Source organism: Streptomyces sp. NPDC001480 (assembly GCF_042894725.1).
In the GTDB taxonomy this organism is placed as follows: Bacteria; Actinomycetota; Actinomycetes; order Streptomycetales; family Streptomycetaceae; genus Streptomyces.
Genome location: NZ_JBIAVX010000016.1, coordinates 122,837 through 235,985, shown reverse-complemented (window position 1 = coordinate 235,985; position 113,149 = coordinate 122,837). Strand labels below are relative to the sequence as shown.

107 protein-coding genes, 5 tRNA genes, 2 pseudogenes and 1 riboswitch (1 of these 115 only partly in view) are annotated in these 113,149 nt (G+C 71.4%); of the genes and pseudogenes, 72 read left to right on the top strand and 42 right to left on the bottom strand.

Annotated features, from left to right (window positions below):
• From ACFY01_RS34770 to ACFY01_RS34745, 6 genes are all read left to right on the top strand, one after another.
• A protein-coding gene (locus ACFY01_RS34770; protein WP_390739739.1) for an HAD family hydrolase crosses the window boundary here: on the top strand, positions 1–550 show its 3' portion. 182 nt of this gene lie to the left of the window's left edge; 550 of the gene's 732 nt are visible here — the last part of the coding sequence; its start codon lies off the left edge, out of view; it ends in the stop codon at positions 548–550.
• Positions 551–641: 91 nt separating this feature from the next.
• Positions 642–713 (top strand) — tRNA-Gln (locus tag ACFY01_RS34765).
• A 21-nt stretch (positions 714–734) separates the two neighbouring features.
• Positions 735–807: transfer RNA gene (locus ACFY01_RS34760), tRNA-Glu, on the top strand.
• Positions 808–836: 29 nt separating this feature from the next.
• Positions 837–909, top strand: a tRNA-Glu gene (locus ACFY01_RS34755).
• Between the two features lie 21 nt (positions 910–930).
• Positions 931–1,002 (top strand) — tRNA-Gln (locus ACFY01_RS34750).
• Positions 1,003–1,046: 44 nt separating this feature from the next.
• Positions 1,047–1,119, top strand: a tRNA-Glu gene (locus ACFY01_RS34745).
• Between the two features lie 52 nt (positions 1,120–1,171).
• Here the strand turns inward: ACFY01_RS34745 and ACFY01_RS34740 are convergent.
• Positions 1,172–1,816, bottom strand: a complete 645-nt coding sequence (locus ACFY01_RS34740) for a MerR family transcriptional regulator (protein WP_390739738.1) — start codon at positions 1,814–1,816, stop codon at positions 1,172–1,174.
• Positions 1,817–1,895: 79 nt separating this feature from the next.
• Between ACFY01_RS34740 and ACFY01_RS34735 the strand changes: the two genes are divergently transcribed.
• Entirely contained in the window at positions 1,896–2,420 is a 525-nt protein-coding gene (locus ACFY01_RS34735) for a DUF4188 domain-containing protein (protein WP_390739737.1), read from the top strand.
• 79 nt (positions 2,421–2,499) lie between these two features.
• On the opposite strand, the gene ndgR is transcribed toward ACFY01_RS34735, so the two are convergent.
• Positions 2,500–3,216, bottom strand: a complete 717-nt coding sequence (gene ndgR / locus ACFY01_RS34730; RefSeq protein WP_009320373.1) for an IclR family transcriptional regulator NdgR — start codon at positions 3,214–3,216, stop codon at positions 2,500–2,502.
• Positions 3,217–3,405: 189 nt separating this feature from the next.
• On the opposite strand from ndgR, the gene leuC reads away from it, so the two are divergent.
• The 4 genes from leuC to ACFY01_RS34710 all read left to right on the top strand — a co-directional run bounded on the left by leuC (position 3,406) and on the right by ACFY01_RS34710 (position 6,724).
• Positions 3,406–4,833 carry a 3-isopropylmalate dehydratase large subunit gene (gene leuC / locus ACFY01_RS34725; RefSeq protein WP_390739736.1) on the top strand — a complete coding sequence of 476 codons (1,428 nt, stop codon included), beginning with the start codon at positions 3,406–3,408 and terminating at the stop codon, positions 4,831–4,833.
• A gap of 6 nt (positions 4,834–4,839) precedes the next feature.
• Complete coding sequence (gene leuD / locus ACFY01_RS34720; protein WP_390739735.1) at positions 4,840–5,433, top strand: 3-isopropylmalate dehydratase small subunit; 594 nt, start codon at positions 4,840–4,842, stop codon at positions 5,431–5,433.
• A gap of 271 nt (positions 5,434–5,704) precedes the next feature.
• The gene (locus ACFY01_RS34715; RefSeq protein ID WP_390739734.1) at positions 5,705–5,935 is read left to right on the top strand and encodes a hypothetical protein; all 231 of its coding nucleotides are present in this window, start codon (positions 5,705–5,707) and stop codon (positions 5,933–5,935) included.
• Between the two features lie 138 nt (positions 5,936–6,073).
• Positions 6,074–6,724 carry an HU family DNA-binding protein gene (locus ACFY01_RS34710; protein WP_390739733.1) on the top strand — a complete coding sequence of 217 codons (651 nt, stop codon included), beginning with the start codon at positions 6,074–6,076 and terminating at the stop codon, positions 6,722–6,724.
• A 78-nt stretch (positions 6,725–6,802) separates the two neighbouring features.
• Here ACFY01_RS34710 and ACFY01_RS34705 read toward each other — a convergent pair whose 3' ends face one another.
• Both ACFY01_RS34705 and cofC read right to left on the bottom strand, forming a co-directional pair.
• A complete protein-coding gene (locus tag ACFY01_RS34705; RefSeq protein ID WP_390739732.1) occupies positions 6,803–7,027 on the bottom strand; it encodes a hypothetical protein in 225 nt (74 codons plus the stop codon).
• Positions 7,028–7,036: 9 nt separating this feature from the next.
• Positions 7,037–7,675 (bottom strand): 2-phospho-L-lactate guanylyltransferase, encoded by a 639-nt coding sequence (gene cofC / locus ACFY01_RS34700; protein ID WP_390739731.1) that lies wholly within the window; start codon positions 7,673–7,675, stop codon positions 7,037–7,039.
• A gap of 164 nt (positions 7,676–7,839) precedes the next feature.
• Between cofC and ACFY01_RS34695 the strand changes: the two genes are divergently transcribed.
• The 3 genes from ACFY01_RS34695 (at position 7,840) to ACFY01_RS34685 (ending at position 10,839) form a co-directional block, all read left to right on the top strand.
• On the top strand, positions 7,840–8,604 hold the full coding sequence (locus tag ACFY01_RS34695; RefSeq protein ID WP_390739730.1) for a lysophospholipid acyltransferase family protein: 765 nt from the start codon (positions 7,840–7,842) through the stop codon (positions 8,602–8,604).
• Positions 8,601–9,611 carry an NAD(P)H-dependent glycerol-3-phosphate dehydrogenase gene (locus ACFY01_RS34690; RefSeq protein ID WP_390739729.1) on the top strand — a complete coding sequence of 337 codons (1,011 nt, stop codon included), beginning with the start codon at positions 8,601–8,603 and terminating at the stop codon, positions 9,609–9,611. The genes ACFY01_RS34695 and ACFY01_RS34690 overlap by 4 nt, the downstream gene beginning before the upstream one ends.
• Before the next feature lie 70 nt (positions 9,612–9,681).
• Entirely contained in the window at positions 9,682–10,839 is a 1,158-nt protein-coding gene (locus ACFY01_RS34685; protein ID WP_390739728.1) for a D-alanine--D-alanine ligase family protein, read from the top strand.
• 21 nt (positions 10,840–10,860) lie between these two features.
• On the opposite strand, the gene ACFY01_RS34680 is transcribed toward ACFY01_RS34685, so the two are convergent.
• Positions 10,861–11,376, bottom strand: a complete 516-nt coding sequence (locus ACFY01_RS34680) for a DUF3515 domain-containing protein (RefSeq protein WP_390739727.1) — start codon at positions 11,374–11,376, stop codon at positions 10,861–10,863.
• A gap of 20 nt (positions 11,377–11,396) precedes the next feature.
• Positions 11,397–11,630 carry an Lrp/AsnC family transcriptional regulator gene (locus ACFY01_RS34675; protein WP_003997603.1) on the bottom strand — a complete coding sequence of 78 codons (234 nt, stop codon included), beginning with the start codon at positions 11,628–11,630 and terminating at the stop codon, positions 11,397–11,399.
• Between the two features lie 195 nt (positions 11,631–11,825).
• Between ACFY01_RS34675 and ACFY01_RS34670 the strand changes: the two genes are divergently transcribed.
• Together ACFY01_RS34670 and thiD are read left to right on the top strand one after the other, a co-directional pair.
• Positions 11,826–12,791, top strand: a complete 966-nt coding sequence (locus tag ACFY01_RS34670; RefSeq protein WP_132855927.1) for a thiamine-phosphate kinase — start codon at positions 11,826–11,828, stop codon at positions 12,789–12,791.
• Entirely contained in the window at positions 12,788–13,597 is an 810-nt protein-coding gene (thiD, locus tag ACFY01_RS34665; RefSeq protein ID WP_390739726.1) for a bifunctional hydroxymethylpyrimidine kinase/phosphomethylpyrimidine kinase, read from the top strand. The genes ACFY01_RS34670 and thiD overlap by 4 nt, the downstream gene beginning before the upstream one ends.
• Before the next feature lie 87 nt (positions 13,598–13,684).
• Here the strand turns inward: thiD and rpmB are convergent, their stop codons facing one another.
• Entirely contained in the window at positions 13,685–13,870 is a 186-nt protein-coding gene (gene rpmB / locus ACFY01_RS34660) for a 50S ribosomal protein L28 (protein ID WP_004924906.1), read from the bottom strand.
• 260 nt (positions 13,871–14,130) lie between these two features.
• On the opposite strand from rpmB, the gene ACFY01_RS34655 reads away from it, so the two are divergent.
• Entirely contained in the window at positions 14,131–15,870 is a 1,740-nt protein-coding gene (locus ACFY01_RS34655) for a DAK2 domain-containing protein (protein ID WP_390739725.1), read from the top strand.
• Between the two features lie 31 nt (positions 15,871–15,901).
• Here ACFY01_RS34655 and ACFY01_RS34650 read toward each other — a convergent pair whose 3' ends face one another.
• Positions 15,902–18,838 (bottom strand): tetratricopeptide repeat protein, encoded by a 2,937-nt coding sequence (locus ACFY01_RS34650; RefSeq protein WP_390739724.1) that lies wholly within the window; start codon positions 18,836–18,838, stop codon positions 15,902–15,904.
• A complete protein-coding gene (locus tag ACFY01_RS34645; protein ID WP_390739723.1) occupies positions 18,835–20,703 on the bottom strand; it encodes an HSP90 family protein in 1,869 nt (622 codons plus the stop codon). The genes ACFY01_RS34650 and ACFY01_RS34645 overlap by 4 nt, the downstream gene beginning before the upstream one ends.
• Positions 20,704–20,877: 174 nt before the next feature.
• On the opposite strand from ACFY01_RS34645, the gene recG reads away from it, so the two are divergent.
• The 8 genes from recG to mutM all read left to right on the top strand — a co-directional run bounded on the left by recG (position 20,878) and on the right by mutM (position 28,158).
• Positions 20,878–23,097, top strand: a complete 2,220-nt coding sequence (gene recG / locus ACFY01_RS34640) for an ATP-dependent DNA helicase RecG (protein WP_390739722.1) — start codon at positions 20,878–20,880, stop codon at positions 23,095–23,097.
• Positions 23,098–23,143: 46 nt separating this feature from the next.
• Positions 23,144–23,731, top strand: coding sequence for a 16S rRNA (guanine(966)-N(2))-methyltransferase RsmD (gene rsmD, locus ACFY01_RS34635; RefSeq protein WP_390739721.1), 588 nt, complete (start codon positions 23,144–23,146; stop codon positions 23,729–23,731).
• A 26-nt stretch (positions 23,732–23,757) separates the two neighbouring features.
• The gene (gene coaD, locus ACFY01_RS34630) at positions 23,758–24,237 is read left to right on the top strand and encodes a pantetheine-phosphate adenylyltransferase (RefSeq protein ID WP_390739752.1); all 480 of its coding nucleotides are present in this window, start codon (positions 23,758–23,760) and stop codon (positions 24,235–24,237) included.
• 98 nt (positions 24,238–24,335) lie between these two features.
• Positions 24,336–25,421, top strand: a complete 1,086-nt coding sequence (locus ACFY01_RS34625) for an ATP synthase F0 subunit B (RefSeq protein ID WP_390739720.1) — start codon at positions 24,336–24,338, stop codon at positions 25,419–25,421.
• Positions 25,422–25,555: 134 nt separating this feature from the next.
• Positions 25,556–26,206, top strand: coding sequence for a YceD family protein (locus ACFY01_RS34620; protein ID WP_390739719.1), 651 nt, complete (start codon positions 25,556–25,558; stop codon positions 26,204–26,206).
• 2 nt (positions 26,207–26,208) lie between these two features.
• Entirely contained in the window at positions 26,209–26,382 is a 174-nt protein-coding gene (rpmF, locus tag ACFY01_RS34615; RefSeq protein ID WP_003951102.1) for a 50S ribosomal protein L32, read from the top strand.
• Between the two features lie 7 nt (positions 26,383–26,389).
• Positions 26,390–27,220, top strand: a complete 831-nt coding sequence (gene rnc / locus ACFY01_RS34610; RefSeq protein ID WP_390739718.1) for a ribonuclease III — start codon at positions 26,390–26,392, stop codon at positions 27,218–27,220.
• A gap of 77 nt (positions 27,221–27,297) precedes the next feature.
• A complete protein-coding gene (gene mutM / locus ACFY01_RS34605; protein WP_390739717.1) occupies positions 27,298–28,158 on the top strand; it encodes a bifunctional DNA-formamidopyrimidine glycosylase/DNA-(apurinic or apyrimidinic site) lyase in 861 nt (286 codons plus the stop codon).
• On the opposite strand, the gene ACFY01_RS34600 is transcribed toward mutM, so the two are convergent.
• Entirely contained in the window at positions 28,131–28,532 is a 402-nt protein-coding gene (locus ACFY01_RS34600) for a helix-turn-helix domain-containing protein (protein ID WP_361811680.1), read from the bottom strand. The genes mutM and ACFY01_RS34600 overlap by 28 nt on opposite strands.
• Positions 28,533–28,641: 109 nt before the next feature.
• Between ACFY01_RS34600 and ACFY01_RS34595 the strand changes: the two genes are divergently transcribed.
• On the top strand, positions 28,642–29,226 hold the full coding sequence (locus ACFY01_RS34595; protein WP_390739716.1) for a flavodoxin family protein: 585 nt from the start codon (positions 28,642–28,644) through the stop codon (positions 29,224–29,226).
• 21 nt (positions 29,227–29,247) lie between these two features.
• Here ACFY01_RS34595 and ACFY01_RS34590 read toward each other — a convergent pair whose 3' ends face one another.
• The gene (locus tag ACFY01_RS34590; RefSeq protein ID WP_390739715.1) at positions 29,248–30,339 is read right to left on the bottom strand and encodes a CAP domain-containing protein; all 1,092 of its coding nucleotides are present in this window, start codon (positions 30,337–30,339) and stop codon (positions 29,248–29,250) included.
• A 170-nt stretch (positions 30,340–30,509) separates the two neighbouring features.
• Between ACFY01_RS34590 and ACFY01_RS34585 the strand changes: the two genes are divergently transcribed.
• The 4 genes from ACFY01_RS34585 to ACFY01_RS34570 all read left to right on the top strand — a co-directional run bounded on the left by ACFY01_RS34585 (position 30,510) and on the right by ACFY01_RS34570 (position 36,889).
• Complete coding sequence (locus tag ACFY01_RS34585) at positions 30,510–30,791, top strand: acylphosphatase (protein WP_390739714.1); 282 nt, start codon at positions 30,510–30,512, stop codon at positions 30,789–30,791.
• A gap of 383 nt (positions 30,792–31,174) precedes the next feature.
• A complete protein-coding gene (locus tag ACFY01_RS34580; protein WP_030048901.1) occupies positions 31,175–31,378 on the top strand; it encodes a hypothetical protein in 204 nt (67 codons plus the stop codon).
• Positions 31,379–31,618: 240 nt separating this feature from the next.
• A complete protein-coding gene (gene smc / locus ACFY01_RS34575) occupies positions 31,619–35,248 on the top strand; it encodes a chromosome segregation protein SMC (protein ID WP_390739713.1) in 3,630 nt (1,209 codons plus the stop codon).
• 222 nt (positions 35,249–35,470) lie between these two features.
• Positions 35,471–36,889: a sugar porter family MFS transporter gene (locus tag ACFY01_RS34570; protein WP_390739712.1), complete on the top strand. Its 1,419-nt coding sequence runs from the start codon at positions 35,471–35,473 to the stop codon at positions 36,887–36,889.
• A 126-nt stretch (positions 36,890–37,015) separates the two neighbouring features.
• Here the strand turns inward: ACFY01_RS34570 and ACFY01_RS34565 are convergent, their stop codons facing one another.
• A complete protein-coding gene (locus tag ACFY01_RS34565; RefSeq protein WP_390739711.1) occupies positions 37,016–37,393 on the bottom strand; it encodes a hypothetical protein in 378 nt (125 codons plus the stop codon).
• Positions 37,394–37,447: 54 nt separating this feature from the next.
• Complete coding sequence (locus ACFY01_RS34560) at positions 37,448–38,419, bottom strand: LLM class flavin-dependent oxidoreductase (RefSeq protein WP_390739710.1); 972 nt, start codon at positions 38,417–38,419, stop codon at positions 37,448–37,450.
• A 103-nt stretch (positions 38,420–38,522) separates the two neighbouring features.
• Here ACFY01_RS34560 and ACFY01_RS34555 point away from each other — a divergent pair, with 103 nt between their 5' ends.
• Together ACFY01_RS34555 and ftsY are read left to right on the top strand one after the other, a co-directional pair.
• On the top strand, positions 38,523–38,732 hold the full coding sequence (locus ACFY01_RS34555) for a hypothetical protein (RefSeq protein WP_390739709.1): 210 nt from the start codon (positions 38,523–38,525) through the stop codon (positions 38,730–38,732).
• A gap of 31 nt (positions 38,733–38,763) precedes the next feature.
• Positions 38,764–39,966, top strand: coding sequence for a signal recognition particle-docking protein FtsY (gene ftsY / locus ACFY01_RS34550; RefSeq protein ID WP_390739708.1), 1,203 nt, complete (start codon positions 38,764–38,766; stop codon positions 39,964–39,966).
• A gap of 105 nt (positions 39,967–40,071) precedes the next feature.
• Here the strand turns inward: ftsY and ACFY01_RS34545 are convergent, their stop codons facing one another.
• The gene (locus ACFY01_RS34545; RefSeq protein ID WP_390739707.1) at positions 40,072–40,728 is read right to left on the bottom strand and encodes a bifunctional DNA primase/polymerase; all 657 of its coding nucleotides are present in this window, start codon (positions 40,726–40,728) and stop codon (positions 40,072–40,074) included.
• Between the two features lie 478 nt (positions 40,729–41,206).
• Here ACFY01_RS34545 and ACFY01_RS34540 point away from each other — a divergent pair, with 478 nt between their 5' ends.
• The 6 genes from ACFY01_RS34540 to ftsH all read left to right on the top strand — a co-directional run bounded on the left by ACFY01_RS34540 (position 41,207) and on the right by ftsH (position 50,866).
• Positions 41,207–42,685, top strand: a complete 1,479-nt coding sequence (locus tag ACFY01_RS34540; RefSeq protein ID WP_390739706.1) for a hypothetical protein — start codon at positions 41,207–41,209, stop codon at positions 42,683–42,685.
• Positions 42,686–43,007: 322 nt separating this feature from the next.
• Positions 43,008–44,351 (top strand): ammonium transporter, encoded by a 1,344-nt coding sequence (locus ACFY01_RS34535; RefSeq protein WP_390739705.1) that lies wholly within the window; start codon positions 43,008–43,010, stop codon positions 44,349–44,351.
• Complete coding sequence (locus ACFY01_RS34530) at positions 44,348–44,686, top strand: P-II family nitrogen regulator (protein ID WP_030990174.1); 339 nt, start codon at positions 44,348–44,350, stop codon at positions 44,684–44,686. Before ACFY01_RS34535 ends, ACFY01_RS34530 begins: the two co-directional genes overlap by 4 nt.
• 33 nt (positions 44,687–44,719) lie before the next feature.
• Complete coding sequence (locus ACFY01_RS34525) at positions 44,720–47,167, top strand: [protein-PII] uridylyltransferase (protein WP_390739704.1); 2,448 nt, start codon at positions 44,720–44,722, stop codon at positions 47,165–47,167.
• Positions 47,168–47,257: 90 nt separating this feature from the next.
• Positions 47,258–48,811 carry a signal recognition particle protein gene (gene ffh / locus ACFY01_RS34520; protein WP_390739703.1) on the top strand — a complete coding sequence of 518 codons (1,554 nt, stop codon included), beginning with the start codon at positions 47,258–47,260 and terminating at the stop codon, positions 48,809–48,811.
• Positions 48,812–48,931: 120 nt separating this feature from the next.
• Positions 48,932–50,866 carry an ATP-dependent zinc metalloprotease FtsH gene (ftsH, locus tag ACFY01_RS34515; protein WP_390739702.1) on the top strand — a complete coding sequence of 645 codons (1,935 nt, stop codon included), beginning with the start codon at positions 48,932–48,934 and terminating at the stop codon, positions 50,864–50,866.
• A gap of 39 nt (positions 50,867–50,905) precedes the next feature.
• Here ftsH and ACFY01_RS34510 read toward each other — a convergent pair whose 3' ends face one another.
• Positions 50,906–51,745 carry a methyltransferase domain-containing protein gene (locus tag ACFY01_RS34510; RefSeq protein WP_390739701.1) on the bottom strand — a complete coding sequence of 280 codons (840 nt, stop codon included), beginning with the start codon at positions 51,743–51,745 and terminating at the stop codon, positions 50,906–50,908.
• A 199-nt stretch (positions 51,746–51,944) separates the two neighbouring features.
• On the opposite strand from ACFY01_RS34510, the gene proS reads away from it, so the two are divergent.
• The 18 genes from proS (at position 51,945) to ACFY01_RS34420 (ending at position 66,619) form a co-directional block, all read left to right on the top strand.
• Positions 51,945–53,360 carry a proline--tRNA ligase gene (gene proS / locus ACFY01_RS34505; RefSeq protein WP_390739700.1) on the top strand — a complete coding sequence of 472 codons (1,416 nt, stop codon included), beginning with the start codon at positions 51,945–51,947 and terminating at the stop codon, positions 53,358–53,360.
• 270 nt (positions 53,361–53,630) lie between these two features.
• The gene (locus tag ACFY01_RS34500; protein WP_390739699.1) at positions 53,631–54,233 is read left to right on the top strand and encodes a hypothetical protein; all 603 of its coding nucleotides are present in this window, start codon (positions 53,631–53,633) and stop codon (positions 54,231–54,233) included.
• Positions 54,234–54,516: 283 nt separating this feature from the next.
• Positions 54,517–54,936, top strand: coding sequence for a 30S ribosomal protein S16 (gene rpsP / locus ACFY01_RS34495; protein WP_061925778.1), 420 nt, complete (start codon positions 54,517–54,519; stop codon positions 54,934–54,936).
• A gap of 5 nt (positions 54,937–54,941) precedes the next feature.
• Positions 54,942–55,181 carry an RNA-binding protein gene (locus ACFY01_RS34490; protein ID WP_003973401.1) on the top strand — a complete coding sequence of 80 codons (240 nt, stop codon included), beginning with the start codon at positions 54,942–54,944 and terminating at the stop codon, positions 55,179–55,181.
• Positions 55,182–55,274: 93 nt separating this feature from the next.
• Complete coding sequence (rimM, locus tag ACFY01_RS34485) at positions 55,275–55,835, top strand: ribosome maturation factor RimM (RefSeq protein ID WP_390739698.1); 561 nt, start codon at positions 55,275–55,277, stop codon at positions 55,833–55,835.
• On the top strand, positions 55,835–56,668 hold the full coding sequence (gene trmD, locus ACFY01_RS34480; protein WP_390739697.1) for a tRNA (guanosine(37)-N1)-methyltransferase TrmD: 834 nt from the start codon (positions 55,835–55,837) through the stop codon (positions 56,666–56,668). Before rimM ends, trmD begins: the two co-directional genes overlap by 1 nt.
• Positions 56,669–56,801: 133 nt before the next feature.
• Complete coding sequence (rplS, locus tag ACFY01_RS34475; protein WP_061925786.1) at positions 56,802–57,152, top strand: 50S ribosomal protein L19; 351 nt, start codon at positions 56,802–56,804, stop codon at positions 57,150–57,152.
• A 45-nt stretch (positions 57,153–57,197) separates the two neighbouring features.
• Complete coding sequence (gene lepB, locus ACFY01_RS34470; protein WP_390739696.1) at positions 57,198–57,896, top strand: signal peptidase I; 699 nt, start codon at positions 57,198–57,200, stop codon at positions 57,894–57,896.
• Positions 57,889–58,980, top strand: coding sequence for a signal peptidase I (gene lepB / locus ACFY01_RS34465; RefSeq protein ID WP_390739695.1), 1,092 nt, complete (start codon positions 57,889–57,891; stop codon positions 58,978–58,980). Before lepB (ACFY01_RS34470) ends, lepB (ACFY01_RS34465) begins: the two co-directional genes overlap by 8 nt.
• The gene (gene lepB, locus ACFY01_RS34460; RefSeq protein ID WP_390739694.1) at positions 58,871–59,854 is read left to right on the top strand and encodes a signal peptidase I; all 984 of its coding nucleotides are present in this window, start codon (positions 58,871–58,873) and stop codon (positions 59,852–59,854) included. The genes lepB (ACFY01_RS34465) and lepB (ACFY01_RS34460) overlap by 110 nt, the downstream gene beginning before the upstream one ends.
• 58 nt (positions 59,855–59,912) lie before the next feature.
• Positions 59,913–60,692: a signal peptidase I gene (gene lepB / locus ACFY01_RS34455; RefSeq protein WP_390739693.1), complete on the top strand. Its 780-nt coding sequence runs from the start codon at positions 59,913–59,915 to the stop codon at positions 60,690–60,692.
• Positions 60,682–61,206 carry an NUDIX hydrolase gene (locus ACFY01_RS34450; RefSeq protein ID WP_390739692.1) on the top strand — a complete coding sequence of 175 codons (525 nt, stop codon included), beginning with the start codon at positions 60,682–60,684 and terminating at the stop codon, positions 61,204–61,206. Before lepB (ACFY01_RS34455) ends, ACFY01_RS34450 begins: the two co-directional genes overlap by 11 nt.
• A gap of 56 nt (positions 61,207–61,262) precedes the next feature.
• Positions 61,263–61,571 carry a DUF2469 domain-containing protein gene (locus ACFY01_RS34445; RefSeq protein ID WP_003965949.1) on the top strand — a complete coding sequence of 103 codons (309 nt, stop codon included), beginning with the start codon at positions 61,263–61,265 and terminating at the stop codon, positions 61,569–61,571.
• An 88-nt stretch (positions 61,572–61,659) separates the two neighbouring features.
• Positions 61,660–62,049, top strand: a complete 390-nt coding sequence (locus ACFY01_RS34440) for a YraN family protein (RefSeq protein ID WP_390739691.1) — start codon at positions 61,660–61,662, stop codon at positions 62,047–62,049.
• 1 nt (position 62,050) lies between these two features.
• Positions 62,051–63,676 (top strand): YifB family Mg chelatase-like AAA ATPase, encoded by a 1,626-nt coding sequence (locus tag ACFY01_RS34435; protein WP_390739690.1) that lies wholly within the window; start codon positions 62,051–62,053, stop codon positions 63,674–63,676.
• Complete coding sequence (gene dprA, locus ACFY01_RS34430; protein ID WP_390739689.1) at positions 63,673–64,833, top strand: DNA-processing protein DprA; 1,161 nt, start codon at positions 63,673–63,675, stop codon at positions 64,831–64,833. Before ACFY01_RS34435 ends, dprA begins: the two co-directional genes overlap by 4 nt.
• A gap of 312 nt (positions 64,834–65,145) precedes the next feature.
• Entirely contained in the window at positions 65,146–65,988 is an 843-nt protein-coding gene (whiG, locus tag ACFY01_RS34425; protein WP_390739688.1) for an RNA polymerase sigma factor WhiG, read from the top strand.
• A gap of 73 nt (positions 65,989–66,061) precedes the next feature.
• Positions 66,062–66,619, top strand: coding sequence for a TetR/AcrR family transcriptional regulator (locus ACFY01_RS34420; RefSeq protein ID WP_390739751.1), 558 nt, complete (start codon positions 66,062–66,064; stop codon positions 66,617–66,619).
• Positions 66,620–66,663: 44 nt separating this feature from the next.
• Here ACFY01_RS34420 and ACFY01_RS34415 read toward each other — a convergent pair whose 3' ends face one another.
• On the bottom strand, positions 66,664–67,242 hold the full coding sequence (locus ACFY01_RS34415; protein WP_390739687.1) for a peptidoglycan DD-metalloendopeptidase family protein: 579 nt from the start codon (positions 67,240–67,242) through the stop codon (positions 66,664–66,666).
• Positions 67,243–67,526: 284 nt separating this feature from the next.
• On the opposite strand from ACFY01_RS34415, the gene rpsB reads away from it, so the two are divergent.
• From rpsB to ACFY01_RS34385, 6 genes are all read left to right on the top strand, one after another.
• Positions 67,527–68,435: a 30S ribosomal protein S2 gene (gene rpsB, locus ACFY01_RS34410; protein WP_390739686.1), complete on the top strand. Its 909-nt coding sequence runs from the start codon at positions 67,527–67,529 to the stop codon at positions 68,433–68,435.
• Between the two features lie 149 nt (positions 68,436–68,584).
• A complete protein-coding gene (tsf, locus tag ACFY01_RS34405; RefSeq protein WP_390739685.1) occupies positions 68,585–69,421 on the top strand; it encodes a translation elongation factor Ts in 837 nt (278 codons plus the stop codon).
• 216 nt (positions 69,422–69,637) lie between these two features.
• Positions 69,638–70,396, top strand: coding sequence for a UMP kinase (pyrH, locus tag ACFY01_RS34400; RefSeq protein WP_116146707.1), 759 nt, complete (start codon positions 69,638–69,640; stop codon positions 70,394–70,396).
• 141 nt (positions 70,397–70,537) lie between these two features.
• Positions 70,538–71,095: a ribosome recycling factor gene (gene frr, locus ACFY01_RS34395; protein WP_307622679.1), complete on the top strand. Its 558-nt coding sequence runs from the start codon at positions 70,538–70,540 to the stop codon at positions 71,093–71,095.
• Positions 71,095–72,312: a phosphatidate cytidylyltransferase gene (locus ACFY01_RS34390; protein ID WP_390739684.1), complete on the top strand. Its 1,218-nt coding sequence runs from the start codon at positions 71,095–71,097 to the stop codon at positions 72,310–72,312. Before frr ends, ACFY01_RS34390 begins: the two co-directional genes overlap by 1 nt.
• A 115-nt stretch (positions 72,313–72,427) precedes the next feature.
• Positions 72,428–73,114, top strand: coding sequence for a hypothetical protein (locus tag ACFY01_RS34385; protein WP_390739683.1), 687 nt, complete (start codon positions 72,428–72,430; stop codon positions 73,112–73,114).
• A gap of 55 nt (positions 73,115–73,169) precedes the next feature.
• On the opposite strand, the gene ACFY01_RS34380 is transcribed toward ACFY01_RS34385, so the two are convergent.
• Positions 73,170–73,433 carry a chaplin gene (locus ACFY01_RS34380; protein ID WP_390739682.1) on the bottom strand — a complete coding sequence of 88 codons (264 nt, stop codon included), beginning with the start codon at positions 73,431–73,433 and terminating at the stop codon, positions 73,170–73,172.
• Positions 73,434–73,594: 161 nt separating this feature from the next.
• Between ACFY01_RS34380 and rlmN the strand changes: the two genes are divergently transcribed.
• The 4 genes and pseudogenes from rlmN to ACFY01_RS34360 all read left to right on the top strand — a co-directional run.
• On the top strand, positions 73,595–74,701 hold the full coding sequence (rlmN, locus tag ACFY01_RS34375) for a 23S rRNA (adenine(2503)-C(2))-methyltransferase RlmN (protein WP_390739681.1): 1,107 nt from the start codon (positions 73,595–73,597) through the stop codon (positions 74,699–74,701).
• A gap of 24 nt (positions 74,702–74,725) precedes the next feature.
• Positions 74,726–74,833: riboswitch (TPP riboswitch) on the top strand.
• An 88-nt stretch (positions 74,834–74,921) separates the two neighbouring features.
• A complete protein-coding gene (locus ACFY01_RS34370) occupies positions 74,922–76,004 on the top strand; it encodes a thiamine ABC transporter substrate binding subunit (RefSeq protein WP_390739680.1) in 1,083 nt (360 codons plus the stop codon).
• A gap of 38 nt (positions 76,005–76,042) precedes the next feature.
• Complete coding sequence (locus tag ACFY01_RS34365) at positions 76,043–77,644, top strand: ABC transporter permease (protein ID WP_390739750.1); 1,602 nt, start codon at positions 76,043–76,045, stop codon at positions 77,642–77,644.
• Positions 77,644–78,657 (top strand): annotated as a pseudogene (locus ACFY01_RS34360) (ABC transporter ATP-binding protein); the annotation flags it as partial. The gene ACFY01_RS34365 and the pseudogene ACFY01_RS34360, both read left to right, overlap by 1 nt.
• Before the next feature lie 85 nt (positions 78,658–78,742).
• Here ACFY01_RS34360 and ACFY01_RS34355 read toward each other — a convergent pair.
• The 7 genes from ACFY01_RS34355 to ACFY01_RS34325 all read right to left on the bottom strand — a co-directional run bounded on the left by ACFY01_RS34355 (position 78,743) and on the right by ACFY01_RS34325 (position 85,376).
• Positions 78,743–79,429 (bottom strand): LAETG motif-containing sortase-dependent surface protein, encoded by a 687-nt coding sequence (locus ACFY01_RS34355; RefSeq protein ID WP_390739679.1) that lies wholly within the window; start codon positions 79,427–79,429, stop codon positions 78,743–78,745.
• 193 nt (positions 79,430–79,622) lie between these two features.
• Entirely contained in the window at positions 79,623–80,747 is a 1,125-nt protein-coding gene (locus ACFY01_RS34350; protein ID WP_390739678.1) for an LOG family protein, read from the bottom strand.
• A 36-nt stretch (positions 80,748–80,783) separates the two neighbouring features.
• On the bottom strand, positions 80,784–81,191 hold the full coding sequence (locus tag ACFY01_RS34345) for a VOC family protein (RefSeq protein ID WP_390739677.1): 408 nt from the start codon (positions 81,189–81,191) through the stop codon (positions 80,784–80,786).
• 96 nt (positions 81,192–81,287) lie between these two features.
• Positions 81,288–82,577 (bottom strand): hypothetical protein, encoded by a 1,290-nt coding sequence (locus ACFY01_RS34340; protein WP_390739676.1) that lies wholly within the window; start codon positions 82,575–82,577, stop codon positions 81,288–81,290.
• Entirely contained in the window at positions 82,559–83,299 is a 741-nt protein-coding gene (locus tag ACFY01_RS34335) for an ABC transporter ATP-binding protein (RefSeq protein WP_390739675.1), read from the bottom strand. The genes ACFY01_RS34340 and ACFY01_RS34335 overlap by 19 nt, the downstream gene beginning before the upstream one ends.
• Before the next feature lie 194 nt (positions 83,300–83,493).
• Positions 83,494–84,876 carry an aspartate aminotransferase family protein gene (locus tag ACFY01_RS34330; RefSeq protein ID WP_390739674.1) on the bottom strand — a complete coding sequence of 461 codons (1,383 nt, stop codon included), beginning with the start codon at positions 84,874–84,876 and terminating at the stop codon, positions 83,494–83,496.
• Positions 84,861–85,376, bottom strand: coding sequence for an Lrp/AsnC family transcriptional regulator (locus ACFY01_RS34325; RefSeq protein WP_132855984.1), 516 nt, complete (start codon positions 85,374–85,376; stop codon positions 84,861–84,863). The genes ACFY01_RS34330 and ACFY01_RS34325 overlap by 16 nt, the downstream gene beginning before the upstream one ends.
• A gap of 167 nt (positions 85,377–85,543) precedes the next feature.
• Between ACFY01_RS34325 and ACFY01_RS34320 the strand changes: the two genes are divergently transcribed.
• Together ACFY01_RS34320 and ACFY01_RS34315 are read left to right on the top strand one after the other, a co-directional pair.
• On the top strand, positions 85,544–86,983 hold the full coding sequence (locus ACFY01_RS34320) for a gamma-aminobutyraldehyde dehydrogenase (protein WP_390739673.1): 1,440 nt from the start codon (positions 85,544–85,546) through the stop codon (positions 86,981–86,983).
• 163 nt (positions 86,984–87,146) lie between these two features.
• Positions 87,147–88,340 (top strand): spermidine/putrescine ABC transporter substrate-binding protein, encoded by a 1,194-nt coding sequence (locus tag ACFY01_RS34315; RefSeq protein ID WP_390739672.1) that lies wholly within the window; start codon positions 87,147–87,149, stop codon positions 88,338–88,340.
• Positions 88,341–88,385: 45 nt separating this feature from the next.
• Here the strand turns inward: ACFY01_RS34315 and purU are convergent, their stop codons facing one another.
• From purU to glyA, 5 genes and pseudogenes are all read right to left on the bottom strand, one after another.
• Positions 88,386–89,240, bottom strand: a complete 855-nt coding sequence (gene purU / locus ACFY01_RS34310; RefSeq protein ID WP_390739671.1) for a formyltetrahydrofolate deformylase — start codon at positions 89,238–89,240, stop codon at positions 88,386–88,388.
• Positions 89,237–89,845, bottom strand: a complete 609-nt coding sequence (locus ACFY01_RS34305; protein WP_390739670.1) for a sarcosine oxidase subunit gamma — start codon at positions 89,843–89,845, stop codon at positions 89,237–89,239. The genes purU and ACFY01_RS34305 overlap by 4 nt, the downstream gene beginning before the upstream one ends.
• Positions 89,835–93,010 (bottom strand): annotated as a pseudogene (locus tag ACFY01_RS34300) (sarcosine oxidase subunit delta family protein). The gene ACFY01_RS34305 and the pseudogene ACFY01_RS34300 overlap by 11 nt, the downstream one beginning before the upstream one ends.
• 15 nt (positions 93,011–93,025) lie before the next feature.
• Positions 93,026–94,297, bottom strand: a complete 1,272-nt coding sequence (locus ACFY01_RS34295; RefSeq protein ID WP_390739669.1) for a sarcosine oxidase subunit beta family protein — start codon at positions 94,295–94,297, stop codon at positions 93,026–93,028.
• Positions 94,297–95,640 carry a serine hydroxymethyltransferase gene (glyA, locus tag ACFY01_RS34290; RefSeq protein WP_390739668.1) on the bottom strand — a complete coding sequence of 448 codons (1,344 nt, stop codon included), beginning with the start codon at positions 95,638–95,640 and terminating at the stop codon, positions 94,297–94,299. Before glyA ends, ACFY01_RS34295 begins: the two co-directional genes overlap by 1 nt.
• Positions 95,641–95,815: 175 nt before the next feature.
• Between glyA and ACFY01_RS34285 the strand changes: the two genes are divergently transcribed.
• Positions 95,816–96,445 carry a GntR family transcriptional regulator gene (locus ACFY01_RS34285; protein ID WP_390739749.1) on the top strand — a complete coding sequence of 210 codons (630 nt, stop codon included), beginning with the start codon at positions 95,816–95,818 and terminating at the stop codon, positions 96,443–96,445.
• Positions 96,446–96,558: 113 nt separating this feature from the next.
• On the opposite strand, the gene ACFY01_RS34280 is transcribed toward ACFY01_RS34285, so the two are convergent.
• The 4 genes from ACFY01_RS34280 to ACFY01_RS34265 all read right to left on the bottom strand — a co-directional run bounded on the left by ACFY01_RS34280 (position 96,559) and on the right by ACFY01_RS34265 (position 100,679).
• Positions 96,559–97,581, bottom strand: a complete 1,023-nt coding sequence (locus ACFY01_RS34280) for a LacI family DNA-binding transcriptional regulator (RefSeq protein WP_390739667.1) — start codon at positions 97,579–97,581, stop codon at positions 96,559–96,561.
• Positions 97,582–97,657: 76 nt separating this feature from the next.
• On the bottom strand, positions 97,658–98,506 hold the full coding sequence (locus tag ACFY01_RS34275; RefSeq protein WP_390739666.1) for an ATP-binding cassette domain-containing protein: 849 nt from the start codon (positions 98,504–98,506) through the stop codon (positions 97,658–97,660).
• Positions 98,503–99,498, bottom strand: coding sequence for an ABC transporter permease (locus ACFY01_RS34270; RefSeq protein WP_390739665.1), 996 nt, complete (start codon positions 99,496–99,498; stop codon positions 98,503–98,505). Before ACFY01_RS34270 ends, ACFY01_RS34275 begins: the two co-directional genes overlap by 4 nt.
• Before the next feature lie 164 nt (positions 99,499–99,662).
• Complete coding sequence (locus ACFY01_RS34265; protein ID WP_390739664.1) at positions 99,663–100,679, bottom strand: substrate-binding domain-containing protein; 1,017 nt, start codon at positions 100,677–100,679, stop codon at positions 99,663–99,665.
• A 249-nt stretch (positions 100,680–100,928) separates the two neighbouring features.
• Here ACFY01_RS34265 and ACFY01_RS34260 point away from each other — a divergent pair, with 249 nt between their 5' ends.
• Together ACFY01_RS34260 and ACFY01_RS34255 are read left to right on the top strand one after the other, a co-directional pair.
• The gene (locus tag ACFY01_RS34260) at positions 100,929–101,891 is read left to right on the top strand and encodes a carbohydrate kinase (protein WP_390739663.1); all 963 of its coding nucleotides are present in this window, start codon (positions 100,929–100,931) and stop codon (positions 101,889–101,891) included.
• Between the two features lie 117 nt (positions 101,892–102,008).
• Entirely contained in the window at positions 102,009–102,305 is a 297-nt protein-coding gene (locus ACFY01_RS34255; RefSeq protein ID WP_390739662.1) for a putative quinol monooxygenase, read from the top strand.
• Between the two features lie 166 nt (positions 102,306–102,471).
• On the opposite strand, the gene ACFY01_RS34250 is transcribed toward ACFY01_RS34255, so the two are convergent.
• From ACFY01_RS34250 to ACFY01_RS34210, 9 genes are all read right to left on the bottom strand, one after another.
• Positions 102,472–103,170: a LuxR C-terminal-related transcriptional regulator gene (locus tag ACFY01_RS34250; RefSeq protein WP_390739661.1), complete on the bottom strand. Its 699-nt coding sequence runs from the start codon at positions 103,168–103,170 to the stop codon at positions 102,472–102,474.
• Between the two features lie 117 nt (positions 103,171–103,287).
• Positions 103,288–104,931 (bottom strand): NADase-type glycan-binding domain-containing protein, encoded by a 1,644-nt coding sequence (locus ACFY01_RS34245; RefSeq protein ID WP_390739660.1) that lies wholly within the window; start codon positions 104,929–104,931, stop codon positions 103,288–103,290.
• Positions 104,928–105,503, bottom strand: coding sequence for a phage tail protein (locus ACFY01_RS34240; RefSeq protein ID WP_390739659.1), 576 nt, complete (start codon positions 105,501–105,503; stop codon positions 104,928–104,930). The genes ACFY01_RS34245 and ACFY01_RS34240 overlap by 4 nt, the downstream gene beginning before the upstream one ends.
• Positions 105,503–107,464 (bottom strand): putative baseplate assembly protein, encoded by a 1,962-nt coding sequence (locus tag ACFY01_RS34235; protein WP_390739658.1) that lies wholly within the window; start codon positions 107,462–107,464, stop codon positions 105,503–105,505. The genes ACFY01_RS34240 and ACFY01_RS34235 overlap by 1 nt, the downstream gene beginning before the upstream one ends.
• On the bottom strand, positions 107,464–107,916 hold the full coding sequence (locus ACFY01_RS34230; RefSeq protein WP_390739657.1) for a GPW/gp25 family protein: 453 nt from the start codon (positions 107,914–107,916) through the stop codon (positions 107,464–107,466). Before ACFY01_RS34230 ends, ACFY01_RS34235 begins: the two co-directional genes overlap by 1 nt.
• 37 nt (positions 107,917–107,953) lie before the next feature.
• The gene (locus tag ACFY01_RS34225) at positions 107,954–109,861 is read right to left on the bottom strand and encodes a VgrG-related protein (protein ID WP_390739656.1); all 1,908 of its coding nucleotides are present in this window, start codon (positions 109,859–109,861) and stop codon (positions 107,954–107,956) included.
• Complete coding sequence (locus tag ACFY01_RS34220) at positions 109,861–110,586, bottom strand: LysM peptidoglycan-binding domain-containing protein (RefSeq protein ID WP_390739655.1); 726 nt, start codon at positions 110,584–110,586, stop codon at positions 109,861–109,863. The genes ACFY01_RS34225 and ACFY01_RS34220 overlap by 1 nt, the downstream gene beginning before the upstream one ends.
• A 23-nt stretch (positions 110,587–110,609) precedes the next feature.
• Entirely contained in the window at positions 110,610–111,032 is a 423-nt protein-coding gene (locus ACFY01_RS34215) for a phage tail protein (RefSeq protein ID WP_390739654.1), read from the bottom strand.
• Between the two features lie 62 nt (positions 111,033–111,094).
• Complete coding sequence (locus ACFY01_RS34210) at positions 111,095–111,469, bottom strand: hypothetical protein (protein ID WP_390739653.1); 375 nt, start codon at positions 111,467–111,469, stop codon at positions 111,095–111,097.
• A 328-nt stretch (positions 111,470–111,797) separates the two neighbouring features.
• Here ACFY01_RS34210 and ACFY01_RS34205 point away from each other — a divergent pair, with 328 nt between their 5' ends.
• Positions 111,798–112,094, top strand: coding sequence for a hypothetical protein (locus ACFY01_RS34205; RefSeq protein WP_390739652.1), 297 nt, complete (start codon positions 111,798–111,800; stop codon positions 112,092–112,094).
• The last annotated feature ends 1,055 nt before the right edge of the window (positions 112,095–113,149 follow it).

The following is a 113,149-nucleotide window of genomic DNA, read 5'->3' as shown; positions in this document are numbered from 1 at the left end:
CGGGGAGCTCTCGTTCGAGGCGCAGCGCCGCGAGCGCGTACGGGCCTTCCTCGGCCAGGAGCTGACCGACGCCGAGGCCGATGCCTGGTTCCGGCGTTACGTCGCTCACTACGAGGCCGCCTGGGCCCTCTTCCCGGACGTGCTGCCCGCCCTCGACGCCCTCGCCGCCAGCCACCGGCACGCGGTGCTGTCCAACTCGAGCATCCACGTCCAGGAGCGCAAGCTGCGCACCCTGGGGGTGCGTGACCGCTTCGAGGCCGTCCTGTGCGCCGCCGAGCTCGGTGTCTCCAAGCCGGAGGCCCGGGCGTTCCTCGCGGCCTGCGAGGCGCTCGGCCTGCCTCCGCACGAGGTGGCGTACGTCGGCGACCACCCGGAGATCGACGGCCGGGGTGCGGCGGAGGCGGGGCTGCGGTCCGTGTGGATCGACCGTGCCGGTGCGTGGGCCGGCGGCGACGGCCCCGCCGGACGCCACCGCATCGAGTCCCTCGCCGAACTGCCCGCGCTGCTCGCTCCGGATAGTCGTTTTGGAGCCCCGTCCACCTTCAGGTAATGTTCTTCCTGCGCCGCCGGGGAGCGGGCCGAAAGGCCGGAACCCGGGGGAGCGAACTAGAACAAGATCCCCGCAGGGGCTTGCGTTCCAGTGGCCTATGGTGTAATTGGCAGCACGACTGATTCTGGTTCAGTTAGTCTTGGTTCGAGTCCAGGTAGGCCAGCTCGCAGAGCTCATCTGCAAAGCCCCCGTTGTGTAGCGGCCTAGCACGCTGCCCTCTCAAGGCAGTAGCGCCGGTTCGAATCCGGTCGGGGGTACTGATCCTGATCCTGTCGGGATCGCTAGGGCCCCCGTTGTGTAGCGGCCTAGCACGCCGCCCTCTCAAGGCGGTAGCGCCGGTTCGAATCCGGTCGGGGGTACTGACTGGTCTAAACCATCATTGGTCTATGGTGTAATTGGCAGCACGACTGATTCTGGTTCAGTTAGTCTTGGTTCGAGTCCAGGTAGACCAGCACGGATCTGCGGCGGTGTGGTTTTAAACGCTCGCAAGATCCTCGCCCCCGTTGTGTAGCGGCCTAGCACGCCGCCCTCTCAAGGCGGTAGCGCCGGTTCGAATCCGGTCGGGGGTACGACACGAAGGCTCTTCGCTCAGGCGGAGAGCCTTCGTCGTTTCCCATGGGCTCACTCGAAGCCGTACCGCCGTGCCGACTCCTCCTCCTGGGCCAGCCGGTGCAGGGCGCGCAGCACCGGCTCGTTGAGGATCGCCCCCAGAACCGCGGTTTCCGCCTTCTCCGCCTCCGACGGATGGGTCTCCACGAAGTCCAGGTCGAGCACGGCCGCCTGATGCATCAACCGGGCGTAGGGCGCGAGCAGTTCGGCTCCCCAGTCGTAGCCGAGCCGCCGGAACGCGGCCACGCCGACCACCAGGGAGCGGTAGGCGGGGGAGATGGTGGTCAGTGCCTTCGCGTTCGTCCAGCCCAGGGCCTGAAGCAACTCGCCCACCTCCCGGTGCGCGGCCTGGACGTACTCGTCGTCCTCGTCCGGCTCCGGCACCTGCGGCAACGCCCACAGCGCCGCGCCCAGGCGGATCGTCCGGCCCAGCGAGTCGTCGTCGACGTGCCCGAGCACCTCCCGGACCGTGGCCACCGGCAGCCGGCCCACCTGGATCATCGCGCGCACCAGACGGAGCCTGCGCAGGTGCTCCTCGTCGTACTCGGCCGTCGTCGTGTTGACCTGGCGGCCCGCCGGCAACAGCCCTTCGCGGAGGTAGTACTTGATCGTCGCGGTGGACACACCGCTGCGTCTGCTCAACTCGGCGAGCCGCATGTCTTGCGCCCCTTCTTGGATAACGGCACTATCCAAGCACGAGGACTTGGATAGCACCGCTCACCGAAAAGGGGGAGTCATGCTCCGGAAACGGGTCATCCCGGGTCGCACCACCGCGGACGCCGAGTCGGACGTGGTCGTCCTGCTCATCGGCATGCGGATCAACCACTTCTGGGGTGTGCACCACTGGCTCCCGGTGCTCCTGGCGATGCCGCGCATGCTCCGCGAACTGCGGAAGGACCCCGGGCGCGGCCTGCTCGGCCATGTGCTGCTGACGGCCTCGCCGCGGACGTACTACGTCGTCCAGTACTGGGAGTCCAAGGAGAAGCTCTACGCGTACGCGAGCTCTCCCGACATGTTCCACCACCGGGCCTGGTCGATCATCAACCGCAAGGAGAAGGCGGGCAAGGACCGGCAGCACGTGGGGCTGTGGCACGAGACCTACGTCGCGCCCGAGGGGGCCTACGAGTCGATCTACGCGGACATGCCGGCGTTCGGGCTCGCCGCCGCCCACGGTCAGGTGCCGCTGGAGCGGCGGGGGAGGCGGGCGAAGGACCGGTTCGCGCACCGGTCGGAGGAGGGGGCGGCGTCGCGGGACGCGTGAGACGGGTGGGACCGGCGGGGTCGGGCCTGCCGCGGCGTTGAGGCGGGCCCGAGCCGTCCGGCTCCCCTGTCGCGGGCGGTCAGCCCGAGCGGCGCAGGGCCTCGGAGAGGCGGGCGGCGGCGTCGATGACCGCCTGGGCGTGCATACGGCCGGGGTGGCGCGTCAGGCGCTCGATGGGGCCGGAGACGGACACCGCGGCCACCACGCGGTTGGAGGGGCCGCGCACGGGCGCGGAGACGGAGGCCACGCCGGGCTCGCGCTCGCCGATCGACTGGGCCCAGCCGCGCCGCCGTACGCCCGACAGGGCCGTCGCCGTGAAGCGGGCGCCCTGGAGGCCGCGGTGCAGGCGCTCGGGTTCCTCCCAGGCCATCAGGATCTGCGCCGAGGAGCCGGCCTTCATGGTCAGCGTCGAGCCGACCGGGACCGTGTCCCGCAGGCCGGACAGGCGCTCCGCCGCGGCCACGCAGATGCGCATGTCACCCTGGCGACGGTAGAGCTGCGCGCTCTCGCCGGTGACGTCCCTGAGGTGCGTGAGCACCGGGCCCGCCGTGGCCAGCAGGCGGTCCTCGCCCGCCGCCGCGGCCAGCTCGGCCAGACGCGGGCCGAGAATGAAACGGCCCTGCATGTCGCGCGCCACCATGCGGTGGTGTTCCAGTGCCACGGCCAGCCGGTGGGCCGTGGGTCGTGCCAGTCCGGTGGCCCCGACCAGACCCGCGAGGGTGGCCGGACCGGACTCCAGAGCGCTGAGGACAAGGGCTGCCTTGTCCAGAACGCCGACGCCGCTACTGTTGTCCATGCAACGATACTCGCGTCTCACTCTGTGAAACGCAAGTTCAATTTTCCGTGGACTGCGACACCCTTGAACACACAACGGCCCGCGGACCAACGGGCCCGGCGGCGGACGCCCGTATCTGGGGCGCGGGCAAGCCGCTTCCTCAAGATCTCTAGTTGGGCCGGCGCACCTTTGCCGGCCGGAGGGAAAGCGATGGGTAGGACACTCGCGGAGAAGGTCTGGGACGACCACGTCGTCCGGCGCGCCGAGGGCGAGCCCGACCTCCTCTTCATCGATCTGCACCTGCTGCACGAGGTGACCAGCCCACAGGCCTTCGACGGCCTCAGGCAGAACGGCCGCCAGGTGCGCCGCCTCGACCTCACCATCGCGACCGAGGACCACAACACCCCGACCCTCGACATCGACAAGCCCATCGCGGACCCGGTCTCCCGCGCCCAGCTGGAGACGCTGCGCAAGAACTGCGCCGAGTTCGGCGTCCGGCTGCACCCGCTGGGCGACGTCGAGCAGGGCGTCGTGCACGTCGTCGGCCCGCAGCTCGGCCTGACCCAGCCCGGCACCACGGTCGTCTGCGGCGACTCGCACACTTCCACGCACGGCGCCTTCGGCGCGCTGGCGTTCGGCATCGGCACCTCCCAGGTCGAGCACGTGCTGGCCACCCAGACGCTGCCGCTGGCCCGTCCCAAGACCATGGCGATCACGGTCGACGGCGAACTGCCCGAGGGCGTCACGGCCAAGGACCTGATCCTGGCGATCATCGCCAGGATCGGTACGGGCGGCGGCCAGGGCTACATCCTGGAGTACCGCGGCTCCGCCATCGAGAAGCTCTCGATGGAGGCCCGGATGACCATCTGCAACATGTCGATCGAGGCCGGTGCCCGCGCGGGCATGATCGCCCCGGACGAGACCACCTTCGAGTACCTCAAGGGCCGCCCGCACGCCCCCGAGGGCGAGGACTGGGACGCGGCCGTCGCGTACTGGAAGACGCTGAGGACCGACGCGGACGCCGAGTTCGACGCCGAGGTCGTCATCGACGCCGCCGAACTGTCGCCGTTCGTCACCTGGGGAACCAACCCCGGCCAGGGCGCGCCGCTTTCGGCGTCCGTCCCCGACCCCGCTTCGTACGAAGACGCTTCGGAGCGCCTCGCCGCCGAAAAGGCCCTGGAATACATGGGGTTGGAGGCCGGTCAGCCGCTGCGCTCCATCAAGGTGGACACCGTCTTCGTAGGCTCCTGCACCAACGGCCGCATCGAGGACCTGCGGGCCGCCGCCGATCTGCTGCGGAACCGCAAAGTCGCCGACGGCGTACGGATGCTGGTCGTCCCCGGCTCCGCGCGGGTCGGTCTCCAGGCCGTCTCCGAGGGCCTGGACGTGGTCTTCAAGGAGGCCGGCGCCGAGTGGCGGCACGCGGGCTGCTCGATGTGTCTGGGCATGAACCCCGACCAGCTCGCCCCGGGTGAGCGCTCCGCCTCCACCTCCAACCGCAACTTCGAGGGCAGGCAGGGCAAGGGCGGCCGTACGCACCTGGTGTCGCCGCAGGTCGCGGCCGCCACGGCCGTCCTGGGCCACCTGGCGTCGCCCGCCGACCTGTCCGCCGACACCCCCGCGCCCGCTGGAGTCTGATCAGTCATGGAAGCATTCACCTCGCACACCGGCCGGGCCGTCCCGCTGCGCCGCAGCAACGTCGACACCGACCAGATCATCCCTGCTCACTGGCTCAAGAAGGTGACCCGGGACGGGTTCGAGGACGGGCTGTTCGAGGCCTGGCGCAAGGACCCGGAGTTCGTGCTCAACCGCCCCGAGCGGCAGGGCGCGACCGTCCTGGTGGCCGGCCCCGACTTCGGCACCGGCTCCTCCCGTGAGCACGCCGTCTGGGCACTCCAGAACTACGGCTTCAAGACCGTGATCTCCTCCCGCTTCGCCGACATCTTCCGCGGCAACTCGCTGAAGAACGGCCTGCTCACGGTGGTCCTGGACCAGAAGGTCGTGGACGCGCTGTGGGAGCTGACCGAGCAGGACCCCACTGCTGAGGTCACTGTGGACCTTGAGGCACGTGAGGTGCGCGCCGAGGGCATCACCGCCTCGTTCGACCTGGACGAGAACTCCCGCTGGCGGCTGCTGAACGGGCTGGACGACATCTCCATCACGCTCAAGAACGAGGCCGACATCGCCGAGTACGAGGCCAAGCGCCCGTCGTACAAGCCGCGCACGCTTCAGGTCTGAACCAACTGAAGGCCAACTGAAGAGGTCGACTTTCGGCCACCGCGACACCCCGGCTGTACCCCCGATCACCACGATTGGGGGTACAGCCGTTTCTGCACCCGAACGGCCCCGCGCCGCTCGGACCCGGCGGTCAACTTCCCACGTTAAGAAGGTGGTTGCCGGGGTACGCGTCTGGTGGGACCGAGGCCTCCGGGCGAGCCAGGAAGCCCTTCCGGGGCGGCAGTTGCACCCTGGGCAGGCGACAACTCGCCCCAGATGGCACAATCTGTGCATGGAACACGACGGCCAACTCGAGCTCTATGCGGCGGTCGCGGACCGACTCAAGGAAGCGCACTCAAGGGTGCGCGCACTGCAAGTCCCGGAGGGCGTACGGATGGCGCTGACCCGGAAGCTGCTGGTCATTACGGCCGCGGCCAAGCACGATCTCGCCGACGCGGCAAGGCGGCTCGATCGGTTCACCGCGGACCTCGACGCGGGGCATATCCCCGAAGAGGGCCGCTGAACAAGATCAGAACTCGCCGAGTCCGTTGCGGCACAAGGGTGATTAGCCCGTTTCGTGTTTGATTTGCGGTATATATCTGCCTAACGTGCGAAAAAGCTTGAACACTTTCGTTCTGGCGATGTCTCCGAAGGGGAAGACGTGAACAAGGCGCAGCTCGTAGAAGCGATTGCCGACAAGATGGGTGGCCGCCAGCAGGCCGCCGATGCTGTCGACGCGGTCCTGGACGCCATCGTCCGAGCGGTGGTCGGGGGAGACCGGGTCTCGGTCACCGGCTTCGGGTCCTTCGAGAAGGTGGACCGCCCCGCCCGCTACGCCCGCAACCCCCAGACGGGCGAGCGGGTTCGTGTCAAGAAGACCTCCGTGCCGCGCTTCCGTGCCGGTCAGGGCTTCAAGGACCTGGTGAGCGGCTCGAAGAAGCTGCCGCGCGGCGGCGAGGTGTCCGTCAAGAAGGCGCCGAAGGGCAGCCTGACCGGTGGTGCCGCCGCGACGGTCAAGAAGGCCGCCGCGAAGAAGACCACGGCCAAGAAGGCCGCGACGGCGAAGAAGACCACGGCGCGGAAGACCACGGCCGCCGCGAAGAAGACCACGGCCGCCGCCAAGAAGACCACCGCGAAGAAGACGACCGCCAAGAGCACCGCCGCGGCCGCCAAGAAGACGACGGGCACCAAGGCCGCCGCCAAGAAGACCACGGCCAAGAGCGCACCGGCGAAGAAGGCCACGGCCAAGAAGGCCCCGGCCAAGAAGTCGTCCGCGCGCAAGACCACCGCCAAGAAGGCCACCGCCCGCTGAGGCGCAAGGGCAGAGGGCACTCACACGCCGGGCCGGACTCCCCTGGGGAGCCCGGCCCGCGGCGTTTTTCCCACGCGTTCAGAAGGTCTGCAGCGTCACCAGGGTGATCCGCAGGCCCGCTCCCGCGCCCTCCGGCGACTTCGCCGCCGGCTCCGTCTCGATCCGCACCCGCTGACCGGGCCGCAGCAGCCGCAGCCCGCCCGCGTCGAACGCCGGCGCCTCGAAGGCCACCGGGGTGCCGTCGTCGAGCAGCACCTGCCCGCTGCGGGTCTCGGGGTCGTACGTGTACGCGGTCGCCTGCATACCGGCAGCCTACTGCCCCGGAATCAGCAGCCGCGCGGTCGCCGCCGCCGTGCGCGGGCCCACCCCGAGGGCCAGCGCCGCCCGCAGGTCCTCGCCGGTGTCCACGTCCTGGCGTACCGAATCCACCGCGTCGAGCCGGAGTTCCGCGGCACCGGAGCCGCGGTGCCGGACGCGGGAATCGGCGCCGAAAGCCGGACGCAATTCCCGGCCGGAGGCCGCGGCCAGCAGGGTGGTGCCGACCTCCGCCGCGTCGGGGAGAAAAGCGCGCGGGAATTCCGCCGCCGCCGACAGGACCCGGGACAATTCCAGCGGGCGCAGGGCCGGCAGATCGGCGTTCACGGCCGCGAGCGGGCTTTCCGGACGCGATGCCCGTACGACGGCGGCGGCGTGCGTCAGAGCGGCGTTCAGGCCGCCGCCCGGCTCGTCGGGGACGATGCGGGCGCCCAGCGCGGCCAGCTCACGGCCGGCCAGGGCGTCGTTGGTGACGACCGCCACATCCGCCACCGCGGCGCAGGCGAGCGCGGCGGCCACCGTGTCCTGGGCGAACGCCAGGGCCAGTCCCGGGCGCAGCCCGTCGGAGGCGGTGTCCGCCAGCCTGCTCTTGGCCCGTTCCAGGGGCTTGAGGGGTATGACCAAGGTCCACTGCACCGACATACCGTCCCTTACTCGTTGCGCCCATTGTCCCCCGGCGCATACGGCATGCGGGGTGGCGGGGCGTACGGTGTCCTCGACAGACCGGCGGCCTGGGGCGACACTTGTGCGGCTCCCCAGCCCTGGTGGCAGCCCTGGAGGACCTAGAGGAAGGTGTCCGCGTGCCCCGCCGCAGAATCGGCTTCTGGTACCGCTTCGCCGCGGTGATCTGCAAACCGCCCCTGGTGGTTCTGATCAAGCGGGACTGGCGTGGAATGGAGCACATTCCGGCCGAGGGCGGATTTATCACCGCGGTGAACCACAATTCCCATGTGGATCCCTTCGCGTACGCGCACTACCAGTACAACACCGGACGGGTTCCGCGATTCCTGGCGAAGAGCGGCCTTTTCAAGGCGGGATTCGTCGGTGCCGCCATGCGCGGCACCGGGCAGATCCCCGTCTACCGCGAGTCCACCGACGCGCTCAGCGCCTTCCGGGCCGCGATCGACGCCGTAGAGCGCGGTGAGTGCGTCGCCTTCTACCCCGAGGGCACTCTCACCCGCGACCCGAACGGCTGGCCCATGACCGGCAAGACCGGCGCCGCGCGCGTGGCGCTCCAGACCAAGTGCCCGGTCATTCCGGTCGCCCAGTGGGGCTGCAACGAACTGCTCCCGCCGTACGCCAAGAAGCCCCAGCTCCTCCCGCGCAAGACCCACCGCGTGCTGGCAGGCCCGCCGGTGGACCTCTCGCGCTTCTACGACAAGGAGATGACCACGGACCTCCTGAAGGAGGCCACCGAGGTCATCATGGCGGCCATCACCCGCCAGCTGGAGGAGATCCGCGGCGAGAAGGCCCCCGAGACGCCCTACGACCCGCGCCGCGAGCGGATCGAGCAGCGGCGCAGGACACGGGCGCAGAGCGGCCAGGAAGAGGAGAGCGCCAAGTGAGCGAGTCGGTCAAGGCGGCGGTCTTCAGTGCCGGTTCGTGGGGAACGGCCTTCGGGATGGTGCTCGCCGACGCCGGTTGCGAGGTCACCATCTGGGCCCGCCGGCCCGAGGTCGCGGACGCGATCAACCACACGCGGACCAACCCCGACTACCTGGCCGGCGTGGAGCTTCCGGCGAACCTGCGGGCCACCACGGACGCGGCCGAGGCCCTTGAGGGCGCGGACTACACGGTTTTGTCGGTGCCCTCCCAGACCCTGCGCGACAACCTCGCCGAGTGGGCCCCGCTGCTCGCCCCCCGCACCGTCCTCGTCTCCCTCATGAAGGGCGTCGAACTCGGCTCCGCCATGCGGATGAGTGAGGTCATCGAGGACGTCGCCAAGGTCGGCCGGGAACGCGTCGCCGTGGTCACCGGGCCCAACCTGGCCCGCGAGATCGCCGCCCGCATGCCCGCCGCGGCCGTGGTCGCCTGTACCGACGAGACGGTCGCGCAGCGGCTCCAGACCGCCTGCCACACGCCGTACTTCCGCCCGTACACCAACACCGACGTGGTGGGCTGCGAACTCGGCGGCGCGGTCAAGAACGTCATCGGCCTGGCGGTCGGCATCGCCGACGGGATGGGCCTGGGGGACAACGCCAAGGGCTCGCTCATCACGCGCGGGCTCGCCGAGACCACCCGGCTCGGCGCGGCCCTGGGCGCCGACCCGCTGACCTTCTCCGGTCTCGCCGGACTGGGCGACCTGGTGGCCACCTGCTCCTCGCCGCTGTCCCGGAACCACACCTTCGGCACCAACCTCGGCAAGGGCATGACCCTTCAGGAGACCATCGCGGTCACCAAGCAGACCGCGGAGGGCGTCAAGTCCTGCGAGTCCGTGCTGGATCTGGCCCGCAGGCACGGCGTCGACATGCCGCTCACCGAGACGGTCGTCGGCATCGTGCACGAGGGCAAGCCTCCCGTGGTCGCCCTGAAGGAGCTGATGTCGCGCAGCGCGAAGCCCGAACGACGCTGAGCGACGCCGCGTACACACCGGCCCGCCGACGCTGTCTCGGGGCCCTACCACCGGGTACTCTCAACGCGATATGAGCACCGAGAACCTCCCCCAGAGCCCTGAGCAGCCGTCCCGCAAGCCGCGCGTGGCCGTCGTGTTCGGCGGGCGCAGCTCCGAACACGGGATCTCCACGGTCACCGCGGGCGCCGTCCTCAAGGCCATCGACCGGACGAAGTACGACGTGCTGCCGATCGGCATCACCCGCGACGGCCGTTGGGCGCTCACCGCCGACGCGCCCGAGCGCATGGCCATCGTCGACCGGCGCACGCCCGGCGTGGAGGAGCTCGCGGAGTCGAGTGAGGGAAGCGTGGTGCTCCCCGTCGACCCCGCCAGCCGGGAGGTCGTCTACAGCGAGCCGGGTTCGGTGCCCAAGGCCCTCGGCGAGGTCGACGTGGTCTTCCCGGTGCTGCACGGCCCGTACGGCGAGGACGGCACCCTCCAGGGCCTCCTGGAGCTCTCCGGTGTCCCGTACGTGGGTTCGGGCGTGCTCGCCTCGGCCGTCGGCCAGGACAAGGAGTACATGAAGCGGGTGTTCACCTCCTTCGGGCTCAAGGTGGGCCCGTACGTGGTGATCCGGCCCCGCGAGTGGCAGCAGGACGAGTCCGCCGCCCGCAAGAAGATCGTCGACTTCGCCGGCGAGCACGGCTGGCCGCTGTTCGTGAAGCCCGCGCGCGCGGGTTCGTCGATCGGCATCACCAAGGTCGACGACCTGGCCGGGCTCGACGAGGCCATCGCCGAGGCGCAGCGGCACGACCCGAAGATCCTGGTGGAGGCCGCGCTGCGCGGCCGCGAGATCGAGTGCGGCGTCCTGGAGTTCGAGGACGGCCCGCGCGCCTCCGTGCCCGCGGAGATCCCGCCGCCGGACGCGCACGCGTACTACGACTTCGATGCGAAGTACATCGACTCCACGCCCGGCATCGTGCCCGCCCCGCTCACCGAGGAGGAGACCGCCGAGGTGCGGCGCCTCGCGGTGGACGCCTTCGAGGCGGCCTCCTGCGAGGGCCTGGTCCGCGCGGACTTCTTCCTCACCGAGGACGGCGAGTTCGTGATCAACGAGATCAACACGATGCCCGGCTTCACGCCCATCTCGATGTACCCGCAGATGTGGCAGGCCACCGGCATCGCCTACCCCGAGTTGGTGGACCGGCTGGTGCAGGCGGCGCTGCGGCGGTCGACCGGGCTGCGGTAGTCGCCGGGAACGGCCGCGCGGTCAGACGGTGGAGGCGATCCCTGTGGGGATCGCCTTCTTGATGGCGGCGGCCAGGTCGACGAGGACCTTGGCACTGTCCTGCTGGGCCACCGACTTCGGCAGGGCCACCTGCACATACGCCTCGCGCTTGGCGGTGGTGAACCGGTACGTCCCGTCGTCCTGCTTCTCCATCAGCCAGTCGACGCCGTCGACCCCGCCGCCGATCGCGTCGGGGTCGGTGCCCTTGGCCACCTTCGGGTCGATCATCTTGGGCGGCCTTCCGACACCGCAGCGCAGTATGATCGCCGGGCTTCCCCAGCCCGCCGTGAGGGCGGACCGGGGTTCGGGGTCTTTCCGGCTCCGGCCGTCCACCTTCTGAGGCAGTACCTCGTGCAGGTTCCGGCACAGCTTCGCGGTCTTGGCGTCGGGGCTGGGAACCGCGACCGTGGCGCTGTCGTCGCTTGAGGAGCAGCCCGCGGCGGCGATCAGCAGGGCGAGCGCGGGCAAGCCGGTGAGCCGGTGACGGAAGATGTTCACCGGCCAAGGGTAGACGGGGGCTACAGATGCACGACCGGGCAGGTCAGGGTGCGGGTGATGCCGTCCACTTGCTGGACCTTCGCGACCACCATGCGGCCGAGGTCGTCCACGGTGTCGGCCTGGGCGCGCACGATGACGTCGTACGGGCCCGTCACGTCCTCGGCCTGGATGACTCCAGGGATCTTGCTGATCGTCTCGGCGACGGTCGACGCCTTGCCGACCTCCGTCTGGATCAGGATGTACGCCTGTACCACGGAACCTCCAGGGCGGCCACGAGGATCATGTGGGGAAAAGGAACGCCACGGTATCGCGTCGCCGGTCGCCACGGGGAGACCTGCGCGGCCTGCGAAGCAACGCGCCCATTTTGTTCGGGGCTCCCGGGGGACCAGGATGGCGCGCGAGCGGGTACGGACAGGCGTACGGCCAGGCACAGAAGGGGCTGAAGGGCAATGAAGGGCACTGTGGGTGAGCTAGGCGAGTTCGGGCTCATCCGGGAGCTCACCTCCCGGCTCACCACCACCCCGGCGGTCCGGGTCGGCCCCGGCGACGACGCCGCGGTGGTCGCCGCACCCGACCGCAGGGTGGTGGCGAGCACCGACATCCTCCTGGAGGGGCGGCACTTCCGCCGTGACTGGTCCACGGCGTACGACGTGGGCCGCAAGGCGGCCGCGCAGAACCTCGCGGACATCGCCGCCATGGGCGCCGTACCGACCGCGCTGTTGCTCGGTCTGGTCGTGCCCGCCGAACTCCCGGTCACCTGGCCGAGCGAGCTGATGGACGGTTTGCGCGACGAATGCCAGGTCGCGGGCGCCTCCGTGGTCGGCGGGGACGTGGTGCGCGGCGACACGATCATGGTGTCGATCACGGCGCTCGGCGATCTGCGCAACCAGGAGCCGGTGACCCGGGCCGGCGCCCAGCCCGGCGACCTCGTCGCGGTGACCGGCTGGCTGGGCTGGTCCGCGGCCGGCTACGCGGTGCTCGCCCGCGGTTTCCGCTCGCCCCGCGCCTTCGTGGAGGCCCACCGGCGCCCCGAGCCGCCGTACCACGCGGGCCCGGCCGCCGCCGGGCTCGGCGCCACCGCCATGTGCGACGTGAGCGACGGCCTGATCGCCGACCTCGGACACATCGCGGAGGCCAGCAAGGTCCGCATCGACATCCGCTCCGGCGCCATCGACATCCCCACCCAGATGAACGACATCGGGCAGGCCGTCGGCGTCGACCCGTTGCAGTGGGTGCTGACCGGGGGAGAGGACCACGCGATCGTGGCGACGTTCCCGCCGGACGTGAAGCTGCCGGCCCGCTGGAAGGTGATCGGCGAGGTCCTCAACCCCTCGGCGCTGCCCCAGGTCACGGTCGACGGGGCGCCGTGGACCAGCAAGGGCGGCTGGGACCACTTCGGGGACATCGAGTCGTGATCCCCGGGGTCCTGACCGTGGCGGGCTCGGACTCGGGCGGAGGCGCGGGCATCCAGGCCGACCTGAAGACGATGCTCGCGCTCGGGGTGCACGGCATGAGCGTGATCACGGCCGTCACCGCGCAGAACTCGCTCGGCGTGCAGGGCGCCTGGGAGCTGCCGGTGGAGGCCGTACGGGCCCAGTACCGCAGTGTCGTCGACGACATCGGCGTGCGGGCCGTGAAGACCGGGATGCTGGCCTCGGCGGAACTGGTCGAGGCGGTCGCGGACTTGATCTCCGGGACGGACGCGCCGGCCGTGGTGGATCCGGTGGGGGTGTCCAAGCACGGGGATCCGCTGCTGGCGGCCTCCGCGCTGGACTCCGTACGCACGAAGCTGCTGCCGGCGGCGACGGTGGCGACCCCCAACCTCGACGAGGTGGCCCAACTCACGGGGGTGCGGGTCGAGTCCGAAGGCGATCTGCGCCGGGCCGCGGCCGCCGTACTGGAGTACGGGCCGCGGTGGGTGCTGATCAAGGGCGGGCATCTGGCCGGGGACGCAGGGCGGGCGGGTGGGAGCCAGGCTGTTGATCTTCTTACCGACGGCTCCGCGGAGCACTGGCTGCGGGCCCCGCGGCACGACAACCGGCACACCCACGGCACGGGCTGCACGCTCGCCTCGGCGATCGCGTCGGGGCTGGCGAAGGGGCTGAGCGTGCCGGAGGCGGCGGCGGAGGCGAAGGAGTACGTCACCGGGGCGATCGCGGCCGGGTTCGCGCTGGGGGCGGGGATCGGGCCGGTGGATCACGGATGGCGGTTGCGGACCTGACGCCCGGGTACGGCAAAAAGCCGGCCCACCGTGAGGTGGACCGGCTCTGTGCAGCGAACCAGCAGTGGCCGCGCGCTCAGCAAAGCGTCAGCGCGAGACCTTGCCGGCCTTGATGCACGAGGTGCAAGCGTTCACGCGCTTCGGCGTCCCGCCGACCACGGTACGCACACGCTGGATGTTCGGGTTCCAGCGACGGGGCGTACGGCGGTGCGAGTGCGAGATGTTGTTGCCGAAGCCCGGCCCCTTGCCGCAGACGTCGCAGTTGGCAGCCACGGGTCACTCCAAAGACTTCAGATGCACTTACGGTTGATCCCGGCATGCCGGGATCGAGATCATAAGACCTTAGATCTTGAGTGGCGTTGCCAGGGGGAATGGCCCGATCGGGATCGGGCAACCGGAGCAGCATACAACGACTGCGCCCGTACAACGAAACTACCATGGCAGCTCAGGGGCCCGCCCCCGGCCCTCTTCCGGCCGGCACCCGTCCGGGGTCTACGCTGCCTCCCACGTCCAGCCAGCTCAGGGAGGCGCAGGTGGCGCAGGTGCCGCAGACATTCTTCGATGCTCTCGCGGTACGCACCTGGTGCCGTCTGGCGCTGCGGGCGCTGGGCCACTCGCGCGAGGAGATCGACGCGATCAACGTGTACCCGGTGGCGGACGGCGACACCGGCACGAACCTGTACTTGACCCTGGAGTCCGCGGTGGCGGCCGTGGAGGCCGTGTTCACCGGGCACGAGCTGGACCCGGGGGGCGGCCCGGGGCCGTCGTCGGCCGACGCCATGCACGCCATGGCGCACGGGGCACTCATAGGGGCGCGGGGCAACTCCGGGACGATCCTCGCGCAGCTGCTGCGCGGTATGGCTCAGGTCCTCGCCGCCGACGGTGGGACACCTCACACCGGGCAGGGGCTGCGGCTCGCCCTGCGGCACGCCGCCGACGCCGCCCGCCACGCGGTGGCCCATCCGGTGGAAGGAACGGTCCTGTCGGTCGCCTCGGCCGCCGCCGACGCCGCCGAAGGGGCCGGGGACGACTGCGCGGGGGTGGCGCGGGCGGCCTACGAGGGAGCGCGCGCGGCCCTGGCGGCGACCCCGGGGCAGCTGGCCGTGCTGGAGCGGGCCGGGGTGGTGGACGCCGGTGGGCGCGGGCTGGTGTCGGTCCTCGGGGCGCTGGTGGAGACGTTCACCGGGGAGGCACCGGGGGCGATCGTCACGGAGCCGCCGTACGCGCGCGTGCGGCCCGCCCGAGCGGACGGGCAGTCCGCGGGAGCGGACGGAGGGCCCACCGGGACGGCCGTGCGGCCCGCCGCGACCGACACGGGGCACGCGAAGGCGGCGGGGTGCGTCGAGAACGGCGGGCCCGCCTTCGAGGTGATCTACCTGCTGGAGGCCGAGGACGCGGCCGTGGACCGGCTGCGCGAGCGGCTCGACCGGCTCGGGGACTCCCTCGTCGTCGTCGGCGGCGACGGGCTGTGGAACGTGCACGTGCACGTCGACGACGCGGGCGCCGCCGTGGAGGCCGGTGTCGAGGCCGGCCGGCCCCACCGGATCCGGATCACCCACTTCGGGCTCGGGGACGTGCACACCGGCTCCGAACCGCCGCCCAGGGAGCGGGCCCAGCGCGCGGTCGTGGCCGTCGTGCCCGGCGAGGGCCTGGCCGGGCTGTACGCCGAGGCCGGCGCGACCACCGTGCTCGTCCGCCCCGGGGAGTCGCCCGCCAGCGGGGAGATCGTCCAGGCCGTGCGCCGCGCCCACGCGCGCGAGGTCGTGCTGCTGCCCAACGACGCCGAGCTGCGCCACACGGCGGCCGCGGCGGCCGAGCAGGTCCGCACGGAGGGCGTCCGCGTCGCCCTCATCCCGACCCGCTCGGCGGTCCAGGGGATCGCCGCGCTGGCGGTGCACGAGCCCGGCCGCCGCTTCGACGAGGACGTCGTCCAGATGACCTCGGCGGCGGGCGCCACCCGGTACGCCGAGGTCGTCGTCGCCGAGCACGAGTTCTGGACCATGGCCGGCATCTGCCAGGCCGGTGACGTGCTGGGCCTCGTCGACGGCGACGTGGCGGTGATCGGCACGGACGTCACCGCCACCGCCGAGACCGTCCTGGACCGCATGCTCCAGGCCGGCGGCGAACTGGTCACCCTCGTGCTCGGCGACGAGGCACCCCAGACCGTCGCCGAGCACCTTCAGGCACGCGTGCGGGAGACGTACCTGGCCGTCGACACGGTGGTGTACCGGGGCGGGCGGCAGGGGGCGCTGCTGCTCATCGGGGTGGAGTGAGCGGTGGAATGACCGCGCGGGGACGTACCTCCTACGACTCCGGGTCCGCCGGCAGCGCGTCCAGCAGCTGCTCCGCCTCCGTCCGCCGGGCCCGCACGGCCTCGTCCGCGTCGTCCGCCCCTTCGTACGCCGCCAGCACCGCACGCGCGCGTGCCACCGCGTCCGCCGGGCGGCTCAGGTCCGCCTCCAGCCAGCCCGCTGCCAGTTCCGCGCCGGTACGGCTGTGCAGGGCGTCCGCGCCGAGCGAGGCGAACACCGCGACCGCCCGTGCCATCTGGGCCAGCGCGTCCTCGAACGCGGCCTGGACCGCGGCGTCCCCGGCGTCCTGGGGCACCGAGCGGGCCAGCAGGTCGCCGTACTGCCGGTGGGTGTGAGCGAGTTCGGCGCCGAGCCGCTCCCGGGCCTCCGCGTCGTCGGCCGACTCCAGCGCCCGCCCGCACTCCCGGACCGCGTCCCCCATCAGCTCCCGGGCCCCCTCGAGCCCGGCCTCGGCGCGCAGCGCCAGCCACGCGCGGGCGCGCAGGCTGCGGACGAGGCCGTGGACGTTGCCCAGGGAGCGCCACAGCTCGCCCGCGCGCGTATAGGCCTGGTCGGCGTCGGCGGGCAGCCCGGCCTGCCCGAGGGACTCGGCGGCGAGGTGGGCGAGGGTGGCGTGGTCCTGCTGCTCGGGCCAGTGCCGGGCGATCTCGGCGGCCTCCAGCCGGTGCTCGGCGGCCTCCCGGTGCTCGCCCAGTTCGCTCAGACAGTCCCCGATCCACCACCGCGTCTGCACGATCGCGCCGTCGCCGTGCGTCTCGGCGCTCAGATCGGCCAGTGCCGACTCCAGCACCTCGGCGGCCTCGGCGCACCGCCCCTGCCGCAGCAGGAAGCCGCCCAGCTGGTGCCGTGCCCAGGCGCCGAGCGTGGCACCCTCGCCGGCCTCGTCGGCCCAGTGCGCCGCCTCCAGGGCGTGCTCGGCCGCCTCCCGCACGTCGTCCCGGCCGCCGACCACCTCCGCGAGCTGGAGGTGCAGCTGGGCCCGCCCGATCGCCTCCACATGGGGGCCGCCGTGCTCCAGGGCCGCCCGCAGGGCCCGCTCGGCCTCCGCCATGTCGCCCTGCGCGTGGGCGAAGGCGGCCACCCGGACCTCGTACTCCACCGCGAACCACGGCAGGCCCGCCTCCACGAACTGTCTCGTGGCCCGGCGGAAGAGGTTCGCGGCCGTCTCGACGTCTCCGGAGTGCTCCGCGAGCTCCGCCAGCATCGCCCGCGCCTCGGCCGCCCGGGACGCCAGCCGCACGTCGCCCCCGACATGTCCGTCGACGAGCGCCAGCAGCTCCCGGACCGCCCGCCCGACGGCCTCCCCCGCGCCCTGCGGGTCCTCGTGCAGCCGGCGCATCAGGATCCGCGCCCGGCTCATCAGCACCGACGCCGCCTGCCGCACGCCGGTGGTGTCCTCGGCGTAGAGGGCGAGGACCTGGTCGTACGGCTCGGCGACCGCCGCGAGCGCCTCGTCGACCTGGCCCGCCAGGGCCCGTGCGTAGGCCGCACGCGCGCGTGCCGCCAGCGCTTCCCCGGCGTCGCCCGCTTCCGCGTACAGCTCGGCGGCCCGCTCGAACAGCTCGACGCCCTCGGGGCCCCGGCCCATCGCCTCGTGATCGACGATCTCCGCGCGGTCCCGTGCCGCCAGCTCGGCGCCCCCGATGCCCTCGGCGGCCTGCGCGACCGCCGCCCACGCCTCGAGGGCGTGCGGCTGGAGGGAGTCCGACAGCCGCCGGGCCTCGGCCAGCAGCGCGGCCAGGTCCGGCTCGTCGGAGCCGGCGGCCGTGACCGGGGGGACCGGCGCGACCGGGCGGGCCACCGCGGCCGGCGCGGCCGTGGTGCGCACCCCGAGCGGCAGCCGCTCCACCAGCGGGCGCTGGGCCATGCGTTCGCGGGTGCGGTCACCGACGTACGTGGTGCCGTTGCGCAGGTCGAACCGCCCGGCCAGATCGAGGGCCTCCGCGCGCGCGTGGGCGGCGAGTTCCCGCGCGGTCCACACCTGCCCGGCCGGGCCCGGGACCCGCTGCTCGCCGAGCCCCAGCTCGGTCAGGCGGTCCATGAGCAGCGCCACCACCGCCATGAAGTCCAGGCGGCTGCGCGGATGTCCGGTGTCGGTGAAGTAGGCCGGCCGCTCGGCGAGCAGTTCCAGGCCGCGTGCCTCGTTGCCGGTGAGCGCGCAGAACTCCACATGGTCCGCGTACGCCCCGCGCATGCTCTCCATCGGCCGCACCAGCCGGAAACCGCGCAGGTGGTGGGCGCGGGCCTCGTCCACGCGGCCCAGCCTGAGCAGCGGCGTGAGGGAGGAGGCGAGGACGCTGTGGGGCTCGTGGGCGCAGCTGTACTCGCCCTCCAGGACCGGCCGCCACAGTTCGAGCGCCTCGCTGTCCCGCCCGCGTTTGATCTGCCACGTGCCCTGCCCGTGCAACTCGCAGGCGTGGCAGTCGGCCATCCGGTCCCGGTCGGCGGCCAGCCAGGCCGCGTAGGCCCGTTCGGCGCGGTCCAGGTCGCCGGTGTGCGCGGCGACGCTGAACTCGGCGCTGCGCACGGCCCGTTCGGAGTGGCCGGCGAGCCGGTAGCGGTGCTCCATCTCGCCGAGCCACTTCTCGATCGAGGCGAGCGGCACGTGCGGCTGGTCGAGCATGCCGGCCGACACCCACTTGAAGACCCAGTGCAGCGAGTGCGTCTCGTACTCGTCGAAGTCCTCGGGCCGTTCGTCCCAGACGCGCAGCAGCCGCGCGAACGGGACGAACATCTTGTCCTTCTCGGAGCTGTAGTTGTAGACCTTCAGCTGGTGCCCGAGCGCCTCGATCACCGCGAGCGGGATGTTCAGCTTCTCCGCCTCGGCGAGCAACTGCTCCGCGCGCGCGTTGCGGGCCGGGCCCTCCGGCTGCTCGGAGTTCTCCGCCATCGCCCGGCGCAGCGCGTCGAAGTCCGTGATCCCGGTCATCGGTGACCGTCCTCCCCGTGTGCGGGATCCCCGGGTGCGGGATCCCCGTGTGTGGCCCACTCCAGGAGGCCGATGAACGCGCGGTTGAGCAGCGCGGAGTCCGCGGGCCTCAGCGGCCGCTGCGCCATCAGCAGCGCCTGCCCGTACAGCGACTCGGTGGCGGTGCCGATCAGCTCGGGATCCTTCAGGGAAGCGATCCGCCGGATCAGCGGGTTGAGGTGGTTGAGCACCAGACGCGCGCGCGGCGCGCTGCCGCGCAGCGAGCCGAGGATGCCCGCCCACAGGTCGTCGGCCTGGGCCTCCGCCTCCGCGCGGGCCTGCTCGTGCCGAGCGTCCCGGTCGTCCAGGTGCAGCGCGGGCACCGAGAGGGGGTGGAAGGCGCGCAGGACCACGTCGCACCCCAGCGGATCGAGTTTCGCCCGCGCCGCGGCGAGGAAGCCGGACAGGGCCAGTTCCTCCGCCGGGTCGACCGAGTCCAGGTGGGCGGTCACGGTGTCCGCGTCCAGCTCGGCGACCACCGTCCCGGGGCGCACCGACGGCAGCGCCTCGACCAGTTCGCTGTCGTAGGTGTAACCGCCGTTGACCACGCCGACGCCCTGCGCGGAGGCGATCGGCGCGACCTGCCGGTACTCCTCGACCGTGCGCGTGAAGTGGACCACGGGGTGGCGCTGCGCGAACTCCTCCAGGGACAGCTGCCCGTCGGTCGTCTCGAACGGCAGCCACGGCAGCATCGTGCGCAGCATGTCCTTGTCGTGCCGGGCGAGGGACTTCACCCCCAGGTGGTGCACCGACAGGAAGGCCGCCAGCCGTTCCGGATCGCCCGCCGCCAGAGCGGTCAGCCAGGACCGAATCCTTTCGCCGAGCGCCTCCCGTACGGCGGCCAGCGTCTCGTCCTCGTACAGCGACTCGCGCGAGGCCGTGGGCCTGAGGCTGTCGGTGTCCAGGACGCAGCGCACGAAGAACGCCCAGTCCGGCAGCAGCTGTTCGGCCCGCTCGGTCAGCAGCATGCCCTTCAGGTGCACCCGGTGGGTGGCGCGCTGGGCGGGGCTGACCGCGGAGGGCAGCACGTACGCGACCCCGCGGATCCCGGCCAGCGGCACGTCCAGCTCGATCGAGTCCAGCGGGGTGAAGCCGAACGTCTCGTGGCAGTGCCGGGCCAGGGCCACCCGGCGGGTGGCGGGGGAGGGGTAGGGGCGGTCCCAGGGCGCGGGCAGGTCGGTGACGGCCTCGTCGCCCACCCGTACGTCGTAGGGCAGCAGCGAGCCGAAGTCCCGTGCCAGCGTCAGGACGCGCTCGGGCGAGAGCCACTCCCCGGCGCCGGCCCGTGCGGTCAGGTGCACGGTGGTGCCCGGCTCGGGCCGGGCCTCGTCGGGCAGCGTGCGCACGGTGTAGGAGCCGTCGTCGCTCGCCGTCCACTCCACGGGCGGCGCGTCGGGCGTACGGGCGCTGCGGCTGACCACCCGGATGCGCTCGGCGACCACGAAACAGGCCAGCAGGCCGATGCCGAACTGGCCCAGGAAGTCGGAGCGGGCCTCCTGCAACCCTTCGGCGCGCTTGGAGCTGCGGCCGATGGTCGCCAGCAGGCTGTGCACGTCCGACTCGGTGAGCCCGACGCCGGTGTCCTCGACCCGCAGGGCGGCGCCCGAGCGGGAGTCCGTGTACAGCCGGACCCGCGCCGGGGCGTCGGGCTGTTCGGCGCGCCGCGCGGTGATGGCGTCCACCGCGTTCTGGAGCAGCTCGCGCAGGTAGACCTTGGGGCTGGAGTAGAGGTGATGGGAGAGCAGGTCCACCAAACCACGCAGGTCGACCTGGAACGTATGAGGTGACTGGGATGCCTGGGATGACTGTGGGGTCTGGGAGTCCATCGTCGCAGCGCCGCCGGTGGGGGGACTTCGCGACGGCGCGGGGGTCGGGCGGTCCCTTGGTTGGGGAGGTGACCGCGGGGGGATGGCCGGAACGCGCCATCCTAGAGCGCGAACAGCCCGCCTGACCAGGACTTTCCCGAGACGTATACGGCGATGTCAGTGCCGTGGTGTGCAATGGATCTCGTGCCCGCACTGGAAGAACCACTGAAACAGCCGCTGAAGTCAGTGCTTGGCCCCGCCACCGCGAAGGTGATGGCCGAGCACCTCGGCCTGCACACCGTCGGCGACCTGCTGCACCACTACCCGCGCAGATACGAGGAGCGGGGCCAGCTCACCCATCTCGCCGACCTGCCCATGGACGAGCACGTCACGGTGGTCGCCCAGGTGGCCGACGCCCGCCTGCACAGCTTCGCCTCCGCCAAGGCCCCGCGCGGCAAGGGCCAGCGCCTGGAGGTGACGATCACGGACGGCAGCGGCCGGCTCCAACTCGTCTTCTTCGGCGCCGGCGTTCACAAGCCCCACAAGGATCTGCTGCCGGGCACACGCGCGATGTTCGCGGGCAAGGTGTCCGTGTTCAACCGGCGACTGCAACTGGCCCATCCCGCGTACGAGTTGCTGAAGGGCGACAGCGAGGAGACCGTCGAGACCTGGGCCGGGGCCCTCATCCCCATCTACCCGGCCACCGCCAAGCTGGAGTCCTGGAAGATCGGCAAGGCGATCCAGACGGTGCTGCCCAGCGCCCAGGAAGCGCTGGACCCGCTGCCCGACCCGCTCCGTGAGGGCCGCGGACTGGTCTCCCTCCCCGAGGCCCTGCTGAAGATCCACCGCCCGCACACCAAGGCCGACATCGCCGACGCCCGCGCCCGCCTCAAGTGGGACGAGGCCTTCGTCCTCCAGGTCGCCCTGGCCCGCCGCCGGCACGCCGACGCCCAGCTCCCGGCGGTCGCCCGCGAGCCGCTCCCCGACGGCCTGCTGACCGCCTTCGACGACCGGCTGCCCTTCACCCTCACCGAGGGCCAGCAGAAGGTCTCCCGGGACATCTTCGACGACCTCGCCACCGAACACCCGATGCACCGGCTGCTCCAGGGCGAGGTCGGCTCCGGCAAGACCCTCGTCGCCCTGCGCGCCATGCTCGCCGTCGTCGACGCCGGCGGCCAGGCCGCCATGCTCGCGCCCACCGAGGTCCTCGCCCAGCAGCACCACCGGTCGGTCACCGAGATGATGGGTGAGCTCGCCGAGGGGGGCATGCTGGGCGGCGCCGAGCACGCCACCAAGGTGGTGCTGCTCACCGGCTCGATGGGGGCCGCCGCCCGCCGTCAGGCGCTGCTCGACCTCGCCACCGCGGAGGCCGGGATCGTCATCGGCACGCACGCGCTGATCGAGGACAAGGTGCGGTTCCACGACCTCGGACTGGTCGTGGTCGACGAACAGCACCGCTTCGGCGTCGAACAGCGCGACGCCCTGCGCGGCAAGGGGAAGCAGCCACCGCACCTGCTCGTCATGACCGCCACGCCGATCCCGCGCACGGTCGCCATGACCGTCTTCGGCGACCTGGAGACCTCCGTCCTCGACCAGCTCCCGGCCGGCCGCTCGCCGATCGCCAGCCATGTCGTCCCGGCCGCCGACAAGCCGCACTTCCTGGCCCGCGCGTGGGAGCGGGTGCGCGAGGAGGTGGCGGGCGGCCATCAGGCGTACGTCGTCTGCCCGCGCATCGGGGACGAGGAGGACGACCCCAAGAAGGCCCAGAAGAACAAGTCGCCGGAGGACGAGGCCGAGAAACGGCCCCCGCTCGCGGTCCTCGACGTGGCCGAGCAACTGGCGAAGGGCCCCCTTCAGGGCCTCAGGGTCGAGGTGCTGCACGGCAGGATGCATCCCGACGACAAGGACGCGGTGATGCGCCGCTTCGCCGCCGGGGAAGCCGACGTCCTCGTCGCCACGACCGTCATCGAGGTCGGCGTGAACGTCCCGAACGCCACCGCGATGGTGATCATGGACGCCGACCGGTTCGGCGTGTCCCAACTCCACCAGCTGCGCGGCCGCGTGGGCCGTGGCTCGGCGCCCGGCCTGTGCCTGCTGGTCACCGAGATGCCCGAGGCGAGCGCGGCCCGCCAGCGGCTGAACGCCGTCGCCGCCACCCTCGACGGCTTCGAACTGTCCCGCATCGACCTCGAACAGCGCCGCGAGGGCGACGTCCTCGGCCAGGCCCAGTCCGGCGCCCGCACCAGCCTGCGGGTCCTCGCCGTCATCGAGGACGAGGAGATCATCGCCGAGGCCCGCGCGGAGGCGGCGGCTGTCGTCGCGGCCGACCCGGACCTGGAACGGCTGCCGGCACTGCGCACGGCGCTGGACGCCTTGCTGGACGAGGAGAGGGAGCAGTACCTGGAGAAGGGCTGACAGACTGGGAGCGGCCACCATCCGCGCACACCGACAAGGACCCGAGATGACCCGCGTGATCGCCGGCGCAGCCGGCGGACGCCGCCTGGCCGTCCCGCCAGGGAACGGCACCCGCCCCACATCGGACCGCGCACGCGAGGGCCTCTTCTCCACCTGGCAGTCCCTGCTCGGCGGCCCCCTGGACGGCGAACGCGTCCTGGACCTGTACGCCGGTTCCGGTGCCGTCGGCCTGGAGGCCCTCTCCCGCGGCGCGGGCCACACCCTCCTCGTCGAGTCCGACGCGCGGGCGGCCCGCACGGTCCGGGAGAACGTGAAGAACCTCGGCCTGCCCGGCGCCGAGGTCCGGGCGGGCAAAGCCGAACAGATCATCCGGTCCGCGGCACCCGCGGAGCCGTACGACCTGGTCTTCCTCGACCCGCCGTACGCCGTCACCGACGACGATCTTCGCGAGATCCTGCTCACACTCCGCACGCAGGGGTGGCTCGCGGCGCAAGCCCTCGTCACCGTGGAGCGCAGCACCAGAGGCGGTGAATTCCACTGGCCGGACGGCTTCGAGGCGATCCGGGCCCGTCGCTACGGCGAGGGAACGTTTTGGTACGGTCGCGCCGCCTCTACGTGCGAAGACGCACGATGACCGGACCGGAGAGCGAGGGATCACTAGTGCGCCGCGCCGTCTGTCCCGGGTCGTTCGACCCGATCACCAACGGACACCTCGACATCATCTCCCGCGCCTCCCGTCTCTACGACGAGGTCTACGTCGCGGTGATGATCAACAAGGCCAAGAAGGGCCTGTTCGAGATCGACCAGCGGATCGACCTGATCCGCCAGGTCACCGCCGAGTACGGCAACGTGGTCGTCGAGGCCTTCCACGGCCTCCTCGTCGACTACTGCAAGCAGCGCGACATCCCCGCCATCGTCAAGGGCCTGCGCGCCGTCAGCGACTTCGACTACGAGCTCCAGATGGCCCAGATGAACAACGGACTGTCGGGCGTCGAGACGCTCTTCGTGCCGACCAACCCCACCTACAGCTTCCTGTCCTCCTCCCTCGTCAAGGAGGTCGCGACCTGGGGCGGGGACGTCTCCCACCTGGTGCCGCCGGAGGTCCTGGAAGCCCTCCGCGAGCGCCTCGGCAGGGACTGACGGGCTGACAACCCGTCACCCGGTGTCGGACCGCCACCCAGGGGCCGTACAGTCGTCCCGTCCGTCTCCAACACAGCTGTAGAGAGTGGCGAGCAAAGGTGGACGTCCAGAAGAAGCTCGACGAGATCGTCACCGCGGTCTCCGGCGCCCGGTCCATGCCCATGTCGGCCTCCTGCGTGGTCAACCGCGCCGAGCTGCTCGCGCTGCTCGAAGAGGTGCGCCAGGCCCTGCCCGGTTCCCTCGCCCAGGCCCAGGAGCTGATCGGCGACCGCGAGCAGATGGTCCAGCAGGCCCACCAGGAGGCCGAGCGGATCATCGAGAGCGCGCACGCCGAGCGCGGCTCCCTGATCTCCGACACCGAGGTCGCCCGCCGCTCCCAGGCCGAGGCGGACCGGATCCTGGCCGAGGCCCGCAAGGAGGCCGAGGAGGTCCGCGCCGAAGCCGACGACTACGTCGACTCCAAGCTCGCCAACTTCGAGGTCGTCCTCACCAAGACCCTCGGCTCGGTCGGCCGCGGCCGCGAGAAGCTGCTCGGCACCGGCCCCGGCCTCGACGAGGACGGCTACGAGGACGAGGACGCCCCCGAGCGCAGCCACGACCCGGAGACCCTGCGCCGCGACGCCGACGCCTACGTGGACGCCAAGCTCGGCGCCTTCGAGGCGGTCCTCGCCAAGACCCTGGAGGCCGTCGGCCGCGGCCGCCAGAAGCTGCACGGCCGCATCGCCACGGACGACCTCGGCGCCCTCGCCGAGGACCCCACCACCCGGCAGCACTCCAGCGACGCCGACTACCTCGCCGACCTCGCGGCCCTCGCCGAGCAGGACGCCCAGGCCGAACAGCCGGCGCAGCAGCAGCCGCAGCAGCCCCAGTCGCCCTACGAGCAGCAGCCGGCCTACGGATACCAGCAACAGCCCGACCCGTACGGCGGCTTCCCGCAGCAGCACGGCTACGGCCAGCAGGACCCGTACGGCTACCAGCAGGCCGACCCGTACGCCGCCTACCAGGGCTACGACCAGCAGGGCGCCTACGACCCGCACCAGGTCCAGCAGCCCCACCAGACCCACGAGCCCCACCAGACCCACGAGCCCCAGCAGGGCTACGCCCTCGACGAGACCAGCCTCTTCGACACCAGCATGATCAGCGCCGAGCAGCTGCGGGCGTACGAGCAGGAGCGCGGCCTGTAGCGACGGCCCCGATTGGGCTGTCAGCGAAAGGTCCAGTATCCTGGCTCTTCGGTCGCGTGCACGTCCGCGATCAGCGCTGCCCCGGCGACACCGTCCGGGCGGCGTCCCTCTGAGCTCGAAGATCGAAAGCAGGAATGGCCTCCAACGCGCGCCTAGACCACCGCAACCCCCTCGTGTTCGACACGCACGAGCTGGGACGGCGTCCTGGTGCCATGCAGCGCCTGACCCGCACGATCGACGCCCCCAGGGACTTCGGTGTCCAGGGAGTCATCGGAGTGCCGGAAGGCGCCCCGGTGGAGCTCGAACTCCGGCTCGAGTCGGTCATGGAAGGGGTGCTCGTCACGGGCACCGCCCGTGCCACGGCCGAGGGGGAGTGCGTAAGGTGTCTGGAGCCGGTCGGGCTGGAGCTCGAAGCGGCCTTCCAGGAACTGTTCACGTACCCTGACGCCGACGACCGGGGCCGTGTGATCGCGGAACCGGGCGACGACGCCGAGGACGACGAGGACAGGTTCTTCCTCGAGGACGGACTTTTCGACCTCGAACCTCTGCTGCGCGATGCGGTGGTGCTCGCACTGCCGATGCAGCCGGTGTGCCAGGAAGACTGCCCGGGCCTGTGCTCCGAGTGCGGAACACGGCTCGCGGACGACCCGGACCACCATCATGACGCCGTCGACATCCGTTGGGCGGCTTTGCAGGGACTCGCCGGCACCATGAAGGACGGCGAGAAGGACGAGATGAGCGGCGCTGACGCGGAAGCGGGCGTCGACGAGAAGCAGGAGAAGTAGCCGTGGCTGTTCCGAAGCGGAAGATGTCGCGCAGCAACACGCGCCACCGCCGGTCGCAGTGGAAGGCTGCGGTCCCCACCCTGGTTGCGTGCGAGCGCTGCCACGAGCCCAAGCAGCAGCACATCGCGTGCCCGTCTTGCGGCACCTACAACAAGCGCCAGGTCCTCGAGGTCTGAGCGGCTGGTGAGAGGTGTGATGTCTGATCCGAAGGAAAACACTTCCCGTCCACGCGCGGGTCGTCCGGCGGACAACACGGCCTCGTCCCACACGCTTCTGGAAGGGCGGCTCGGCTACCAGCTCGAGTCCGCCCTTCTGGTGCGTGCTCTGACCCACCGGTCCTACGCGTACGAGAACGGCGGTCTGCCGACGAACGAGCGGCTGGAGTTCCTCGGTGACTCCGTCCTCGGCCTCGTCGTCACGGACACGCTGTACCGCACCCACCCCGACCTGCCCGAGGGCCAGCTGGCCAAGCTGCGGGCCGCGGTGGTGAACTCGCGTGCGCTCGCGGAGGTGGGCCGCGGTCTCGACCTGGGTTCCTTCATCCGGCTCGGCCGCGGTGAAGAGGGCACGGGCGGCCGGGACAAGGCGTCCATCCTTGCCGACACCCTGGAAGCGGTGATCGGCGCGGTCTATCTCGACCAGGGCCTCGATTCGGCGTCCGAGCTGGTGCACCGGCTCTTCGACCCGCTGATCGAGAAGTCCTCCAACCTCGGAGCCGGCCTGGACTGGAAGACCAGCCTCCAGGAGCTCACCGCGACGGAGGGACTCGGCGTGCCCGAGTACCTGGTCACGGAGACCGGCCCTGACCACGAGAAGACCTTCACTGCTGCCGCCCGCGTCGGAGGCGTCTCGTACGGCACCGGCACCGGCCGCAGCAAGAAGGAAGCGGAGCAGCAGGCCGCCGAGTCCGCGTGGCGGTCCATCCGGGCCGCGGCGGACGAGCGCGCCAAGGCGACGGCCGACGCCGTCGCCATCGACGCGGGCGCCGACGACGAGGCATCCGCTTCCGCCTGACAGGCAGAAACAGCAGAGCGCCCGCCCCGCCCAGGGGCGGGCGCTTCGCTCATCACCGGTTTTCCACAGAGGTCCCGATGCCCGAGTTGCCCGAGGTAGAGGTCGTACGGCGTGGCCTGGAGCGGTGGGTCGCCCACCGTGCCGTCGCCGACGCCGAGGTGCTGCACCCGCGTGCCGTACGCCGCCACCTGGCCGGTGCCGACGACTTCGCGCACCGGCTCAAGGGACACCGCGTGGGCACGCCCAGCCGCCGCGGGAAGTATCTGTGGCTGCCGCTGGAGGACACCCGGCAGGCGGTGCTGGCGCACCTCGGTATGAGCGGGCAGCTGCTGGTGCAGCCGGACACCGCCGAGGACGAGAAGCACCTCAGGATCCGCGTCCGCTTCGCCGACGCGCTCGGCACCGAACTCCGCTTCGTCGACCAGCGCACCTTCGGTGGCCTCTCGCTGCACGACACCACCCCCGACGGCCTGCCGGACGTCATCGCGCACATCGCCCGTGACCCCCTCGACCCGCTGTTCGACGACGAGGCCTTCCACCAGGCGCTGCGCCGGAAGCGGACCACCATCAAGCGGGCCCTGCTGGACCAGTCGCTGATCAGCGGTGTCGGCAACATCTACGCGGACGAGGCGCTGTGGCGCGCCCGTCTGCACTACGAGCGCCCCACCGGCACCTTCACCCGCCCCCGCACCGCGGAACTCCTCGGCCACGTCCGTGACGTGATGAACGCGGCCCTCGCCGTGGGCGGCACCAGCTTCGACAGCCTCTACGTCAATGTGAACGGCGAGTCGGGCTACTTCGACCGCTCCCTGGACGCGTACGGCCGGGAGGGCCTGCCCTGCGGACGGTGCGCGACCCCCATGCGCCGCCGGCCGTGGATGAACCGCTCCAGCTACTTCTGCCCGAAGTGTCAGCGGGCGCCGCGCGTGTCGTCGTAGCGCTCGCGGGCCTGGAGTACGTCGTCCATCCGGCCCTCCACACAGTGGATGAGGTCCAGCAGCCGGGTCGCCACCTCGCGGCCCAGCGGCGTCAGTTCGTAGTCCACGCGGGGCGGGTTCGTCGGCTGGGCCTCGCGGTGCACCAGGCCGTCGCGCTCCAGCGCCTGAAGCGTCTGGGACAGCATCTTCTCGCTCACGCCGTCGACACGGCGGCGCAGTTCGTTGAAGCGCAGCGAGCCCTCGTGCAGCGCGCCGAGGGTGAGTGAACCCCAGCGGCCGGTGACGTGCTCCAGGGTGCCGCGCGAGGGGCACGCCTTCGCGAACACGTTGTAGGGGAGGTTCTGCTCCTCCGCGCTCTCCTGCGTGACGGTCATGTGTTCAAGCGTACTCGAAGGCAGCGCTAACCGACAGGTTGCACTATCCAAAAGTTAGTGCTTTCCTTTCGTTACTGCAGTTGAGCTGCCTATTCGAGGAGTGACCCCAGTGACCACCCCTGTTGTCTCCATCGCTTACCACTCCGGTTACGGCCACACCGCCGTCCTCGCCGAGGCGGTCCGCGCCGGTGCCGCCGAGGCCGGCGCCGAGGTGCACCTGATCGACGTCGAAGGGATCACCGAGGAGCAGTGGGCGCTGCTCGACGCCTCGGACGCGATCGTCTTCGGCTCGCCCACCTACATGGGCACGGCGAGCGGCGCCTTCCACGTCTTCGCCGAGGCGACCTCGGGGCGCTGGGCCACCCAGGCGTGGCAGGACAAGCTGGCGGCCGGCTTCACCAACTCCGCCTCCAAGAGCGGTGACAAGCTGCACACGCTCCAGTTCTTCCAGATCCTCGCCGCGCAGCTCGGCATGCACTGGGTCGGCCTCGGCCTGCTGCCCGGCTGGAACAGCTCCACCGCCTCCGAGAACGACCTCAACCGCCTCGGTTTCTTCCTGGGCGCGGCCGCCCAGACCAACGCCGACGAGGGTCCGGACGCCGTGCACAAGGCCGACATCGCGACGGCGGAGCACCTGGGGCGCCGGGTGACCGAGACGGCACGGGCGTTCACGTCGGGGCGCGCCGCCGCGTGACGGCGGCCGGGCAGCCGGCTCCTAGTAGCCGAAGTCCTGCGTCCACCAGGGCCCGCCGGACCCGTAGTGGACACCGACCCCCAGGGTCTTGAAGTCGCAGTTCAGGATGTTGGCCCGGTGGCCCGGGCTGTTCATCCAGGCCTCCATCACCGCGGCCGCGTCCGCCTGGCCCCGCGCTATGTTCTCGCCGCCGAGGCCCGTTATGCCGGCCTTGGCGGCGCGGTCCCACGGGGTGGCGCCGTCGGGGTCGGTGTGGTCGAAGAAGCCCCGTGCGGCCATGTCCGAGCTGAAGGACTCGGCCAGCTCGGACAGCGAGCTGTTCGCCGACAGGGCGCTGCAGCCGACCTTGGCCCGCTCCTCGTTGACCAGCTTCAGCACCTCCGCCTCGGCGGCGGCCTCCGCCGACACCGTCACCGGCGCGGAGGTCTTCGCCGGGGCCTTGCCGGCCGGACGGCTCGGGGTGGCCCTGGACTGGGAGGGGATCTTGGTCTGCGGCTTCTTCGCGGGCGCCTTCGTCGGCGTCGGCGTCGGGGACGCCGGCGCGGAGGCGGACTCGGAGGCCGAGGCCGACGGGGAGTGCGAGGCGGACGGGCTCGACGGCGAGGTCGAGCGGTCGCTGTCACGGCTGGTGGCGGACCCGCCGGTCCGGCCGTCGGTGGCGGTCGCGGAGGTGCCGCCCTGCTCGCTCGCCGTGTTGCTGGGGGAGCCCGCGGCCTGCACCTTGTCGCCGCCGGCGCTGGTGCCGCCGCCGAGCCGGTAGTTGTCGAGACCGGGTACCGCGCCGGTGGCCACCGCCACCGTGCCGAGGGCGACCGCGGCGGACACGCCCAGCAGACCCGTACGCACCGGCGTCGCCGCCCGCTTCTTCCTCCGGCGGCCCCGCGACGGCCCGCCCGACGGGGTGTACCCGCCCTCCGGGAAGACGACCGTGCCGGTGCTGCGCGCGTAGTCGTCGTCCGTGGCGTACAGGTAGTCCTCGGACTTCCGGTGGGAGTCGGCGTACGCCTCCGGGTTCAGGTAGGGCGCGATGCCCATGGTGGCGCGGTCACCGGCGTACGAGTCCTGCGGTTCGCGGCCGCCCGTGCCGGCGGCGGCGCGTCGGTGGCGTCCCATGTCCTGGCCTTCCTCGTCCCTCACGGTCAACCCCGCTCATACGATCTTGAGGGTCAACCCGACTCACTCCATCGAGTGAGTTTCATATGAGATTCATTGGGTGAGGACGGTACTCCATGGCGCCCGGGGGCGAAGTGTCCCGAGAGACATTGGCCGGTTAGGTTGCACCCATGAGCGAGGATGTACGGCTGGTCGCCTGGGTGCGTGGACGCGTGCAGGGCGTGGGATTCCGCTGGTTCACGCGGGCCAGGGCGCTCGAGATCGGCGGCCTGAGTGGTTTTGCTCTCAATTTGGCGGACGGGCGGGTCCAGGTGGTCGCCGAGGGCTCCCGCGAAGCCTGCGAAGGGCTGCTGAAGTGGCTGCAAGACGGCGACACGCCCGGACGCGTGGACGGTGTCACCGAGATCTGGGACACACCTCGTGGCGGCTACGAGGGCTTCGCCGTCCGCTGACCCCGTTCCGTACAGAGCCGCAGGCCGAAGCGGAGGGATGTGCCACGGGCACCTGCCCCGAGCAGAAATGGGCTGGTAGTTGCCAAGAACCGCTTGCCGTGGCAGGCTCCGCACGTAAAGATGATCGCCACGCCCCGAGGGCCCCGCAGGAGTCGCAGCGTCGCCGCTTTCCGGCCGCGCGAAGCCGGGTTGCCCGCCAATCCGGGGCGTGATCGTGTTGACCGTCAAACTTTTTGGTGAGACGCTGAAAGCCCCGCGCACCTTAGCTGTTTGGCATGTAGCAATAGCAGAGCAACACTCGAGTGTGCCAAGCACTCCGGGTGCGAATCCCTCACGACCCACCACCGATTCGGTCGGTCACTCAGTGTGGAGGACCATCCATCATGGCAAAGGCGCTTCTCGGTTACGTCGGCGGCTCCGACCCTCGACTCCTTGCCGAGATGCGACGGCTCCAGCAGCGCGTACAGGACCTGGAATCCGAGCTCGGACGGATCCAGGCGGAGAACGACGCGCTGACGGCTGCCGCTTCTCACGACAGGATCATGGAGAGCATCGACGCACACCAGGCGGAGCCTGCGCTCACCTGATCGCTGCATCGCTTCACGACAGCACACGCAGTGGTTGGGCTGCCCGTATCAACCGCTTGAGTTGTCAGAGTTGCAAGGGACGCTTCGGCGTCCCTTCTTTCTTGGCCCCCCGCCTTTCTTTCCCCCGCGCATCCTTTCACTCTCTTCAACGTCTGGTGTGCCCTGCATGTTCATGCGCGAAACCGCGCGGTTGCCAGTGTTCATGGAGTGAGATAGCGGCGGAAGGTAGAGTCCGGCGGCGTGCACCTCAAGGCCCTGACCCTCCGCGGGTTCAAGTCGTTCGCCTCGGCGACCACACTCCGGTTCGAACCGGGGATCACATGTGTCGTCGGTCCGAACGGCTCGGGCAAGTCCAACGTCGTCGACGCCCTCAGCTGGGTCATGGGCGAACAGGGCGCCAAGTCGCTGCGCGGCGGCAAGATGGAGGACGTCATCTTCGCCGGCACCACCGGCCGTCCGCCGCTCGGCCGCGCCGAGGTGTCCCTGACCATCGACAACTCCGACGGGGCGCTGCCCATCGAGTACGCCGAGGTCACCATCACGCGGATAATGTTCCGCAACGGCGGCAGCGAATACCAGATCAACGGCGACACCTGCCGCCTGCTGGACATCCAGGAACTGCTCTCCGACTCCGGCATCGGCCGCGAGATGCACGTCATCGTCGGCCAGGGCCAGCTCGACTCCGTCCTGCACGCCGACCCCATGGGCCGCCGCGCCTTCATCGAGGAGGCGGCCGGCGTCCTCAAGCACCGCAAGCGCAAGGAGAAGGCGCTGCGGAAACTCGACGCGATGCAGGCCAACCTCGCGCGCGTGCAGGACCTGACGGACGAACTGCGCCGCCAGCTCAAGCCACTGGGCCGCCAGGCCGCGGTCGCCCGCCGCGCGGCGGTGATCCAGGCGGACCTGCGGGACGCGCGCCTGCGCCTCCTGGCCGACGACCTCGTACGGCTGCGCGAGGCCCTGCGGGCCGAGATCGCCGACGAGGCAGCGCTCAAGGAGCGCAAGGAGGCCGCCGAGCAGGAGCTGAAGAAGGCCCTCCAGCGCGAGGCCCTCCTCGAGGACGAGGTACGGCAGCTGGCGCCGCGCCTCCAGCGCGCCCAGCAGACCTGGTACGAGCTCTCCCAGCTCGCCGAGCGGGTGCGCGGCACGATCTCGCTGGCCGACGCCCGGGTCAAGAGCGCCACCTCGGCGCCGCCCGAGGAACGCCGCGGCCGGGACCCCGAGGACATGGAGCGCGAGGCCGCCCGGATCCGGGAGCAGGAGGCCGAACTGGAGGCCGCCCTGGAAGCGGCCCAGCGCGCCCTCGACGACACCGTCGCCCACCGGGCCGAGCTGGAGCGAGAACTCGCCGCCGAGGAACGTCGCCTCAAGGACCTGGCCCGTGCCATCGCCGACCGCCGCGAGGGCCTGGCCCGGCTCAGCGGGCAGGTCAACGCGGCCCGTTCACGCGCCGCCTCCGCCCAGGCCGAGATCGACCGCCTCGCCGCCGCACGGGACGAGGCCCAGGAGCGGGCGGTCCGCGCGCAGGAGGAGTACGAGACCCTCAAGGCCGAGGTCGACGGCCTCGACGCGGGGGACGTCGACCTCGCCGACCGGCACGAGACCGCCAAGCAGCAGCTGGCCGAGGCGGAGACCGCCCTGTCCGCCGCCCGCGAGGCGGCCACCGCGGCGGAACGCCGGCGCGCCGCGACCCAGGCCCGCCACGAGGCGCTGGCCCTCGGCCTGCGCCGCAAGGACGGCACCGGCGCGCTGCTCGCGGCCAAGGACCGGCTCACCGGCCTGCTGGGGCCGGCCGCCGAACTGCTGACGGTGACGCCCGGCTACGAGGTACCGCTGGCCGCCGCCTTCGGCACCGCCGCCGACGCCCTCGCGGTGACCACCCCGTCCGCCGCCGCCGACGCGATCCGCCTCCTGCGCAAACAGGACGCGGGCCGCGCGGCGCTGCTCCTGGCGGCACCCCCGAACGCGGTCGGGGCGGCAGGGACCGGTGGGGCCGCCGAGGGTCAGCACGCCGGTACCGGTGACGCGGTGGCGGAGGCCTTCGCGGAGCCTTCGGGCCATTCCGCCGGACCGCCGCTCGCCGCCGACCTCGTCCGGGGCCCCGCCGAGCTCATGCCCGCCGTGCGCCGGCTGCTGCGCGGGGTCGTCGTCGTGGGCACGCTGGAGGACGCCGAGGATCTGGTCGGCGCCCGCCCGGACCTCACCGCCGTGACCGCCGAAGGCGATCTGCTGGGCGCGCACTTCGCGCAGGGCGGGTCCGCCGGTGCGCCCAGTCTCCTGGAGGTGCAGGCATCCGTGGACGAGGCCGCCGCCGAGCTGGAGGAGCTGGCGGTGCGCTGCGAGGAGCTGGCCGAGGCGCAGCGGGCGGCGGCCGAGCGGCGCGGGGAGTGCGTCGCGCTGGTGGAGGAACTGGGGGAGCGGCGCCGGGCGGCCGACCGGGAGAAGTCGTCCGTCGCCCAGCAGCTCGGCCGCCTCGCCGGCCAGGCGCGCGGCGCCGCCGGGGAGGCCGAGCGGTCCACCGCGGCCGCGGCCCGTGCGCAGGAGGCGCTCGACAAGGCCGTCCAGGAGGCGGAGGAGCTCGCCGAGCGGCTCGCCGTCGCCGAGGAGATGCCGGTCGAGGAGGAGCCGGACACATCGGTACGGGACCGTCTCGCCGCCGACGGCGCCAACGCCCGGCAGACCGAGATGGAGGCCCGCCTCCAGGCTCGTACGCACGAGGAGCGGGTCAAGGGCCTGGCGGGGCGGGCCGACTCGCTCGACCGGGCCGCCCGTGCGGAACGCGAGGCACGTGCGCGTGCCGAGCAGCGGCGGGCCCGGCTGCGGCACGAGGCCGCCGTCGCCGAGGCCGTCGCCTCCGGCGCGCGCCAGCTGCTCGCCCACGTCGAGGTGTCCCTCGGCCGGGCCGAGCAGGAGCGCGCCGCCGCCGAGGCCGCCAAGGCGCTGCGCGAGCGGGAACTGACGGCCGCCCGGCACACCGGGCGCGAACTCAAGTCCGAGCTTGACAAGTTGACGGATTCAGTTCACCGAGGCGAGGTACTAGGAGCAGAGAAGCGGCTGCGGATCGAGCAGCTGGAGACCAAGGCTCTGGAGGAACTCGGTGTGGAACCGGCGGGTCTCGTGGCCGAGTACGGCCCGCAGCAGCCGGTGCCTCCCTCGCCCCCCGCCGAGGGCGAACAGCTGCCGGAGGATCCGGAGGACCCGCGCAACCGGCCGAGGCCGTTCGTACGCGCCGAGCAGGAGAAGCGGCTCAAGGCCGCCGAGCGGGCCTACCAGCAGCTCGGCAAGGTCAATCCGCTGGCCCTGGAGGAGTTCGCGGCGCTGGAGGAGCGGCACAAGTTCCTCAGCGAGCAGCTGGAGGACCTGAAGAAGACCCGCGCCGACCTGCTCCAGGTGGTCAAGGAGGTCGACGAGCGCGTCGAGCAGGTCTTCACGGAGGCCTACCGGGACACGGCCCGGGAGTTCGAGGGCGTGTTCAGCCGGTTGTTCCCCGGCGGTGAGGGCCGGCTGGTCCTGACCGACCCCGACAACATGCTCACCACGGGCGTGGACGTCGAGGCGCGTCCGCCGGGCAAGAAGGTCAAGCGGCTGTCGCTGCTGTCCGGCGGCGAGCGGTCACTGACCGCCGTCGCGCTCCTCGTGTCGATCTTCAAGGCGCGGCCGAGCCCGTTCTACGTCATGGACGAGGTCGAGGCGGCCCTCGACGACACCAACCTCCAGCGGCTGATCCGGATCATGCAGGAGCTCCAGGAGGCTTCGCAGCTGATCGTGATCACGCACCAGAAGCGCACGATGGAGGTCGCCGACGCGTTGTACGGCGTCTCCATGCAGGGCGACGGCGTGTCGAAGGTCATCTCGCAACGGCTGCGGTAGCGGTCACCTCCACGGTCACCTCCACCCCACATGGTCTTCAAGAAATGAACACATCCCCACTCTGGCGCCTCTCGCAGCTATCTCGAAGCTCACACGACTCGCCCTATTGACTTCGAAACTTGAAGGCATAGTCTCTGCAACGTTGCTTTTACCTTCAGGTCTCACCGGAAGGGCTCGCCCCCCACGCCGGCAGCGTTGCCGGCGGCCCGAGGAGTTGTACACGTGACCAGCACAGCGCAGGCACCCAGTTCAGGAGCCAGGACGGCTCACCCCGATCACCTCGGGCACGTCATCTTCATCGCGGCGGCGGCCGCGATGGGCGGCTTCCTCTTCGGCTACGACAGCTCCGTGATCAACGGCGCCGTCGAGGCCATCCGCGGCCGCTACGACATCGGCTCCGCCGCCCTGGCCCAGGTCATCGCCATCGCCCTGATCGGCTGTGCCGTCGGCGCCGCGACCGCCGGCCGCATAGCCGACCGGATCGGCCGCATCCGCTGCATGCAGATCGCCGCCGTCCTGTTCACGATCAGCGCCGTCGGCTCCGCCCTGCCCTTCGCGCTGTGGGACCTCGCCTTCTGGCGCATCGTCGGCGGCTTCGCCATCGGCATGGCCTCCGTCATCGGCCCCGCCTACATCGCCGAGGTCGCCCCGCCCGCCTACCGCGGCCGTCTCGGCTCCTTCCAGCAGGCCGCGATCGTCGTCGGCATCGCCATCTCCCAGCTGGTCAACTGGGGCCTGCTCAACGCCGCCGGCGGCGACCAGCGCGGCAAGCTGATGGGCCTGGAGGCCTGGCAGGTCATGCTCGGCGTCATGGTGATCCCCGCCGTCCTGTACGGCCTGCTCTCCTTCGCGATCCCCGAGTCCCCGCGCTTCCTGATCTCCGTCGGCAAGCACGACCGCGCCCGCGAGATCCTCGCCGAGGTCGAGGGCCGGCACATCGACCTGGACGCCCGCGTCGCCGAGATCGAGCACGCCATGAACCGCGAGGAGAAGTCGAGCTTCCGCGACCTGCTCGGCGGCGGCTTCTTCTTCAAGCCGATCGTCTGGGTCGGCATCGGCCTGTCGGTCTTCCAGCAGTTCGTCGGCATCAACGTCGCGTTCTACTACTCCTCGACGCTGTGGCAGTCGGTCGGCGTCGACCCGACGGACTCGTTCTTCTACTCCTTCACGACGTCGATCATCAACATCCTCGGCACCGTGATCGCGATGATCTTCGTGGACCGGGTCGGCCGCAAGCCGCTCGCGCTCATCGGCTCGATCGGCATGGCCGTCGGCCTCGCCCTGGAGGCCTGGGCCTTCTCCTACGACCTCGTCGGCGGCAAGCTGCCGGCCGCCCAGGGCTGGACCGCGCTCATCGCCGCCCACGTGTTCGTCCTCTTCTTCGCCCTCTCCTGGGGTGTGGTCGTCTGGGTCATGCTCGGCGAGATGTTCCCGAACAAGATCCGCGCCGCTGCCCTGGGCGTGGCCGCCGCCGCGCAGTGGATCGCCAACTGGGCCATCACCGCGAGCTTCCCGTCGCTGGCCGACTGGAACCTCTCCGCGACCTACGTGATCTACACGGCCTTCGCCGCGCTCTCCATCCCGTTCGTCCTGAAGTTCGTCAAGGAGACGAAGGGCAAGGCGCTGGAGGAGATGGGCTGACCCCCGTCACAGCCCCGCGAACTCGAGGAGAAGGGCCAAGTCCCCGCTGCCCCTCTCCTCGTACCTTCCGCCGCCCCCGAACCGGCCACTGCCCGGTTCGGGGGCGGCGGTCTCGGGAGGGCCCGGTCACCAGATGAGAACGCCACCGCCGATCTCCAGGGCCTTGCGGATGCTCTCCTCGATGATCCGCAATCGGGTCTCGATCTGATGCCGGTGCTCCTCGACCGTCCGTGGCCGCTCGGTGCGGTGGGCGACATCGTCGAGACGGGAGCGCAGCAGCGCGACCTCACGCTGGAACTCCGGCACGTCGCCGGCCTCGACATGGAGATCCCGGTCGGCGAGCACGGGCAGGAAGCGGGCACCCAGCGAGCGCACGAACTCCGACCCCCACACCGTCGTGCGCCAGGACTCGAAGCCGCCGGACCGGTACATGTCGTCCGGCACGTCGAGGATCCGCGTCGTCCCGTCCGGCTCGCGGACGAACACTTCCACTGTCAGGCTCATGCGGCCCAGTGGATAACCGGCGAGCCCTGCCGGGCCACCGGTTATCACCGCAGGTCAGCCCCTCAACGCCGGAATCACCCGCTCCGCGAACAGCCGTAGGCTCCGCCAGCCCTCCGCCACCGGCACCCCGCCCGCCAGCGGGTGCAGCACGAGGTTGTCCAGCCCCTGCGCCACGCACTCCTGAGGCGTGAGGATCCGGTACACCCCCTCCGCCCGCAGCTCCTCCACCGTCGCGGCCGCCGACCGCACCGCCGAGCGGACACCGCCGGACTGCCAGGAGGCGTACGTGCGCGCCTCGTGCAGGAAATGGCCGCCGTACTCGGCCCAGGCGCGGTCCGGATCCTCGGAGATGTGCAGCAGCGGCGTCTCGGCGGCGGGCATCATCGTCCAGCCCTCGGTGCCGTACTCGACGAGCCGCTCCTTGTAGTACGCCTCCAGCTCGGGCAGGTGCGCGCTCGGGAAGAACGGCAGGCCGAGGCGGGCGGCCCGGCGGGCGGCGGCCTTGGAGGAACCGCCGACCAGGAGCAGCGGGTGCGGTTCGGTGAGCGGGCGCGGGGTGACCCGTACGGTACGCCCGCGGTACTCGAAGTCCTCGCCGGTCCAGGCCCTGAGCAGGGTCTCGAGCAGCTCGTCCTGGAGCCGGCCGCGCCGCTTCCACTCCACGTCGAACAGGGCGTACTCCTCCGGCCGGTACCCGATCCCGGCCACCGTGACCAGCCGGCCGCCGCTCAGCAGGTCCAGTACGGCGATCTCCTCCGCCAGCCGCAGCGGGTCGTGCAGCGGGCCGATGATCGCCGACACCGTGACCGCGATCCGCCGGGTCGCCCCGAACACCGCGCCCGCGAAGACGAACGGCGACGGCAGCCAGTTGTTATCGGCCCCGTGGTGCTCCTCCGTCTGCACGGTGGTGACGCCCCGCTCGTCGGCGTACGCGGCCATCTCCAGGGCCGCCCGGTAGCGGGCGCCGAGAGCGGCGGGGGAGGCGCCGGGTTCGACGAGGTTGAAACGTACGACCGTGACGGGCATGGGGGTCCCCCTTCACCGGGTGGGCGGGGTCGGTGCGGGGACAGTAGCTGACGGGCCGTCAGATAGCCATGGGGGCGACACCGGCCCGTCGTACGCTCGCCCCATGACCGCATCCGAACCCACCGACCCGCGGGCGGAGGCCGCCCAGGGGCGCGTCGCGCTCTGGCTCGACCCGGAGGACCTTCGCTGGCTCGCCCGGCACTGCTGCTGCGCCGAGGACGCGCCCGAGGAGACACGGGACCGCTGCGGCCGTCTCCGCTTCCGCGCGAGCACGGCGCTGCACAAGGCGCACCGGGGCGCTCTGCCCGGCTGAGCCCGTGGCAGGGATGGATACTGGTCCCGTTATGGAAACCATCATCCTTGTTGTAGTCATCGCCGTGGTCGTGCTCGCCGCGCTCGGTGGGCTCGTCGTCGGCAGCCGGCGCAGGAAGCCGCTGCCCCCGCCGCCCCCCAGCACGCCCGACATCACCGCGCCCCCGGCCGAGCCGCACGTCGGCGACGAGGCCGAGACGCCGCGCGAGGAGCCGCGCCGGACGATCGAGGAGGTGGACCTCCCGGGCGGCCCGGCACCGGTCGTCGTGGAGGAGCCCCCCGCCGCCGAGGCTCCCGCGATCGAGATCCCGGAGCCCACCGCCGGTCGCCTGGTGCGCCTGCGCGCCCGCCTCTCCCGCTCGCAGAACGCCCTCGGCAAGGGCCTGCTGACCCTGCTCTCCCGCGAGCACCTCGACGACGAGACCTGGGAGGAGATCGAGGACACGCTGCTCACCGCCGACGTCGGCGTGCAGCCCACCCAGGAGCTGGTCGAACGACTGCGCGAGCGGGTCAAGGTGCTGGGCACCCGCACCCCCGCGGAGCTGCGCGGCCTGCTGCGCGAAGAGCTGGTCACGCTGGTCGGAACCGAATTCGACCGCACGGTCAAGACGGAACCCGAGGACCGCAAGCCCGGCATCGTGATGGTCGTGGGCGTCAACGGCACCGGCAAGACCACCACCACCGGCAAGCTCGCCCGTGTCCTGGTGGCCGACGGCCGCACCGTCGTCCTCGGCGCCGCCGACACCTTCCGGGCCGCCGCCGCCGACCAGCTCCAGACCTGGGGCGAGCGCGTGGGCGCCTACACCGTGCGCGGGCCCGAGGGCGGTGACCCCGCCTCCGTCGCCTTCGACGCGGTCAAGGAGGGCAAGGAGATGGGGGTCGACGTCGTCCTCATCGACACCGCCGGCCGGCTGCACACCAAGACCGGTCTCATGGACGAGCTCGGCAAGGTCAAGCGCGTGGTCGAGAAGCACGCGCCGCTCGACGAGGTGCTGCTCGTCCTCGACGCCACCACCGGCCAGAACGGTCTCGTACAGGCCCGTGTCTTCGCCGAGGTCGTCGACATCACCGGCATCGTGCTGACCAAGCTGGACGGCACCGCCAAGGGCGGCATCGTGGTCGCGGTCCAGCGCGAGCTGGGTGTGCCGGTCAAGCTGATCGGTCTCGGCGAGGGTGCGGACGACCTGGCGCCGTTCGAGCCGGAGGCGTTCGTCGACGCCCTTATCGGAGAGTGATCCCGCATACCTGCCGACGCCGGTATGCGGCCCACGAAGCGCCCGCCCCCGCACATTCGCCGGGGACGGGCGCTTCGCCGTTCGGGCGAGGCGGCGCCGGGGCCTTCAGACCCGTGACCGGTGCGCCACGTACGCCAGCGTCCCGAGCAGCAGCCGGGCCGCCGGTGGCTTCGTCGCCGCGTCCAGGGCGGGGGGCCGCAGCCAGCGCACCGGGCCCAGGCCGGCCCGGTCGGAGGGGGGCGCGGTGATGTGCGTACCGGGGCCGAGGCCGCGCAGGTCGAGGGCGGAGGGATCGTCCCAGCCCATCCGGTACAGCAGTGCGGGGAGCTCCGCGGCGGCGCCCGGGGCGACGAAGAAGTGGGCGCGGCCGTCCGGGGTCGCGGTGACCGGGCCGAGGGGGATGCCCATGCGCTCCAGGCGGACCAGCGCCCGGCGGCCGGCCGGCTCGGCGACCTCGATCACGTCGAACGCCCGCCCGACCGGCAGCATCACGGCGGCGCCCGGGAACTCGGCCCAGGCCTTGGTCGCCTCGTCCAGCGTGGCGCCGGCGGAGACCCGCGGCGCGAACGCCAGGGGGTGCGCGCCCGGCGCGGGGCAGCCGACGAGGCCGCAGGAGCATGCGCCCGCCGAGGCCCGGGCGCCCGGCACCACGTCCCAGCCCCACAGTCCGGTGAACTCGGCGACGGCGGTGCACTCCGACGAGCGGCCGCGCCGACGTGCGCCGGAGCGGATCTCGCGGATGCCGCCGATCGTGAACTCCATGCCCCCTCCAACGGGTCCAACACGCCGGTGGTTACGCGGCGGAGCGATACGGAGACGGAAAGTGACCCCCGATGCTCCGCCTTCCCCTCTTCCCGCTTGTTGCAGACGATTTCCCGTCTGCGGCGGACGGCGTCCGGAAGCGCTCAGGGTCGTACGCCCGGCCGCGCGCGCCCCTGGATGCATCGCTCCACCACTTCCGGCCGTCCAGTGTCAAGTGAATCGCGCCTGGCCGACCGTTAGTTCATTCGAAGGGGTGGCGAATGGTGGCGTTTCCGGGATCGTCGTGGCTGCGTCAGTGATCGTAGGATTACGGTGGGTGCACGAGTCCTGGGGGCACATGCACTCGTGGGTATGCCGGAGGCAAGTCGGCATCCCGTTCGAAGGGTGGCAACCGCCGGACGGGAGGCGGTATTTACCGGCATTCTGATAAGGCTTGGCGCAGTCGGCGACAAGTGGTCTCAGGGATGGGGGCGTTCCAGTGGGCGGCAACGGCGGTAGCGGGACGAACGCTGACAAGCGCCCCAACGAGCTGCTCGGCTCGTGGTTCGTGCGCAGCGGCTGGTCCAAGGGCGAGCTCGCCCGCCAAGTCAACCGCCGGGCCCGCCAGTTGGGCGCCAACCACATCTCCACGGACACCTCGCGGGTGCGCCGCTGGCTGGACGGGGAGAACCCGCGCGAGCCGATCCCCAGGATCCTCTCCGAGCTGTTCTCCGAGCGGTTCGGCTGCGTCGTCTCCGTCGAGGACCTCGGTCTGCGCGCCGTCCGGCAGTCACCCTCCGCATCCGGCGTGGACCTGCCCTGGACGGGCCCGCAGACGGTGGCACTGCTCAGCGAGTTCTCGCGCAGCGACCTGATGCTGGCGCGGCGCGGCTTCCTCGGAACCTCGCTGGGCCTGTCCGCGGGCCCGTCCCTCATCGAGCCGATGCAGCGCTGGCTCGTCCCCTCGCCGTCCACTCCCGTCGCGCACCAGGCCGGGCCCGTCGCCGAGCCCCGCCGCCCGGGCCGCCTGTCCAAGCCGGAGCTGGACCTGCTGGAGACCACCACGGTGATGTTCCGGCAGTGGGACGCGCAGTGCGGCGGCGGCCTGCGCCGCAAGGCCGTCGTCGGCCAGTTGCACGAGGTCACCGACCTCCTCCAGGAACCCCAGCCCGAGGCCACCACCCGCAAGCTCTTCCAGGTCGCCGCCGAGCTCGCCGAACTCGCGGGCTGGATGTCGTACGACGTGGGGCTCCAGCCCACCGCGCAGAAGTACTTCGTCCTCGCCCTGCACGCGGCCAAGGAAGCCGGTGACAAACCGCTCGGCTCCTACGTCCTGTCCAGCATGAGCCGCCAGATGATCCACCTCGGCCGGCCCGACGACGCGCTGGAACTGATCCACCTCGCCCAGTACGGCAGCCGCGACTGCGCGAGCCCGCGCACCCAGGCCATGCTGTATGCGATGGAGGCCCGCGCCTACGCCAACATGGGCCAGCCCGGCAAGTGCAAGCGGGCGGTGCGGATGGCCGAGGACACCTTCGCCGAGGCCCACGAGTGGGACGATCCCGACCCCGACTGGATCCGCTTCTTCTCCGAGGCCGAGCTGTACGCGGAGAACTCCCACTCCTTCCGCGACCTCGCCTACATCGCGGGCCGCAGCCCCACCTACGCCTCCGAGGCCGAGCCCCTGATGCAGCGGGCCGTGGAGCTGTTCGCCAAGGACCACGAGCACCAGCGGTCGTATGCGCTGAACCTCATCGGCATGGCCACCGTGCACCTGCTGCGCCGCGAGCCCGAGCAGAGCGCGGTCCTCGCCTCGCAGGCCATGCAGGTGGCCAGGAAGGTCCGCTCCGAGCGGGTGAACACCCGTATCCGAAAGACCGTCGACACCGCCGTCCGCGACTTCGGCGACCTCACCGAGATCATCGAGCTCGGCGACCAGCTCGCCGTCGACCTCCCGGAGACCGCCGAAGCGGTCTGACCGCGTAAAGCCCCGGCCGCGGCCGGCCCTCCCGAACTGTCCGACTCGGCTCCCCCATGCCAGGTCATCGGAAGGCCGTCCGCGGCCGGTTTCTTCTCCCGCGAGAAGATTGCGCCACGATAACGATCGGCGCGGGCGGCATCCCGCAATTCATCGACGCGTAACACGCACGGCGTCTTCGTCACCCCGGCGAAACAACGAGGGGCTTCCACCGAAACCGCGCTGCGCCAATCTCATGGCGCATAACCGGCCCACCCCTCACTGACCGGACCGCTCAAGGCTTCGCCCGCACGGGGCCGTACCAATCGACGAGGAGACGCCGATGGCACCAGCCATCACGCTTGCCGCGGAGGCACCCAAGCTGTCCTCCGCGAACACAGGCTTCATGCTCATCTGTTCCGCCCTGGTGCTGCTCATGACACCCGGACTCGCCTTCTTCTACGGAGGCATGGTCCGCGTCAAGAGCACCCTGAACATGCTGATGATGAGCTTCATCAGCATCGGGATCGTCACGATCCTGTGGGTCCTCTACGGCTTCTCCCTCGCCTTCGGCACGCACAACAGCCTCATCGGCTGGAACACCGACTGGTTCGGCCTCAGCAACATCGGCCTGACGGAGCTGTGGGACGGCTACACCATCCCGATCTTCGTCTTCATGGTCTTCCAGCTGATGTTCGCGGTGATCACGCCGGCCCTGATAAGCGGCGCCCTCGCCGACCGCGTCAAGTTCTCAGCCTGGTCGCTGTTCGTCGCCCTGTGGCTCACGGTCGTCTACGTCCCGGTCGCCCACTGGGTGTGGGGCGCCGACGGGTGGGCCTACAAGCTCGGTGTGATCGACTTCGCGGGTGGTACGGCGGTCCACATCAACGCCGGTGCCGGCGCCCTCGGCGTCATCCTGGTCATCGGCAAGCGCGTCGGTTTCAAGAAGGACCCGATGCGCCCGCACAGCCTCCCGCTGGTCATGCTCGGTGCCGGTCTGCTGTGGTTCGGCTGGTTCGGCTTCAACGCCGGCTCGTGGCTCGGCAACGACGACGGCGTCGGCGCCCTGATGTTCGTCAACACGCAGGTCGCCACCGCTGCCGCCATGCTGGCCTGGCTCGCCTACGAGAAGATCCGCCACGGCGCGTTCACCACGCTGGGCGCCGCGTCCGGCGCGGTCGCCGGTCTGGTCGCGATCACCCCGTCCGGTGGCGCGGTCTCCCCGCTCGGCGCGATCGCCGTCGGCGCCATCGCCGGTGTCGCCTGCGCCGCGGCCGTCAGCCTGAAGTTCCGGTTCGGCTACGACGACTCCCTCGACGTCGTCGGCGTCCACATGGTCGGCGGCATCATCGGCTCCCTGCTCATCGGCTTCTTCGCCACCGGCAAGGGCCAGTCCACCGCGACCGGCGTTTTCTACGGCGACCACACCTTCACCCAGCTGTGGAAGCAGTGCGCCGGTGTCGGCGCGGTCCTCGCCTACTCCCTGATCGTCTCCGCCGTCCTCGCCTTCCTCCTCGACAAGACCATCGGCATGCGGGTCACGGAGGACGAGGAGGTGTCCGGCATCGACCAGGCCGAGCACGCCGAGACCGCATACGACTTCAGCGGCGCCGGCGGCGGTGTCGTCGGATCAGTCGCCGGTTCGGCCCTGGCCGCCGCCGCGCAGAGCAAGAAGGTGGACGCATGAAGCTCATCACCGCCGTCGTCAAGCCCCACCGGCTCGACGAGATCAAGGAGGCCCTCCAGGCCTTCGGCGTCCACGGACTGACGGTCACCGAGGCGAGCGGTTACGGTCGTCAGCGGGGCCACACCGAGGTCTACCGCGGTGCCGAGTACACCGTCGACCTCGTACCCAAGATCCGCATCGAGGTGCTCGCCGAGGACGACGACGCCGAACAGCTGATCGAGGTCATCGTCAAGGCGGCCCGCACCGGCAAGATCGGTGACGGCAAGGTCTGGTCCCTGCCGGTCGAGACGGCCGTACGGGTGCGGACCGGCGAGCGCGGCCCGGACGCGCTGTAACAGAACCATCCGAATACGGTCAGGAGCGGCTGGGTGACGAGTACGGACGTGCGGAACGAAGCGGATGACTCCGGACCCAGCGGCTACGCGGCGGCCCGGCTGCGCCTCCTCGGTGAGGGGGCGCGGTCCGGGCCGCCGCGCCGTGCCGCCCTCGCCGAACTGACCGACGACTGGCTGACGGGACTGTTCACCGCGGCGGCCGACGGCCTCACGGGCGTCTCCCTCGTCGCCGTCGGCGGCTACGGGCGCGGCGAACTGTCCCCGCGCAGCGACCTCGACCTGCTCCTGCTGCACGACGGCGGCGACACCAAGGCGGTGGCCGCCCTCGCCGACCGGCTCTGGTACCCGGTCTGGGACCTCGGCCTCGCCCTCGACCACTCCGTGCGCACCCCGGCCGAGGCCCGCAAGACGGCCGGCGAGGACCTCAAGGTCCAGCTCGGCCTCCTCGACGCCCGCCATCTCGCCGGTGACCTCGGCCTCACCGCCGGGCTGCGCACGGCGGTGCTCGCCGACTGGCGCAACCAGGCGCCGAAACGCCTCCCCGAACTCCAGGAGCTGTGCGCCGAGCGCGCCGAACGCCAGGGCGAGCTCCAGTACCTGCTGGAGCCCGACCTCAAGGAGGCCAGGGGCGGCCTGCGCGACGCCACCGCCCTGCGCGCGGTCGCCGCCTCCTGGCTGGCCGACGCCCCGCGCGAGGGCCTCGCGGACGCCCGGCGGCGCCTGCTGGACGTACGCGACGCCCTGCACCTGACCACGGGCCGGGCCACCGACCGGCTGGCGTTGCAGGAGCAGGACCAGGTGGCCGCCGAACTCGGCCTGCTCGACGCCGACACCCTGCTGCGCCAGGTGTACGAGGCGGCACGGGTCATCTCGTACGCCAGCGACGTCACCTGGCGCGAAGTGGGGCGCGTACTGCGGTCGCGCGCCGTACGGCCGCGCCTGCGCGCCATGCTGGCCGGCGGTAAGCCGGTCGCCGAGCGGTCTCCGCTGGCCGAGGGGGTCGTGGAGCAGGACGGCGAGGTCGTGCTCGCCCGTGCCGCCCGACCCGAACGCGACCCCGTGCTGCCGCTGCGTGCCGCGGCCGCCGCCGCGCAGGCTGGCCTCCCGCTCTCCCTGCACGCCGTACGCCGCATGGCGGCCCATGCGCGCCCCCTGCCCACGCCCTGGCCCGCGGAGGCGCGCGAGCAGCTGGTCACGCTGCTCGGCTCGGGCCGCCCGACGGTGGACGTCTGGGAGGCACTGGAGGCCGAGGGCCTGATCACCCGGCTCCTGCCCGACTGGGAGCGGGTCCGCTGCCGCCCCCAGCGCAACGCCGTCCACCTCTGGACCGTCGACCGGCACCTGATCGAGACCGCCGTCCGCGCCTCCGAGCTGACCCGCCGCGTCAGCCGCCCCGACCTGCTCCTGGTCGCCGCGCTGCTGCACGACATCGGCAAGGGCTGGCCCGGCGACCACTCCGTGGCCGGCGAGATCATCGCCAAGGACGTCGCGGCCCGGATCGGCTTCGACCGCGCCGACGTGGCCGTGCTGGCCGCCCTCGTACGCCACCACCTCCTCCTCGTCGACACCGCCACCCGGCGCGACCTGGAGGACCCGGCCACCGTCCAGTCGGTCGCCGAGGCCGTCCGCACCCAGAGCACGCTGGAACTGCTGCACGCCCTCACCGAGGCCGACGCGCTGGCCACCGGCCCGGCCGCGTGGTCCTCCTGGCGCGGCTCCCTCGTCGCCGACCTGGTCAAACGGGTCTCCGCCGTCCTCGCCGGGGACACCCCCGACGAGCCCGAGGCCGCCGCGCCCACCGCCGAACAGGAGCGGCTCGCCGTCGAGGCCTTCCGCACCGGCGGCCCGGTCCTCGCCCTGCGCGCCCAGACCGAACCGCCGGGCGAGGAACCGCCGGGCGAACCCGAGCCCCTCGGCGTGGAACTCGTCATCGCCGTACCGGACCAGCCCGGCGTACTGCCCGCCGTCGCCGGTGTCCTCGCCATGCACCGCCTGACCGTCCGGACCGCGGAACTGCGCGCACTGGACTTGCCGGGCGGCATCGAGCAGGGTTCGGTGCTGCTCCTGAACTGGCGGGTGGCCGCGGAGTACGGCTCCCTGCCCCAGGCGGCCCGGCTGCGCGCCGATCTCGTACGGGCCCTCGACGGCAGCCTCGGCATCGCCGCCCGCCTCGCCGAACGCGACGCCGCCTACCCCCGCCGCCGCGGCCGGGTGGCCCCGCCCCCGCGGGTCACGGTCGCCCCGGCCGCCTCCCACCACGCCACGGTGATCGAGGTCCGCGCCCAGGACGCGCCCGGGCTGCTGTTCCGGATCGGCCGGGCGCTGGAGGACGCGGGCGTACGGGTGCGCAGCGCGCACGTGTCGACCCTGGGATCCAACGCCGTCGACGCCTTCTACGTCACCGCGCCCAAGGGGGCACCGCTGCCGGGCGAGGAGGCGGCCTCGGTGGCGCGGGCACTGGAGGAGGCACTGCGGGCGTGACCTTCTGGACAGGCGGGGACGATTGTCTTGCGCGGCCGGATACCCTGGAAGACGCTCAGACTGCCCCCGACTCCGAGGACCGACGCCGCCGTGTTCGATACTCTCTCCGATCGCCTCTCAGCGACTTTCAAGAACCTGCGCGGCAAGGGACGGCTCTCCGAGGCGGACATCGACGCCACGGCCCGCGAGATCCGCATCGCGCTCCTCGAGGCGGACGTGGCGCTGCCCGTCGTGCGGACGTTCATCAAGAACATCAAGGAGAGGGCCCTCGGCGCCGAGGTCTCCCGGGCGCTGAACCCCGCCCAGCAGGTGCTGAAGATCGTCAACGACGAGCTCGTCACCGTCCTCGGTGGCGAGACCCGGCGCCTGCGCTTCGCCAAGCAGCCGCCCACCGTGATCATGCTCGCCGGTCTCCAGGGCGCCGGTAAGACCACGCTCGCCGGCAAGCTCGGCCGGTGGCTGAAGGAGCAGGGACACTCGCCCCTGCTGGTCGCCGCCGACCTCCAGCGGCCGAACGCCGTCAACCAGCTCAGCGTGGTCGCCGAGCGGGCCGGTGTCGCGGTGTACGCGCCGGAGCCGGGCAACGGCGTCGGTGACCCGGTGAAGGTCGCCAAGGACTCCATCGAGCACGCCCGGACCAAGGTCCACGACATCGTGATCGTGGACACCGCCGGCCGCCTGGGCATCGACCAGGAGATGATGCAGCAGGCCGCGGACATCCGCGACGCCGTCAGCCCCGACGAGATCCTCTTCGTCGTCGACGCGATGATCGGTCAGGACGCGGTCAACACCGCGGAGGCCTTCCGCGACGGCGTCGGCTTCGACGGCGTGGTGCTCTCCAAGCTCGACGGCGACGCCCGCGGTGGTGCGGCCCTGTCGATCCGCCAGATCACCGGCAAGCCGATCATGTTCGCGTCGAACGGCGAGAAGCTCGAGGACTTCGACGCCTTCCACCCGGACCGGATGGCCTCCCGCATCCTCGACATGGGTGACCTGCTCACCCTGATCGAGCAGGCGGAGAAGACGTTCAGCCAGGAAGAGGCCGAGAAGATGGCCTCCAAGCTGGCGTCCAAGAAGGGCCAGGACTTCACCCTGGACGACTTCCTGGCCCAGATGGAGCAGGTCAGGAAGATGGGCAGCATCAGCAAGCTGCTCGGCATGCTGCCCGGCATGGGCCAGATCAAGGACCAGATCAACAACCTCGACGAGCGGGAGGTCGACCGCGTCGCCGCTATGATCAAGTCGATGACCCCGGGCGAGCGCCAGGACCCGACGATCATCAACGGCTCGCGCCGCGCCCGTATCGCCAAGGGTTCCGGTGTCGAGGTCAGCGCGGTGAAGGGCCTGGTCGAGCGGTTCTTCGAGGCCCGCAAGATGATGTCCCGCATGGCCCAGGGCGGCGGCATGCCCGGCATGCCGGGGATCCCGGGCATGGGTGGCGGCCCCGGCCGGACCAAGAAGCAGCCCAAGCAGGCCAAGGGCAAGCAGCGCTCCGGCAACCCGATGAAGCGCAAGCAGCAGGAGCAGGAGGCGGCCGCCCGCCGCGCCGCCGGAGCCCAGGGCGCCGGCGCCTTCGGCCTGCCGGGCCAGCAGGCCGGCGAGGACTTCGAGCTGCCGGACGAGTTCAAGAAGTTCATGGGCTGACACGTTCGAGAAGTTCATGGGCCGACACGCGCCCACGCCGTACGCCACTGAGGGCGCTCCTTCCGCGAAGGGGCGCCCTCAGCGCGTGCCATGGACCGCTGTGTGCCGTAACGTCCAGATATGAGCAACGCCGGGCCACCCCCCAGGGCCCCCGACCGCCCGTGGCGCACCGAGGGCACCCCGGACGAGCCGCCACGGCGGCCCGGCGGCAGATGGCCGCGCGGCCGGTGGTGGGGGCTGGCCGTCACCGCGGTGATCGTCTTCCTGCTGGCGTACGTGGGGCTGAACTACCTCGGCCAGGGCAACGAGCCGACGATCTCGTACACGGAGTTCAGCAGGCAGGTCGACGCGGGCAACGTCGCCAAGATCTACTCCAAGGGCGACGCGATCCAGGGGCAGCTCAGGAGCGCCCGCGGCAACCCCGAGGGCGGCGGCCAGTACACCAAGTTCAAGACGCAGCGCCCGGCCTTCGCCGACGACAACCTCTGGCACAGCCTGAGCAGCCACGGCGTCACGGTGACCGCACAGCCGGTGGTGCAGCAGCGCAGCCTGCTGTCCAACCTGCTGCTCTCCCTCGCGCCGCTGGTGGTGCTGGCCGCGGTGTGGATCTTCTTCGCGCGGCGGCTGCGCGCGGGCGGCCTGGGCGGCGCCGGGGGCATGCTCGGCCGCAAGGCGCCACCGAGGCCGGTCGAGCTCCGGCCCGGCACCCAGCGCACCACGTTCGCCGACGTGGCCGGCATCGACGAGGTCAAGGGTGAACTGGACGATGTCGTCGACTTCCTGGAGCACCCCGACGTCTACCGCAGGATGGGCGCGAAGATGCCGCGCGGCGTGCTGCTGGCGGGGCCGCCCGGCACCGGCAAGACCCTGCTGGCGCGGGCCGTGGCGGGTGAGGCGGGCGTGCCGTTCTTCTCGGCCTCCGCGTCGGAGTTCATCGAGATGATCGTGGGCGTCGGCGCCTCCCGTGTCCGTGAGCTGTTCGGCGAGGCGCGCAAGGTGGCCCCGTCGATCATCTTCATCGACGAGATCGACACGATCGGGCGGGCCCGGGGCGGCGGCGCCTCGGTGAGCGGCCACGACGAGCGCGAGCAGACGCTGAACCAGATCCTCACCGAGATGGACGGCTTCTCCGGCTCGGAGGGCGTGGTCGTCATCGCGGCGACGAACCGCGCCGACATCCTCGACCCGGCGCTGACCCGGCCCGGCCGCTTCGACCGGGTGGTCAACGTCTCCCCGCCGGACCGCGGCGGACGCGAGGCCATCCTGCGGATCCACACCCGCGAGATACCGCTCGCCCCCGAGGTGGACCTGACCCAGGTGGCCCGGACCACCCCGGGCATGACAGGTGCGGATCTGGCCAATCTCGCCAACGAGGCCGTCCTGCTCGCGATCAAGCGCAAACAGGAGCAGGTGACCCAGGCCGAGCTCTCGGAGGCCCTGGAGAAGGTGCAGCTGGGCGCCGAACGCACCCTGGTCATGCCCGAGGAGGACCGTCGCCGCACCGCCTACCACGAGAGCGGCCACGCCCTCCTGGGCATGCTCCAGCCCGGCGCCGACCCCGTCCGCAAGGTCACCATCGTGCCGCGCGGCCGGGCCCTCGGGGTGACCATGTCGACGCCCGAGGTGGAGCGGTACGCGCACTCCGAGGAGTACCTGCGCGGCCGCATCATCGGCGCCCTGGGCGGCATGGCGGCGGAAGAGGTGGTCTACGGGGTCGTCACCACGGGGGCGGAGAACGACCTCGAACAGGTCACCAACATCGCGCGCGGGATGGTGGCCCGCTGGGGCATGAGCGAGCGCGTCGGCCGGCTCTCCGCCCTGCCCAGCGACGCCCAGCAGGCGTACGGGCTCGCCGCCGCCCCCCACACCCTCGACGTGATCGACGGCGAGATGCGGCGGATCGTCGACGAGTGCTACGAGGAGGCGTGCCGCAAACTGCTCGACCACCGCGGGCGGCTGGACGCCCTCGCCCACGCGCTGCTGGAGCACGAGACGCTGGAGGAGGCGGACGCCTACCGGATCGCCGGGATAACCCGCCTGACCAAGGGCGAATGACGAACTCGCCCAGCAGGACTCGGCCCAGCGAAACTCGGCCTAGGGAACGCGGGCGATCAGGTAGCGGAAGATGTTCGGCATCCACACGGTGCCGTCCCCCCGCCGGTACGGATGCAGGGCCTCCGTCAGCTCCTTGTCCACCCGGTCCCGGTCCGTCGCGGCGACCGCCGTGTCGAGCAGGCCCGTCGACATGAGGCCGCGGGCGGCGCTGTCGAGGTCGGCGTACCCGAAGGGGCAGGCGACCCGGCCCGAGCCGTCCGGCTTCAGCCCGGCCTGCTGGGCGACGTCCTCCAGGTCGTCGCGCAGGGCGGGGCGCCACTGGGCGGGCCGGGTGGCCGCCCGCAGCACCGCCGACGTGGCGCAGCGCTCCTGCGGGCCCCAGCCGGCCAGCACCACGGGCGTTCCGCGCGCGGCGAGCGGGGTCGCCTCGGCGAGCAGCTCACCGAGGTCCTCGCAGCCGGCCGCCAGCGACCCGACGGGGTCGAAGGCGGTGACCAGGGTGTAGGCGGGGGTGGGGGTGTCCGGGCCGGCCGCGGCCCGGAGCGAGCCGGCGACCATCCGGGTGCGGGCACGCGCGCGCGTGGTCCAGCCGTCCGGCTGGAGGCGTTGCCGCGCGAGGGCGAGTCGCTCGGGGGAGGAGTCGACACCGGCGACCGCGGCCCCTCTGGAGGCAGCCATCAGCAGGGCGAGTCCGGAGCCGCAGCCGAGGCCCAGCAGCCGTGTGCCGGGGCCCACTTCAAGTCGCTCGTAGACGGCCTCGTAGAGCGGGACCAGCATCCGCTCCTGAATCTCGGACCAGTCACGCGCGCGTGCGCACAGGTTCACGCCGGCCGTCGAACCCGCGTGAGACAGGTGTTGCCGCACGAGCGTAGGTGTCATAGGTAAGCGCCCCAATCCGCAGAGAGTTGCCGCTGTGCCCCGTTGCGTGGCCCCCGTGCCGTGCGCTCGCACATTCCACGTATGTCAGGTAACTCCCGGCTCGCGGCGGCGTCCAGTGCCGGCGGGGCCCTCCTTGTGCCTTCCCTGTGCCAGTGGCGAGAATTCACATCCCCGCAACGTGAGCCCGTACGATCTCGCCATGGCCAAGGCACCCGTTCTCACACCGCGGGCGGACGACTTCCCCCGGTGGTACCAGGATCTGATCAACAAGGCCGAACTGGCCGACAACGGTCCGGTGCGCGGCACCATGGTCATCCGACCGTACGGGTACGGGCTGTGGGAGCGGATGCAGGCGGAGATGGACGCCCGCATCAAGGAGACGGGCACCCAGAACGCGTACTTCCCGCTGCTGATCCCGCAGTCGTACCTCACGAGGGAGGCCGACCACGTCGAGGGGTTCGCGCCCGAGCTCGCGGTGGTCACGCACGGCGGCGGCAAGGAGCTGGAGGAGCCGGCGGTGGTCCGGCCCACCTCCGAGATGATCATCAACGACTACTTCTCGAAGTGGGTGCAGAGCTACCGGGACCTGCCCCTGCTGATCAACCAGTGGGCGAACGTGGTCCGTTGGGAGCTCAGGCCGCGGCTGTTCCTGCGCACGACGGAGTTCCTGTGGCAGGAGGGCCACACGGCGCACGCCACCCGCCAGGACGCCCGTGACTTCGCCTCCCACATCCACCGCGAGGTCTACGAGGACTTCATGGTGAACGTGCTCGCCATGGACGTCGTGCCCGGCCGCAAGACCGCCAAGGAGCGGTTCGCGGGCGCCATCAACACCCTCACGCTCGAAGGCATGATGGGCGACGGCAAGGCCCTCCAGATGGCGACCAGTCACGAGCTCGGCCAGAACTTCGCCAAGGCCTTCAACACCTCGTACCTGTCCAAGGACGGCACGCAGGAGCTGGTCTGGCAGACCTCCTGGGGTTCGACCACGCGCATGATCGGCGCGCTGGTGATGATGCACGGCGACGACAACGGCCTCCGGGTCCCGCCGCGCCTGGCGCAGGTCCAGGTCGTCGTCCTCGCGATCAAGGGGGACGAGGCGGTTCTGGCCAAGGTCCGCGAGATCGGCGACCGGCTGAAGGCGGCCGGCCTGCGCGTCCAGGTCGACGACCGCACCGACACCCCCTTCGGCCGCCGCGCCGTCGACTGGGAGCTCAAGGGCGTGCCCGCGCGCGTGGAGGTCGGCCCCCGGGACCTGGAGAACGGCACCGCGATGCTGGCGCGCCGCATCCCCGGCGGCAAGGAGCCGGTGGCGGTCGACAGGCTCGCGGACGTCCTCCCCGCACTGCTGGAGGAGGACCAGGCGCTGCTGCTGCGGCAGTCCCGCGAGCGCCGCGAGTCCCGTACCTCGGACGTGTCCTCGACCGCGGAGGCCGTGGAGGCGGTCGGCGCCGGCGGCTGGGCGCGCATCCCGTGGGCGAAGCTCGGTGCTCAGGGCGAGGCCGAGCTGGCCGAGCACGCGGTGACCGTACGGTGTCTGGTCGCCGCGGACGGGTCCGTACCGGACGACGAGGACGCCCCGGGTAACACCGCGCTCGTCGCGCGCGCTTACTGAGTAGTGCTTTTTCGGCGGGAGAGCGACCGAAACGCTTCTTGCGCACCCGCCGATCACGGGCGACCCGGCGCGGGGACATCAGCTACGCGCCGGGCCGTACGTGGGCGTACGTCAGGCTACGCACCGGCTTGGTAGGAGCTGTGCGGCTTCTCCGCAGATCAGCGCACCCGCCCTCGTCAGGACACATCAGTGGAAACTGACGGGTACGTGCAAATTATTTGGGATGGCCCGGAATCGGAACACAGCGGCACCCAGGCTCGTTGTCATTACGTGAGCACGACACAGACAACACCTGTTCTCGCCGCAGAGCTGGCACAGGCGTGGGCCGACATTCAGCGGTACCACCCCGAGCTGCCGGACCTTGCCGCGCCAGAGTCCCTGATCGGAGAGTCGTCGTCCGCCTGCGGTCACGAGCTCTCCTTCGAGCGACTGCTGCACGAAGCAGTCCACGGCATCGCCGCCGCGCGCGGAGTCCGCGACACCTCCCGCGCCGGCCGCTACCACAACCGCCGATTCCTCGCGATCGCCGAGGAGCTGGGCCTGGACCACCCCGACGAGCCGCACCCCAGCAGCGGTTTCTCGCTGGTCACGCTCAATCCCGAGGCCAAGCGGCGCTATCGGCCGACCATCGAGCGCCTTCAGCGCGCCCTGAAGGCCCACACCGCGGCGACGTCCGCCGACACCTCCCGTACGTTCCGCGGTCCGGCCGCCCGGCACGGCTCCTCCGGCGGAGGCGTCCGCGTCAAGGCGGTCTGCGACTGCGGCCGCAACGTCCGGGTGGTGCCCTCGGTCCTGGCCCAGGCCCCGATCGTGTGCGGCGGCTGCGGCAAGCCGTTCCGGATCCCGGAAGTCGTGGGGGCGGCGGCGAGCTGAGGTCGCGGCTGCTCGTGGCAGCCGCGACCCGGCCCTCCGCCGGGCGTGCACCCGACGTACCTCACCTCCGCGCCGGGTGCCCCTCAGGCATGCCCGAGCGCGTCCTCGCCACCCTCGGCCAAGAGCGACCCGCCAGGTATGGCACAATGGCTAGCTGTACTCGACAGCCGCACAGGACCCCTCTCTCCTCCGGCTGACGCGTCCGTCGGGCACTCGGGTACCGCAACCCCACGCGGCAGCTCCGCCGTGCCCAACCACGTCAAATCCAGGAGAATCCACTCCCGTGGCAGTCAAGATCAAGCTGAAGCGTCTGGGCAAGATCCGTTCGCCTCACTACCGCATCGTCGTCGCCGACTCCCGTACCCGCCGTGACGGCCGGGCCATCGAGGAGATCGGCAAGTACCACCCGACCTACAACCCGTCGGTCATCGAGGTGGACGCCGAGCGCGTGGCGTACTGGCTGGGTGTCGGCGCGCAGCCGACCGAGCCCGTGCTCGCCATCCTGAAGAAGACCGGCGACTGGCAGAAGTTCAAGGGCGAGCCCGCCCCGGCGCCGCTGCTCGTCGCCGAGCCGAAGGCCACGCGTCCGTCGTTCGAGGCTCTCGGCGGTGACGACGAGGGCAAGGGTGAGGCGATCACCCAGAAGAAGAAGGCTGAGAAGAAGGACGAGGCCGCGGCTGAGTCCGAGTCGACCGAGGCCTGAGCAGCATGCTCGAAGAGGCGCTTGAGCACCTCGTGAAGGGCATCGTCGACAACCCTGACGATGTGCAGGTCGCCTCGCGCAACCTGCGCCGCGGGCGCGTGCTCGAGGTCCGGGTGCACCCCGACGACCTCGGCAAGGTGATCGGCCGCAACGGCCGCACCGCGCGTGCCCTGCGCACCGTCGTGGGCGCCATCGGCGGTCGCGGTGTCCGCGTCGACCTCGTCGACGTGGACCACGTCCGCTGACGTTTCGCAGCACCGGCTCGGGCCGGGGAGGGCCACTGGGCCGTCCCCGGCCCGACGTCGTACGGCCGGTCGTATGACAGGAGAGCAAGCACAGTGCAGCTGGTAGTCGCACGGATCGGCCGTGCCCACGGCATCAAGGGCGAGGTCACCGTCGAGGTCCGTACCGACGAGCCGGAACTCCGGCTCGGACCCGGTGCCGTACTGACCACGGATCCCGCCTCCGCGGGGCCGCTCACCATCGCGACCGGCCGGGTGCACAGCGGCCGGCTCCTCCTGCGTTTCGAGGGCGTCGCCGACCGCAACGCCGCCGAGGCGCTGCGCAACACCCTCCTGATCGCCGAGGTCGATCCGAACGAGCTCCCCGAGGAGGAGGACGAATACTACGACCACCAGCTCGTCGACCTCGACGTGGTGACCGAGGACGGCACGGAGGTCGGCCGGATCACGGAGATCTCGCACCTGCCCACCCAGGACCTGTTCATCGTGGAGCGCCCGGACGGGACCGAGGTCATGATCCCGTTCGTCGCGGAGATCGTCACCGAGATCGACCTGGAGGAGCAGCGCGCGATCATCTCCCCGCCGCCGGGTCTGATCGACGACCGCGCGGAGATCGCTTCCTCCCGGGACTCCGGCGACTCCGGGGACGATGCCTGATGCGTCTCGACGTCGTCACGATCTTCCCTGAGTACCTGGAACCGCTGAACGTCTCCCTCGTCGGCAAGGCACGCGCGCGTGGACAGCTGAACGTGCACGTGCACGACCTGCGTGCGTGGACCTACGACCGTCACAACACGGTCGACGACACCCCGTACGGCGGCGGCCCCGGCATGGTCATGAAGACCGAGCCCTGGGGCGACGCCCTCGACTCCGTCCTCGCCGACGGCTACGAGACGGGCTCCCGCGCCCCCGCGCTGATCGTCCCCACCCCCAGCGGCCGTCCCTTCACCCAGGAACTGGCCGTCGAACTGTCCGAGCGCCCCTGGCTGGTCTTCACCCCGGCCCGCTACGAGGGCATCGACCGACGTGTCATCGACGAGTACGCCACCCGGATGCCGGTGTACGAGGTGTCCATCGGCGACTACGTCCTGGCCGGCGGCGAGGCGGCCGTACTCGTCGTCACGGAGGCCGTGGCACGGCTGCTGCCCGGCGTCCTCGGCAACGCCGAGTCCCACCGGGACGACTCCTTCGCGCCCGGCGCGATGGCGAGCCTCCTGGAAGGCCCCGTCTACACCAAGCCGCCCCTGTGGCGCGGCCGCGACATCCCGGACGTGCTGCTCAGCGGCCACCACGGCAAAATCGCCCGCTGGCGCCGGGACGAGGCCCTGAGGCGCACCACGGCCAACCGGCCCGACCTCATCGAGCGCTGCGACCCCAAGGCGTTCGACAAGAAGGACCGCGAGATGCTGTCCATCCTGGGCTGGGCCCCCGACCCGGACGGCGAGTCCCACGGTCGATTTTGGCGCAGGACCGAGGGCATGGAAGAATAGGCCGCTGTTGTGCGTCCGTCCGGCGTGCGCCCCTGCCACAGGGGGACACGACGCCCGTCCGACCGCGCAGCACCCCCTGTGAACACCTAGTTCCCGTTGATGACCTGTGGCATCAGCGAAGAAAGCAGACGAAATGTCTCACCTGCTCGACACCGTCGACTCCGCGTCGCTGCGCAGCGACATCCCGGCCTTCCGCCCGGGTGACACCGTCAACGTCCACGTCCGCGTCATCGAGGGCAACCGCTCGCGTGTGCAGCAGTTCAAGGGCGTCGTGATCCGCCGCCAGGGCTCCGGTGTCCGCGAGACCTTCACGGTCCGCAAGGTCTCCTTCTCCGTCGGCGTCGAGCGCACCTTCCCGGTGCACACCCCGATCGTGGAGAAGATCGAGCTCGTCACCCGCGGTGACGTGCGCCGCGCCAAGCTGTACTACCTGCGCGAGCTGCGCGGCAAGGCCGCGAAGATCAAGGAGAAGCGCGAGAGCTGAGCGCCTCCCGGACGTCACAGAGAGGCCGGATAGCATCTGGCCTCGATGGACACCGAGACACAGCCGACGGAGCGCGACCGCTCCTCCCGCCCTGACGACACCAGGGGCACGGAGGAACGGTCGCGCTTCGCGTTGGTGTCGCGGATCACCGACTGGCTGCCGGGCGGGTGGATCACCCTCACCCTCTTCGTCTGCCTGGGGTTTTTGCTCCTGCTCAACGCGTTCGTGGTCCAGCCGTTCCAAATTCCCAGCCGATCCATGGAGCAGGGATTGAGGATCGGGGACCGCGTTCTCGTAGATAAGTTGGCGTACCGTTTCGGTGCCCAGCCGCGACGTGGCGATGTGGTCGTGTTCGACGGCACCGGGTACTTCGGGCACGCCGACTACATCAAACGCGTTGTGGGTGTGGGGGGAGACCATGTTGTCTGCTGTGACAAGGAGGGGCGGATCCAAGTGAACGGCCGGTCGGTCGACGAGACGGCGTTCCTCTACCCCGGGGACAGCCCGTCCTCCGTCCCCTTCGACGTCGTGGTGCCCGACGGCAGACTCTTCGTCCTCGGTGACCACCGCAGCGACTCCAGCGACTCCCGCGACCACCTCGGCTCGCCCGGCGGCGGCATGATTCCCGTCGGTGACGTGATCGGCCGGGCCGACTGGATCGTCTGGCCGTCCGACCGTCTCTCGCACCTGAAGCGCCCCGCCGCCTACGCGCGCGTGCCCGCCGCGGAGGGTGCCCATGGGTAACCGCGGCAAACCGCGCGGCGTGCCCAGCGGCCCCGCCGAGAACCTGCTGCCCACCGGCTCCCGCCGCGCTTCCGCCAAGCCGTCCGGCGGACGCACGCGCGCGGAGCGGCGCAAGTTGCAGCGCAAGGTCAAGCGCAAGCGCAGGCGCAGCGCTGTCCGGGAGATCCCCCTCCTGGTCGGCGTGGCCGTGCTGATAGCGCTCGTGCTCAAGACCTTCCTCGTCCAGGCGTTCGTGATCCCCTCGGGCTCCATGGAGCAGACGATCCGGATCGGCGACCGCGTCCTGGTGGACAAGTTCACCCCGTGGTTCGGCTCCGAGCCGCAGCGCGGGGACGTCGTGGTGTTCCACGATCCGGGGGGCTGGCTGGCGGACGAGCAGACCGCCAAGAAGAACGACCCCGTGGTGGTCAAGCAGGTCAAGGAAGGCCTCCAGTTCATCGGCCTGCTGCCCTCCGACAACGAGAAGGACCTCATCAAGCGGGTCATCGGGGTCGGCGGGGACCACGTCAAGTGCTGTGACGCGCAGGGCCGCGTGACCGTCAACGGCGTTCCCCTGTCCGAGACGGACTACCTGTATCCGGGCAACGCGCCCTCCCAGATGTCGTTCGACATCACCGTCCCCAAGGGTCGGCTCTGGGTGATGGGCGACCACCGGGGCAACTCGGCGGACTCCCGGTACCACCAGAACACCAGCTACGGGGGCACGGTCGCCCTCAGCTCGGTGGTCGGCCGCGCCATGGTCATCGGCTGGCCGATGGGTCACTGGACCAGCCTCAAGGAACCGCAAACCTTTTCTTCCGTCACCGACGCGGGGGCCACGACGACCTCCACCTCGCGCCTGTCGCATAGGGTTGTCACCGACGATCCCAACGGAACGATCCCACTCCCGAGCCCTGCGGAACTTCCGCTCGTTATGGGAGTGGTAGGCCTGCACCGCGTATGGGGCAGGCGGCGGCACAGAGTGAGGAGTTGGCGTGGGGGATGTGGCGGTTGGCGCACGGTCCGGACACGACGGCGAGGAGAACCGCGGGCGCCCCGTGGACGCGACCCCCGGCGCGGACGACGCCGTGACCTCCGGGAATGACTCCCCGGCGGGCGACGGTGCGGAGCCGGACGGGCCGCAGGGTCCGACCGAGGACGCAGGCGGGACCCAGGGCCGGGGCCCTGGTGACTCGACGCCGGCTCCCAGGAAGCCCCGCTCCTTCTGGAAGGAACTGCCGATCCTGATCGGCATCGCGCTCGTGCTGGCCCTGCTGATCAAGACGTTCCTGGTGCAGGCGTTCTCGATCCCGTCCGACTCGATGCAGAACACCCTCCAGGAGGGTGACCGGGTCCTCGTCGACAAGCTCACGCCTTGGTTCGGCTCCGAGCCCGAGCGCGGCGAGGTCATCGTCTTCCATGACCCCACCGTGTGGCTGAAGGGCGAACCGACGCCCGAGCCCAACGCCGTGCAGAAGGTCCTCAGCTGGATCGGCCTGATGCCGTCAGCGCAGGAGAAGGACCTGATCAAGCGGGTGATCGGAGTCGGCGGCGACACGGTCGAGTGCAAGGGGACCGGCCCGCTGATGGTCAACGGCAAGGCGCTGAACGAGCAGTCGTACGTCTACGCCGGCAACACGCCCTGCACCGACGACGACTCGGGCGGCCAGTTCAAGGTCAAGGTACCCAAGGGCTACGTCTGGGTCATGGGCGACCACCGCCAGAACTCGCGCGACTCGCGCTACAACCAGGACGACAAGTACCACGGCATGGTCCCGGTCAAGGACGTCGTCGGGCGCGCCATCGTCAAGGCCTGGCCGATCAACCGCTGGGGCACGCTGCCGGTTCCCGACACCTTCGACCAGCCGGGCCTCGACCAGCAGTCCTCCGCCGCCGGTTCCCTCCCGGTGGCCCCGCAGGCCATCGCCCTGACCGGTGTGCTTCCGGTGGTGGTCCGGCGGCGGAAGCGCAAGAGCTGACCAAGGCCGGGAAAGAGGGGCTGCACCCTTTCGGTACCGCCGGGTAGGGTGCGGGTCCATGGGTGGCGAGAGCACGACGCGTACGGTCCCGCGCAGCGGCGGGAGCACAGGAGCGGCACAGGTGGGCAGCCGGCTCGGACAGCGGCTGTCCGGAGTGGCCGTGGCACTGGGCCTGGTGCTGTTCCTCGGAGGATTCGCTTGGGCGGCGGTGGTCTACCGGCCGTACACGGTGCCCACCAGTTCGATGTCGCCGACGATCGCCGCGGGCGACCGGGTGCTCGCCCAGCGCGTCGACGGCGGTGAGGTGCGCCGCGGCGATGTCGTGGTCTTCCGGGACAAGAGCTGGGTGACGAACGCGAACGTCGTCAAGCGTGTCGTCGCGGTCGGCGGTGACACCGTCGCCTGCTGCACCGACGGCAAGCTGACCGTCAACGGCAAGCAGATCGACGAGCCGTACCTGCCCAAGGGCAGCCTCGCCGAGGACAAGAAGATCCCGACGGTGACCGTGCCGAAGGGCCGGCTCTTCCTCCTCGGCGACGAGCGGCAGAACTCCCTGGACTCCACCGCCCACCTCACCGACGCCGCCAGCGGCACGGTCGCCCGCAGCGCCGTCTCGGCCCGCGTCGACGCCGTCGTCTGGCCCATGAACGGCATGCTCAAGCGCCCCACCGGCTTCGAGACCCTCGGTGCCCTCTCCCAGCCCGGCCCGCTGCGCACGATCGTCCTGCTGATCGTCGGCGGCGCCGTGCTCATCCTGGTCGGCGGAGCCTACGGCCCCGTCGCCAAACTGTTCGGCGGCCGCTCCCGGGCCCGTACGGAGCCCGTCGGTGCCGGCTGAGACCGTGGAGCCGGGCGTGGACCCCCACGGCGGCGGCCTGCGCAAGGTCGCCCGGGTGATCCTGCTCGACCCCGACGACCGCATCCTGCTGCTGCACGGTCACGAGCCGGACGACCCGGCCGACGACTGGTGGTTCACCCCTGGCGGCGGACTGGAGGGCACGGAGACGCGCGAAGAGGCCGCGCTCAGGGAACTCGCCGAGGAGACCGGGATCACCGAGGTCGAACTCGGCCCGGTGCTGTGGCGGCGCATGTGCTCCTTCCCGTTCGCAGGCCGCCGCTGGGACCAGGACGAGTGGTACTACCTCGCCCGTACGACCCAGACCGTGACCCGCGCGACGGCCCTCACCGAACTGGAGCGGCGCAGTGTCGCGGGAGCACGCTGGTGGACGTGCCGGGAACTGACCCGGGCACATGAGACGGTGTATCCGACCAGACTCGCCGAGCTCCTCGCCAGGCTGCTCGACGAAGGTCCCCCGGCCAGGCCCGTGACCCTTGACCCGGAAATCGTCTAGGGGCCCGCGGGACTGGCGCACAATGGTGGGATCGCACGGCTGAAGGGGAACATGCCATGAGCGCCGAGGACCTCGAGAAGTACGAGACCGAGATGGAGCTCAAGCTCTACCGGGAGTACCGCGATGTCGTCGGTCTGTTCAAATACGTGATCGAGACCGAACGGCGCTTCTATCTCACCAATGACTACGAGATGCAGGTGCACTCGGTCCAGGGTGAGGTTTTCTTCGAAGTGTCCATGGCGGACGCCTGGGTCTGGGACATGTACCGGCCGGCCCGCTTCGTGAAGCAGGTCCGCGTACTCACGTTCAAGGACGTGAACATCGAGGAGCTGAACAAGAGCGACCTGGAGCTCCCGGGCGGGTGACGGGGTTGTCCACAATCGCGCACTCCTCCACCAAGATCCAATAGCTCGCTGATCTGCCCTCAACGTTGGCGCCGGAGGTGGTGCCGACATGAGGACACACAACGCGCGACCACGCAACGCGCAACGCGGCGCGCTGGGCAGGTACGGCGAGGACCTGGCCGCACGCCGGCTGGGCGAGGCCGGGATGACCGTCCTGGAGCGCAACTGGCGCTCCGGCAGGACGGGTGAGATCGACATCGTGGCCCGGGACGGCGACGTCCTGGTGGTCTGCGAGGTGAAGACCCGCCGCAACGGCGCCTTCGAGCACCCCATGGCCGCGGTCACCCAGGCCAAGGCGGAGCGCCTGCGCGGACTGGCGGAGCGCTGGACGCAGGAACACGGAGGCGCCCCACCGGGCGGCGTCCGCATCGACCTCGTCGGCGTGCTGCTCCCCGACCGCGGCGCCCCCGTGGTCGAGCACGTACGGGGGGTGGCCTGACATGGGATTCGCACGTACGTGCTCCGTGGCGCTGGTGGGCGTCGAGGGAGTCGTGGTCGAGGTCCAGGCCGACCTGGAACCGGGCGTCGCGGCGTTCACCCTGGTGGGCCTGCCGGACAAGAGCCTGACGGAGAGCCGGGACCGGGTGCGGGCGGCGGTCGTGAACTCGGGCGGCGAGTGGCCGCAGAAGAAACTCACGGTGGGCCTCAGCCCCGCCTCGGTACCCAAGGCCGGCAGCGGCTTCGACCTCGCCGTCGCCTGCGCGGTGCTCGGCGCCGCCGAACGGATCGACCCCCGGGTCCTCGCCGACATCGTGATGATCGGGGAACTGGGACTGGACGGCCGCGTCCGCCCGGTCCGGGGCATCCTGCCCGCCGTGCTGGCCGCGGCCGACGCAGGGTACGAGCACGTGGTCGTCCCCGAGTGCGCCGCCGCCGAGGCCGCGCTGGTGCCCGGTGTCTCGGTGCTCGGCATCCGCAGCCTGCGGCAGCTGATCGCCGTCCTGGCGGACGAACCCGTACCCGAGGAGGAACCGGAGGACCCGGGACGCCCCGACCCGCTCCTGGCCGGTCTGCGCGTGCCCGGCACCGGAGCGGCCACCGGCATGCGCAGCATCGGCGCCGCCCAGCACGAACTCGGCCACGACCTCGCCGACGTCGTGGGCCAGACCTCGGCGCGCACGGCGGTGGAGGTGGCCGCGGCAGGCGGGCACCACCTGTTCCTGGAAGGGCCGCCCGGCGCGGGCAAGACCATGCTCGCCGAGCGGCTGCCCGCCGTCCTGCCCCTGCTCGGACGGCAGGACTCGCTGGAGGTGACGGCCGTGCACTCGGTGGCCGGCCTCCTGCCGCCCGGCAAGCCCCTCATCGACGTCGCCCCCTACTGCGCCCCGCACCACTCGGCCACCATGCAGTCCCTCGTCGGCGGCGGCCCGGGCGTCGCCAGGCCCGGCGCCGTCTCGCTCGCCCACCGGGGAGTGCTCTTCCTGGACGAGGCGCCGGAGTTCCACAGCCACACCCTCGACGCGCTGCGGCAGCCCCTCGAGTCCGGGCACGTCGTGATCGCGCGCAGCGCGGGCGTGGTGCGGTTCCCGGCGAGGTTCCTGATGGTGCTCGCGGCCAACCCATGCCCCTGCGGACGCTTCTCGCAGCGCGACACGCTGTGCGAATGCCCGCCCTCGGCGATCCGCCGCTACCAGGCCCGGCTCTCCGGCCCCCTGCTCGACCGGGTCGACCTGCGGGTGGAGGTCGACCCCGTCACCCGGGCCGAGCTCACCGAGCCCGGCGCGCGCGGCGAGTCCACGGCCACCGTCGCCGACCGGGTCCGGGCGGCCAGGGAACGGGCCGCCGCACGCCTGGCCGGAACCCCCTGGCGGACCAACAGCGAGGTCCCGGGCAGGGAACTGCGCAGCCGCTGGCAGGCCGCGAGCGGCGCGATGGACGAGGCGGAGCGGAGCCTGGAGCGGGGCGTGCTGACCGCCCGCGGGATCGACCGCGTGCTGCGGGTCGCCTGGACGGTCGCGGATCTCGCCGGCCACGACCGGCCCGACGCCACGGACGTCGCCCTGGCCCTGCAACTGCGCACCGGCGTTCCCCGGGGCGTGCCGATGGCCATCGGGGCGCCGGCGTGACCCCGCCGGACGATCCGTACGGCGCACGGCTGTGCCGGGTCTTCCTCACCCGGGTCCTCGAACCCGGCGACGAGACCGGCGGTCGCTGGGTGCGGGAGCACGGGGTGCGGGAGGTCGCCCGGCGGCTGCGGGAGGGCGGCGAGCCGCTGCCGGGGGTGAGCGGCGCCCGCTGGGCGGGGCTGCGGGCCCGCGCCGGGCGGGCCGGGCCCGAGCGGGATCTGGAGATCGCGGGGGCGGCCGGGGTCCGGTTCGTGTGCCCCGGGGACGCCGAGTGGCCGGCCCAGCTCGACGACCTCGGGGACGCCCGGCCCCTGGGGCTGTGGGTGCGGGGCCCGGCCTCCATGCGGATGTGGGCGCTCAGATCGGTCGCCGTCGTGGGCGCCCGGGCCTGCACCGAGTACGGCGCCCATGCGGCGGCCGCGCTCTCCGCGGGGCTCGCCGAGCGCGGCTGGGTGGTGGTCTCCGGCGGCGCCTACGGCGTCGACGGCGCCGCCCACCGGGGCGCGCTCGGCGCGGGCGGAGCCACCGTCGCCGTCCTGGCCTGCGGCGTCGACCGGCCCTACCCGCGCGGACACACCCAGCTGATCAGCAGGATCGCGGAACAGGGCCTCGTGATCGGCGAGTTGCCACCCGGCGAGCACCCGACCCCGAGCCGGTTCATCCTGCGCAACCGGGTGATCGCGGCGCTGACCAGGGGCACCGTGGTCGTGGAGGCCGCCTACCGCAGCGGCGCCCTGGTCACGGCGCGGGCGGCGCAGCGGCTGGGACGGCTCACCATGGGCGTGCCCGGGCCCGTCACCAGCGCCCTCTCGGCCGGGGTGCACGAGCTGCTGCGCGGGGAGGCGGCGCTCGTCACCGACGCCGCGGAGGTCGTCGAGCTGGTCGGGGACATCGGCGAGCTGGCCCCGGCGCGGCGCGGCCCGGTCCTCCCGCGGGACCTGCTGGAGCCCGGCGCCCGGCGGGTTCTCGCCGCCCTGCCCGCACACCGGTCGGCTCCGCCGGGGGAGATCGCGTGCGGCGCGCAGACCACGCGGGACGAGGCGATCGCCAGGCTGTACGAACTCCGAGCACTTGGTTACGTCGAACGACACGGCGATGGCTGGAAGTTGACACGCCAGGCGATGTTCCCGGTCGAGGACGGTCCCGCTCGATGTTGACCGAGAGTGTTCGCCCGTCCGGGGGAATCCCCGACACCCTTGGGTTTTCTCGGAGTTGGCACGCCCCGTCGGTCACCCAGAGCGACGCACCCGGTGTGCGGGGAGGCGCCGCCGCGAGTGTCCCCGCAGGGGGTGAGGCTCACTGTTCGCGCACCGCGACACCTCAGTCACGCTACGCTCACGAAGACCTCGACACAGACCACTGCAACTCGACACCAGACCGGCACCTCACCCAGTCAGTCCCACCTCGGCCCACTCCACTCCGTAACAGCACTTCACGGCACTTCACGGCAGAACGACACAAGGCGACGAATGCCCCAGCACACCTCCGGGTCCGACCGGGCGGCGATCCCCCCAGCCGCCCGCGACGGTGGCAGCGTGCGGCCGCCCGCTCCCTCGACACTCGACGAGCTGTGGCGGTCCTACAAGGCGACGGGGGACGAGCGGCTGCGGGAGCAGCTGATCCTGCACTACTCGCCGCTGGTGAAATACGTGGCGGGGCGGGTCAGCGTGGGCCTGCCGCCCAATGTGGAGCAGGCCGACTTCGTGTCCTCGGGGGTCTTCGGGCTCATCGACGCGATCGAGAAGTTCGACATCGACCGGGAGATCAAGTTCGAGACGTACGCGATCACCCGGATCCGCGGCGCCATGATCGACGAGCTGCGCGCGCTGGACTGGATCCCCCGGTCGGTACGGCAGAAGGCGCGGAACGTCGAGCGGGCCTACGCCACGCTGGAGGCACGGCTCAGACGCACCCCCACCGAGCCGGAGGTGGCCGCCGAGCTGGGTATCGAGGTGGACGAGCTCCACGCGGTCTTCAGCCAGTTGTCGCTGGCCAACGTGGTGGCGCTGGAGGAGATGCTGCACGCCGGGGGCGAGGGCGGCGAGCGGCTCACCCTGATGGACACGCTGGAGGACACCGACGCCGACAATCCGGTGGAAGTGGCCGAGGACCGGGAGCTCAGACGGTTCCTGGCGCGGGCGATCAACACGCTGCCCGAGCGGGAGAAGACCGTGGTCACGCTGTACTACTACGAGGGGCTCACGCTCGCCGAGATCGGCAATGTGCTCGGGGTCACCGAGAGCCGGGTCAGCCAGATCCACACCAAGTCGGTACTCCAGCTGCGGGCGAAGCTGGCGGGCTTCGGGCGCTAGGGCCCAAGTCTCCTCCCGTTCGCCGTGGCGCGTCCGTAAAGTGGTCGACGTGCCAAGGATTCGAGCGGCCTCCGTGGCCGAGCACCGGTCGATGCAGCGAGCCGCCCTGCTGGACGCGGCACGGTCCCTGCTGTCCGAGGGCGGGACGGAGGCGCTGACCTTCCCGGCCCTCGCCGAGCGGACGGGGCTGGCGCGGTCGTCCGTGTACGAGTACTTCCGGTCACGGGCCGCCGTGGTCGAGGAGCTGTGCGAGGTCGACTTCCCCGTCTGGACGGCCGAGGTGTCGGCGGCGATGGAGGGGGCGGAGACCCCCGAGGACAAGGTCGAGGCGTATGTGCGCCGGCAGCTGGCCCTGGTGGGCGACCGGCGGCACCGGGCCGTCGTGGCGATCTCGGCGAGCGAGCTGGACGCGGGGGCCCGGGAGAAGATCCGGGCGGCACACGGCGGGCTCGTCGCGATGATCGTCGAAGCGCTGGGCGAGATGGGACACGCCCAGCCCCGGCTGGCGGCGCTGCTGCTCCAGGGCGTCGTGGACGCGGCGGTGCGGCGGATCGAACTCGGCGCCGCGGAGGACCCCGAGGCGATCACGGACGCCGCGGTCGGGATGGCGCTGCGGGGTGTGCGGGGCTGAGGCCCGCCGGGGCCGCCGTGGCGGGCGGGCACGGCTCGCCGCGGCTACGCCGGCAGCGGTACGCCCAGTACCGGCAGCAGTCTCGACGGCCCCCTGTTCAGCAGCCACGGGGGGAGCAGTGACAGCGGGTCCAGATAGGTGTCGCCTCTGAGCAGCCCCCAGTGCAGGCAGCCGCCCGCGCAGTGACCGCCCGTCGCCTCCACGCTGCCCACCACCTCGCCCGCCGCCACCTCGTCCCCCTTCTCCACCAAGGGCGTCACCGGCTCGTACGTCGTTCGCAGACCGGTCCCCGCCAGCTCCACGGACACCACGCCCCGGCCCGCCACCCGCCCCGCGAAGGACACCCGGCCCGCCGCCACCGCCCGTACCGGAGCCGCGGCCGCAGCCGCCAAGTCCACGCCGCGGTGGCCGCGGCCGTACACCGTCGCCGGAGGCTCCCAGCCGCGCAGCACCGTCGGGCGGGTGCCCACCGGCCAGGCGCGGCCGATCGCCGGCACCGGTGCCTGCGGGGCCGGGGGAGCCGGGGGAGCCGAGGAGACGGCCCAGGCCAGGGGGGTCAGGAAGGCCACCGTCAGGGCCGGCGCGAGGAGCAGCCGCACACCCGCCCGTCGTTTCGTTCGCATGCGGCAAACCGTCCCGCGTCCCCGCCGGTGATGGCCGGGACATGTGGACAACTCACCGGTTGTGCACAGCGGCGTCACCCGGCGCCTCGTCGGTCCCGTACAATTCTGGTGGCGATCCGGGTCACCGGGTCGACTTCGCACGCCCCGATACGAGGCGCGGCCGGCGACGGTCCGTTCGTATCAGCGCCCCTCGGTCCTCATGTGGCAACGGCGCGTCGCGGGCGTCAGGCGCGGGAGCCGTCCGGCATCCGCGGCACAACCGAGAAATTCAAGGAGATACGGCCATGGCCGTCGTCACGATGCGGGAGCTGCTGGAGAGCGGCGTCCACTTCGGTCACCAGACCCGTCGCTGGAACCCGAAGATGAAGCGCTTCATCTTCACCGAGCGCAACGGCATCTACATCATCGACCTGCTCCAGTCGCTGTCGTACATCGACCGCGCCTACGAGTTCGTCAAGGAGACCGTCGCCCACGGCGGCACGGTCATGTTCGTCGGTACGAAGAAGCAGGCGCAGGAGGCCATCGCCGAGCAGGCCACCCGCGTCGGCATGCCCTACGTCAACCAGCGCTGGCTGGGCGGCATGCTCACCAACTTCTCCACCGTCTACAAGCGTCTGCAGCGCCTCAAGGAGCTCGAGCAGATCGACTTCGAGGACGTCGCCGCGTCCGGTCTGACCAAGAAGGAGCTTCTCGTGCTCTCGCGCGAGAAGGCCAAGCTGGAGAAGACCCTCGGTGGTATCCGCGAGATGCAGAAGGTGCCCAGCGCCGTCTGGATCGTGGACACCAAGAAGGAGCACATCGCGGTCGGTGAGGCCCGGAAGCTCAACATCCCGGTCGTCGCCATCCTCGACACCAACTGCGACCCCGACGAGGTCGACTACAAGATCCCGGGCAACGACGACGCGATCCGCTCCGTCACCCTGCTCACCCGCGTGATCGCCGACGCCGTCGCCGAGGGCCTCATCTCCCGCTCTCGCGTCGCCACCGGTGACAAGGGCGAGAAGGCCGCGGGCGAGCCGCTCGCCGAGTGGGAGCGCGACCTGCTCGAGGGCGAGAAGAAGGCCGAGGAGGCTCCGGCCGCCGCCGAGGCTCCGGCCGCTGAGGTCCCTGCTGCCGAGGCTCCGGCCGCTGAGGCCCCTGCTGCCGAGGCTCCCGCCGCCGAGGCTCCGGCCGCCGAGGGCGAGCAGGCCTGACAACCGTGTTGACGGCGGGGGCGGCATGAAGTCCGCCCCCGCTGTTCACCCGCAGGTCAGCACCGGGTCCGCGGTCCGCGCTGCTCCAGCAGACCGCAGACCGCGCAGATCTCCGATCTCCCAAGACTTCGAGAAAGACTCACAGACTCATGGCGAACTACACCGCCGCCGACGTCAAGAAGCTCCGTGAGCTCACCGGCGCCGGCATGATGGACTGCAAGAAGGCGCTGGACGAGGCCGAGGGCAACGTCGAGAAGGCCGTCGAGGCGCTCCGCATCAAGGGCCAGAAGGGCGTCGCCAAGCGCGAGGGCCGCTCCGCCGAGAACGGCGCCGTGGTCTCCATCATCGCCGACGACAACTCCTCCGGTGTCCTGGTCGAGCTGAAGTGCGAGACGGACTTCGTCGCCAAGGGTGACAAGTTCCAGGCCGCGGCCACGGCCCTCGCCGAGCACGTCGCCAAGACCTCCCCGGCCGACCTCGAGGCCCTGCTCGCCTCCGAGATCGAGCCCGGCAAGACCGTCCAGGCGTTCGTGGACGAGGCCAACGCCAACCTCGGCGAGAAGATCGTCCTGGACCGCTTCGCGCAGTTCTCCGACGGTTACGTCACCGCCTACATGCACCGCACGATGCCCGACCTGCCCCCGCAGATCGGTGTCCTCGTCGAGCTCGACAAGCCGAACGCCGAGGTCGCCAAGGGCGTCGCCCAGCACATCGCCGCCTTCGCGCCGAAGTACCTCGCCAAGGAGGACGTGCCGGCCGACGTCGTCGAGTCCGAGCGCCGCATCGCCGAGGAGACCACCCGCGCCGAGGGCAAGCCCGAGGCCGCGATCGCCAAGATCGTCGAGGGTCGCCTGAACGGCTTCTTCAAGGACGCCACGCTGCTCGGCCAGCCGTATGCGCTGGACAACAAGAAGTCCGTCCAGAAGATTCTGGACGAGGCCGGTGTCACCCTGAAGCGCTTCACGCGTATCAAGGTCGGCATCTGAGTCCGTACCGCGATCGACGAGCGACCCACGGAGAAATCCTCGGGGAAATCTCGATAGGGTCGACAGCAGTCGTCCGCGCACACCGCCACACCCAGGCATGTGGCGGACGGCAGCAGATCTGACGAGGAGGCCATTGCCGCGCATGGGAGCGAAAAGCGAACCCAACCGGCAGTGGCCTTCTTCGTATGTGCACCACGTAACAGAGGCGGGATCCCCATGACCACCAAGGCCCAGAAGAGCGACGACGGCAAAGTACGCGGCCGGTTTCTGCTGAAGCTGTCCGGAGAGGCCTTCTCCGGTGGCGGGGGCCTGGGCGTCGACCCCGACGTGGTGCACAAGATCGCCCGCGAGATCGCGGCCGTCGTGCGCGACGGCGCCGAGGTCGCGGTCGTCATCGGCGGCGGCAACTTCTTCCGCGGCGCCGAACTCCAGCAGCGCGGCATGGACCGCGCCCGCTCCGACTACATGGGCATGCTCGGCACCGTGATGAACTGCCTCGCCCTCCAGGACTTCCTGGAGAAAGAGGGCATCGACAGCCGGGTCCAGACCGCCATCACCATGGGCCAGGTCGCCGAGCCGTACATCCCGCTGCGCGCCGTGCGCCACCTGGAGAAGGGCCGCGTGGTCATCTTCGGCGCCGGTATGGGCATGCCGTACTTCTCCACCGACACCACCGCCGCCCAGCGCGCCCTGGAGATCGACGCCGAGGCGCTGCTCATGGGCAAGAACGGCGTGGACGGGGTCTACGACTCCGACCCCAAGACCAACCCCGACGCCGTCAAGTTCGACGCCCTCGGCTACGGCGAGGTCATCACCCGCGACCTCAAGGTCGCCGACGCCACCGCGATCACCCTGTGCCGTGACAACAAGCTGCCGATCCTCGTGTTCGAGCTTCTGGCCGAGGGGAATATCGCGCGGGCCGTCAAGGGTGAGAAGATCGGCACGCTCGTGGGTGATCAGGGCAGCCGGGCCTGACCGGACCACCCCGGGACCTCGCCGGGGGATGGACAATGTCCTGCCGGTCGGGAACCGTGCAGGAAGAAGACGCGACGCAGCCGGCCGCCGCCACCGCCAGGAACCGCAGCCGGGCCTACTCAAGACACGCAGGAGCAAGTGGTGATCGAAGAGACCCTCCTCGAGGCCGAGGAGAAGATGGAGAAGGCCGTCGTGGTCGCCAAGGAGGACTTCGCCGCGATCCGTACCGGCCGTGCGCACCCCGCCATGTTCAACAAGATCGTGGCCGACTACTACGGCGCGCTGACGCCGATCAACCAGCTGGCTTCGTTCTCCGTGCCGGAGCCGCGCATGGCCGTCGTGACCCCGTTCGACAAGAGCGCGCTGCGCAACATCGAGCAGGCGATCCGCGACTCCGACCTGGGCGTCAACCCGAGCAACGACGGCAACATCATCCGCGTGGTGTTCCCCGAGCTCACCGAGGAGCGCCGCCGCGACTACATCAAGGTCGCCAAGGGCAAGGCGGAGGACGCCCGGGTGTCGATCCGCTCGGTGCGCCGCAAGGCCAAGGACGCCATCGACAAGCTGATCAAGGACGGCGAGGTCGGCGAGGACGAGGGCCGCCGTGCGGAGAAGGAACTCGACGACACCACCGCGAAGTACGTGGCCCAGGTGGACGAGCTCCTCAAGCACAAGGAAGCGGAACTCCTCGAGGTCTGATGAACGACTCTTCCTGGGGCGCTCCGCCACAAGCCGGTTCGCAAGCCGGGTCACAGGCCGGGTACTGGGGGCCCGACGACCAGGGACCGGTCCGGGGGGCTGCCACGGCGGGCCCCGCGTACGATGCGCATGACGCGCAGCAGACCCGCCCCATGCCGGCCGTGGCCGACGTACCCGCTCATGGCGTCCATGGTGTCCATGGCGTCCATGGCGTTCGTGGCGGAGACCAGGACGACGACCGGGGGGCTGCTCGACTGAGCGGCCCCTTGTTCCGCGACGAGCCATCGCAGGCCCAGGCCTACGGGCCGTACGACATGCCGCGGACGTCGCCCGACGGGGCGGCGCCGCAGAATCCGGAGCCCATGCCCGACGCCCCGCAGCCGGCACCCGCGCCGCAGAAGAAGAGTGCGGGCCGGGACCTGAGCTCGGCCATAGGGGTCGGCGTCGGGCTCGGCGTGGTGATCGTCGCGTCCCTGTTCATCGTCAAGGCCGTGTTCGTCGGCGTCGTAGCCGTCGCCGTCGTCGTGGGCCTGTGGGAACTGACCAGCCGGCTCCAGGAGCGCAAGGGTGTCAAGGCGCCCCTGGTCCCGCTGGCGGTCGGCGGTGCGGCGATGGTCGTCGCCGGGTACGTCCGGGGTGCCGAGGGTGCCTGGGTGGCCATGGCGCTGACCGCGCTGGCGGCACTGGTCTGGCGGATGACAGAACCACCCGAGGGTTACCTCAAGGACGTCACGGCGGGCGTCTTCGCGGCCTTCTACGTCCCGTTCCTGGCCACCTTCGTCGCGATGATGCTCACCGCCGACGACGGCCCGTGGCGCGTACTGACCTTCCTCCTCCTGACGGTGGTCAGCGACACCGGGGCGTACGCCGTCGGCTGGCGCTTCGGCAAGCACAAGCTCGCGCCGCGCATCAGCCCCGGCAAGACCCGCGAGGGCCTGCTCGGCGCGGTGCTGTTCGCCATGGTCGCGGGCGCGCTGTGCATGCAGTTCCTGATCGACGACGGCGCCTGGTGGCAGGGCCTCCTGCTCGGCCTCGCGGTCGCGGCCAGCGCCACCCTCGGCGACCTCGGCGAGTCCATGATCAAGCGCGACCTGGGCATCAAGGACATGGGCACGCTGCTCCCCGGCCACGGGGGCATCATGGACCGCCTCGACTCACTGCTGCCGACGGCTCCCGTCGTGTGGCTTCTCCTGGTGATCTTCGTAGGGTCCGGCTGACAGCCGATCCCGCAGCGGCCATCGGGTCCGGGGAAGAACCCCGGAACCACCGGAACCGCCCCTTCCGAACATATGATCACTCCACCGTGATCCGTGTCCGGGAGGGGTGGCTCGTATGTGGGGACGTAGGCGTGCCAGGCGGGAGCAGGAGGCGGCCGAGGCGGTCGAGGCACTCGCCGGGAGCCTGAGGTCCACGATCGACTCCGCCGACGAGACGCACCGGGCGCTGCTGGAGATGCGGGAACAGCTGGCGCAGGAGCTCGCGGAGATCGCCGCCCTGCTCGGCCACCGCGACGGGACGCCCGTCGACGCGATCCGGCAGCAGACCGACATGGCCACGCGGATCCTCGGGGACATCGACCGGATGTCCGAGGAGTACGGCGACACGCGGGCGCTGCTCGTCGGCAAGGACGAGAACGACCTCGACGAGATCATGCCGGCACTGGAGGAACTGGTGGCGCACGCCCAGGGCATGGCGGAGGTCGGGGAGTCCTTCGCCGGCCTCATCGAGTCGATGCTGGAACTGCGGGAGAAGACCCAGCGCCTGCGCGTGGACCTGGTCCCCCTGCGCGAGCGCGTCCACGCCGCCCTCCGCGCGGCCCACGAGGAACTGGACGAGACCCGGGGCGCCCCCGGCTGGTTCGGCCGGCAGGCGACCCTCGCCGCCCTCGGCGACCGGCTCACCGCCCTGGACGAGGGCCGGGTCATCCCCACCGAGGACCGCAAGGTCAGCGACCGGTACCGAGACCTGGAACGCGACATCGCCGAACTCCGCGACACCCTCGGACCAGGCCGAACCTGACCGCCCCACCCCTCCCGGCCCGCCAAGCCTGGACCTGGAGAATTCCCGGGGCAGGTCAGCCCGGGCCACCGGGGCCGCCACCGCCGCCGAGGAGGGTGATGTGGTTGCCACAGAAGTTGACCGGGGCGTAGACGGGGATCTGGACAAGGTTGCCGGACAGGAAGCCGGGCGAGCCGATGGCCGTGCCGCGGGCGATGGCGCCGCCCTTGTTGACGCACGTGGTACGGGGAGGGCCGCCATGGGCGTGGGCGGCCGTCGCGCAGGGCAGCACCAGGCAGCCCGCGGCACCGAGCGCCACCGCGATTTTTTGCAGGATCATGCTCGGCACTGTCACAGACACCGGCAACAGCCCTCGGCAGCCACACGGCACAGCGCGTCAGCACCCCCCGAGCAGCCGAGCAGGCCGACCGCCACCAGGGCTATCGGGAGACAGGCGACAGTCGCAGGCCACCCGATTCGATCTGCGACACTGGTATGGCCATGCCTAAGCCCGGAGAACTCACTTTCGTCGCCCCGCGCGGAGCCAAGAAGCCGCCGCGGCATCTCGCTGATCTCACGCCTGCCGAGCGCAAGGAGGCGGTGGCCGAGGTCGGGGAGAAGCCGTTTCGTGCCAAGCAGCTCTCGCAGCACTACTTCGCGCGGTACGCGCACGACCCGGAGCAGTGGACGGACATCCCCGCCGGTTCGCGCGCCAAGCTGCGGGAGGCGCTGCTGCCGGAGCTGATGACGGTGGTGCGGCACCTGTCGACCGACCAGGGCACCACCCGCAAGACGCTGTGGCGGCTGTTCGACGGGACGCTCGTCGAGTCGGTGCTGATGCGGTACCCGGACCGGGTCACCATGTGCATCAGCTCGCAGGCGGGCTGCGGGATGAACTGCCCGTTCTGCGCGACCGGGCAGGCGGGGCTCGACCGTAACCTGTCCACCGCCGAGATCGTCCACCAGATCGTGGACGGGATGCGGGCGCTCAGGGACGGAGAGGTGCCCGGCGGGCCGGCGCGGCTGTCCAACATCGTCTTCATGGGGATGGGCGAGCCGCTCGCCAACTACAAGCGCGTGGTGGGTGCCATCCGGGCGCTCACCGATCCCGAGCCGGACGGGCTCGGGCTGTCGCAGCGCGGCATCACCGTCTCCACCGTCGGGCTCGTCCCGGCGATCCACCGGTTCTCCGACGAGGGCTTCAAGTGCCGGCTCGCGATCTCGCTGCACGCGCCCGACGACGAGCTGCGCGACACCCTCGTACCCGTGAACACGCGCTGGAAGGTGCGCGAGGTGCTGGACGCCGGCTTCGAGTACAGCGCCAGGTCCGGCCGGCGGCTGTCCATCGAGTACGCGCTGATCCGGGACATCAACGACCAGGCCTGGCGCGGTGACCGGCTCGGACGGCTGCTCAGGGGCAAGCCCGTGCACGTCAATCTGATTCCGCTGAACCCGACGCCGGGGTCCAAGTGGACCGCCTCGCGGCCGGAGGACGAGAAGGCGTTCGTGGAGGCCATCGCCGCCCATGGTGTGCCCGTCACCATCCGGGACACCCGTGGGCAGGAGATCGACGGAGCCTGTGGTCAGCTGGCGGCCACCGAGCGGTAGTCTGTCGGCCGTAAGTACATCTTCATATTCCGACAGGGGAGCGCCACAGCGCTGAGAGTGCGGCAACCGGGCCGCAGACCCTCTGAACCTCGCCCAGGTCATTCTGGGTAGGGAGTTCGGTCATCACTCGAGCTGTTGCGCCCTGCCCGGGACCGGCGGAATCCTCCGCGGGTCCCGGGCAGGGCCGCGTCTCTTCCTGGTCAACCCCAGGAGGAATCCAGTGCACAACAAGACCTTCGTGGCCGTGGCCGTCGGGCTCGGCCTCGTGGCGCTGCCCGCTCTGACGGGGTGCGGGTCGTCGAACGGCGGGGGTTCGGCGGACTCCAGGACCGTCACCCTCGTCAGCCACGACTCGTGGGCCGTGTCGAAGAGCGTGCAGAAGGACTTCGAGAAGCAGTCCGGGTACAAGCTCAGGGTCCTGAATGACGGCGACGCGGGTCAGGCCGTCAACAAGGCGATCCTGACCAAGGACCACCCGCAGGGCGACGTCTTCTTCGGCGTCGACAACACGCTGCTGTCCCGGGCCCTCGACAACGGGCTGTTCCAGTCGTACCGGCCCAAGGGCTCCGACCTGGTCCTGCCCCAGTACCGCGTCGACCAGGACAAGCACCGGGTCACGCCCATCGACACCGGCGACATCTGCGTCAACTACGACAAGGCGTACTTCGACCAGCACAAGCTCACTCCGCCGAAGTCCTTCGCCGACCTCGCCGAGCCCGCGTACAAGAACCTCCTCGTCACCGAGAACGCGGCCACCTCCTCGCCCGGCCTGGGCTTCCTGCTCGGCAGTGCCGCCCAGTACGGAGACGGGGGCTGGCAGGGTTACTGGAAGAAGCTCAAGGACAACGGCGTGAAGGTCGTCGACGGCTGGGAGCAGGCCTACTCCCAGGAGTTCTCCGGCTCCTCCGGGGGCAGAAAGGCCGGCGGCGACCGGCCGCTCGTGGTGTCGTACGCCTCCTCGCCGCCCGCCGAGGTGATCTACGCCAAGAAGCGGCCCAGCACCGCCCCGACCGGGGTGTCGTACGGCACCTGCTTCCGGCAGACCGAGTACGCGGGGCTGCTGAGCAACGCGGGGAACACCAAGGGCGGCAAGGCGTTCCTCGACTTCCTGCTCACCAAGGAGTTCCAGGACGACATGCCGCTCAACATGTTCGTCTACCCGGTGCGCGAGGGCGCCCAGGTGCCGCCGGACTTCGTCAAGTACGGCCCGCAGGCCAAGTCCCCCGAGACCATGGCTCCCGAGAAGATCGCCGCCCATCGTGACCAGTGGGTCAAGTCGTGGACGTCTCTCGTACTGAAGTAGCCGTGCCCAGGCGGGGGACGGCGGCGCGGCTCGGGCTGATGGCGCTGCCCGTCGCGTTCTTCTCGGTGTTCTTCGCCTGGCCCGTGGCCGCGATCGTCGCCCGCGGGCTGAAGGTGGACGGCGTCTGGCAGTTCGGGCGGATGGCGGACGTCGTCACCCAGCCGGACATCCGGCACGTGCTGTGGTTCACCACCTGGCAGGCGCTGGCCTCCACCGCGCTCACCCTGCTGATCGCGCTGCCCGCCGCCTACGCCTTCGCCCGCCTGGACTTTCCCGGCAAGCAGGTGCTGCGGGCCGTCGTCACGGTTCCGTTCGTGCTGCCGACCGTCGTCGCCGGCACCGCCTTCCTCGCGCTGCTGGGGCGCGGCGGGCTGCTGGACGAACTGTGGGGCGTGCGGCTGGACACCACCGTGTGGGCGATCCTGCTGGCGCACGTGTTCTTCAACTACGCGGTCGTCGTACGGACCGTGGGCGGACTGTGGGCGCAGCTCGACCCGCGGCAGGAGGAGGCCGCCCGGATGCTGGGGGCGTCCGCGCTGCGCGCCTGGCGGAAGGTGACGCTGCCCGCCCTCGCGCCCGCGGTGGCCGCCGCGGCGCTGATGGTGTTCCTGTTCACCTTCACCTCCTTCGGTGTGGTGCAGATCCTCGGCGGGCCCACCTTCTCCACCGTCGAGGTGGAGATCTACCGGCAGACCTCCGAGACCTTCGACCTGTCCACGGCCGCCGTCCTCACCCTGGTCCAGTTCCTCGCGGTCGGCGTGATCCTCGCCGTGCACGCCTGGACGGTACGGCGCCGGGAGACCGCACTGCGGCTGGTGGACGCCTCCGTGACCGCCCGTCGGCCGCGCGGCGCGGGTCAGTGGGCGCTGCTGGCGGGTGTCCTCGCCACCGTCGCCGTACTGCTGGTGCTGCCGCTAGGCGTGCTGGTGTCGCGCTCGCTGGACGCGCCCGGGTTCGGGTACTACCGGGCGCTGACCGACGACGACGGCGGCATGTTCCTGGTGGCGCCGGTCAACGCGATCACCAACTCCCTCCAGTACGCCGTCGCCGCCACCGCCATCGCAGTGCTGATCGGCGGTCTGGCCGCCGCCGCGCTCGCCCGCCGGGACGCGGGCCGGATCGTGCGCGGCTTCGACGCGCTGCTGATGCTGCCGCTCGGTGTGTCCGCGGTGACCGTCGGCTTCGGGTTCCTGATCGCGCTCGACAAGCCGCCGCTGGACCTGAGGCAGTCCTGGATCCTGGTGCCGCTCGCGCAGGCGCTGGTCGGCGTGCCGTTCGTCGTACGGACCATGCTGCCCGTGCTGCGGGCCGTGGACGGGCGGCTGAGGGAGGCGGCGGCCGTGCTCGGGGCCTCGCCCTGGCGGGTGTGGCGGGAGGTCGACCTGCCGATGGTGCGGCGGGCGCTGCTGATCGCGGCCGGGTTCGCCTTCGCCGTGTCGCTGGGGGAGTTCGGGGCGACCGTGTTCATCGCGCGGCCCGACAACCCGACGCTGCCCGTCGCGGTGGCCCGGCTCCTCGGCCGGCCCGGCGATCTCAACTACGGGCAGGCGATGGCCCTTTCCACGATTCTGATGGTGGTGTGCGCGGCGGCCCTGCTCGTCCTGGAGCGGCTGCGCACCGACCGGACGGGGGAGTTCTGATGCTGCTGAGCCTTCAGGCCGCGACCGTGCGCTTCGGCGGGCGGGCGGTGCTCGACGCCGTGGACCTGTCGGTCGCCGAACACGAGACCGTGTGCGTGCTCGGGCCCAGCGGCAGCGGCAAGTCGACGTTGCTGAGGGCGGTGGCGGGCCTCCAGCCGCTGGACTCCGGGCGGGTGGTGCTCGACGGGCGCGACCAGGAGGGCGTGGCCGCGCACCGGCGCGGGGTGGGGCTGATGTTCCAGGACCACCAGCTCTTCCCGCAGCGGGACGTGGGCGGCAACGTGGCCTTCGGGCCGCGGATGCAGGGGGCGGCGAAGGCCGAGCAGGAGGCCCGGGTCCGGGAGTTGCTGGATCTGGTGGGCCTGCCGGGCGCCGCCCGCCGGGCGGTCGCCGGGCTGTCCGGCGGTGAGCAGCAGCGCGTGGCGCTGGCCCGGGCGCTCGCTCCCCGGCCCCGGCTGCTGATGCTGGACGAGCCGCTCGGTCAGCTCGACCGGTCGCTGCGGGAGCGGCTGGTGGTGGAACTGCGGGAACTCTTCGGCCGGTTGGGGACCACCGTGCTCGCCGTGACGCACGACCAGGGCGAGGCGTTCGCGCTGGCCGACCGGGTGGTGGTGATGCGGGACGGGCGGATCGCCCAGTCCGGGACTCCGCTGGAGGTGTGGCAGCGGCCGGCCGACGAGTTCGTGGCCCGCTTCCTCGGCTTCGACAACGTGGCCGGCGCGACGGTCGCCGGAGAGGCCGCGGACACGCCGTGGGGCAAGCTGCCGGTGCCCGCGGGAGCGCCCCAGGGTGCCCGTACGGTGCTCGTCCGGCCCGCCGGTGTCCGACTCGTCCCGGCGGACGAGGGGCTGCGCTGCACGGTGACCGCCCGCACCTTCAAGGGCACGCATGTCGCCGTCCACCTCCAGCCCGAGGACGCCCCGCGTCTGGAGGCGGCGTGTGCGCTCAGACAGGCGCCGGAGGTCGGCGGGGAGGTCGGCGTGGAGTTCGACGCGGCCGAGATCGTCGTACTCGATGAGCAGCCGCCCTCCGGCGGACGGCAGTGGCCCGCCCCCCGGGCAGGGGGACGGGCCACGGTGGTGCACAAGGAGTGAGGCGTCAGCGACCGTTGCCCGCCCCGCGACGGCGCATGCCGTAGAACACGGCGCCACCGCCGACGGCGACCAGGGCGGCCGCGATGCCGGCGATCAGACCGGTGTTGGAGTTCGCACCGGTCTCGGCGAGGTTCGACTCACCGACGGCCGGGGACGGCTCGTTGTTCGAGGTGCCCGCCGGGGCGGTGCTGGTGCTCTCCGACGCCGATTCCGACGCCGGCGCGGACGGGGTCGCGGACTCGGCGGGGGCCGAGGCCGAGGCGGACTGCGACGGCTCCGGGGTCTTCGTGGCGGGCGTCGTGGGGGTCGCGGACTCCTCGGTCTGGCAGGCCGTGGAGGGAGTGGTCAGGTTGGGCGTGATGTCCGCGTCGACCTTCTTGCCGGCCTTGACGTGGACGCGGTACGTCGCGTTGGGCTTCCAGTCCTCCGCGAAGGTGACCGTGGTGCCCGCGCTGGACCCCTTGATGTTCTGCGGCTTGCCGATCTGCTTCACATCGGCACCGTTGTTCTCCAGGAACACGGTGATGATGGCCGGGGTGCCTGCGGCGTCCTTGTCGGTGACGACGATGACGCCCTTACCGCCGTCGCACGTGGCCTCGGCGGAGAAGTCACCTATCTCGCAGGCGAGCGCGGTGCCCGCGACACCCAGCGCCAGCGCGGCGGAAGCGGAGGCGACACCCAGGACACGCATGGAACGGCGTGCGTTACGGCGAGTTTTGGACACGTTTGTCCTTTACAGAGTGCATAACTGCGGGGGGCTGAGGGGGAGATGACATGGCGAAGAATCGAGGCATCATCAACCCCAAGAGGCTCACAGGTCTATAAGCGCTCCGTAAGGAGTGTCAATGCGCAAGCGGAGCACGTGTGTTGACTTTACCATCTTATTAGCTAGCGATACGTTTCAATGCCTCGGGCGCCTCCTCGATCCGGTCAACCAGGGCAATCCGGGCCTCCATCGACCGTCCCCGCGCGAGCGCCTGGAGCAGCGGCCACACCGGCAGCCGCTCCGTCCAGTGCGCCCGGTCCACCAGCACCATCGGCGTGGGCTCGCCACGCGACTCGTAGTAGTTCGGGGTCGCGTTGTCGAAGACCTCCTGTACGGTCCCGGCGGCGCCCGGCAGGAACACCACGCCCGCGGTGGAGCGGGCCAGCAGGCCGTCCTCGCGGGTGGCGTTGGCGAAGTACTTCGCGATGTGCGCGGCGAAGGCGTTCGGCGGCTCGTGACCGTAGAACCAGGTCGGGATGCCCACCGACGCGCCACCGCCGGGCCAGCGGTCGCGCACCTCGAAGGCGGCGTGGGCCCAGTCGGCGATGGACGGCCGGAACGACGGCGCCTTGGCGAGGAGTCGCAGCGCTTCGCTCAGCATCCCGTCCTCGAACGGGGCCGAGTACGCACCGAGGTTGGCCGCCTCCATGGCCCCCGGCCCGCCGCCGGTGGCCACCGTGAGCCCGGCGCGCGCCAGTTCGCGGCCCAGGCGGGCGGCACCCGCGTACGCCTGCGTGCCGCGCTCCATCGCGTGGCCGCCCATGACGCCCACCACCCGTTCGCCGACGAGGAGTTCGTCGAGCGCGTCGGAGACGGCGTCGTCGTGGATCGCGCGCAGCATGGACGAGTAGACGTCCCCGTCGGACTTGGTCCGCTGGAACCATTCGTACGCCCGCGCGTCCGGCGTCGCCTCGTATCCCTCGCCGAGGGACTCGAACAGCTCGTCGGGCGTGTAGACGAAGCCCCGGTACGGGTCGAAGGGCAGCCCTGGCACGGGCGGGAACACCAGCGCCCCCGCGGCGCGCACCCTGGCGGCTGCCTCGGGATCCATCGGGCAGCCGAGGAAGACGGCACCCGAGGTGTCCAGGGCGAGCAACTCACTCGTACGGGACGTCAGATCGACCGCCTGGACACGGAACCGGGCGAGCGTGCCGTGCTCGGCGACCACCTCGTCGAACTCCGCGAGGGACTCTATCTCGTGGTCGTGGGCGGCACGGTGGGGCTGGGCGGGTGTCGGATGCACCCGCCCATGCTGGCACAGACGTTCACCCGAACGGGCTCATCCCTGAACTGCCGCCGGGTCCATCCACATGACCTCCCAGGTGTGGCCGTCGAGGTCGTCGAAGGCGCGGCCGTACATGAAGCCGTGGTCCTGGGTCTCGCCGGTGGCGGTGCCGCCGGCCGCGATCGCCTTGTCCACCAGCTCGTCGACCTTCTCCCGGCTCTCGGCGCTCAGACAGACCAGCACCTCGCTGGACTTCGTCGCGTCGACGATCTCCTTCTTGGTGAAGTCGGCGTAGCGCTGCCTGCTGAGCAGCATCGCGACGATGGTGTCGCTGATCACGACGGAGGTGCACTCGTCGGTCGAGAACTGCGGATTGATCGTGTAGCCGAGCTCCGTGAAGAACTTCCGCGACGCCGCGACGTCGTTGGTGGCCAGGTTCACGAAAATCATCTGCTGGTACATGAGGGTCTCTCCCGTCGTGTTCGTGCCGTTCGGTGGGGTAGACCGGCGGTCGGCGCGGAACTCATCGGCGCCCGGGGATTTTTTTCTCCGGACTCTTCAGCGGCCCAGCGGGAGTGCCGCGAGGCGCGCGACCGCCAGCGTGAGCGGGCCGAACAGGGCGAGCAGCGCGCCCGCCCGCAGGGCCGCCGCACCGCGCAGCACCCTGGTCCGGGCACCCAGGCGGACCAGTGCGGCGGTGGTGTCGGCCCGTGACTGCCTGACCTCGACGGCCACCGTGAGGAGCGTGGCCACCGTGCAACCGGCGACCAGGAGGGTGCCGAGGCCGGTCAGCGGGCCGACGGGCGGGACGCCACCGCCGTACGGCGCCGTCATCGCGTACGCACCGGACGCGACCGCGCAGACGAGGCCGAGGGGCCGGCCGATACGGGCGGCTTCCGCCATCAGGAAGCGGCCGGCGAGCAGCCTGAGCGCGCCCGGGCGGACCGCTTGCAGCAGACGGCCGCAGAGGTGGGTGAGGCCGGGGGCGGCGAGGGCCAGGCCGGCCGCGGTCAGGGCCCAGCCGGCGAGTACCCCGGCGGGGCTTTCCCGCAGGGGGGCCGGGGTGGCGGGGCCGGTGTAGGACTCCACGGCGAGGCCCGCGGCCAGTACGGCGACGCCCCAGGGCAGACCGCGGGGTGCTTCGCGGGGTGGCGGGGGGTCGGGGAGGGCGTCGGCGAGGGAGTCGCTGGGGGAGTCGGTCCAGTCGGCGTCCGGGGGCGCCGCTTTGGGGTCGGTCACCTCGTCCGGGGCGTGCGGGGCACCGCCTGCCGGTACCGGCTCACGCAGCCGGAAGCGTGCCCCGAACCGGGGGGAGACGGGCTGCGGGCGGCGGGCGTCGCGGGGGCGCAGCACCAGGGCGGCCGCGGTGGAGGCGGTGGTGGGAACCACGGCCAGCAGGGTGAGGGTGGCCGGAACGGGCAGCGGTCGGCCGGCGGCGAGCAGTCGCGCGGCGGCGCCGTCGAAGGGCAGGCCCGTCAGGTCGCCGCGCAGGTGGAGGAAGAGCAGGAGCGCCACCGTCGAGCCGAGTGCGCAGGACAGGGCGGTCGTCAGGGCCGAGATCGCCATCAGCCGGGCCGGTCCCAGGCCCAGCGCGGACAGGCCGGGCCGGGGGCGGGTGCCGGGGTCGGTGCGGGCGACGGCCACCGCGAAGTGGACGGTGGCCGCCAGCGGGACCGCGCACCAGGCCAGGCGCAGCAGCAGGGAGGCGGCGGGCTTGTCGGGGTGGCCCAGCGCGTAGCCGAAGGTGCCGAGCAGGAGGAAGCTCGTGCCCGCGGCCGCCGTCGCCACCAGCAGGCGGCGCAGCTGGACCGCGGGATGCGCGAGGCGGGTCAGGCGGAGAGCGAGCACGCGGCCCGGCCTTCCGGCTCGGGGGCCTCGGGCAGCTGCACGGTGTGGACGCGCCGGCCGTCCAGGAGTGCCACCGTGCGGTCGGCGAGCGCCGCGGTCTGAGCGTCGTGGGTGGCCAGCACCACCGTGATGCCGTGCGAGCGGGCCGCGGTGGTCAGCGTCCGCAGGACGTGCGCGCGGTCGGCCCGGTGCAGCGGGGCGGTCGGCTCGTCGGCGAAGAGGACCGTGGGCGCGGGGGCCAGCGCCCGGGCGATGGCGACGCGCTGGCGCTCGGCCTGCACCAGCTCGTGCGGGCGCTTGCGGGACTTGTCGCCGACGTCCAGCCGCTCCAGCCACTCCAGGGCCGCCACCTTGGCCCGGCGGCGGCCGGCGCCGCGCAGCATCAGGGGGAGGGCGGTGTTCTCCCACACGGTCAGCTCGGGGACCAGCGCCGGTGCCGGGTCGATCCAGCAGAAGCGGTCCCGGCGCAGCCGTTCACGCCGCATGGGGCCCATGGTGTGCACGGGCACGCTGTTGAACCAGATCTCCCCGCGCTGCGCCGGCACCAGGCCGGACAGACAGCGCAGCAGGGTCGTCTTGCCGCTGCCGCGCGGCCCGCTGACGGCGAGGATCTCGCCCACCCGCACGCCGAGCGAGACCCCGGCCAGTCCCGGCGAGCCGTCGGGGTGCACGTAGTGCAGCGAGCGTGCCCAGAGCACGTCGTTGTCCGGTGGGGCCTCCATGGGCGTACACCTCGGTTCTGATCCGTATTTCCCGTGCCAAGTCCCTCGTGCGGGGGAACGAAGGCAGGACCGATCGGTTACCAGGCACGCTAAGGAGCCGGGGCCGCGACGCCGGACAGCACGCGGCCCGGGGTGCACCCTTCTCACTCGTACGGGTGCTCCCCGGGCCGTATGACCGGCGCAGTCGCCGGAGGCTAGAGCTTCGTCCACGCCTCCGTCAGCGTCGCGCGCAGGATCTGCTCGATCTCGTCGAAGGTCTCCTGGTTGGAGATCAGCGGCGGGGCGAGCTGGACGACCGGGTCGCCGCGGTCGTCGGCACGGCAGTACAGGCCGTTGTCGTAGAGCGCCTTGGAGAGGAAGCCGTACAGGACGCGCTCGGTCTCCTCGTCGTTGAAGGACTCCTTGGTGTTCTTGTCCTTCACCAGCTCGATGCCGTAGAAGAAGCCGTTGCCGCGGACGTCGCCGACGATCGGCAGGTCGTGCAGCTTCTGGAGGGTCTGGAGGAAGGCGGCCTCGTTGTCCAGCACGTGCTGGTTGAGGTTCTCCCGCTCGAACAGGTCGAGGTTGGCGAGGCCCACCGCGGCCGACACCGGGTGGCCGCCGAAGGTGTAGCCGTGCAGGAAGGTGTTGTCGCCCTTGTAGAACGGCTCGGCGAGCTTGTCGGAGATGATGCAGGCGCCGATCGGGGAGTAGCCCGAGGTCATGCCCTTGGCGCAGGTGATCATGTCCGGGACGTAGCCGAACTTGTCGCAGGCGAACATCGTGCCGAGGCGGCCGAAGGCGCAGATGACCTCGTCGGAAACCAGCAGCACGTCGTACTGGTCGCAGATCTCGCGGACCCGCTGGAAGTACCCGGGCGGGGGCGGGAAGCAGCCGCCGGCGTTCTGCACCGGCTCCAGGAAGACCGCGGCGACGGTTTCCGGGCCCTCGAAGAGGATCTGCTGCTCGATCTGGTCGGCGGCCCAGCGGCCGAAGGCCTCCGGGTCGTCACCGAAGATCGGGGCACGGTAGATGTTGGTGTTCGGCACCTTGTGCGCGCCCGGGACGAGGGGCTCGAAGGGGGCCTTCAGGCCCGGCAGGCCGGTGATCGACAGGGCGCCCTGCGGGGTGCCGTGGTAGGCGACCGCGCGGGAGATGACCTTGTACTTGGTCGGCTTGCCCTGGAGCTTGAAGTACTGCTTGGCGAGCTTCCAGGCGGTCTCGACCGCCTCGCCGCCGCCGGTGGTGAAGAAGACCTTGTTCAGGTCGCCCGGGGCGTAGTCCGCGAGCCGCTCCGCCAGTTCCACGGCCTTGGGGTGGGCGTAGGACCACACCGGGAAGAACGCCAGCTCCTGCGCCTGCTTGAAGGCGGTCTCGGCCAGTTCCGTGCGGCCGTGACCGGCCTGGACCACGAACAGACCCGCGAGACCGTCGAGGTAGCGCTTGCCCTTGTCGTCGTAGATGTAGGTGCCCTCGCCGCGCACGATCGTCGGCACGGGGGAGTTCTCGTACGAGGACATGCGGGTGAAGTGCATCCACAGGTGGTCGTACGCGGTTCGGCTGAGGTCCTTTGAGCTCACGGTTATCGGGTTCCCCACATGTAGGTCTGCTTCTTGAGCTTGAGGTAGACGAAGCTCTCGGTGGAGCGCACGCCGGGAAGGGCCCGGATGCGTTTGTTGATGACGTCCAGCAGGTGGTCGTCGTCCTCGCAGACGATCTCGGCGAGGATGTCGAACGAGCCCGCGGTCATCACCACGTACTCGACTTCCGACATGCCGGTCAGTGCGTCGGCGATCGACTCGACATCGCCCTCGACGTTGATGCCGACCATCGCCTGCCGGCGGAAGCCCACGGTGAGCGGGTCCGTGACGGCGACGATCTGCATCACGCCCTGGTCCAGCAGCTTCTGGACGCGTTGGCGCACGGCCGCCTCGGACAGGCCCACGGCCTTGCCGATCGCGGCGTACGGCCGGCGGCCGTCCTCCTGGAGCTGCTGGATGATGGCGAGGGAGACGGCATCCAGCTGGGGATTGCCGTTCCTGGACTCGCGGGAGTCCCTCTGGTCTGCGCTTCGACTGGCCACGGGGTCACTGTGCACGACGTCTCGACAGTTCCGCAAGGCGTGATCGATGAAATTCGTTGTTTACGTAGCTGAAGCCTGCGGATTTCGCACCCAACGTGCGATCGGGGGTGTTGAAAACGTCGACTCTCGGATTAGGGTGGGTGTCTCAGTCAATGGACATCCCGAACCTTGGAGGGCCGGCAGTGAGCACCGAGCTGCGTCGTCTGCGCAACTACATCGACGGTGAGTTCCGGGACGCCGCCGACGGACGGACCACCGAGGTGGTCAACCCCGCGACGGGCGAGGCGTACGCGACCGCGCCGCTGTCCGGGCAGGCCGACGTGGACGCCGCGATGGCCGCGGCCGCCGCGGCCTTCCCCGGCTGGCGGGACACGACCCCGGCCGAGCGGCAGAAGGCCCTCCTGAAGATCGCGGACGCGTTCGAGGAGCGCGCCGAGGAACTGATCGCGGCCGAGGTGGAGAACACGGGCAAGCCGACCGGGCTGACCCGCTCCGAGGAGATCCCGCCGATGGTCGACCAGATCCGCTTCTTCGCGGGCGCGGCGCGGATGCTGGAGGGCCGCTCGGCCGGCGAGTACATGGAGGGGATGACCTCGATCATCCGCCGTGAGCCGGTCGGCGTCTGCGCCCAGGTCGCGCCGTGGAACTACCCGATGATGATGGCGGTGTGGAAGTTCGCCCCGGCGATCGCGGCGGGCAACACGGTCGTCCTGAAGCCGTCGGACACCACCCCCGCCTCCACGGTCCTGATCGCCGACATCATCGGTTCGATCCTGCCCAAGGGCGTCTTCAACGTCATCACCGGCGACCGTGACACCGGCCGCCTGATGGTCGAGCACCCGACCCCCGCGATGGCCTCCATCACCGGTTCCGTGCGCGCCGGCATGTCGGTCGCCGAGTCCGCGTCCAAGGACCTCAAGCGCGTCCACCTCGAACTGGGCGGCAAGGCGCCGGTCGTGGTCTTCGAGGACACCGACATCCCCAAGGCCGTCGAGGACATCTCGGTCGCGGGCTTCTTCAACGCCGGCCAGGACTGTACGGCCGCCACCCGCGTCCTCGTCCACGAGTCCATCCACGACGAGTTCGTCGCCGCGCTCGCCAAGACCGCGTCCGAGACGAAGACGGGCCAGCCGGACGACGAGGACGTGCTGTACGGCCCCCTCAACAACCCCAACCAGCTCAAGCAGGTCGCCGGCTTCATCGAGCGGCTCCCCGCCCACGCCAAGGTCGAGGCGGGCGGCCACCAGGTCGGCGACAAGGGCTACTTCTACGCCCCGACCGTCGTCTCGGGCCTCAAGCAGGACGACGAGATCATCCAGAAGGAGGTCTTCGGCCCGGTCATCACCGTCCAGTCCTTCACGGACGAGGACCAGGCCGTGGAGTGGGCCAACGGCGTCGAGTACGCCCTTGCCTCCTCGGTGTGGACCAGGGACCACGGCCGCGCCATGCGGATGTCCAAGAAGCTCGACTTCGGCTGCGTGTGGATCAACACCCACATCCCGCTGGTCGCCGAGATGCCCCACGGCGGCTTCAAGAAGTCCGGCTACGGCAAGGACCTCTCGGGATACGGCTTCGACGACTACACCCGCATCAAGCACGTGATGACGTCGCTGGACGCGTAGCGCTCCGCTGGGGGCGGGGGCCGGCCCGAGGTCAGTCGTGGCTTGTCGTCGGTGGGCGTGCCCGGGGTCGTAGGCCGTTGGTCGACATGGTGTCGGGCAGGTCCCCGCTTGCTCGACGCTGCGTCGATTGCCCGCCCGGCGGCCGGGGCGGCATCCTTCCGGGGTGCCCCAGACTTCCTCGCCCGCGGTCCCCGTCTCCCGTCGTTCCCTGTTGCGCGCGCTCGGCGGCACCGCCGTGTTCGGCGCGCTGGCCGGCTGCGGTGTGCCCGCCGCGTACGTCAAGCCGGGCGATCGTGCCGCCGCCGACGCGTCCGCCACTGACAAGCGGCTGACGTGGGCGAACTGGCCGCTGTACATCGACACCGACGACGACAACCCCGACAAGCGGCCCACGCTGGAGGCGTTCGAGAGGCGCACGGGCATCTCGGTCGACTACGTCGAGGAGATCAACGACAACGACGAGTTCTTCGGCAAGATCAGCCCCGCGCTGATGAACCACCAGTCGACCGGCCGGGACGTCATCGTCATGAGCGACTGGATGTGCGCGCGGTTCGTGCGCCTGGGCTGGGTGCAGAAGATGGACCGCGCCCGGCAGCCGAACGTGACGAAGTACCTCGACCCGCTCCTGCGCTCGCCCGCCTTCGACCCCGGCCGGAAGTTCACCGTGCCCTGGCAGTCCGGCATCACCGGCATCGCCTACAACCGGCGCAAGCTGGGCCGCGAGATACGCCGCGTCAAGGACCTGTGGGCGAGCGACCTCAAGGGCCGGGTGACCCTGCTCTCCGGACTGGACGAGGCGTTCGCGCTGCTGATGCAGGGCAACGGCGTGGACATCACCAAGTGGACGGCCGACGACTTCCACGCCGTCTGCGACGAGGTGCAGCAGCAGGTCGACCGGGGCCAGATCCGCCGCTTCACCGGCAACGACTACACCAAGGACCTGGTCAGCGGCGATGTCCTGGCCTGCCAGGCGTACTCCGGTGACGTCATCCAGCTCCAGGCGGACAACCCCGACATCCGCTTCGTCGTCCCCGAGGAGGGCGCGGAGCTGTGGTCCGACTCCCTGATGATCCCCGACCGGGCCCGCCACAAGGCCAACGCCGAACGGCTCGTCGACTACTACTACGAGCCCGAGGTCGCCGCCGAACTCGCCGCCTGGGTCAACTACGTCTGCCCGGTCCCGGCGGCCCGGGAGGTCCTGGCCGCCGCGAAGGACAAGGACACGGCCGCCCTGGCCGACAACCCCCTGATCTTCCCGAACGCCGAGATGCGCGAGCGCCTCGCCATCGCCCGGGACATCACCTCGACCGAACGCGTGGACTTCGCGAAGCGGTGGAACAAGATCGTGGGACTGTAGGCCGGCCATGGCGTGAGCGCGACCCCGGGAGAGGCGACGTCCCGGTCAGCTGAAGACCACGGTCCGGTTGCCGTGGATCAGGACGCGGCCCTGGCAGTGCCAGTTGACGGCGCGGGCCAGTGCCAGGCGTTCGGCGTCGCGGCCGACGGTGACGAGCTGGTCGGGGCCGGCCCGGTGGTCGACGCGGATGATCTCCTGCTCGATGATCGGCCCCTCGTCCAGATCCGCCGTGACGTAGTGCGCCGTCGCGCCGACGAGCTTCACCCCGCGGCGGTGGGCCTGGTGGTACGGCTTGGCCCCGGCGAAACTCGGCAGGAACGAGTGGTGGATGTTGATGGCCCGCCCTTCCAGCCGCTTGCACAGCTCGTCGGAGAGCACCTGCATGTAGCGGGCGAGGACGACCAGGTCGATGTGGTGTTCCTCGACGAGAGCGAGCAACCGGGCCTCCGCCTGCGGCTTGGTGCCGGCCGTCACCGGGATGTGCTCGAACGGCACGCCCTCGGCCGCCACCAGCGGCTCCAGGTCGGGGTGGTTGGAGGCCACCAGGACGATCTCGGCGTCCAGGGCGCCGCTGCGCCACCGGTAGAGCAGGTCGGCCAGGCAGTGGTCGAACCTGGACACCATCACCAGCACACGGGGCTTGAGCGCGGCGTTCCTGAGCTGCCACTCCATCCCGAACTCGGCGGCCACGGGCGCGAAGGTGTCCCGCAGACGGTCCAGGGCCACCTCGGCGCCGGGGGCGGCGAAACTCGTGCGCAGGAACACGATGCCGTGGTCGGCGTCGTCGAACTGCTGGTGCTCGGTGATGTCGCACCCGTGCCCGAGCAGGAACGACGTCACGGCGTGGAGGATGCCGGGGCGCTCGGGGCAGCTGAGGGTGAGGACGAACTCAGTCTTCATGACAGGCTCCTCGGCACGGTGCTTCCCCGGTACTCCGTGCAGGCGTCGACCAGCCAGGCGGCCAGGTAGGAGGCGAACGACGAACGGACCAGCAGCCAGACGCCGGAGGCCGCCTCGCCGCGCACCACGAGGGTCACCGGGGCCTGGGCCAGCAGCGTGGTCGGGCAGGAGCCGACGGGGGTCACCCGCGGATCCAGGTCGATGGCACAGCCCTGGGCCAGTACCTCGCGGACGAGGTGACCGGACAGGGCCAGCGTGGTGCGCTGCGCCGAGACGTCGGTGACGGTGGCGAACTCGTCGCCGACGGCCGAGCGCAGCCGCGCGAGGAGGTCGTCCCGCTCGCCGTCGGGTGCCACCAGCAGCCATTCGTCCGGGCCCATCCACAGCACCTTGACGTCGCCCGACAGCTCGGCGCGCACGGGGCCGGGCAGGGTCACGCCCAGGCAGGACTCGACGGCGCTCGCCGCCGCGCTGCCGGGCTCCAGGCGGAGGGTGAGCTGGGTCAGGCAGGGCAGTTCCCGCACCTGGAATCCGGTCGGCAGCCGCTCGAAGCGGTCCTGCCACTCGGACAGCGGGCTGAAGCGAGTGGGCGTCTCAACCGTCACGGCGAGCTCCCTCCTTGTCGAAGAGCACGGGTTCGGTCACGGTCACCGGGACGGTCCGGCCGTCCAGCGGGACGTAGAGGGTCTCGCCGATGCGCCGGGTTCCGGAGCGCACCAGGGCCAGGGCGAACGTCCGCCGCAGGGCGTCGCTGCGGTAGCTGGAGGTGACGTGGCCCAGCATCGGCACCGGGGGCGCCGGGATGTCACTGGTGGCGATGATCTGGGCGCCTTCGGGGAGCAGCACGTGCTCGTCGGCCGGCAGCAGGCCCACCAGCTGCTTGCGGTCCTCGCGCCGGTTCTCCGCGCGGGTGAAGGACCGCTTGCCCACGAAGTCCGGCTTCTTCCTCGACACGACCCACGACATGCCCAGGTCCTGCGGGGTGATGGTGCCGTCGGTGTCCTGCCCGATGATCGGGTAGGCCTTCTCGGCACGCAGCACGTGCATCGTCTCGGTGCCGTACGTCGTGATGCCGAACGCGTCGCCCGCCCCGAGGAGCGCCTGCCACACGGTGATGCCGTACCAGGCGGGCACGTTGATCTCGTAGGCGAGTTCACCGGAGAAGCTGATACGGCACACGCGCGCCGCCACCCCGGCGACGGTGGTGTCCTGCCAGGACATGAAGGGAAAGGCGTCGTTGCTCACGTCGAGGCCCGGTGCCACCAAGGCCAGTACGTCGCGGGAGCGGGGGCCGACGAGGGGGATCGTCACCCAGTGCTCGGTGACGGAGGTGAGGTGCACCCGCAGGTCGGGCCACTCCGTCTGGAGCCACTCCTCCATCCATTCGAGGATCTTGGCCGCGTTGCCGGTGGTCGTGGTCAGCAGGAACTCCTGCTCGGCCACCCGGATCACGGTGCCGTCGTCGATGGCCATGCCGTCGACGCCGCACATCACGCCGTAGCGGACCCGGCCCACCTTGAGGGTGCTCATCAGGTTCGTGTAGAGCCGGTCCAGCAGCACGCCGGCGTCCGGGCCCCGCACATCGATCTTGCCGAGGGTGGAGCCGTCCATCATCGCGACGCCGGTGCGGGCGGCCCGGCACTCGCGCAGTACCGCCTCGTCCATGGTCTCGCCGGGCCGGGGGTAGTACCAGGGGCGCTTCCACTGGCCGACGTTCTCGAACAGGGCGCCGTGCTCGACGTGCCAGGGGTGCAGCGCGGTGACCCGGACAGGATCGAAGAGTTCCCCGCGGTTACGGCCGGCGAGGGCGGCGAAGGCGACCGGCACGGCGGGCGGGCGGAAGCGGGTGGTGCCGAGGTCGGCGACGTCCAGCCCGAGCGCCTCGGCGACGATGCCCGAGGTCATCACGCCCGAGGTACGGCCCTGGTCGTGGGCGGTGCCGATGGTCGTGTACCGCTTGACGTGCTCCACCGAGCGCAGACCCGCCCCGGTCGCCCGCAGCACGTCGGAGACGGTCGCGTCGCGTTGCAGGTCGACGAACTGGTTCGAGCCGTCCTGAGCGTCGTGACCGTCCTGCGGGCTCGGGACCCGCCAGAGCACCCGCGTGGGCGCTCCGTCCGGGAGTGGTGCGGTGGTCGGCGGGGTGATCGTCCGACCGGTCCGGCCGAGGGCCGACAGGGCCTGCCGGGCCGCTTCCACGCCGTCCGCGAGACAGCCGGAGAGGGTGAACGTACCGCCGGCCGCCCCTGCGGTACGGACGTTGCCGGGTGCGTCCGCGGGGACGAAGGCGCCGACCCCGGCGTCGTAGCGCAGGGTGCCGCGGGCCTGGCTGAACAGGGCCACCGCGGGGTTCCAGCCGCCGGAGACCAGCAGCAGATCGCAGTCGATGCCCTGCCGCTCGCCGAGCCGGCCCTGGCCGAAGGGGGCGACGTGGGCACGGGTGACGCGCTCGATCCCGCTGCTGCCGGTGACGACGTGGCCCGCGCGGATGCCGATGCCGCGTTCGTCGCAGGCGGTGCGCCAGTGTGCCGGCACCTCCTCGCGCGCGTCGATCACCGCGGCGATCCGCACGCCCGCGTCGGCCAGTTCGAGTGCGGCCGGGTAGGCGCTGTCGTTCGTGGTGAACACGACGGCCCGCTGTCCGGGCAGGACGCCGAAGCGGTTCAGGTAGGTGCGGGCCGAGCCGGCCAGCATGATCCCGGGGCGGTCGTTGTTGTCGAAGGCGACCGGACGCTCGTGGGCACCGGTGGCGTACACGACCTGCTTGGAGCGGATCCGCCAGACCCGCTGCCGCGAGACGTGGGCGGGCGCCGCCGCGCCGAGGTGGTCGGTGCGCTTCTCCAGGGCGAGGACGAGTCCGTCGTCGTAGTGGCCGAAGGCGGTGGTGCGCGACAGGACCCGTACGTCGGGGTTGCCGGCGAGTTCGGCGCGGACCTCGTCGACCCAGGTGAGCGCCGGTGCCCCGGCGATCAGTTCCTGGCTGCCGAGCAACGAGCCGCCGGACTCCGGGAGTTCGTCGACGAGGATGACCCGGGTCCCGGCCCGGGCGGCGGCCAGCGTGGCGGCCAGGCCCGCCGGGCCCGCGCCGACGACCAGGAGGTCGCAGTGGGCGTGCATGGTGTCGTAGCGGGCGGTGTCCGGCTCGCCGCTCAGCCTGCCCTGACCCGACAGGCCCCGGGCGACCAGGCCCTCGTACAGCTCCACAGTGGTGGCCGTGAGCATGGGCTCGGGGAAGGGGAACTCGATCTGGACGAGTGCGTTCGGTTCCTCGGCGCCGGCGGCCAGGACACCGCGCGGACGGCCGTACTTGATGCTGTGGGCCACGTGGTGCACGCCGTTGGCCAGCAGGGCCGAGGCGAGGGTGTCGCCGGGGTGCCCGGTGTAGGCGGTGCCGTCGAAGGTGAAGGAGAGCGCGGTGTCGCGGTCGACACGGCCGTGGCCGGGAGCGCGGAAGGGGGTGTTCATCGGGCGGCCTCCTGGCCCTTCGCGGTGCTCGTGTGGGAAGGACGCTCGGCGCCGGTCTCGTAGACGGCGAGGAACTCGTGGGTGACGGTGTCGCGCACGGCGTTGAACCAGCGCCGGCAGCCGGCCGAGTGCACCCACCGTTCGGCGAAGGGGCCCTTGGGGTTGTCGCGGAAGAAGACGTACTGGGCCCACTGCTCGTCGTCGAGCGCGTAGGGGTCGTCGGGGTAGGCGATGTGCGCCTGACCGCCGTAGTGGAACTCGATCTCCTCGCGGTCACCGCACCAGGGGCAGGTGATGAGCTGCATGTCGGTACTCCTCCGCTAGTGCGCGACGGCGGCCGCGCCGTGCTCGTCGACCAGGGCACCGGTGGTGAAGCGGTCGAGGGTGAAGGGCGCGTTGTAGGGGTGCGGTTCGCCGGTGGCGACGGTGTGCGCGAAGCACCAGCCGACGCCCGGGGTGGCCTTGAAACCGCCGGTGCCCCAGCCGCAGTTGAGGTAGAGGTCCGTGACGGGGGTCAGGCCGACGATGGGGGAGGCGTCCGGGGTGGTGTCGACGATGCCGGCCCAGGTGCGCAGCATGTGGGCGCGGGCGAAGACGGGGAACAGCTCCAGGGCGGCGGCCATCTGGCGCTCCAGGATGTGGAACGCGCCGCGCTGGCCGTAGCCGTTGTAGCTGTCGATGCCGGCGCCCATGACCAGTTCGCCCTTGTGCGCCTGGGAGACGTACACGTGCACGGCGTTCGACATCACCACGGTCGGGTGGACGGGTTCGAGGAGCTCCGAGACCAGCGCCTGGAGGGGGTGGCTCTGCAACGGCAGCCGCAGTCCGGCCATGGACGCGAGCACGGAGGAGTGCCCGGCCGCCGCGAGGGCGACCTTTCCGGCGGCGATACGGCCGCGCGTGGTCCGCACCCCGCGCACCCGGCCGTCGACGATGTCGAGGCCGGTGACCTCGCAGTCCTGGATCAGGTCGATGCCGTACGCGTCGGCCCGGCGGGCGAAGCCCCAGGCCACGTAGTCGTGCTTGGCGATGCCCGCGCGCGGCTGGTAGGTGGCGCCGAGCACCGGATGGCGCACGTCGGGGGAGGTGTTGACGATGGGACAGACCTTGGCGACCTCGCCGGGCTCCAGCCACTCGGCGTCGATGCCGTTGAGCTGGTTGGCGTAGACGCGGCGCTTGCTGTCGCGGATGTCCTGGAGGGTGTGGGCGAGGTTGAGCACACCGCGCTGGCTGAAGAGGATGGGGTAGTCGAGGTCCTCTTCGAGGCTCTCCCAGAGCTTGAGGGAGTGCTCGTAGATGCCGGAGCTCTCGTCCCAGAGGTAGTTGGAGCGGATGATGGTGGTGTTGCGGGCCATGTTGCCGCCCGCGAGCCAGCCCTTCTCCAGGACGGCGACGTTGGTGATGCCGTGGTTCTTGGCCAGGTAGTAGGCGGTGGCCAGGCCGTGCCCGCCGCCTCCGACGATGACGACGTCGTACGACGGTTTGGGGTCGGGGTTGCGCCACAGGAACTCGGGGTGGTCGGGGAGGACGTCGCCGGGCGTGGCCGGAGCGGAACCGCCCGGCGTGGCGGGGGAGTTGGCGCGCGGGTGCATCACTGAGCAGCCTCCTCGGCCACGAGCTGCGGGTCGACGGGGGAACCGGGGTAGAGCGGGAAGCGGTCGGTCAGGACCTGGACGCGCCGGCGCAGCTCGGCGGCGACCTGGTCGTCGAAGCCGGGCAGGAACGCCGTGGCGACGATGTCGGCGACCTCCGTGAACTCCTCCGCCCCGAAGCCGCGGGCGGCCAGGGCCGGGGTGCCGATGCGGACACCGGAGCTGACCATCGGCGGGCGCGGGTCGAAGGGCACGGCGTTGCGGTTGACGGTGATGCCGACCCGGTGCAGCCGGTCCTCGGCCTGCTTGCCGTCGAGTTCGCAGTGGCGCAGGTCCACCAGGACCAGGTGCACATCGGTGCCCCCGGTCAGCACGCTGACCCCGGCCGCCTTCGTGTCCTCGGCCAGCAGCCGCTCGGCCAGGATCGCCGCCCCTTCCAGGGTGCGGCGCTGACGGTCCGCGAACTCGGGTCGGCCGGCCATCCTGAACGCCACGGCCTTCGCCGCGACGACGTGTTCGAGCGGGCCGCCCTGCTGGCCCGGGAACACCGAGGAGTTGATCTTCTTGGCGAGTTCGGCGGTGGACAGGATCACCCCGCCGCGGGGACCGCCGAGCGTCTTGTGGGTGGTGGTGGTCACCACGTGCGCGTGCGGTACGGGGGAGGGGTGCAGACCGGCGGCGACCAGTCCCGCGAAGTGGGCCATGTCGACCATCAGGTAGGCGCCCACCTCGTCCGCGACCCGGCGGAACTCCGCGAAGTCCAGGTGGCGGGGGTAGGCCGACCAGCCGGCCACGATCAGCTTCGGCCGGTGCTCGTGGGCGAGCCCCCGGACCTGCTCCATGTCGATGCGGTGGTCGTCCTCGCGGACCTGGTAGGCCGCCACCTTGTACAGGCGCCCGGAGAAGTTGAGCCGCATGCCGTGGGTGAGGTGGCCGCCGTGCGCCAGATCCAGGCCCAGGATCGTGTCGCCGGGCTGGAGCAGGGCGGCCATGACGGCCGCGTTGGCCTGCGCGCCGGAATGCGGCTGCACATTGGCGGCCTCGGCTCCGAACAGCTGCTTGATGCGGTCGATCGCGATCCGCTCGATGGCGTCGACGTGCTCGCAGCCGCCGTAGTAGCGGCGCCCGGGGTAGCCCTCGGCGTACTTGTTGGTCAGCACCGAGCCCTGGGCCTGCATGACGGCGAGCGGTGCGAAGTTCTCGCTCGCGATCATCTCCAGCGTGCCGCGCTGCCGGGCCAGCTCCGCGTCGATCGCCGTGGCGATCTCGGGGTCGAAGTCGTCGAGCCGAGCGCTGAGAACCGCGTATCGGGCCGCTTGCTGGTCGGGGGCGTGGGCAGTCATGAGAACTCCCTGGAGACCGACTGAAAGGCGACTGATATATCAACCTGTTGTTGCGATACGCTAAGAGGACGGATCGGCCGGCGTCAAGGGAGGGCTTCACGTGACTTCGTCGACCGTCGCTGGTCAGGACGCGGGTGGTCAGGGCACGGGGCAGGGCACCGGCCAGGGCGCTGGTCTGGGCACCGGAACGCTGGCCGATCAGGCCTATCGCGCCATCTCGGACCGCCTGGTGACCCTCCAGATCCGCCCCGGAGAACCCATCAACGACGAGCGGATCGCCGCCGAGCTCGGCTTCGGGCGCACGCCCGTCCGGGAAGCCCTCAAGCGACTGGAACACGAGCGCCTCATCGTCGCCTATCCCCGGCGCGGAACCTTCGCCACCGAGGTGCAGATCGCCGACCTCGGACACATCTCCGAAGTCCGCAGGCAGCTGGAGCCGCTCGCCGCGAGCATGGCGGCCGAACGCGCCGGCGAGGCCGCCCGCGGTGACCTCGAACGACTGCTGACACAGCTGGCGGACGCGTCCGACGGCGGCACGGACCTGATCCGGCTCGACATGACCGTGCACCGTGCCATCTACGCCGCGACCCGGAACCCCTACCTCGAGGACACCCTGGTCAGGTACGACAACCTGGCCACGCGGATCTGGTGCCTGTTCCTCGACCGGCTGCCGGGCCTGGCGGGCCACGTGCACGAGCACGGTCCCCTGCTGCGCGCCATCGTCGACGGCGACGCGGAGAAGGCCGCGGCCCTTGCCCAGGGGCACGTCGAAGGGTTCGAGGCGGCTGTCCGCGGCGTCATCTGAGTCGGCCGGGTCCCCGGAGCTGGGCGATCATGTAGCGGACACCGATCGGTCTCGGGGAACGGGCCGGACTGCCGGGCGGCACCGCTCGAAGCGGGCGCGACCGCGAACGGCGGCTACCGCATGGGTGCCGGCTGTTCTCCCGAGCCCCGGACGATCAGCCGGGTGGGCACGGTGATGGTGCGGGCCCGGGAGCGGTCGCCGTCGAGGCGGGCCAGGGCGGTGGCCGCGGCGCTGCGGCCGATTTCCTCGGGGTCCTGGGCGACCACGGTCAGGGCCGGTTCCAGCGCCTCGGCGAGCGACACGTCGTCGAAGGCGACGACGGCCACGTCCTTGCGCTTGCCGCGGGCGAGTTCGGCGACGATGCCCAGCGCCATGATGTTGTTGCCGGCGAACAGGGCGGTGGGGGGATCGGCCAGTTCGAGCAGCTGGGCGGTCGCGGCCTGTGCCCCCCGCTGGTCGTGTGCGCTGACGACGAGTGAGCGGTCGTAGGGGATGTCGGCCTCTTGCAGGGCCGAACGGTATCCGGCGAGGCGTTCGCGGCGGGTGTACAGCTTCACCGGCAGGTCACCGACGAAGCCGATGCGCCGGTGGCCGTGGGCGACCAGGTGGGCGACGCCGTCATGGGACCCCGCGCGGTTCGAGCTGACGATGCTGTCCGTGGACAGGCCCACTCCGGGCCGGTCGAGGAAGACCACGGGAAGCCCCGCCGTGCGGTGGGACTTGAGGTGGGCGTGGTCGGCGCCGACGGACGGCACGACGATCAGGATGCTGACGCGCCGGGCGAGGAACTTGTCCGTCAGGGCGCGTTCGCGGTCGGGGTCGTCCGCGGAGGAGCCCATGAGCAGGGTCAGTCCGCGTTCGCGGACGGTGTCCTCGATGGCGCGGGCCACGGCCCCGAAGAAGGGGTTGGCGAGGTCCGGGATGACCAGACCGATGGTGGTGTCCGGGCCGCCGACGCGGATGTTGCGTGCCATGAGGTTCGGCCGGAAGCCGAGCTTGGCCACTGCGGCGAGAACCTGTTCCCTGGTCTCGGCCGAGGCGGGTCCGTCCTCGTTGAGGACGCGGGAGACCGTCTTGGCGCTGACTCCGACTTCTCGGGCGACGTCGGCCAGGGTGGGTGGGCGGTTCGCTGCCATGGAGGAAACCGTCTCCTGTGAGCCCTCTGTTCCGACCGCGGCCTCGGCCGGAAACCGTGAGAGCTGTGTCGTGTTGTCAGGTGGCCTTTACTCCGGCGGCCTTCGCGGCCTCCGAGTCCGCTACGACAGTACCTCCGGCCTCGTCGACGCTGAGCGCGCCGGTCATGATGGCGACGACCTCGGCCATGGAGTAGTCGGAGGGCTTGATCAGCGCGGCGCGCCGGCCCAGCCGGTGGACGTGGATACGGTCGGCGATCTCGAAGACGTGCGGCATGTTGTGGCTGATCAGGACCACCGGCATGCCCTTGTCGCGGACCCGGCGGATGAGGTCGAGGACCTGGGCGGACTCCTTGACGCCGAGGGCGGCGGTGGGCTCGTCCATGACGACGACGGAGCGGGCCCAGGCGACGGAGCGGGCGACCGCGACGGCCTGCCGCTGTCCGCCGGAGAGGGTCTCGACCGACTGGGTGAGCGACCGCAGGCCGATCTTCAGGTCGGCCATGTGCTCGGCGGCCTCCTGGCGCATCCGCTTCTTGTCCAGCATGCGGAAGACGCTGCCGAGGACGCCGGGGCGGCGCAGTTCACGGCCGAGGAACATGTTGGAGGCGATGTCCATGGAGGCGGCCACGGCCAGGTCCTGGTAGACCGTCTCGATGCCGTGGGCGCGTGCGCTCTGCGGTCCGGAGAACTGGATGGGTTCGCCGTTCAGGCGGATCTCGCCGGCGTCGGGGACCACCGCGCCGGTGAGGGCCTTGATGAGGCTGGTCTTGCCGGCTCCGTTGTCGCCGATGACGGCGAGCACCTCACCGGGCATCAGGTCGAAGTCGGCGCCGTCGATGGCGGTGACATGGCCGTACCGCTTGACCAGACCACGGGCCTGGAGAACGGGCGTGGCGGCGGTGCCGGCGGAGGAGGTGGCGGTCATCGTGCCTTCTTCCGGGAGATCTGGTCGACGGTCACCGCGAGGATCACCAGGACGCCGGTGATCAGGGTCTGGTAGATGGAGGCGACCCCCATCAGCTGGAGGCCGTTGCGGAAGATGCCGACGATGAGAACGCCGATGAAGGTGCCCAGGACCGAGCCACGGCCGCCGAAGAGGCTGGTCCCGCCGAGGACCACGGCGGTGATGCTGTCGAGGTTGTCGGTCTGGCCCGCCTGCGGGTCGCCGACTCCGGTGCGGGAGATGAGCAGCAGGGCGGCGACGCCGTAGAGCAGGCCGGCCACGGTGTAGATGCCGATGGTCAGGCGGGAGGTGCGGATGCCGTTCAGCCGGGCCGCCTCCTGGCTGTTGCCCAGGGCGTAGACGTGCCGGCCCCAGCCGGTGCTGCTCAGCGCGTAGGCGAACACCAGGAACAGGGCGATCGTGACCAGCGAGCCGTAGGTGATGTCGGTGTGGCCGAGCGGGAAGGTCTCCCCGAGAGCGGTCAGCGGGCCGGGCAGGCTCGAGACGGTCTGTTCCTCGGAGTAGATGTGGGTCAGCGCGAACGCCACGTTGAGCATGCCGAGGGTCACGATGAACGGCGGCAGCGGGATCTTCTGCACCAGCAGCCCGTTGAGCAGGCCGAAACCACCGCACACGACCAGCCCCAGCGCGATGGCGAGCAGCGGGGGCAGGGAGCCCTCGGCCGCCATCTTGGCGATCACGATGCTGCCGAACGCCATCACGGCTCCGCAGGACAGGTCGATGCCCGCCGTGAGGATGATCAGGGTCTGCCCGATGGCGAGGGTGCCGACGACCATGACCTGCTGCACGATCAGGGAGAAGTTCCCCCCGGTGAGGAACTGGTCGGTCGAGAGGGAGAAGAAGACGCAGGCGATGATCAGGGCGGCCAGGGGTCCGGTGGTCGGTGCCGTGAGCAGTCTGCGGGCCGTGGTCGGTGCTTTCAGCTCCGCGTACGGCGTGGTCGTGGCTGTCATGCAGAGTCCTTGTCGGATTCCTTGTCGGAGGACAGGTGACCTTGCCGGTGGGCGAGGAGGGATGTCCTCGCCGCCGGACAAGGGGGGCGGCCGTCCCTGGTCGGGGAGTGGGGCCGGCCGCCCCGCTGAGGGGAGTCGTGGTGTCGTACGGTCCTCGGGCCGGCTCAGCCCCAGCAGTTCTCCAGGCCGAAGGCGGTGTCCTTGGACGTGACGCCCGCCTGCGCCTTGTCGGTGATCAGGTTGACGCCGGTGTCGGTGTAACCCGAGGCCTTCTTGCCGGTCTTGGCGTACGTCACGACGGCCTTGACGCCCTCGGCGGCCATCTTCAGCGGGTACTGCTGCGAGGTCGCGGCGATCTTGCCGTCCTTGACGGCCTGGGTACCGGTGCAGCCGCCGTCCACCGAGACGATCAGGACGTCCTTCTCACGGCCCTTGGCCTTCAGCGCGGTGTACGCGCCCAGAGCGGCCGGCTCGTTGATGGTGTAGACGAGGTTGATGCCGGGTTCCTTCTGGAGGCAGTTCTCCATCGCGGTCTGGCCCTTGGCCTGGTCGCCGCCGGTGTCCTGGGCGCAGGCGACGTCCTTGTCGGTGGCGCCGAAGCCCTTCAGGAAACCGTTGTGCCGCTGGACGCCGACGGAGACGCCGGGCGCCAGGTCGAGGGCGGCGATCTTCGCCTTCTTGCCCTTCATGGCGGCCTTGGCGTACTCGCCGATCAGCTGGCCGGCGTTGAGGTTGTTGGTGGCGAAGAGGGCGTCCACCGCGCTCTGCGGCTCGGTCGGGGTGTCCAGCGCGATGACGAGGACGCCCTTGGCACGGGCCTTCTGGATGGCCGGCACGATCGCCTTGGAGTCGCTCGGGGTGATCAGGATGCCCTTCACACCGGAGGCGACCATGTTCTCGATGGCGGTGACCTGACCGGCGTTGTCGCCGTCGAACTTGCCCGCCGCGGTGACCAGCTGGGCGCCGTCCGCCTTGGCGGCCTTCTCCGCGCCCTCCTTCATCTTCACGAAGAACGGGTTCGTGTCGGTCTTGGTGATCAGCCCGACCTTGACGGCGCCGGAGCCGGAGCTGGTGGAGCTCGACTTGGAGCCGGATCCGCAGGCCGTCAGGGTCAGGGCGGCGACGCCCGTGACCGCGGCGACTCTGAGCAGGGAGGAGGACAGACGAGTGGTGCGAGGCATGAACGACTCCTGTGGGATAGCGAGCGGCACGGGGTGGGTTCAGAGCATGTCGCCCGGGAGTGTCATCGTTGACTTATGTCATCGTTGACACCACCTGGCGAGGATGATGGACTCCGCATCCCGGCAACGTCAATGCCTTCCACCCGTCACAAATCGGCAACGTCCGTGGTCGTCACCCCTGCGCAGCCGGCCGGCAGCCGCGTCGTGAGGTGCCCGCGCCGTCCGATCCTTCCGAGAGAAGAGCAGCCCATGAGCCCGCGTCAGATCACGGTTTTGGGAGAGTGCGTCGCGGACGCCTTCGCCGAACCGGCGAGCGCCTCGAACGAACTCGCGCTGCGGGTGCTGCCGGGCGGCGGACCCGCGAACACGGCGGTGGCGTTGGCTCGTCTCGGCACTCCGGCCCGCTTCCTGGCCCGTCTGTCCGGTGATGTGTTCGGCCGTCTGTTCCGGGCTCATCTGGAGGCTTCCGGCGTGGACCTGTCGGCCGCCGTCGCGGCCGCCGAGCCGAGCACGCTGGCGGTCGCGGAACTGGACGCCCAGGGGCAGGCCGCGTTCTCCTTCCACGCGCAGAGCACGGCCGACTGGCAGTGGACGCCGGCCGAGCTGGCCGGGGTGGACCTGTCCGGGACCGCCTGTGTGCACACCGGATCCCTCGCGCTGGTCCGCGAGCCCGGCGCGGCGGTGGTCGAGGAGTTCCTGGCCGCGGCCGCCCCCCGGGCCACCATCAGCATCGACCCCAACGTCCGGCCGCTGCTCGTCCGGCCCGAGGTCTACCGCGCCCGGCTGGCGCACTGGTGCGGCCTCGCCGACGTACTGCGGCTGAGCGAGGACGACCTGGAACTCCTCCTGCCCGGAACCTCACCCGAGCGGGCGTGCGACATCTGGCACGCCGCCGGAGCTCGGCTGGTCGTGATCACCCGCGGCGCCGACGGCGTCCTGGCCTCGCTCGACGGCGAACGGGTGCGGGTGCCCGCCGTTCGGACGCGGGTGGTCGACACGGTCGGCGCCGGGGACTCCTTCACGGCCGGCCTGCTGCACCACCTCGGTACCCGCGGACACCTCGGCGGCAGGCTGACCGGCCTGGAGCTCGGCGAAGTGGCCGAAGCGTGTGCGTTCGGCACCCGGGTCGCGGCCCTGACCTGCTCGGTCGCCGGCCCCAATCCGCCATGGCGGAGCCGGCTGGCACAGCTCGCCACCGCCGAGGGCGCCTGACGGGCGCGTCTCCGGACCCGACGAGACCGACGAGACCGACGAGACCCGAGACCTGCGAACCGAGACCCGAGACCCGGGACCTGAGACCCGGGACCCGAGAACCAAGGACACGAGACCATGAAGAAGACCCTGCTCGCCGAGTTCACCGCCCGTGAGGGGGCGGAGGACGAGGTCTCCCGCCTGATCCGGGAGTACGCCCTGAAGGTGCGCGAGGAGGAGGGCAACCTCGTCTTCGACGTCTACACCAAGGAGTCGGCCCCGCGCGCCTACTGGATCTTCGAGGTGTACCGGGACGAGGACGCCTTCCAGGCGCATCTGAACGCCCCGTACGGCGGCCCGTTCAACGCCGCGCTCACCCCGCTGATCGAGGAGGACGCCTCCGTGCTGACGTTCCTCGCCCCGCTGCAGCAGTGACGGCCATCGGTTTTCTTCGCCGCCCCGACTCTGACCCCGAGACGGCGAAGTACCACCGATAGGGCGGAAACGAGAGGCACCTCATGGAATCGAGAACAAGGTGCCTCGCGACATCGAGCATAGCCGCCCCGGCTTACCGGGGATCGTGGGAACTTCCGCACGCGAGTCAGGCCGCGGGCCGTACGAGGCCCGTCTCGTAGGCGAAGGCCACGGCCTGGACGCGGGCGCGGGCGCCGATCTTGGCGAGGACGTTGCTGACGTGGGATTTCACCGTGGTCGGGGCGATGGACAGCCACTCGGCGATCTCGGCGTTGGACCGGCCGGAGGCGACGGCGACGAGGACGTCGCGTTCGCGTCCCGTGAGGCTGTCGAGCCCGGACGCGTGGGGGAGGGGACGGACGGTGTGCTGCTGCCGGACGGCGTCGATGAGCGCCCGCGTCAGACCGGGGGTGACGACGGCGTCTCCGGCCGCCACGACCCGCACGGCCGCGGTCAGCTCGTCCGGGGCGGCGTCGTCGAGGAGGAATCCGCGGGCCCCGGCGCGCAGGGCGGCGGGTGCGTATCCCTCCTGGCCGGCCGAGGTCAGCACCAGTACGCGCGGAGCGGAGCCCTGCCCGCCGGCGGATTCGGGAAGGCCGGGAAGGCGGGGCGGCCGTGCGATGCGCCGGATGGTGTCGATGCTGTCCGTGCCGGACAGCTGGCTCTCCATGAGGACGACGTCGGGACGGAACACGGTGCTCGCCCGCACCGCGTCCTGTCCGCCCGCCGCTTCCCCCACGACCGTCAGGCCGGGCTCGGGTGTCAGGAGCGTGCGCAGGGCGAGGCGTTGGAGGGATTGGCCGTTGACGACGAGTACGGAGACCATGTCCGTCTCCCGTTCCTAAACGAAACTGTTTCGTTCACCTTATACCCGAGGGGCCTCCATGGGTAGCGGCGCCACCGACGCTGTGCGGGGGCCGCCGCGGGGCGGCCCCCATGTGTGTCAGTTCGCGTTCGACGGGCCGAAGAACTCGATCTCGGCGATGGCCACCTGCCTGCTCGCGGAGGGCTGGTAGGCGGATTCGAGGGTGAGGCGGACCGCGGTGACCTCGCCGACCCGGAAGGCGCGGCGCTGGGCGCCCGCGCCCTGGTCGAGGGTGAGTTCCCGGGTCGTGGTCTTGCCGTCGGCCGTGGTGATACGGGCCTCGACGCGGTGCGGGAGGGCCGACTGGGAGAGTTGGTCGGCGTGGGTCGACGTCCCCGGTGTGATGATCAGGTCGAGGAGTCGGGTCGGCTGGTCGAAGCGGGCCTCGATCCACTGGCCCTGACCGGACTCCGCCACCCCCGGACCCCACCAGGTGTTGCTGAGCTTGTCGAAGGCCAGCCCTGGCTTGTGCCCGGGGTAGGAACGGGACGCGATGACCTTGTCCGGGGCGGCCGGGGCCCGCTTGACGAAGTGGTCGCGGGTCGCCTGGACGCCCTTGGGGATGTTGATGACCAGGACGATCAGAAGGGTCAGCACGAGCGCCGCCCCGAGCCAGCTCAGTACGCGGTCGAAGGCGCGGCGCAGCCGCGGGCGGTCGCCGGCCCACGGGGCCTCGCGGTTGCCGGCCCCCCACAGCCGGCGCCACCACGGAAGGCGCGCGGGGGTGCGGGCCTCCCCGGCCATGGGCATCGCGCACCGGGCGCAGTAGTGCCGGTCGGGCCGGTTGCGCGTGGCGCACCAGGGGCACGGGACCCCGCCGTCCGCGCCGAGTTCCTCACCCGGGGCCCGCACGGCCTGCGGGCGCTGCGCGGCCGGACGGCCGGGCAGCACCGGGGCGACGGAAGGGGACGCGGCGGGGCGCGGGTCCGGGTCGGAGACGGGCACGAGGAGCAGGCGGGCACGGTCGGTCAGACCGTCCGCGGCGCCGGCGGCCGACGCCGGGGCCGCGCTGGGTACGGGCTCGGTGGGGGCGGTGTCGTCCAGGGGAGCGGGGCCGGTGGGGCGGGTGCCGGCGGGTGAGGGAACCGTGTCGGGGACATCGGGCGCGGCGGTGGTCCCGCCGGCGCTTCCACCGCCGTCGTCCGCGTCGGCGAGCGCGGCCGGGGCCGGTTCCGGGGCGGTGCCGGACTCCCCGCTCGCCGTGGCCGAGCCCAGCAGGTCCCGCGGGGTGGGCGCCAGGCCCGCACCGCCGTCCCGGCGGGAGAACGCGTCCCAGCCGGGGCCCGCGTCGGCCGGCGGGCCGGGTGCCGGGCCGGGTGCGGACGCCGCAGCGGGGGCGGGGACGGTCCGCCCGGCCGAGGGCGCGGTGAGCCGCGCCTCCCGCGAGCCGCCGTCGGCAGCCGTGCCGGGACCGTCCGCCGTACCGGGACCGTCCGCCGTACCGGGCCGACTCGTCGAGCCGGTCCCCGAGTCGCCTGCCGTTCCTTCGGCGGAGCGGGCCGCGGTCGTGTCGGGCCGGGTCGCCAGGGCGCCGCCCAAGTCGTCCGCCGGTCCGTCGCCGGGGCGGGGCCCGGATCCGCCGGCCGATGCCGTCGCTGCACCGTCGGCCGCCCGGGACCCAGCCTGGCCGGTCCAGCTCAGCACCGCCCCGCAGGCGTCGCAGAACGACTGCCCCGGTTCCGCGCGGGTGCCGCATTCGGCGCAGTTCTGGGTGGTCGTCATCTCTCCGGGGTCCTTTCGGCGGGTCGGGCGGTGTCCGCGGCGGTCACCTGGACCGTGTACGGCATGTGGGCGGGACGGGCGGCGGCCACCAGGGTGTCCAGGCGGTGCCGGTCGGCGGGGGTCGGGTCGGGCAGCCGCAGCCGGACGTGCAGCCGGGGGCGCGGCTCGCCGGGCACGGCGCCGAGCGGGCGGGCGCTCCAGTCGGCGCCCCCGCTCTCGCTGATCTCCGGCTCCACACCGAACGCCAGCCGCACCGCCTCGGCCAGCCCGCGCCGGGTGCCGCGGATGCGGTGCAGATGCGCGGCGGCGGCCACGGCGGCCCGCAGCAGCGGCTCGGGTTCGCCGCCGTCGGTCTCCGCGCCGACCCAGACGCCGAGCCACCGGGCGAAGTCGAGCGGGGCGAGGGACGGCCGGAAGTAGGTGTCCAGGCAGTCCAGCACGCTGTGGATCGGCGCGATCACCTCGTCGAGACCGGCGACGAACCGCTGGGCCAGATCGTCGTCGGCGAACACGGCGGGCAGCATCATGCCGATCGGCGCGGAGGAGCCCAGACCATCGATGGAACCTCTCATCAGGAGCCGTCCCCGATCACCCGGACGCGATGGTCGAACGAGAAGACCAGCGACGGCGGCGACAGGTCGATGCGGTCGGTCGCCTCCCCGCGCTTGCCGGTCAGCGGGTCGGCGGGATGCAGGACCACCTGGTCGACCAGCTCCACCCCCGGCACGCGCTGGAGCACCGCGAACACCTCACCGGACTGCACGGGCCGCCCGAACGGCCAGCCCTTCCCGTCCGCCCCACCGGTCAGCGGGTCGAGGTGCCGGTAGAGCGCGTCGTGCGCCTCCCGCCGCACCCGGTCGGTGTCGGCGCCCCGGAAGGCGTGCACCGTGGCGACCACCGTCACGCCCTGGTAGTACGGCGGCCCCACCGCCAGCCGGGTCCCGATCAGCCGCCGTTCGTCCAGATGCCGGGTGATGCGGTCCAACAGGGCGTCCCCGGGGACCAGTTGCTCGAAGCGCAGCCGCCCGCCGGGGTCCGCGACCGCCTGCGGGACGACCAGGACCCGTACCGCGTACGCCCCGTGCTCGCCCTCCTCGCCCTCCAGGCAGGTGATGCGCGCGGTCTCGGGGGCGGCGCGGCGGGCCAGTTCCTCGTAGTCGCGCAGGGTCACCGCCCGTTCCTGGGCGCGCAGGGTGATCGGCGCGCGGACCTTCGCCTCCTCGACCGTCTCCCCGTCGACCCCGCCGCGCGCGGCCTCCCGGTTGACGACCTCGGAGACGTACGGGATGGAGGTGCGCAGGATCTGCACGGCGCCCCGGGCCACGTTGCCCGCGCGGCCACCGCCGGTGCGGTAGCGGCGGGCGCGGACCGGGGAGCCCTTGGGGGCGACCATGCCGTACTGGCGCAGCGAGCCGTCGGGTTCGCGCACGGCCGGGCCGAAGGCGATCTCGCCGGTCGTGGCGTCGAGGGTGATGTGCCGGTCGTACGGGCCCGAGGCCGCGAAGTGCGGCACGACCCGCCAGTCCACCCACCCGTCGTGCTCGGCGGTCTGGAGCAGCACCGGCGGTTCGTCGCCGACCACGGGCGCGTGCGCGAGCCGCAGCCGCTGCCCGGGCAGCCCGGTGGCCTCGCCGAGCGCCTCGTCGTACACCGTCTCGGCGTGGACGACGGAGGTGGTGCCGCCGATCGTGAAGGCCTCGGCGGCCCGGACGGTGGGGGAGGTGGTGTAGAAGGGCTGGCCGGGCAGGGGTTCGGTGACCCGGCAGCGGATCCAGCCCGCCTCCTGGCCGGCGTTGCGGGACAGGACGTGCCCGCCGGGGACGTGCAGCACCACCTCGCCCGGGCGGTTGAGGCCGCCAGTGCCGTCCAGGTCGACCTCGCAGGGCTGCCAGCCGTCCGCGGTCCACGCCTCCCACACCAGCGGCGGCTGCCGCGGGTCCACGCCGACACCGTCGACCCGGCTGTCCAGGTCCAGGGCGAGCGCGCAGTGCGGCACGGCCGCCGTCAGGCCGAGCAGCATGCAGTCGCCGGGGTCGGGGGACTCCGAGAAGCAGAGCAGGTCCTTGTCCTCCTCGGCGAGGTCGTGCGTGCGCTCCACCGCCGCCGCACCCCGGTGCTGCACCAGCAGATGACGCAACTCGCAGGGCACCACGCTCAGTTCGCGCTCGGTGGCGAAGACGACCGCCTCCTCGCTCTCGGTGCGCACGGTGGCGACCTCGGTGCCCACCGGCACGGAGATCGGCTCCTCCTGCGGCGCCGAGAGCCAGAACGTCACGTCCGTGCGGGCGGCGGACGGCGGAAACAGGGTGATCCCCACCAGGTCCAGGAACGCCAGGTGGTTCTTCTCCGGCACCCGGTTGAGCCGGTAGACGATCTGGTCGGCCATGTGGGCGACCGTCTCGACGAGGGTGACGCCGGGGTCGGAGACGTTGTGGTCGGTCCACTCCGGGGCGCGCTGCTGGATGTAGCGCTTGGCGTCGTCGACGAACTGCTGGAAGCGGCGGTCGTCGAGGTTGGGGGAGGGCAGGGCCATCAGCGGTCGCTTTCCGGAGCCGGGGAGTTGCCGTGAGCCGGGGAGGTGCCGTCCGGCTCGTCGTGGGACGGAATGACGTAGAACGGGAAGACCAGGCTGCGCGGGTTGTTGGTGCCGCGGATCGAGTAGCGGACGTCGATGTACAGCACGCTCTGGTCGGAACCGGCCGAGACCTCGACGTCGTCCACCTCGATGCGCGGCTCCCAGCGGTCCAGGCTCACGTGCACCTCGTGCTGGATGCGGCCCGCGGTCTGCTCGTTGACCGGCGCGAACACCAGGTCGTGGATCGCGCAGCCGAAGTCGGGCCGCATCGGGCGCTCGCCCGGCGCGGTGGACAACACCAGCCGGATCGCCTCCTCGACCTCCCGCTCCCCGCTGACCAGGGCGATCCCGCCGGTCGGCCCGATGCGCAGCGGGAACGACCAGCCGGACCCGACGAACTGTTCGGCCATCAGGACCACACCCCGCCTTCCAGGGTCACGGAGACGGTCACGGGATCACCATCGGCACGGGGATGGTGGTGACGCCGAACGTGGGGGACGCCACCAGGGTGGTCGGCGCCTTGATCGTCGTGTTGACGGCCGACGAGATCTGCACGGTCGCCCCGCCGGTGAGGTTCGCCGCGCCCGCGGCGCTCAGGTTCAGGGCGCCCACGGCGTTCACCCCGATCTCACCCGCGGCCCGCACGTTGACCATGCCGCCGCCCTGGATGCTGAGCGGACCGCCGCTCTTGATGGTCAGACTGCGGCGGGCGCTCAGCGTCAGATCGCCGCCCGCCTCGACCGACACCGACCGGCTGCCCTTGATCGTGACGTCACCCCTGCTGTCCACGACGATCTCGGTCTTCGTCCGGTCCAGGTTGATGACCAGCTGCTTGTCGCCGGACGTCAGCCGGACGCCCTGCCTGCGGCCGCCGGTCTTCTGGCTGAGCAGGTCCAGACGGTTGCCGTCCCGGTCGGAGACGGTGTGCCGGCTCGCCTTCTTGCGCACGGTGTCGTGCAGCGGCACGTCACTGACGACGGTCGGCTTGTCCTTGCCGTTGTAGAGCCCGCCGATCACGAACGGATGGTCGAGGGCTCCCCGGTCGAACGCGACGAGCACCTCGTCGTTGACGTCCATCGGGAAGATGCCGCCGCCGCCGAGGCCGCCCAGCTGCACCGTCCGCGTCCAGTCGCTGACGTAGCTGTCGTCCAGCCACGGGAACTGCAACCGGACCCGCCCCTGCTTGAGCGGGTCGTTCACGTCGGTGACCAGGGCGTTGGCCACGCTGGGCAGCCGGGGCGCGGTGTCCGCGCCGCCGGAGCTGAGCCCGTACAGCGAACGCCACTGCCGTCCGCTGACCGTCACCCAGGCCTCGTAGTGCTTGCCGTCGCCGAAGACGTGCCGTACGGAGGTGACGGTGTACTTGCCCTCGAACGGCTTGCCCACATCGGCGAGTGCCACCGGAACTCCCGGACGCAGCTTGGGATTTCCACGGGCGACGACCTCCAGCTCGGCGAACGCGCCGGTGACGTCGTCGGCGAGGGCGTCCGCGGCGAATTTCACCTCGTTCTGCTTGTCGTAGGGCGTGCCCGTGTCGACGAGCTTGGCCGTCCTGAACTTCCCGGCCGCGGCGCCCGGCGTGGTCCCGATGCCGATACCCGGGTTGTCGGTCGCGGGCGCGGTGGCGGTGAGCTTCTTCTTGGTGGTCACGTCCCACCCGCGCGACTCGACCCTGCCGACCTGGTCGGCTGCCGTGACCGCGGCCCGCAGCCGCAGGATGTCGTGCCCTGCCTGGAGCACGAACGGGCTCTTGTCGCCGTCGGTCTTCGGCGAGGGTGCGCCGGAAGCCGACTTGGGCTTCACGAACTGGAACCTGCCGTCCGCGTCCACCGACATCACCATCTCGTTCTCGTCGGCGAGCCGCGCGAGGAAGTCCCAGTCGGTGACGTTGGACTGGCTGATGAACTCGTACACCGTCCGCGTCGACTCGATCCGCCCGACCGGTACCCCGTCCTGGGCGGCCAGCTTCCGGGCGATGTCGGAGGCGCTCTGGTTGCGGTAGGCGGCCACCCGGCGCTGCCGCAGCAGGCGGTGCCCGAAGTCGTAGCCGCGGATCACGGTGAAGGTGCCGGTGCCGTCGTAGTCGGCCTCCAGACCGGTCACCTCGCCCGTCAGCAGCGGATCGGAGGCGCCCTGCCCGTCGGCGACCGGAGCGAGGACGACCTGGGTGCCGAAGGTGACGCCCAGCTTGCCGAGGATCAGCCGGTACGGGTCCCGGAAGGTCAGCCGGAACGCGGCCGGCACGCCGACGCCCTGGTCGACGTAAGCGTCGACGAGGGCCCGGGCGACCTCGGGGGGCAGCTTGGCGCCGCCGATCCTCACCTCGACGACGTTCGAGAACGCGGACCGCACCATCAGGCACGCACCTCCTCGGCGGCGGGCAGCACGAGCTCGGTGCCGGTCGGCAGGTGCGCGGGATCGTCGATGCCGTTGGCCTCGGCGATGGCCCGCCAGGCGGCCGCGTTGCCGTACTCCCGCCAGGCCAGCGACTGGAGCGAGTCGCCCGCGACGACCCGGTGCACGCGCTGCGCGGTGAGCGCGCCCGACGTCGGGTTCTGCCCGTTGGTCTTGCCGGGGATCTCGTTCAGTTGCAGCCGGCAGGTGGCCCGGATGGGCACGCCGGTCGTCCCGAAGAGCGAGTAGGTGGCCTCCACGGAACTGACGTAGGCCGTGAACCGGGCGGTGGAGAAGGACCCCCACTGGAGCACCACCCAGGGGGGCGACGGCTGCTTCGCGGCGATGCTCTTGGCCGTCACCTCGCAGCAGTCGAGCAGCGACTCCACCTTCTTCAGCACGGTGTTGCTGCTCGGCTCGTCGGAGGAGTCGAGGAAGATCTCCACGCTCATCTCCCGCGGCCGGGAGCCCATGAACTCCGGCAGGGAGCCGTCCCGTTCGATCTGCGCGGGGGTGGTCTTCCACTCGGCGTGCCGGGTCAGCGACAGCTGCGCCGGATTGAAGTCAAAGCCGAACGTCTTGATGATCCCGCCGGGGGTCGTGCTGTCGCCGACGGGGGGTTCGTGGATCGCGAGCGTGGCGCGCACGAGGCTCTTGCCGGCGCCGCCCTTGCTGCCCTTGGCCATGCTGGTCCGTCCCCTCAGCCCGTTCAGTCCGTGAACCCGTGGTGGGCGATCTCCAGCACCTCGGTCGCCACGGCCGGGCCGGCGGGGTCGAGGGTGGGACCGGTCCAGCTCACCGGCAGTACGTCGATCAGCCCCCAGCGGGCCACTTCGGAACCGTCCGCGCGCAGCGCCGCGATCTGGGCGGTGGGCCGCTTGATCCCCGTCTGCACGGACGAGATCCACTTGGCGACCTTCGTGGTGTCCGGGGTGAGCGGGCGGGTCAGCCGGATCGTGGAGAACGTGACACGGGTCGGCAGCTGCCAGACGAAGCCGTTGTTGCCGCCCTCCTGGCGGTGCTCGACCTCCACCTGCGACGACAGCCCCTCGCATCCGTTGAAGTAACCGAGGCTCTCGCCGTCGATGCTGAGGCTGAACCAGATGGTGGAGCCCGGGTCCTGGCGGGACATCGAGGGGGGCCTTTCTGTCGTTCCTGTCGTTTTGTCGTTCCTGGTCGGCCTGGGTGGGCCGGTCAGCGACGGGGGTCGCGCAGCTTGCCGATCCGTTCGCGGTCCAGGCGGAGTTCGGTGCGGATCAGACGGGTGATGCGGCCGATGATCCGGTGCACCAGTTCGTCCAGCTGGAAATCGGTCAGCTCCCTCGGGTCGAAGGCACCCGGCGCGATTGCCGCGTACTCGGGCGGGGGTGGTTCACCGGGAGACGGTGTGTACGGGGGTGGAGCGGCTGCTTGGGCCGTGTACGGGGGCGGCGGCGCGGTTGCCGTCCGGCGGGTGACGGGCGGCGTGGGCAAGGCGCCGGCGACGGTCGCCGCCGCGGCGGCTGCCAGGGCCCCGGTGGCCGAGCCCTTGGGCGGCTTCTTCGCCCTCTTTCCGAAACGCTGGACCACGGGGAGGGGCGGGGTGGAGGCGGTGGGCGGGGCGGTGCCTTGAGGCGTGGCGGTGCCCTGAGGCGTGGTGGTGCCTGGAGGCGGGGGCGGCGTGAGAGGGGCTACCGGAAGTGGGGTACGGCCGGTGGGGGCGGGGGAGCGGGGGGTGACCGCGTGCCGGGTGGCTGAGCGTTGCACGGTGGTTGGGCTCGGCGTCGAGGCCGGTTGCGGTACGGCCGGGGGGAGGACGGGGGGTGGGGTCGGGGTGGGGGCTGGGGGACGGGCAGGGGCCGGGGCCGTAGGGGCTGGTGTGTCGACGAGGCGCGTCGCGTCGGCGGGTGGGGTGGTCATGGGAACGCCGAGGGGGGAACGGCGGGGGGCGGCAGCCGGGGGTGCGGCGGGCGTGGTCGGCGTGGCGGGCGTGGTCGTGGTGGCGTGGGGGACCCGCTGGACCACGGGTGGAACTGCGGACGGGGAGTTGGGGGTGTCCGGGGCGTTTACCGGTGCGGGGGCGGATGCGCTCGGCTGGACGGACGGGGTCTCGGGGGAGGCGGGCAGCGAGGAGATCGGTGCGCCCAGGCCGACGCGGGGCGTGCGGCGGGGCGCACTGCGCTGGATGGCGGGTGTCGCGCCGGCCACGGGCTGAACCGGCTCGGCGACCGGTCGGGCGGGCTGCTCCGCCGGTCGTTGCGCGGGAGCGGGCGCGCTGTCGGCCGGCGCCGTCGTCCGCTGGACGGGGTGTGTGTTCACGTCTGGCGCGACCTGCTGTGCGTCCAGCACCGACCGGGGTCGGGGAGCGGCCGTGGAGGCGGGAGGCGCTGCGCCGGGGTCGGCGGTGCGCGCTTGGGGGCGGTAAGCCGGTCGTCGGACGGCGGCAGGGGTCACGCCGGGGTGGGCGGTGCCCGGTCGGAGGCTGTCCGGCGACGCGGTGCCGGGCCGGAGGGCGTTGACGCTCGGCTGCCGTTGCACGACGGGCGGGGTTTCGTCGCGGCCGGTCGGCGCGGGTGGAGCCGGGGACGCTGCGGCCGTGGCGGGGAAGCTTCCCGGGGCATGCTCGGTGCCGCCGGAGTCCTCGTCCCGGGTCGCCGTCGCCGGTGCGGTGTGATCGTTGCCCGCTGCCGGGGGGCTGGGCCGGGGGCCTGGGGGAGACACGGGGGCCGGGCCGCCGGTCAGGGATCGCTGTACGGGGAGGCCATCGGCTGCCGCACCGCTGGACGCCACGATGTCACCGGACGACAGCGCCGCCCGCTGGACGGTGGGCGCGGCCTCGGTGCGGTGGGCCGCCGGGGCCGGGGTGTCGTCCGGTGATGGCGTGGGTGATCCGCTTGTGGATGCGGGGGGCCGTCGCTGGGCGGTGGGTGCGGGCTCGGCATGGTGCTTCGTGCCGGCCGGGGGGTGGTTCGGCGCCGGCGTGGGCGGTTCGCTTCGGTGTTGGGCTGTTGGCGCGGTGGGCGTGGTGCCGTTCCTGGCTGCGGAGGGCCGTCGCTGGATGGCGGGGGCGGTCTCGGCGCGGTGGGCCGCGTTGTCCTGGCCGTCGGGCGTCGGTGTTGTGCGGGATCCGCTCGTGGGTGTGGCGGGGCGGTGTGGGACGGCGGGTGCGGGTGCGGCGCGGTGGGCCGCGTTGTCCTGGCCGTCGGGCGTCGGTGTTGTGCGGGATCCGCTCGTGGGTGTGGCGGGGCGGTGTGGGACGGCGGGTGCGGG

Coding starts and splice junctions, on each gene's coding strand:
- ACFY01_RS34740 (WP_390739738.1), bottom strand. CDS start 1,816: ATGCGGCTCGCCGAGTTGAGCAGACGCAGCGGTGTGTCCACCGCGACG.
- ACFY01_RS34735 (WP_390739737.1), top strand. CDS start 1,896: ATGCTCCGGAAACGGGTCATCCCGGGTCGCACCACCGCGGACGCCGAG.
- ndgR (WP_009320373.1), bottom strand. CDS start 3,216: ATGGACAACAGTAGCGGCGTCGGCGTTCTGGACAAGGCAGCCCTTGTC.
- leuC (WP_390739736.1), top strand. CDS start 3,406: ATGGGTAGGACACTCGCGGAGAAGGTCTGGGACGACCACGTCGTCCGG.
- leuD (WP_390739735.1), top strand. CDS start 4,840: ATGGAAGCATTCACCTCGCACACCGGCCGGGCCGTCCCGCTGCGCCGC.
- ACFY01_RS34715 (WP_390739734.1), top strand. CDS start 5,705: ATGGAACACGACGGCCAACTCGAGCTCTATGCGGCGGTCGCGGACCGA.
- ACFY01_RS34705 (WP_390739732.1), bottom strand. CDS start 7,027: ATGCAGGCGACCGCGTACACGTACGACCCCGAGACCCGCAGCGGGCAG.
- ACFY01_RS34685 (WP_390739728.1), top strand. CDS start 9,682: ATGAGCACCGAGAACCTCCCCCAGAGCCCTGAGCAGCCGTCCCGCAAG.
- ACFY01_RS34670 (WP_132855927.1), top strand. CDS start 11,826: ATGAAGGGCACTGTGGGTGAGCTAGGCGAGTTCGGGCTCATCCGGGAG.
- ACFY01_RS34650 (WP_390739724.1), bottom strand. CDS start 18,838: ATGACCGGGATCACGGACTTCGACGCGCTGCGCCGGGCGATGGCGGAG.
- ACFY01_RS34645 (WP_390739723.1), bottom strand. CDS start 20,703: ATGGACTCCCAGACCCCACAGTCATCCCAGGCATCCCAGTCACCTCAT.
- recG (WP_390739722.1), top strand. CDS start 20,878: ATGGATCTCGTGCCCGCACTGGAAGAACCACTGAAACAGCCGCTGAAG.
- rsmD (WP_390739721.1), top strand. CDS start 23,144: ATGACCCGCGTGATCGCCGGCGCAGCCGGCGGACGCCGCCTGGCCGTC.
- ACFY01_RS34620 (WP_390739719.1), top strand. CDS start 25,556: ATGGCCTCCAACGCGCGCCTAGACCACCGCAACCCCCTCGTGTTCGAC.
- mutM (WP_390739717.1), top strand. CDS start 27,298: ATGCCCGAGTTGCCCGAGGTAGAGGTCGTACGGCGTGGCCTGGAGCGG.
- ACFY01_RS34600 (WP_361811680.1), bottom strand. CDS start 28,532: ATGACCGTCACGCAGGAGAGCGCGGAGGAGCAGAACCTCCCCTACAAC.
- ACFY01_RS34590 (WP_390739715.1), bottom strand. CDS start 30,339: ATGGGACGCCACCGACGCGCCGCCGCCGGCACGGGCGGCCGCGAACCG.
- ACFY01_RS34585 (WP_390739714.1), top strand. CDS start 30,510: ATGAGCGAGGATGTACGGCTGGTCGCCTGGGTGCGTGGACGCGTGCAG.
- ACFY01_RS34580 (WP_030048901.1), top strand. CDS start 31,175: ATGGCAAAGGCGCTTCTCGGTTACGTCGGCGGCTCCGACCCTCGACTC.
- ACFY01_RS34565 (WP_390739711.1), bottom strand. CDS start 37,393: ATGAGCCTGACAGTGGAAGTGTTCGTCCGCGAGCCGGACGGGACGACG.
- ACFY01_RS34560 (WP_390739710.1), bottom strand. CDS start 38,419: ATGCCCGTCACGGTCGTACGTTTCAACCTCGTCGAACCCGGCGCCTCC.
- ACFY01_RS34555 (WP_390739709.1), top strand. CDS start 38,523: ATGACCGCATCCGAACCCACCGACCCGCGGGCGGAGGCCGCCCAGGGG.
- ftsY (WP_390739708.1), top strand. CDS start 38,764: ATGGAAACCATCATCCTTGTTGTAGTCATCGCCGTGGTCGTGCTCGCC.
- ACFY01_RS34545 (WP_390739707.1), bottom strand. CDS start 40,728: ATGGAGTTCACGATCGGCGGCATCCGCGAGATCCGCTCCGGCGCACGT.
- ACFY01_RS34535 (WP_390739705.1), top strand. CDS start 43,008: ATGGCACCAGCCATCACGCTTGCCGCGGAGGCACCCAAGCTGTCCTCC.
- ACFY01_RS34530 (WP_030990174.1), top strand. CDS start 44,348: ATGAAGCTCATCACCGCCGTCGTCAAGCCCCACCGGCTCGACGAGATC.
- ftsH (WP_390739702.1), top strand. CDS start 48,932: ATGAGCAACGCCGGGCCACCCCCCAGGGCCCCCGACCGCCCGTGGCGC.
- ACFY01_RS34510 (WP_390739701.1), bottom strand. CDS start 51,745: ATGACACCTACGCTCGTGCGGCAACACCTGTCTCACGCGGGTTCGACG.
- proS (WP_390739700.1), top strand. CDS start 51,945: ATGGCCAAGGCACCCGTTCTCACACCGCGGGCGGACGACTTCCCCCGG.
- ACFY01_RS34490 (WP_003973401.1), top strand. CDS start 54,942: ATGCTCGAAGAGGCGCTTGAGCACCTCGTGAAGGGCATCGTCGACAAC.
- trmD (WP_390739697.1), top strand. CDS start 55,835: ATGCGTCTCGACGTCGTCACGATCTTCCCTGAGTACCTGGAACCGCTG.
- rplS (WP_061925786.1), top strand. CDS start 56,802: ATGTCTCACCTGCTCGACACCGTCGACTCCGCGTCGCTGCGCAGCGAC.
- lepB (WP_390739696.1), top strand. CDS start 57,198: ATGGACACCGAGACACAGCCGACGGAGCGCGACCGCTCCTCCCGCCCT.
- lepB (WP_390739695.1), top strand. CDS start 57,889: ATGGGTAACCGCGGCAAACCGCGCGGCGTGCCCAGCGGCCCCGCCGAG.
- lepB (WP_390739693.1), top strand. CDS start 59,913: ATGGGTGGCGAGAGCACGACGCGTACGGTCCCGCGCAGCGGCGGGAGC.
- ACFY01_RS34445 (WP_003965949.1), top strand. CDS start 61,263: ATGAGCGCCGAGGACCTCGAGAAGTACGAGACCGAGATGGAGCTCAAG.
- ACFY01_RS34440 (WP_390739691.1), top strand. CDS start 61,660: ATGAGGACACACAACGCGCGACCACGCAACGCGCAACGCGGCGCGCTG.
- ACFY01_RS34435 (WP_390739690.1), top strand. CDS start 62,051: ATGGGATTCGCACGTACGTGCTCCGTGGCGCTGGTGGGCGTCGAGGGA.
- whiG (WP_390739688.1), top strand. CDS start 65,146: ATGCCCCAGCACACCTCCGGGTCCGACCGGGCGGCGATCCCCCCAGCC.
- ACFY01_RS34415 (WP_390739687.1), bottom strand. CDS start 67,242: ATGCGAACGAAACGACGGGCGGGTGTGCGGCTGCTCCTCGCGCCGGCC.
- rpsB (WP_390739686.1), top strand. CDS start 67,527: ATGGCCGTCGTCACGATGCGGGAGCTGCTGGAGAGCGGCGTCCACTTC.
- tsf (WP_390739685.1), top strand. CDS start 68,585: ATGGCGAACTACACCGCCGCCGACGTCAAGAAGCTCCGTGAGCTCACC.
- pyrH (WP_116146707.1), top strand. CDS start 69,638: ATGACCACCAAGGCCCAGAAGAGCGACGACGGCAAAGTACGCGGCCGG.
- ACFY01_RS34390 (WP_390739684.1), top strand. CDS start 71,095: ATGAACGACTCTTCCTGGGGCGCTCCGCCACAAGCCGGTTCGCAAGCC.
- ACFY01_RS34385 (WP_390739683.1), top strand. CDS start 72,428: ATGTGGGGACGTAGGCGTGCCAGGCGGGAGCAGGAGGCGGCCGAGGCG.
- ACFY01_RS34380 (WP_390739682.1), bottom strand. CDS start 73,433: ATGATCCTGCAAAAAATCGCGGTGGCGCTCGGTGCCGCGGGCTGCCTG.
- rlmN (WP_390739681.1), top strand. CDS start 73,595: ATGCCTAAGCCCGGAGAACTCACTTTCGTCGCCCCGCGCGGAGCCAAG.
- ACFY01_RS34365 (WP_390739750.1), top strand. CDS start 76,043: ATGGCGCTGCCCGTCGCGTTCTTCTCGGTGTTCTTCGCCTGGCCCGTG.
- ACFY01_RS34355 (WP_390739679.1), bottom strand. CDS start 79,429: ATGCGTGTCCTGGGTGTCGCCTCCGCTTCCGCCGCGCTGGCGCTGGGT.
- ACFY01_RS34345 (WP_390739677.1), bottom strand. CDS start 81,191: ATGTACCAGCAGATGATTTTCGTGAACCTGGCCACCAACGACGTCGCG.
- ACFY01_RS34335 (WP_390739675.1), bottom strand. CDS start 83,299: ATGGAGGCCCCACCGGACAACGACGTGCTCTGGGCACGCTCGCTGCAC.
- purU (WP_390739671.1), bottom strand. CDS start 89,240: ATGAAGACTGAGTTCGTCCTCACCCTCAGCTGCCCCGAGCGCCCCGGC.
- ACFY01_RS34295 (WP_390739669.1), bottom strand. CDS start 94,297: ATGCACCCGCGCGCCAACTCCCCCGCCACGCCGGGCGGTTCCGCTCCG.
- glyA (WP_390739668.1), bottom strand. CDS start 95,640: ATGACTGCCCACGCCCCCGACCAGCAAGCGGCCCGATACGCGGTTCTC.
- ACFY01_RS34280 (WP_390739667.1), bottom strand. CDS start 97,581: ATGGCAGCGAACCGCCCACCCACCCTGGCCGACGTCGCCCGAGAAGTC.
- ACFY01_RS34275 (WP_390739666.1), bottom strand. CDS start 98,506: ATGACCGCCACCTCCTCCGCCGGCACCGCCGCCACGCCCGTTCTCCAG.
- ACFY01_RS34270 (WP_390739665.1), bottom strand. CDS start 99,498: ATGACAGCCACGACCACGCCGTACGCGGAGCTGAAAGCACCGACCACG.
- ACFY01_RS34265 (WP_390739664.1), bottom strand. CDS start 100,679: ATGCCTCGCACCACTCGTCTGTCCTCCTCCCTGCTCAGAGTCGCCGCG.
- ACFY01_RS34260 (WP_390739663.1), top strand. CDS start 100,929: ATGAGCCCGCGTCAGATCACGGTTTTGGGAGAGTGCGTCGCGGACGCC.
- ACFY01_RS34255 (WP_390739662.1), top strand. CDS start 102,009: ATGAAGAAGACCCTGCTCGCCGAGTTCACCGCCCGTGAGGGGGCGGAG.
- ACFY01_RS34250 (WP_390739661.1), bottom strand. CDS start 103,170: ATGGTCTCCGTACTCGTCGTCAACGGCCAATCCCTCCAACGCCTCGCC.
- ACFY01_RS34245 (WP_390739660.1), bottom strand. CDS start 104,931: ATGACGACCACCCAGAACTGCGCCGAATGCGGCACCCGCGCGGAACCG.
- ACFY01_RS34240 (WP_390739659.1), bottom strand. CDS start 105,503: ATGAGAGGTTCCATCGATGGTCTGGGCTCCTCCGCGCCGATCGGCATG.
- ACFY01_RS34235 (WP_390739658.1), bottom strand. CDS start 107,464: ATGGCCCTGCCCTCCCCCAACCTCGACGACCGCCGCTTCCAGCAGTTC.
- ACFY01_RS34230 (WP_390739657.1), bottom strand. CDS start 107,916: ATGGCCGAACAGTTCGTCGGGTCCGGCTGGTCGTTCCCGCTGCGCATC.
- ACFY01_RS34225 (WP_390739656.1), bottom strand. CDS start 109,861: ATGGTGCGGTCCGCGTTCTCGAACGTCGTCGAGGTGAGGATCGGCGGC.
- ACFY01_RS34220 (WP_390739655.1), bottom strand. CDS start 110,586: ATGGCCAAGGGCAGCAAGGGCGGCGCCGGCAAGAGCCTCGTGCGCGCC.
- ACFY01_RS34215 (WP_390739654.1), bottom strand. CDS start 111,032: ATGTCCCGCCAGGACCCGGGCTCCACCATCTGGTTCAGCCTCAGCATC.
- ACFY01_RS34205 (WP_390739652.1), top strand. CDS start 111,798: ATGGGAACGCCGAGGGGGGAACGGCGGGGGGCGGCAGCCGGGGGTGCG.